Source organism: Streptomyces sp. NPDC086766 (genome assembly GCF_044746005.1).
GTDB lineage: Bacteria > Actinomycetota > Actinomycetes > Streptomycetales > Streptomycetaceae > Streptomyces.
This window is the reverse complement of the sequence record NZ_JBIVBI010000012.1, coordinates 1-111,455: the sequence shown is the minus strand read 5'-3', so window position 1 is coordinate 111,455 and position 111,455 is coordinate 1. Positions and strand designations below refer to the sequence as shown.

Genomic DNA, 111,455 nt, shown 5'->3' with positions numbered 1-111,455 from the left:
AGATCCTCGCCGATCTCGGTCCGGAGGCGGTGCGCGTGCAGGCCGTGGCGTTCGAGCGGCTGGTCACCGGGCAGATCCTGGAGACGGCGGGACCGCAGGACGGCCGCGACCCGGTCGACCACTACCTGGACGTGCTGAGCGGCAAGACCGGATCGCTGGTCGCGGTGTCCTGCCGGTTCGGGGCGATGATGTCCGGGGCCGACGAGAACGTCGTGGACGTGCTGACGCAGTACGGGGAGCGGCTCGGCGTCGCCTTCCAGCTGGCGGACGACGTGCTGGACATCGCCTCGGACTCGCACGAGTCGGGCAAGACGCCGGGGACGGACCTCCGGGAGGGGGTCGCGACGCTTCCGGTGCTGCGGTTGCGGGAGCGGGCGGCGCGGCTCGGTCTGGCGGAGGACGTCGCGCTGTGCGAGCTGCTGGACTCCGACCTGACCGACGACGACCGGCTCGCGGAGGCGCTGGCGGCCCTGCGCGCCCACCCGGCGCTGGAGCAGGCCCGCAAGGACACCGTGCGGTACGCGGAGGACGCGCGGGCCGCGCTGGCCCCGCTGCGGGAGTGTGACGCCAAGGCGGCGCTGATGGAGCTGTGCGACGCGGTGGTGCACCGGGCCGGCTAGCGTCGCTCCCCGCGCGCAGCGGACCCCGCGACCTCACGGTCCCGCGACCCCGTGCCCCCGCAGCCCTGCCGGGCTCTGCGACCTCGAGACTCTGCGACCCCGTGGGCCCCGCGGCCCCAGCAGGTCCCCGCGGTGCGGCGCCCCTCACGGTACTCACCCTGAGTGACGGGCGACAGCACGGTCGTGACGAGGCCTGGGAAGCCGGCGCGGGGATCGCCGGCACGGTCGGCGGTCCCCGCCGCCCCGGGGGCGCCTCGCTCCCACCCCGCCCTGCCGCTCCGTGCCACCCCCTACGGGGCGGCGGAGACGGAGCCCTCCGGCGTCATACCCCAGTCGTAGGCGGAGTTGAGTCCGCGGTCTGACGCATCCTCACGGCCGATTTGGTCAGATGGAACACACGGACAACACCACTCCTCACCGATTCGGGTGAGAATGGCGGCTCGGGGTGGTGGGCGCACCGCTCCGCTCGCGCGAAGCCGGGAGCACCGGGGAGAGTGCGGACGAACAGCCGCCGCCGACGACGGAGGTAAGGCACAGATGGCACCGTACGAATCCGACGACAGCACCGGCATCGAGGACGCCGACGAACTGCGCTCGGGACGGCGCAGGGCCGCGCGCTACGTCGTACCGGCCGCGGTGGTGGGGGTCGCGGCGGCGACCATCGGGCTGGTCCCGGCGCTCGCCGACTCGGGTGACCCCGACCTGCCGAAGATCACCGCGCAGCAACTCATCGAGAAAATCGCCAAGTCGGACGTCCAGCGGCTCTCCGGGACGGTGAAGGTCAGCACGGACCTCGGTCTGCCGGACCTGGGCGGCCTGGAGAGCGGCCTCGCCTCCCGCGCGGCCGGGGGCGGTGACGGGTCGTCGGCCGATCCGGCGTCCAGGCTGACCGAACTGGCCTCCGGCACGCACACCCTGCGTGTCGCGTCCGACGGCGAGGACCGGCAGAAGGTGTCGCTGATCGAGCGCGCCGCCGAGTACAGCCTCATCCACAACGGCAAGGACGTCTGGGGCTACGACAGCAAGTCGAACGAGGTCTACCACGGCACGGCCTCCCAGGACGGCGGCAAGCGGCACGACCAGGTCCCCGCCACGCCGAAGGACTTCGCCGACCAGGCCCTGAAGTCGGTCGACGACACCACGTCGGTGACGGTCGACGGCACCGCGCGGGTGGCCGGCCGGGACGCCTACAAGCTGGTCGTGAAGCCGAAGCAGTCCGGGACCACGGTCGGTGCGATCAGCATCGCGGTGGACGCGAAGACCGGGCTGCCGCTGAAGTTCACGCTGACGCCGGCGAGCGGCGGGGCCGCCGTCGTGGACGCGGGCTTCACCCAGGTGAGCTTCGCCAGGCCGGCCGCCTCGACCTTCGCCTTCACCCCGCCCAAGGGCGCGAAGGTCACCGACGAGAAGGACGCGCCGCACGACGGCGCCAAGGCGCCCGGGCACGGCCTCCTGCCCGGAATGCCCTCGCAGAAGGACCTCGCCAAGGGCGGCCGGGAGGACTTCGCCAAGGAGGGCCCGAAGGTGCTCGGCAAGGGCTGGAACTCCATCGCCACCTTCGACACCGGCGGCAAGGGCGGCAAGGGCGGTGCCCCCTCGGGCTCCGGCAGCGGAGACCTCGGCGGCATGCTCGGCTCGCTGGGCGACCAGGTGACCGGCAAGTTCGGCAAGGGCACGGTCTTCTCCACGCGCCTGATCAACGCGCTGATCACGGACGACGGCAAGGTCTACGTCGGTGCCGTCACCAAGGGCGCACTGGTGAAGGCGGCGAACGCCGGGTAGTGACCGTCCGGCACACGGGCACGACGAATCGAGGGAGCCGATGGACGAGGCGTCCGCCAAGCCGCTCGCCGGCCCGCCGACCGGCCCCTCGGCCCGTCCGCCCGTCCCGGGTCCGGACGCGGAGCCGGGGGCCGCGGGGCCGGAGGCGGAGGAGGGGGCCGCGGGGCCGAGCGTCATCCACACCCGCGGCCTCACCAAGCGCTACCGCGGTGGACAACTCGCCGTCGACGGTCTCGACCTGACCGTCCCGGCGGGCAGCGTCTTCGGCTTCCTCGGCCCGAACGGCTCGGGCAAGACCACCACCATCCGCATGCTGATGGGGCTGATCGAGCCCACCTCCGGCACGGCACGCGTCCTGGGCCGCCCGATGCCCCGGTCCACGCGGGCCGTGCTGCCGCACGTCGGAGCCCTGATCGAAGGGCCCGCGCTGTACGGCTTCCTCTCCGGCCGGGACAACCTGCTGCGCTACGACGCCGCCGACCCGTCCGCCGACCCGCGCACCCGGCCTGCGCGGGTCGCCGCCGCCCTGGACCGGGTGGGGCTGACGGCGGCGGCCGGCAGGAAGGCCAGGGCGTACTCCCTCGGCATGAAGCAGCGCCTCGGGCTGGCGGCCGCGCTGCTCCGGCCCCGGAAACTGCTCGTCCTGGACGAGCCGACCAACGGCCTGGACCCGCAGGGGATGCGCGAGATCCGCTCCCTGGTCCGGGAACTGGCCTGCGACGGCACGACCGTCTTCCTCTCCTCCCACCTGCTGGACGAGATCGAGCAGGTGTGCACCCATGCGGCCGTCATGGCCCGGGGCAGACTGGTGACGCAGGGCCGGGTGGCCGAGCTGGCCGCCGGGCTGCGGGGCCGGCTCGTGGTGACCACGCCCGACACCGGGGACGCGACCCGGGTGCTGAAGGAGCAGGGGGTCGGCGACGTGGTCGCCGACGGCGACCGGGTCACCGGTGAACCGCCGGACCGCGACCTCGCCGAGCTGAACGCGGCGCTGGTCGCGGCGGGCGTGCGCGTCCGCGGCTTCGGCCTCGAACGCGCCTCCCTGGAGGACGCGTTCGTGGCCCTCACGGGGGAGGGGTTCGATGTCGCGGGCTGACACACCGCCGGAGACGGCCGAAACACCCGGAGGACCTGCCGAGACCGCCGAAGGGCCTCCCGCGACACCGGGAGGACCGGTCGAGCGCCCCGGTGGCGCTGCCGGGACACCCGGAGGGCCGGCCGGGACAGAGGACCGCGCTCCGCACCCGCTGTGGACGCTCGGGCTGCTGCGCAGCGAGCTGGTCACCACCTTCCGGCGCTGGCGCACCCTCGCCCTGCTGGGCGTGCTCGCGGCCGTACCGGTCCTGGTCGGGATCGCCGTCCGGATCGAGACGAGGGACGGTGCCCCGGCCGGGCGCGGGGGCGGTCAGGGCCCGGCGTTCATCGCGCAGGTCACCAACAACGGCCTGTTCCTGGTCTTCACCGCGCTGGCGGCGACCCTGCCGTTCTTCCTGCCGATGGCCGTCGGCGTGGTCGCGGGCGACGCGATCGCCGGCGAGGCGAACGCGGGGACGCTGCGCTACCTCCTGGTCGCCCCGGCCGGCCGCACCCGCCTGCTGCTCACCAAGTACGCCACGACGATGGCCTTCTGCCTGGTCGCCACGCTCGTCGTCGCCGTCTCGGCGCTCACCGTCGGCGCGCTGCTCTTCCCGCTCGGCGAGCTCACCACCATCTCGGGCACCCAGATCGACTTCGCCGAGGGCCTGGGCCGGGCCCTGCTGATCGCCCTGGCCGTCGCGGCTTCCCTGACCGGTGTCGCGGCCCTCGGGCTGTTCGTCTCGTCCCTGACCGACAGCGGCATCGCGGCGATGGCGACGACCGTGGGGCTGCTGATCACCGTGCAGATCGTCGACCAGATCCCGCAGCTCCACGCGATCCAGCCGTACCTCTTCCCGCACTACTGGCTGTCCTTCGCCGACCTGATGCGCGATCCGGTCTACTGGGACGACCTGGTGAAGAACCTTCAGTTGCAGGCCGTGTACGCGGCCGTGTTCGGCTCGGCGGCCTGGGCGCGCTTCACGGCGAAGGACATCCCCGCGTAGGCGCCACCACGCCGGACGTCATCGCGGAGGGCGTCACCGCGTCACCGTTCCCGTGAGGCGGGTCAGCGCCTCCGTCTCGCGCGGCGGCTGCCCGCCGAGCTCGCCCACGCGCCAGGCCGGCACCCACGGGACGCGGTACACGTCGATGACGGCCTCGATCGGTTTCACGCGCTGCGCGAGCTGCCGCGGCAGCCGCCCCGGCGCGTCCGCGACCAGGACGACGGCGTCCAGATCCAGCCCGGCCGGTGCCTCGCCCCGGCGGAACACCTCCAGGGTCCGGATCACGGCGTCCAGCCCGGCCGCGTGCGTCCGGGCGACGAGCAGCACCGAGCGGGGGGCGTCGGGGCCGGGCCAGCCGCGCCCGCAGTCGTGACCGCCGTACACCGCCGCCAGCGTGGTCGTGCCCGCGCCGCCGTGGGTGGCCACCCACGAGAAGCGCCGGGGCGTGACCGGGCCGCCGGCAGGCCGTTCGGGCGCACCCTCCCGGGCGCCGGCTCCGGCCACCGGCCCGCGAATCCAGACCTCCGGTCCCTGCTGCACGCCTGTCCCCATGCCCGTTCCCCTCCTCCGTCATCCCGACGATCTTCACGCTCGGCGCGTTACCGACGACACGGCGGCGGAGTTCCTGGTGCGAGTCTGTGACGTCGTGGTGACGTGAGAACCGCAGGCGAGCGGAGAGACTCGACAGTACGCGTACGACCGGATCGCGCGCATCCGAGTGAGGGAGCCGATGTCTCGACTGAGCCGCGAGAAGAAGCGGGAACTGAAGCGTGCCGCCCGTGCGGCGGCACCCGCGGCCACGCCGATCTCCGTGCACGTGCCCGCGGACGGCGCGGGAGCCTCGGTCGGAGGCGTACCGGTCCGTCCCGCCGCCGGCGAGGAGGTCCAGCACGCCGTCCTGAACCACCTGCACCGCCTCGCCCTCGCCACCGGCCACCCCGTCCTCGCCACGGTCACCGACGAACGCATCGGCTACGTCGTCCCCCTGCGCGTCCAGAGCGACGGCTCCAGCGCCTTCACCGCCGAGCCCCTGCGCACCACCCCGCCCCAACCGCCGCGTCCCCCGAGGCCGGTCTCCCCTACGGCCGCCCCGGCGCCCGCCGCGCCATACGAGGGGACCGCGCCGCCCGTGCCGTCGTCCGGTTCTGCCACGCCCTCCGGCGCTCCCGGCCCCTCGCTCGAGGAGCCCGAGCCCGAGCCCGAGTCCGAGCCCGTCCCGGACGCGACGCGGTCGTCGACCGATCGGCGTACACACCTCTTGCGGAAGGTGCCGGAGCCGGTGCGGGAGTCCGCCCCCACGTTCCCGCTGCGGGCGGTGCCGGAGCCGCGGGGTGAGACGCCCCGTACCTTCCCGCTGCGGGCGGTGCCCGAGCCGCAGCCGTCCGCCGAACCCGCGCCGACCTTCCCGCTGCGGGCCATACCGGAGCCGACCGGCCGGCCGGACTCCGGCACGGGTGGCACGCCGACCGACCGGCCGGACTCCGGCACCGTGAGCGCCCCGACCGGGCAGTTCGGGCCGCCCCCGGTGATGGACGCGCGGCCCACCCCCACAACCGGCCCCGCGCCCGCACCGACGCCGCCCGCCAAGCCGTCCGCCCGGGAACCTGGCCCCATCCCCGCCGCTCAGCCCGAGCGCGTACCCGCACCCGCACCCGAACTCGGAGCCGTACCCGAAGCCGCCTCCAAGCCCGAGCCCGAAGCCGCTTCCGACCCCGACTTCGACCCCAAGCCCACCCCCGCCCGCGGTTTCGACGCCGTGGCCGAAGCGGTGCTCGGGGACGATCCCAGGACCGCGGCCGGGGAGGGCGGTACCGTCCTGCTCGCCGAGCCCATGGCGCAGATCAACGAGGCCGTGAAGTCGGGCCGGATCGAGGAAGCGGCGACGCTGGCCGAGCGCGCCGTCTCGGAGTCGTCGGCCACGCTCGGCCCGGAGCACGCCGAGGTGCTGCGCCTGCGCGAGCTCACCGCGTACATCGCCTATCTGGCGACCGACCCGGTCCGCTCGTTCGGCCTGTCCCTCGACCTGGCCCGCATCCGGCGCCGCGCCGGCGACGCGGAGGCCGCCTACGGCAACGTGCAGAGCGCGGCCGCCGCCTGGCGCGCGGTCCGTGACCCCGAGCAGGGCCTGCGGCTCGGCCGCGACCTGATCGGGCTGTGGACCGAACTCACCGTCGAGGACGGTCCGGCCGCCGACGACATCGAGCAACTGGAGTCGGCCCGCGCCCGCATGGGACGCCTCGCCGAACGGGCCCGCAGGGGGGCGTCCCCGGCGCCCTGACCCGGCCCCGCGCCCTCGGCGCGGAAGGATCTCGTCGGCTCGCGCGGAACCCGACGGCTCACACCGACCTCGTCAGCACACGCAGAACTCGTTGCCCTCCGGGTCCGCCATGACCACCCACTCCCCGGCGGGCTCCCGCACGTGCCGCAGCACGCTCGCCCCGAGCTTCTCCAGCCGCTCCACCTCCTCCGCGCGCCGGCCCTCGCCGGGGTGCAGGTCGAGGTGGAGCCGGTTCTTGCCGCTCTTGGGCTCCGGCACGCGCTGGAACAGCAGCCGCCGCCCCAGTCCGGTGCCCCGCTCCTGGTCGTAGGGGTCGTCGGGATGGCGTACACCGACCAGGTCCCGGAAGGCGGCGCGGCCGTGGAACTCCACGGTGGCCGCGCCCGGCAGCGCGCCGAGTTCCAGCAGCCGTTCGACGAGCGCGCTGTTGTCCTCGACCTCGTAGTGCAGCGCGCCGGCCCAGAAGTCGGCCTGCGCGTGCGGGTCGGCGGCGTCGATGACGGGTTTCCAGTGCAGCGGGGTCGCCGCGGGCGTCTGAGTCATGTCACCAGTCATATGGGTTGCGTGAGCCGCGGACCAGGGAAACGCCGGAATCCCACCCGCCCTGACACCGCACTCCTGCGAGGGCAGCCCTACCGGGCGGCCCGCCCCCGGGCAGACGCGGGCAGACGCTCTCTACGCTTCCGCCGGGTCGGCCCCCGACCCGGCGGCCACCGGCCCCGTACCCGGCTCACCGGCAACCGCCCCCGGGCCCGCCTGGGCGGGGACCGCCCCCAGGCCCGGCTCCGGGGCCACCGCTCCCGGGACCACCTGCGCGGCCACCACGGCGGATGCCGGCAGGGTGTCCGCCGCCCCGGAGGCCACCGGGGACCCCGCCACCGCGGACCCCGCCACCGTCCGCGGCGGGATGCCGAGCGTCGCCCGGAGCCGGGCCGCCCGGCGTGCGGCGCGCAGCCCGTCCCAGGTCAGCAGGGACAGCGCCAGCCACACCAGGGCGAACCCGGCCCAGCGCTCGACGGGCATGGACTCGTGGAAGTAGAGGATGCCCAGCAGGAACTGGAAGACCGGCGCGAGGTACTGGAGCAGACCCAGCGTCGACAGCGGCACGCGGATCGCGGCGGCGCCGAAGAGGACCAGGGGCAGCGCGGTGACGAAGCCGGTCGAGGCGAGCAGGGCGGCGTGCCCGGCGCCCTCGGCGGCGAAGGTCGAGCGGCCCTGGGCGCTCAGCCACAGCAGATAGCCGAGCGCGGGCAGGAACTGGATCGCGGTCTCGGCGGCCAGCGACTCGACGCCGCCGAGGTTGACCTTCTTCTTCACCAGGCCGTAGGTGGCGAAGGAGAAGGCGAGGCACAGGGAGATCCACGGCGGACGGCCGTACCCGACGGTGAGCGTGAGCACGGCCGCGAGGCCGACGCCGACCGCCGCCCACTGCACGGGCCGCAGCCGCTCCTTGAGGATCAGGACGCCCATGGCGATGGTGACCAGGGGGTTGATGAAGTAGCCGAGGGAGGCCTCGACGACATGGCCGCTGTTGACGGCCCAGATGTAGACGCCCCAGTTGACGGTGATCACCCCGGCCGCCAGGACGACGAGTGCCAGCCGGCGCGGCTGCCGCAGCAGCTCGCCGGCCCAGGCCCAGCGCCGTACGGCCAGCAGCGCGACGGCGACGAACGCGAGGGACCACACCATCCGGTGGGCGAGGATCTCCGCCGCCCCGGCCGGCTTCAGCAGGGGCCAGAACAGGGGGACGAGCCCCCACATCCCGTAGGCCGCGAAGCCGTTCAGCAGTCCTGTGCGCCGCTCCCCGCTCGACCTCTCGGACACGGGCCCCTCCTTCGTGCGTGACTGCGTCCCGTGCAGCAAGGACGAAGGTAACGCCGAACACCCCCGCCTGTCATGCCCGTATCGCCATACGGTCATGACAGGCAGGGGAAGGGAGGCCCGAGGGTGCCGCCGGGGGAGGTCAGCCCTTGAGCGCGGCGGTGATCGCCTCGGCGACCGGAGTGGCCGGCCGGCCGATCAGACGGGACAGGTCCCCGGAGCCGACGACCAGCTCGCCCTTCTCGATGTGGGCGTCCACGCCCGCCAGGATCGCGGCGAGCGGCGCGGGCAGCCCGGCGCCGGTCAGGACCGCCTCGTACTCCGCGACGGAGACCGGGGTGTACACGATCTCCCGGCCGGCCTGCCGGCTCAGCTCGGCGGCGAACTCGCCGAAGCTCCACGCCTCGTCCCCGCCCAGCTCGTACGTCGTGTTCTCGTGGCCCTCGCCGGTCAGCACCGCCACCGCGGCGGCCGCGTAGTCGGCGCGGGCGGCGGAGGAGACCCGGCCCTCTCCGGCGGCGTGCACGAGGGCGCCGTGCGCGAGCGCCGGGGCGAGCTGCTCGGTGTAGTTCTCGTGGTACCAGCCGTTGCGCAGCAGCGAGTACGGCAGGCCGGAGGCCTTCAGCGCCTGCTCGGTGCCGCGGTGGTCGTCGGCGAGGGCGGCCCGCAGGGTGCCGGGCGCGCTGGTGTACGCGAGCAGCGCTACGCCGGCCGCCTTGGCGGCGTCGATGACGACACGGTGCTGCCGGACCCGGTCCTCGGTGATCTCGTTGCCGGAGACGAGCAGGACCTTGTCGCCGGCCGCGAACAGGCCGTCGAAGGTCTCCGGCGCGTTGTAGTCGGCGACCGCGATCCGCACGCCCCGCTCCGCGAGGCCGGCGGCCTTCTCGGGGGAGCGGACGACCGCGGTGACGTGTCCGGCCGGGACCTTCTCCAGCAGCTGCTCGACGACGAGGCGGCCGAGGTGTCCGGTGGCTCCGGTGACGACGATGCTCATGACGGAAATCTCCTTGAAGGGGGTGTCTGACACTCACCCTAGGAGATGCGCTAACTCTGAGAAAGTACCCACTTTGAAGTAAGGTACTGGCATGACAGTAAGTACCCTGACAAGGGATGCGGGGCGCGACGGCGACGCGGCGATGTGCCCCCACCGCCTGGTCCTGGACCACGTCACCAGCCGCTGGGGCGTGCTCGTCCTGATCGAGCTGCTGGAGCGGCCCCGCCGCTTCGGTGAGCTGCGCCGGGCGGTCGGCCGGGGACGCGGGCGGACCGTCAGCGAGAAGATGCTGACCCAGACGCTCCAGACCCTGGAGCGCGACGGCCTGGTCCACCGGGACGCCAAGCCCGTCATCCCGCCGCGCGTCGACTACTCCCTCACCCGTCTCGGCCGCGAGGCGGCCGAGCACGTGCTGGCACTGGCGCGCTGGACCGAGGACCGTCTGACAGACGTGGAGCAGGCGCGCCGGGCATACGACGAGGCCCGGGCGGCTGGGGCCCGGGCCTCGTGACGAGGAGCCGACGCGCTCAGCCGACGACCGTCCAGGTGTCGCCGCCGGCCAGCAGCGCGGCCAGGTCGCCCTTGCCGCGCTGTTCGATCGCCGTGTCCAGCTGGTCGGCCATCGCCGTGTCGTAGACCGGGCGGTCGACGGACCGGAAGACGCCGATCGGGGTGTGGTGCAGCGTGTCCGGGTCGGCGAGCCGCGACAGCGCGAACGCCGTGGTCGGCGAGTCCGCGTGGGCGTCGTGGACCAGGACGTCGGCCTCGTTGTCCGCGGTGACGGTGACGACCCTGAGATCGCCGGTCTGCCGGTCCCGTACGACACCGCGCGCGCCGTCGGCGCCGAATCGGATCGGCTGCCCGTGCTCCAGCCGGATCAGGGCCTCCTCGGCCCGCTGCCGGTCCTTCAGGGCGTCGAAGGCGCCGTCGTTGAAGATGTTGCAGTTCTGGTAGATCTCGATCAGCGCGGTGCCCGGATGCGCGGCCGCGGCGCGCAGCACCTCCGTCAGGTGCTTGCGGTCGGAGTCGATGGTGCGGGCCACGAAGGACGCCTCCGCGCCGATCGCCAGCGAGACCGGGTTGAAGGGCGCGTCCAGCGAGCCCATCGGCGTCGACTTGGTGATCTTGCCGACCTCGGAGGTCGGGGAGTACTGGCCCTTGGTCAGGCCGTAGATCCGGTTGTTGAACAGCAGGATCTTCAGGTTGACGTTGCGGCGCAGGGCGTGGATGAGGTGGTTGCCGCCGATGGACAGCGCGTCGCCGTCACCGGTGACCACCCAGACGCTCAGGTCGCGCCGCGAGGTCGCGAGGCCCGTGGCGATGGCGGGCGCGCGGCCGTGGATGGAGTGCATCCCGTAGGTGTTCATGTAGTACGGGAACCGGGAGGAGCAGCCGATGCCGGAGACGAAGACGACGTTCTCCCTGGCCAGGCCCAGCTCCGGCATGAAGCCCTGGACCGCCGCCAGGATCGCGTAGTCGCCGCAGCCGGGGCACCAGCGCACTTCCTGGTCCGACTTGAAGTCCTTCATGGACTGCCTGGCCTCGGCCTTGGGCACCAGGGTGAGCGCCTCGACCGTGCCCGTGCCTTCCATGGACGTCTCAGCCATCGATGGCCTCCTTGAGAGCCTTGGCGAGCTGCTCCGCCTTGAACGGCATGCCGTTCACCTGGTTGTACGAGTGCGCGTCCACCAGGTACTTCGCCCGCACGAGTGTGGCGAGCTGCCCGAGGTTCATCTCGGGGATCACCACCTTGTCGTAGCGCCTCAGGACCGCGCCGAGGTTCTTCGGGAAGGGGTTGAGGTGGCGCAGGTGCGCCTGGGCGACGGACTCCCCGGCCGCCCGCAGCCGGCGCACTGCGGCCGTGATCGGGCCGTACGTCGAGCCCCAGCCGAGCACCAGGGTGCGCGCCTCGTGGGGGTCGTCGACCTCCACGTCGGGCACCTCGATGCCGTCGACCTTGGCCTGACGGGTGCGCACCATGAAGTCGTGGTTGGCCGGGTCGTAGGAGATGTTGCCCGTGCCGTCCTGCTTCTCGATGCCGCCGATGCGGTGCTCCAGGCCCGGGGTGCCCGGGATCGCCCACGGGCGGGCCAGCGTCCTGGCGTCCCGCTTGTACGGCCAGAACACCTCGGTGCCGTCGGCGAGGGTGTGGTTCGGGCCCTGCGCGAACTGCACCCGCAGGTCGGGCAGCTCGTCCAGCTCGGGGATGCGCCACGGCTCGGAGCCGTTGGCCAGGTAGCCGTCGGACAGCAGCATCACCGGGGTGCGGTAGGTCAGCGCGATCCGGGCCGCCTCCAGCGCCGCGTCGAAGCAGTCGGCCGGGGTGCGGGGGGCGACCACCGGGACCGGGGCCTCGCCGTTGCGGCCGTACATCGCCTGCAGCAGGTCCGCCTGCTCGGTCTTGGTGGGCAGGCCCGTCGACGGTCCGCCCCGCTGGATGTCGATCACCAGCAGCGGCAGCTCCAGCGACACCGCGAGGCCGATCGTCTCGCTCTTCAGCGCGACTCCCGGCCCGGACGTGGTCGTCACCGCGAGCGAACCGCCGAAGGCCGCGCCCAGCGCCGCGCCGATGCCGGCGATCTCGTCCTCGGCCTGGAAGGTCCGCACACCGAAGTTCTTGTGCTTGGACAGCTCGTGCAGGATGTCCGAGGCCGGGGTGATCGGGTACGAGCCCAGGAACAGCGGCAGGTCCGCCTGGCGGGAGGCGGCGACCAGACCGTAGGCCAGGGCCAGGTTGCCGGAGATGTTGCGGTAGGTGCCCACCGGGAAGGCCTGGGCGGCGGGGGCGACCTCGTAGGAGACCGCGAAGTCCTCCGTCGTCTCGCCGAAGTTCCAGCCCGCGCGGAAGGCGGCGATGTTGGCGGCCGCGATGTCCGGCTTCTTGGCGAACTTCGACTTCAGGAACTTCTCGGTGCCCTCGGTGGGCCGGTGGTACATCCAGCTCAGCAGGCCCAGCGCGAACATGTTCTTGCTGCGCTCGGCCTCCTTGCGGCTGAGCTCGAACTCCTTCAGCGCCTCGACCGTCAGCGTGGTCAGCGGCACCGGGTGGAGGTGGTAGCCGTCGAGCGAGCCGTCCTCCAGCGGGGAGGCGGCGTAGCCGACCTTCTGCATCGCGCGCTTGGTGAACTCGTCGGTGTTGACGATGATCTCCGCGCCGCGCGGCAGGTCCCCGATGTTGGCCTTCAGGGCGGCCGGGTTCATCGCGACCAGTACGTTCGGCGCGTCGCCCGGGGTGAGGATGTCGTGGTCGGCGAAGTGCAACTGGAAGGACGACACGCCCGGCAGGGTGCCGGCGGGCGCCCGGATCTCGGCCGGGAAGTTCGGCAGCGTCGACAGGTCGTTCCCGAAGGACGCGGTCTCGGAGGTGAAACGGTCACCCGTGAGCTGCATACCGTCACCCGAGTCGCCCGCGAACCGGATGATCACCCGGTCCAGACGCCGGACGTCCTTCGTCCCGGCCGCCCCGCGCTGCTCTCCCACGACGGCTCCGTCGGCCTGCTCCGCTGGACTGCTGACCTGGCTGGTCACTGAACTGGACCTCCTTCGAGGCGGCTGTGCGGGAGCGGCCTTCCCGAAGACCTTCCCAGGATCAACCCTACGACCGTGAGGGTCGCCTTCCTTGTGCCGTTCGCATCGTGGACGCGCTCATGAGACGCCCCGGTGCCCTGACATGTCCCTCTTCCGTGCCCTTCTTCGCACCGGGGGAGACGCCTCCCGCCGGCTGTACGGTTCTAGGCTCGTCCCTCCGCCTCTCGCCGCGTTCGTATCTCGCTCGATCCCGGTCCGACCAGTGTCGGCCCCTCACGAGTTCAGATAGGTGAGCACGGCCAGAACACGCCGGTGGTCCCCGTCGCTCGGAGACAGACCGAGCTTCATGAAGATGTTGCTGACGTGCTTCTCGACCGCGCCGTCGCTCACCACCAGCTGCCGGGCGATCGCCGAGTTCGTCCGCCCCTCGGCCATGAGCCCCAGCACCTCGCGCTCCCGCGGGGTCAGCCCCGCGAGCACGTCCTGCTTGCGGCTGCGCCCGAGCAGCTGCGCGACCACCTCGGGGTCCAGCGCCGTACCCCCCTGGGCCACCCGCACCACCGCGTCCACGAACTCCCGCACCTCGGCCACGCGGTCCTTGAGTAGATAGCCGACCCCGCGACTGGAACCGGCCAGCAGTTCGGTGGCGTACCGCTCCTCCACGTACTGCGACAGCACGAGCACGCCCAGATCCGGGTGCGTCCTCCGCAGCCGCACCGCGGCCCGCACCCCCTCGTCGGTGTGCGTCGGCGGCATCCGCACGTCCGCCACGACGACGTCCGGCAGCGCGCCCTCCTCGTGCAGCGCGGTGACGGTCTTGATCAGCCCGTCCGCGTCGCCGACACCGGCCACCACCTCGTGCCCGCGGTCGGTCAGCAACCGGGTCAGGCCCTCCCTGAGCAGCACCGAGTCCTCGGCGATGACCACTCGCACCCTGTTCTCCACCTTCGCCGGCCCCCCGCCCCGTGCCACGTCCGCCCCTGCGGCCGCGGCTTCGACTACGACATGGTCCAGCATTCCAGTACTCGGGCCTGGGCGCGCCCGAGCCAGGGGATCAGGGGGACGGTAGCGCGGATTCCTGCGGTTCGGTGGCCTGTTCCCGATGGGTGAGCTGATCTGGGGAGCGAGAGGCACGCAGGGAGGGCAAGGAGCAGGTGGGGCGGAGGGGAAGGTGGGAGGCGGGGCGGAGGGAAGTTGCCGTTCAGCCCCGCCAGGGCAGCTCCGCGGTCACCCGGGTGGGCCCGCCCACCGGGGAGTCGACGACCAGGATCCCGTCCACCGCGTCCAGCCGCTCCGTCAGCCCGGCCAGCCCCGAGCCCCCGGACGTGTCGGCGCCCCCGACCCCGTCGTCCGTCACCTGCAGCATCAGCCGGTCCTCCGCGCGCCACACGTCCACGGAGGCGGAGCGCGCCCCGCTGTGCTTGCTGATGTTCTGCAGCAGTTCGGAGACGGTGAAGTACGCGATCCCCTCGATCGCCGGGGCCGGCCGCTCGGCCAGGTCCACCTCCACCCGCACCGGAACCGTGCACCGGGAGGCGACCGAGGAGAGCGCGGCGTCCAGCCCGCGGTCCGTCAGCACCGCAGGATGGATCCCGCGCGCCAGGTCCCGCAGCTCCTGCAGTGCCGTCTTCACCTCGCCGTGCGCCGCGCCCACCATCCGCGCGGCCGCCCGCGGGTCCTCCGCAAGCTTCTCCTTCGCCAGCCCCAGATCCATCGCCAGCGCCACCAGCCGGGCCTGCGCCCCGTCGTGCAGGTCCCGCTCGATGCGCCGCAGGTCCGCGGCGGCCGTGTCGACGACGACCCCGCGGTCCGACTCCAGCTCCACCACCCGCGCCGACAGCCGCGACGGTCCGAGCAGCCCGAGCACCAGCAGCCGGTCCACCGTCGTCAGCGCCCGCACGATCCACGGCGCGGCCAGGGTGAACAGCACCCCGACGAGCGCGGTCACCGTGATCTCGAACGCGTTGTCGAGGAAGACGCGGTGGTGCTCGTCGCCGTAGAGCTGAAGGCCGCCCTGTCCGGCCCACATCGGGAACACCCAGAACCACAGCGGGTACGTCAGCAGCGACCAGCCCAGCGTCCAGACGGTCACCGCGACCGTGAAGGAGAGGACCGCCCAGGGGAAGTGCAGCACCGCGTACAGCATCGCCCGCCACGAGGTGCCGCTCTTCAGGACGGCCCCCATCCAGGCCGCCAAGCCCCGGTCCCGTGGACGCAGCGGCTGCGGCTCGCCCACGTCCAGGCCGAGCAGCCCGCGGGCCCGCGCCCGCTCCATCGCGCCGAAGCCGCGGCAGCCCATCAGACCCGCCGCCAGCACGGGTACGCCGAGGAAGGTGACCAACAGGCCGGCGCCCAGCGACACCATCGTGACGGTGTAGGTGAACAGCAGGATGCCGATGGGCAGGCTCAGCAGGACGTACCCGAACTCGCGCAGGCCGCGGCCCTCGAAGGGCGCCCGCAGGGCGGCGGGCAGGCGGTGCCGCCCGGGGCCGGCCCCCGTGCCGGTCCATGGGTCCGTGCGCGGGTCCGTCCCTGCGCTCGCACCCGTTCCCGCGGTCCGTCCGTACCCCTGTCCGTATCCGGTGGCCATCGGTCTCGTCCCCGTTCCCCTCGTCCGTCCTGAGGTCCGCGCCGGGCGGGCTGTGGTGTGCGCCGGGCGGTCCGTGGTGCGCGGTCCGCGCTGTCCGCCGTCTGCGTGCCGCGGTCCGCGCCGTCCGCCGTCTGCGTGCCGCGGTCCGCGGTGCGCGCCGGCGGTCTGTGGTGTGCGGTCTCCAGCGTGCTCGGGTCCGGGGCACGGGACCATGGAGCGCGTCGGCGTCCCGGCCGGGGGGTTTTCCCCACCTACCGCCCCGGGAGCTCGGTCCGGTCCCGCCAGGGCAGCTCGGCCGCCACGGTCGTGGGGCCGCCCGGCGGAGACTCGACGACGAACAGGCCGTCGACGGCGTCCAGCCGCTCCGCCAGCCCCCGCATCCCCGTGCCGCCGTCCAGGCGCGCCCCGCCCCGGCCGTCGTCCCGCACCTGGATGAGCAGCCGGTCCTCCGCGCGCCACACGTCGACGGAGGCGGAGCGCGCCCCGCTGTGCTTGCTGACGTTCTGCAGCAGCTCGGAGACGGTGAAGTAGGCGATGCCCTCGATGGCCGCGGCCGGACGTTCGTCCAGGTCGGCGGTGACCGTCACCGGAACCGTGCAGCGCGAGGCGACAAAGGAGAGGGCCGCGTCCAGGCCCCGGTCCGTCAGCACCGCGGGATGGATGCCGCGGGCCAGGTCGCGCAGCTCCTGCAGCGCGAGCTTCACCTCGCCGTGCGCCTCCTCGACCATCGCGGCGGCGGAGTCGGGGTCCTCCAGCAGCTTCTCCTTGGCCAGCCCCAGCCCCATGGCCAGATTGACCAGCCGGGCCTGTGCCCCGTCGTGCAGGTCCCGCTCGATGCGCCGCAGGTCGGCGGCCGCGGTGTCGACCACCACACCCCGGTCGGACACCAGTTCGGCGATCCGCCGTTCCAGTTCGTCCGACGGCGACAGCAGCGCGCGTGCCATGGCCCGGTCCGCGTTCGTCAGCGCCCGCGCGATGAACGGCAGCACCGGCCACAGCACGAACAGCGAGGTCAGGGTCACGACGAAGGTGAGGACGCCCCACGGCAGCCGTATGACCCCGTACAGGGCTGTGCGCCAGGCCACCGGGTCTCCCAGCGTCAACCACAGGCGGTCGAACCACCCCTTCGTCCGGTGCAGCGGCAGCGGACTCGGCTCGTCGATCCGCAGGGCGAGCAGGGACCGGAGCCGGGCGCGCTCCAGCCGGCCCAACTGCCGCGCCCCCATCAGCCCGGCCGCGAGCAGCGGCAGCCCGACGACGGTGAGCGTCAGCCCGGCGCCGGTGGTGAGCACGACCACGACGTAGACGAAGCCGAGCAGCGACACGGGCAGGTTCGCCAGGAGATGCGTGATCTCCTTCCAGGTGGGCAGGTCGTAGGCGAGACGGGCCGGTGGCGGGCGATCCTCGGCGCCGGGCGCCGCCGGACCGGCGGCGGGGATGCGTGTGGTCATGGGGGTCAGCGTGCCGTGCGGCGCGGCCCCGCGCCATGAGGTCGGCCGCCCCGGTCGACGGGGGAAAACCCCACCCCGCGTCCCAAGGCGTGTACGGGCTTCTTACCGCGCGTTTATCAGGGCCTAGACTCCCGTGCGTACAGATCGTCGAACACAGGGTTCACGACCGTACGCGGCGGTCACGAAGACCACGAAAGCCACGGACAGGACCACGAAGGCCACGGAGACCACGCGGGTCGCCCGGGTCTCGAGGACAGGGAGCGAGGGAACGGACGGTGCGGGAGACGTTGCGGGGGTCGACCGTCGTCATCGCGGCCGACTACTTCCAGTCCTACGCGGTCGTCGGACTGCTCGCCGTCGTCGGCGTGCTCTTCGTCGCGGTCGCCTTCGGCGCGGGCCGCCTGCTGCGCCCGGTCGTGCCCACCCCGGAGAAACTCCTGACGTACGAGTGCGGCGTCGACCCGGTCGGCGAGGGCTGGGCCCACACCCAGGTCCGCTACTACGTCTACGCGTTCCTGTACGTCGTCTTCGCCGTCGACTCGATCTTCCTGTTCCCCTGGGCGACGGTCTTCGCCGCCCCCGGCTACGGCGCGACGACGCTCGTGGAGATGTTCATCTTCCTCGGCTTCCTGGCCGTGGGCCTGCTGTACGCATACAAGAAGGGCGTCCTGGCATGGACGTGAACCCCTCGGCCGCCTCCGAGACCCCCTCGGCCTCCGAGTCCGTCCCTCCTTCCGCCTCCGAGGCCGCCGCTTCCGTGCTCCTTCCGGAGCCGAAGCGGCTGGGCGCCCTCGCGCGCCTCGCCCCCGAGCCGATGAAGGTCGTCCTCAACTGGGGCCGCCGCTACTCGCTCTGGGTCTTCAACTTCGGCCTCGCCTGCTGCGCGATCGAGTTCATCGCCGCGTCGATGGCCCGGCACGACTTCATCCGCCTCGGCGTGATCCCCTTCGCGCCGGGTCCGCGCCAGGCCGACCTGATGGTCGTCTCCGGCACGGTGACCGACAAGATGGCCCCGGCGGTCAAGCGCCTGTACGAGCAGATGCCCGAGCCGAAGTACGTCATCTCCTTCGGCGCCTGCTCCAACTGCGGTGGCCCGTACTGGGACTCCTACTCCGTCACCAAGGGCGTCGACCAGATCATCCCGGTGGACGTCTACGTCCCCGGCTGCCCGCCGCGTCCCGAGGCGCTGCTCCAGGGCATCCTCAAGCTCCAGGAGAAGATCGCGCGCGAGTCGCTGGGGGAGCGGTACGCGACCGGGACCGCGCGCCCCTCGACGGCCGCGCTGCAGAGCGGACTCGTGCGACCGCCGGCCCCCGCCGCCGAGGAGGGACGATGACCGCCGTGGGATGGCTCCCCGCCACCGCCGAGGAACTGTTCGGCCCGGACGCCACGGCCGAGGAGTCCTACGAGGTCCTCACCGTCGACGTACCGCCGGCTTCCTGGGTCTCCGCGCTGCGGACCGCCCGTGACGAACTGGGCTGCACCTACTTCGACTGGCTGAGCGCGGTCGACGAACCGGGCACCGGTTTCCGCGTCTCGGCCCACGTCGTCGCCCTCGCCCCGGTACGCCGGCTGCTCCTGCGCACCACGGTCCCCCACGAGGCGCCGGCCCTCGCCACGGCCGTCGACGTCTACGCGGGCGCGACCTGGCACGAGCGCGAGACGCACGAGATGTTCGGCGTCGTCTTCGAGGGCCACCCGGCCCTGGACCACCTCCTCCTCCCGGAGAGCTTCGAGGGCAACCCGCTCCGCAAGGACTTCGTCCTCGCGGCCCGCGTCGCCAAGGCGTGGCCCGGCGCGAAGGAGCCGGGGGAGTCGGACCACGGCGGCCCCAAGCGCCGCCAGATGCTGCCCCCGGGCGTGCCCGACCCCAACGAGTGGGGTCCCCAGAAGGGCCAGCTCCCGCCCGCCCCGGCCCGCCCGGCCCGCGGCGCCCGCGCGGCGGGGGAACGCCCGGCCCGCGCCGCGGGCGAACGTCCGGCCCGTGCGGCACGCGGGGCAGGGGAAGGCGGCGCGACCGCGGCGGGCGAGCGCCCCGTGCGCGCGGCCGGGGAGCGCCCGGCGCGGCGCATGCGCACGGCGGCGGGGGGCTCGGCCAGCCAGACCGCAGCGCAGCAGACGGCAGAGCAGCAGGCACCAGAGGGGCAGACGGCAGAACAGCAGGCCGGTGAGCAGGCGGCCGTTGAACAGCGGTCGGCTGGGCAGCGGTCGGCTGGGCGGTCGGCGGCCGAGGGCGCGCCGACGCGGGCCCCGGCCGCGGAGGGACCCGCCGTGGCGGAAGGCCCGGCGGCGGAGGACGCGACGGCCCGCGAGCCGGTCAGCCCGCCCGCGAGGACGACCGGCGACACCGGCACCGGCGCCGGTGCGGAGACCGGCAGAGGCGCCGGCGCCGGTGGGGAGGCCGGCAGAGGCACCGGCACCACCGCGCAGCCGTCTGCGTCCGCGGACGCGGCCTCTCCGTCCGAGGGGTCGGCCGCCGGTGCCCCGGCCGGCCCGCGCCGCGCCCGCGGCGCGTCCGAGGGCTCGGCCTCGCAACGCGCGGGCACCCCCGCCACCTCCGGACCCCGGCGCGCCCGCAGCGCGAGCGAGGGCTCGGCCTCCCAGCGGTCGCGGCCGGAGGCTCCCACCCCGCCCCGGGCCCCCGCGGCCCCCCGCAGCTCGGACGCCCCCTGGCACCACGCCCGTCCGGCGTTCGACGAGCCGGAGCCGGAGGCGGGCGCCGAGCAGCGGCCGGAGCCCGCCCCGGAACCGAAGCAGCAGGCCAAGGAGCCCGGCCGGCCGGCCGGTGACGAGCCCGAGCAGCCCCGGGGCGACCGGACGGAGGACCGGGTGGATGACCGGACCGGCGATCGAGCGAACGACCGGACCGGCGACCGGACCGACGACCGGCCGAACGACCCCACGGACCCCCCGACCCCCGACGCCCCCGAAGGAGGCCCGCAGTGAACGACGCGGTCGACGTCGCCCTGCGACTCCTGATCGTCTTCGTCGTCTTCCTCACCTTCCCGCTGATCGTCGGCCAGACCGAGCACAAGGTGATGGCGCACATGCAGGGCCGCCTCGGCCCGATGTACGCCGGCGGCTTCCACGGCTGGGCCCAGCTCGTCGCGGACGGCGTGAAGTTCGCGCAGAAGGAGGACGTGGTCCCGGCGGGCGCGGACCGCCGCATCTTCCAGCTCGCCCCCGCCGTCGCCCTGCTGCCGTACCTCCTGGTGCTGCTCGCCATCCCGATCGGCCCCGGCGAGGGCGCGGTCGGTCAGGTCCTGGACGCCGGTGTGTTCTTCGTGCTGGCCGTCATGGGCGTCGGCGTGCTCGGCTCCCTCATGGCCGGCTGGGCCTCCGCGAACAAGTTCTCCCTCCTCGGCGGCCTGCGCACCGCCGCCCAGCTCCTCGCCTACGAGCTCCCGATGCTGCTCACCGCCGCCTCCGTGGCGATGGCGGCGGGCACGGTGTCCCTCCCCGGCATCGTCCACGCCTTCCACTGGTGGTGGCTGCCCTGGCAGATCGTCGGCGCGATCGTGTTCTTCGTCGCCGGCCTCGCCGAACTGCAGCGCCCGCCGTTCGACATGCCCGTCGCCGACTCGGAGATCATCTTCGGCGCGTACACCGAGTACACCGGCCTGCGCTTCGCCCTGTTCCTCCTCGCCGAGTACGCCGGGATCGTCGTCCTGTGCGGCCTGACCACGGTCCTCTTCCTGGGCGGCTGGCACGGGCCGTGGGGCGCCGAGGGCCTCGGCTGGGTGTGGACCCTGCTGAAGACGGCCGTCCTCGCCTTCGTCGTCATCTGGCTCCGCGTGACCTACCCCCGTCTGCGCGAGGACCAGCTCCAGAAGCTCTCCTGGACCCTCCTGGTCCCCCTCTCCCTCGCCCAGATCGCCCTCACCGGCATCGTCAAGGTGGTGATCTCCTGATGTCGCCCTTCCCCGGCTCCGGACTCGCCAAGGGCCTGGCCGTCACCCTGCGCACGATGACGAAGAAGACCGTCACCGAGCAGTACCCGGACGTCCAGCCGGACCTCCCGCCCCGCACCCGCGGGGTGATCGGCCTGTTCGAGGAGAACTGCACGGTCTGCATGCTGTGCGCCCGCGAGTGCCCGGACTGGTGCATCTACATCGACTCGCACAAGGAGACCGTCCCGGCGGCGACCCCCGGCGGCCGCGAACGCAGCCGCAATGTCCTCGACCGCTTCGCCATCGACTTCTCCCTGTGCATGTACTGCGGCATCTGCATCGAGGTCTGTCCTTTCGACGCCCTGTTCTGGTCCCCGGAGTTCGAGTACGCCGAGACCGACATCCGCGACCTCACCCACGAGCGCGACAAGCTGCGCGAGTGGATGTGGACCGTCCCGGCCCCGCCCGCCCTGGACCCCGGCGCGGAGGAGCCCAAGGAGATCGCCGCCGCCCGCAAGACCGCCGAGAAGCTCGCCGCGGCACAGGCCGAGCCCCGGGAGGGAGACGCGTGATCCTCTCCGCAGCCGCCGCGACGGCGCAGGCCACGACGACCGCCGCCGCCCCGGGCCACGGCTTCCTCTCCCCGACCGGTGTCGAGATCGCCTTCCTCCTGGTCGGCCTGGTCACCTTCGGCGCCGCGCTCGTCACCGTCACCACCCGCCAGCTGGTGCACGCCGCCCTGTGGCTGGTGGTGACCCTCGGCGGGCTGGCCGTCGAGTACCTCCTGCTCAGCGCCGAGTTCATCGCCTGGGTGCAGGTCCTCATCTACGTCGGTTCCGTGGTCGTCCTCCTCCTGTTCGGCCTGATGCTCACCAGGGCCCCCATCGGCCGCTCCCCGGACGCCGACTCCGGCAACCGCTGGGTGGCCCTCGCCGTGGCCGTCGCCGCCGCGGCCGCCCTGGTCTGGGTCGTCGTCGACGCCTTCCGCACCACCTGGATCGACCTGGACGGCGCCCCCGCCGGATCGACCCGCGTCACCGGCGAGAGCCTCTTCCAGAACTGGGTCCTGCCCTTCGAGGCCCTCTCCGTCCTCCTCCTCGCGGCGCTGGTCGGCGCGATCGTCCTCTCCCGCAGGGCGAAGGCGGACGCCACGGCCCCGGAACCCTCGGACGCCTCGGCCCCCGGGCCCGTGGATGCCCCGGAGTCCCCGGGCGCCCCCGCTGACCGGGCCGCCCAGGAAGGTGTCCGCTGATGCACCTCGCCTATCCCGCCGTGCTCTCCGCCCTCCTCTTCTGCACGGGCCTGTACGGCGTCCTCGCCCGCCGCAACGCGATCCTGGTCCTGATGTCGGTCGAGCTGATGCTCAACGCCGTCAACCTCAACCTCGTCGCCTTCGACGTCTGGCTCAGCAGGACCGCCGCGGAGACCCTGCACTCCGGCCAGGCCCTGACCCTGTTCACCATCGCCATCGCCGCCGCCGAGATCGGCATCGGCCTGGCGATCGTCCTCGCCGTCTACCGCAACCGCGGCTCCTCGGACATCGACCGGCTCCGCGACGCCGCCGAAGGCCGCGACGACGGCCCCGACAGTGACGCCCCCGCGACCACCGCACGGGCCGCGAAGAAGGCTGAGGCCACCGCGTGACCACGACCACCCTCGCCGTCCTCGTCCCCCTCCTTCCGTTCCTGGGCGCCGTCGCCGGCCTGCTGCTCGGCCGTACCGCCCCCGGATTCGTCCGCCCACTGGCCGTCCTGCCGGCCCTCGCCTCCTTCGCGCTCGCCGTGCTGGTCGCCGCGCGGCAGGGCGGCGGCCCGGCCATCGACGCCGCCACCGAACTCACCCCCACCGGCTCGGTCCCGATCTACCTCGCCCTGCACATCGACGGCTTCGCCGCGCTCGTCGCCGTCCTGGTCGGCCTGGTCGCCGGCTGCGTGCAGATCTACTCGACGGGCTACCTGCGAGACGACCCGCGCTACTCCTCGTACGCCGCTCTCGTCTCCCTCTTCACCTCCGCGATGCTGCTCGTCGTCTACTCGGGCGACCTGATCGTGCTGCTGGTCGGCTGGGAAGTCATGGGTATCTGCTCCTACTTCCTCGTCGGCCACTACTGGGAGACCCCGGAGGCCCGCGCCGCCTCCCTCAAGGCCTTTCTGGTCACCAAGCTCGGCGACGTGCCCTTCCTGATCGGGCTGTTCGCGCTCGGCACCGACGCCGGCTCCTTCCGGATCACCCGGATCCTCGGCACCGTCGCCGGCGGCGGGCTGCACCACCCGACCCTCGTCGCCCTGCTGCTCCTCGCCGGCGTGGCGGGCAAGTCGGCCCAGTTCCCGCTGCACACCTGGCTCCCCGACGCCATGGCGGGCCCGACCCCCGTCTCCGCGCTGATCCACGCCGCGACGATGGTCGCCGCCGGTGTCTACTTCGTCGCACGTCTCCTCCCCGTCTTCCAGGCCTCCTCGGCCGCGATGGTCGTCCTCGCGGTCATGGCCGCCGTCACGATGGCCGGCTCCGCCGTCGCCGCGCTCGCCCAGGACGACATCAAGCGGGTCCTCGCCTACTCGACGATCGGCCAGCTCGGCTACATGACCGGCGCGCTCGCCGTCGGCGATCGCGGCGCCGCCGTCTTCCACCTCCTGTCCCACGGCGCCTTCAAGGCGCTGCTGTTCCTCGCCGCCGGCGTGATCATCCACGCCGCCGGCACCAACTCGCTGGCCGCCATGTCCCGCATGAGCCACCTGCGCGACCGCGTCCCGGACGCCTACTGGACGATGACCGTGGCGCTGCTCGCGCTCGCCGCGGTCCCGCCCTTCAGCGGCTTCTTCTCCAAGGAGTCCGTCCTCGGCGCCGCCGAACGGGCCGCCACCGGCCATTCCGGCCACGCCCCCGGCGCGGCGGGCTGGGTCGTCCTCGTCTCCGCGCTGCTCACGGCCCTGCTGACCGCCGCCTACGCGATGCGCCTGTGGCTGCTGGCCTTCCGCGGCCGGGGCGCCGAGGCCCCCGACCACGGCAGGCAGCCCCTGGTCATGAACGCCGTGCTGTGGGTACTCGCCGTGCCCTCCCTCGCCTTCGGCGGGCTCGCCTTCCGGCTGCTGCCCGACTGGTTCGGCGGCGGCGACCTCACCCCGACCCTCACCACCTCCGTGCTCGGCACCGGCCTGGCCCTGACCGGCGGGATCGTCACCTACGGCGCCTGGCGGCACACCACCGCCCGCGCCGCTCGCGCCCCCCTCGGTGCCGTCGCCGCCCACCCCGAGGCCGACGCCGGAGTCGTCGAGGCCGAGGCCATCGCCAGCCACGCGCCCGCCTACGGCGACATCGCCTACGCGCCCGACCCCGCCGACCCCGGACGGCTGCTGCTCGGCCCGCTGCACCGTCATGCCGCCGTCGGCTTCCACCTCGACGCCGTGTACTCGGCCCTCTTCGTCCGGCCGGTCCTGGCCGGAGCGAGTCTCGTCCGGTTCCTGGACCGCGAGGTCGTCGAGACCTACGTACGCGGTGCCGGGGCCCTACCCCGCCTGCTCGGGGCCGCCGTACGGCGCGCCCAGACCGGCAATGTGCAGACCTATGTGAGCGCGCTGCTCGCCGGCACCGTCGTCCTCGCGGTCGCCGCCGTCCTCGTCGCCACGGGAGCGTGAGCAGGCGTGATCGATATCAGCGAGTCCGTGATGCAGTTCCTCCTGGCATTCGTCGTCGTCGCCCCGCTCCTCGGCGCGCTCGCCGCTCTCCTTCCGGCCCCGCCCGGGCTGAAGGGGAAGTCGCCCGAGCAGGCCGTGCTGCGGCACGGCGTCACCGTGACCGGCGCGGTCCTTCTCGCCGCGATCGCCCTGGCGCTCGGCTTCGACCACGACCACCCGTCGAAGATGCAGGCCACGACCGACATCAGCTGGATCCCCGCACTCCACGTGCGCATCCACCTCGGCATCGACGGCATCTCCCTCCCCCTCGTCGTCCTGACCGCGCTGCTGACCTTCCTCTGCGCGCTGTACAGCTACTTCAAGCTGCCTTCGGGACCCACTCCGAAGGCCTTCGTCGCGCTGCTGCTCGTCCTCGAGTCGGGCACCCTCGCGACCTTCGCCGTTCTCGACCTGCTGTTGTTCTTCCTCGCGTTCGAGACGGTGCTCGTCCCGATGTACTTCCTCATCGCCCGCTGGGGCGGAGAGGCCCGGCAGGCCGCCGCCTGGCGGTTCATCCTCTACACCCTGCTCGGTTCGGTCGTCATGCTGCTCGGCCTGCTCCTGATCGGAATCAAGGCGGGCACGTTCGACATGGTGGCACTCGCCACTGACAACGGCCGGTCGCTGACCACATCCGTGCAGGTCATCGCCGTTCTGGCGATCGGGATCGGGCTCGCGGTCAAGACCCCGATGTGGCCCCTGCACAGCTGGCTGCCGGACGCCCACACCGCCGCTCCGACCGTCGGCTCGGTCCTGCTGGCCGGCGTACTGCTGAAAATGGGTACGTACGGGTTCGTCCGGATTCTGCTGCCGGTCGCGCCCGACGGCTTCCGCACCTTCGCGCCCTACCTTGCCGCCCTCGCCGTGGTCGGCATCATCTACGGATCCCTGGCCTGTCTCGCCCTGGCCAAACGGGGCGCCAAGGGCGATCTGAAGCGGCTCATCGCCTACTCCTCCGTCGGCCACATGGGCTTCGTGCTGCTCGGCATCGCCACCATGACCCCGACCGGCGTGAACGGCGCGCTGTTCGCCAACATCGCCCACGGCCTCATCACCGGCCTGCTCTTCTTCCTGGTCGGCGCGCTGAAGGACCGCACCGGCAGCACCGACCTCGACACCCTCGCCCTCCTGTCGCCCGGCCACCCCTCAACGAGCGGCTCCGCCGCGCCGAACGCCCTCCAGACCGGCGCCGCGCTGTACGGCAGGGCCCCGCGCCTCGGCGGTCTGCTCGCCTTCGGCGCCGTCGCGTCGCTCGGACTGCCGGGCCTGGCCGGCTTCTGGGGCGAGATGCTGGCCCTGTTCGGCGCGTTCGAGCCCGCCGCCGGTCTCAGCCGGCCCGCGTTCCTCACCTTCATGGCGATCGGCGCGTTCGGCACCCTGCTGACAGCCGCGTACATGCTGGTGGTGGTCCGCCGCGTCTGCATGGGCGCCGTACCCGAACAGGCACCGCGACTCGCCGACGTCCACACCTACGAGTTCGCGGCCTGGACCCCGCTCGTCGCCCTCACCGTCGTCGCCGGCCTCTGGCCGAAGGCCCTGCTCGGCCTGACCGACCCGGCCGTGCAGCAACTCCTCGCAGGAGGCACCCGATGAGCGCCCTGGCCCAGCCCCTGGCCGCATCGGCGGTCCAGTCCGTCGACTGGCTCGCCATCGCGCCACCCACCCTCGCCGCGGTGGCCGCCCTCGTCGTCCTCGTCGCCGACCTCTTCGTCCCCGACGCGCGCAAGCCGCTGCTCGGCTGGACCTCGGTCGCCGGCCTCGCCGCCTCCACGCTGCTCCTGCTGCCCCTCCTCGACGGCGACCGCACCACCTTCTGCCTGACCGGCCACGCCGACGTCTGCAGCTACAGCGCCGACCACTTCACCCTCGTCATCCAGTTCCTCGTCCTCGGCGGCGCCCTCCTCGTGGCCCTGCTGTCGGTCACCACCCTCAAGGACGCCCGCACGGAGCTTCCCGAAGGCGAGTACTGGTTCCTGCTGCTGTCCTCGGCCGCGGGCGCCGCGCTGCTGCCCGCGTCCCGCGACCTCGCCACCCTGATCGTCGCCCTGGAGGTGGCCTCCCTGCCGGCCTTCGCGCTCGTCGGCATCCGGCAGGGCGACCGCAGGTCCTCCGACGCGGCCCTGAAGTTCTTCCTGTCATCGGTCACCGCCACCGCCGTCAGCCTCATGGGCATCAGCTTCGTCTACGCCTCGACCGGCACCCTCTACCTCACACAGGTGGCCGACCGCATCCAGCACGTCGACGGGCAGCTCCACACCCTCGCCCAGACCGGCGTCGTCCTCACCCTCGTCGGCTTCGCCTTCAAGACGGCCGCCGTCCCCTTCCACTTCTGGGTCCCCGACACCTACGTCGGCGCGCCCCTGCCGATCGCCGCCTACCTGTCGGTCGTCGGCAAGGCGGTCGGCTTCACCGGCCTCATCCTCGTCACCGTCGTCGCCTTCCCGTCGTACGCGGATGTCTGGGGTCCGGCCCTCGCCGTCCTCGCCGCACTCACCATGACCGTCGGCAACGTCGGTGCCCTACGACAGCAGGCCACGCGCGCGTACAGCGCGGTACGGCTGCTCGCCTGGTCCTCCGTCGGCCAGGCCGGCTACCTCCTGGTGCCGATCGCCGCCGCCGGCTACGCGAAGGACCCGCAGAAGGCGATCGGCTCCACCGTCGCGTACGCCCTCATGTACGCCGCCGTGAACCTCGGCGCCTTCGCGGTCGCCGCGCTCGTCGGCCGCACCAGGACCCGCAACCGCCTCACCGACTACCGCGGCCTGTACGCCACCAACCCGCTGACCGCGCTCCTCCTGGCCTTCTTCCTGCTCTGCCTCGCCGGGCTCCCGCCGGGCGTCATCGGCCTCTTCGCCAAGGTCACGGTCTTCTCCGCGGCCGTCGACGCCGGGCTCGGCTGGCTCGCCGTCGTCATGGCCGTCAACGTCGTCGTCGCGCTGTTCTACTACCTCCAGTGGACGGCCCTGCTGTTCCGCGCCCCCGAGGGCGAGCCCGCAGCGCACCGTCTCCCGGCACCCCTCACGGCCGCGATCACCCTCACGGCCGTCCTCGGCGTCGCCCTCTCCGGCGCTCCCCAGCTCGTGCTCCGCTTCGCCGGTACGACCCTGTTCTGAGCGACCGGTCCGTGCCGGACCCCTCCCCTCCGGCACCGCGGGCCCGGAACCCCGCTCGACACCCGGGCGTCGGCACGCGCCCACGGGGCACTCGCCCTCCACGCGCGCGTGCCGACCGGTGTTCCGCTCACCCGGACGGCCCGCGCGCCGACACACGCACCAGGGAACCAGCGGCCGTCGCCTGGCGTTGACCAGTACGGAAGGGTCCACTGGACGTGACACCACGGCACCAGGGGCACCGCAGCACAGCAAGCGAAGGGTCTCCTGCCGCACCACTTGGAGGGCGTACCGTGCACCGCCGGCACAACGGGCTCAGGACCGCAGTACTCCTCGGGGGACTGTCCGCACTCATCATCGTCATCGGCAGCTTCTTCGGCCGTACGGGCCTGATCGTCGCGGTCCTCGTCGCCATCGGCACCAACGCGTACGCGTACTGGAACAGCGACAAGCTCGCACTCCGAGCCATGCGTGCCCGCCCGGTCAGCGAGTTCGAGGCCCCGGGCCTCTACCGGATGGTCCGCGAACTCTCCACCCAGGCCCGCCAGCCCATGCCCCGCCTGTACATCTCCCCGACGGAGGCGCCGAACGCCTTCGCCACCGGCCGCAACCCGCGCAACGCCGCGGTGTGCTGCACGGAGGGCATCCTGCGCCTGCTCGACGAGCGCGAACTGCGCGGGGTCATCGGCCACGAGCTCAGCCACGTCTACAACCGCGACATCCTGATCTCGTCCGTCGCGGGCGCCCTGGCCTCCGTGATCATGTTCCTGGTCAACTTCGCCTGGCTCATCCCCGTGGGCCGCTCGGACGACGACGAAGGCCCCGGCCTTCTCGGCATGCTGCTGATCATGATTCTCGGCCCCCTCGCGGCCTCGCTCATCCAACTGGCCATCAGCCGCTCCCGGGAGTACGAGGCGGACGCCTCCGGCGCCCGGATCACCGGCGACCCCCTCGCCCTCGCGGGCGCCCTGCGCAAGCTGGAGATCGGCACCCAGCAGCTCCCGCTGCCCCCGGAGCCGCGCATCGAGACCGCGAGCCACATGATGATCGCGAATCCGTTCCGCCCGGGGCAGGGGCTTTCCAGGATGTTCTCCACCCACCCGCCGATGGCGGAGCGCATCGCCCGACTCGAGCAGATGGCAGGTCGACAACAGTGAAGACACTCCTCAACGTCATCTGGCTGGTCCTCAGCGGTTTCTGGCTGTTCCTCGGCTACCTCCTGGCGGGCGTGCTGCTGTGCCTCACGATCATCGGCATCCCGTTCGGCGTCGCGGCCTTCCGGATCGGCGTCTACGCCCTCTGGCCCTTCGGGTACACCACGGTCGAACGCCGGGACGCGGGCGCGCCCTCGTGCGTCGGCAACGTCCTGTGGCTGGTCCTCGCGGGCTGGTGGCTGGCGCTCACGCACATCACCACGGGCATCGCCCTGTGTCTCACGATCATCGGCATCCCGTTCGGCATCGCCAACTTCAAGCTGATCCCGGTCTCCCTGTTTCCGCTGGGCCGCGAGATCGTCCGCACCGACGAGCCGTTCGCGACGCGCTGACGGACCGGCCCGCTGAGGACCGGCCCCCTGGCGGACCGGCCCGTCGACGGGCTGACCCGGTTGTCCACATCGCGCCGGTTGTCCACAGGCAGGCCCGACTGTCGGTGGCGGGCTGCATGATGAACCCATGACCGCGCACGAGCAGTTGCTGACACGGGTGGAGGCCAAGGCCCGCGACACCCGTCCGTACGGCTGGACTTCGCTTCCCGCCCCCGTGGACACCGCCACGCTGACCCGGGCCGAGGCCGCGCTGGGGTTCCGCCTGCCCCCGCTGCTCGCCCAGCTCTACCTACGCATAGGAGACGGCGGATTCGGCCCGGAGTACGGGCTGTTGCCCCTGCTCGACAGCCCGCCGGCCGGTGAACCCGCCGCCGTCCCGCACTACCTGTCCCAGCGTGAGAGCGGACGCAGGGACCCGGAGTGGCCCTGGCCCGAGGGCGTGCTGCCGATATCCCACTGGGGCTGCGCCATGTACGCGTGCGTGGACTGCCGAGCGCCGGAAGCCACCGTGCTGCTCTTCGAGCCGAACCCGGGCGACCCCGACCACGCCTGGTTCGTCGACGCCCCCAGCCTCGCCGACTGGCTGCACTCCTGGGTCGACGGCACGGGCTGGTACGAGGAGATGAACGAGGATCTGGAGATGGCCCCCTGGCCCGACTTCCGCATACGCACGGGGCCGGCCCAGACGTCCTGAGCACGTCCCGCAGGACGTCCTGAGCACACCCCGCAGAGCGCACGGCCACCGCACCGCACGCGAGCCACGGCGCGGCACCGACACCCGAGCGCACGGCCAGCGCGCCCGGACCGGCGCGCCAGGGCACGGGACCACCGCGCCAGGACTCGCGCGCCCGAGGTGGGGGTCACTGCACCCGCACCCGCACCCACCTCCGTCTACGGCGCCGCCGTCACCAACCGCCGTACGCCGTACGCGGCCACGCCCACCGCCAGCACCGCCGCGCCCACGACCACCGAGACCCACGGCAACGCGAACGCCAGCACCACGCACCCGGCCAGACCCAGCGTCGGCACGACCCGCCGGACCGGAGCGGCGTCCAGGGTCCAGGCGGAGGCGTTGGCCACCGCGTAGTAGGCCAGCACACCGAAGGAGGAGAAACCGATCGCGCCCCGGACGTCCACCGTGGCGGCCACGACCGCGACCACCGCACCCACCGCCAACTCCGCCCGGTGCGGCACCTGGAAACGCGGATGCACGCCGGCCAGGGGCCGGGGCAGGTGCCCGTCCCGGGCCATGGCCAGCGTGGTGCGCGAGACGCCCAGGATCAGCGCAAGCAGCGACCCCAGCGCCGCCACGGCGGCCCCCACCCGCACCACCGGGACCATCCCCAGCGCTCCGGCCGCGCGCACCGCGTCGGCCAGCGGCGCGCTCGCGCTCCCGAGCCCACCTGGCCCGAGCACGGAAAGGGTGGCGACCGCCACGCACGTGTACACGGCGAGCGCGACACCGAGAGCGAGCGGGATCGCGCGGGGGATGGTGCGCGCCGGATCCCGTACCTCTTCGCCGAGGGTCGCGATCCGGGCGTACCCGGCGAAGGCGAAGAACAGCAGCCCGGCTGCCTGCAGTACGCCGCCCGCGCCACCGGAGTCGCCGATGGCGAGCCGTTCGGCGTCGGCGGCGCCGGAGCCCAGACACACGACCACCACGGAAGCGAGGACCGCCAGGACCACCGCCACGATCGCCCGCGTCAGCCACGCGGACTTCTGGATGCCGCCGTAGTTCACCGCCGTGAGCGCGATCACCGCCGCGACCGCCACGGCGTGCGCCTGCTCCGGCCAGACGTACGCCCCCACGGTGAGCGCCATCGCCGCACAGGAGGCCGTCTTCCCCACCACGAACGCCCAGCCCGCGAGGTATCCCCAGAACACGCCGAGGCGTTCACGGCCGTACACATATGTGCCGCCCGACGCCGGGTACCGGGCGGCGAGCCGTGCCGACGACATGGCGTTGCAGTAGGCGACCACGGCGGCGACCCCGAGGCCGACCAGCAGACCGGATCCGGCCGCGCGCGCCGCCGGGCCCAGAGCGGCGAAGATCCCCGCCCCGATCATCGAGCCGAGGCCGATGACCACGGCGTCCTCGAGCCCCAGGGTGCGTCGCAGTCCGGTGGTGGAAGCGGGCGGTGTCATGGGCCGCACCTTACTGATCGACGCAACCGGAGAGTGTCGCCCTGACGTCCCCTCCATCAACGCGGCACGAACACACGTGTGGCCGACCGCGTGTGGCAGACGCCACGACCAGCACCGGTCGGGCACGACGAGGACGAGAACGACGCACGGCCCGTGGGCACAGTCCGTCCTAACCGATTCCACAACGCCGGGACGGTGCGGACACAGCGTGGAAGGGCAGGTTCAGGGCATGGGCATCATCAGTTGGATCATCCTCGGGCTGTTGGCCGGAGCCATCGCGAAGTTTCTGCTGCCGGGCCGCGACCCGGGCGGCTTCATCGGCACGACCCTCATCGGCATCGCGGGCGCGTTCATCGGCGGCTGGATCTCGGCCCGCTGGCTGGACCACCCCGTCAGCAAGCACTTCTACGACGGCGCCACCTGGGCCGCGGCCATCGGCGGCTCCCTCGTGCTGCTGATCGCCTACCGCATCCTTTTCGGCAACTCGCGCGACTGAGGCCGTACCCGAGACGCAGCGAAGACGGAAGGGTGGGCACCCTCGGGTGCCCACCCTTCCCGCACTACAGGGAACCGCCGGACCACCGTTTCGGACCGTCGACGGCTCGTGCCACCGGCTACCGGTAGTTCACGAACTGCAGCGCGAAGTCGAAGTCCTTGCCCTTCAGCAGGGCGATCACGGCCTGGAGGTCGTCACGGCTCTTGGAGCTGACGCGCAGCTCCTCGCCCTGGACCTGGGCCTTCACGCCCTTGGGGCCCTCGTCGCGGATGATCTTCGCCACCTTCTTGGCGTTGTCCTGGGAGATGCCTTCCTCGATCGACGCGAAGAGCTTGTACTCCTTGCCGGAGAGCTGGGGCTCACCGGCGTCCAGGGCCTTCAGCGAGATGCCGCGCTTGATCAGCTTGGACTGGAAGACGTCGAGGACAGCCTTCACCCGGTCCTCGGAGTTCGCCTCCATGAGGATCTTGTCACCGGACCACGAGATCGAGGCGCCCACACCCTTGAAGTCGTAGCGCTGCGAGATCTCCTTGGCGGTCTGGTTGAGGGCGTTGTCGACCTCCTGCCGCTCGACCTTCGAGACGATGTCGAAACTGGAGTCGGCCATGTCCTGTGGCTCCTTCTGGGGTGCGTGTCGGGTGCGTGCCGGCGGGCGTGGGGGTGGCCGCCGAGCCCGGCATGAGAGCCGGGCCGCATCCGGACAAGCCTAGTCACCCGCTGCCCCCGCGGCGCCGATCAATCGGGTGGCGGAGCACCCCTGCGTATCGGGTATTGTTTACGTCGTTGCCAGGGAGCACCGCCGAAAAGTGGTGCGAACGGCAGCAACCCCGGCGGTGTGCCCGAGCGGCCAAAGGGAGCAGACTGTAAATCTGCCGGCTCAGCCTTCCCAGGTTCGAATCCTGGCGCCGCCACGCTGAGAAAGACCCCCTCCGAACTGCGGAAACGCAGAGCGGAGGGGGTCTCTTCGTTTTCCGGCGTCGATGCTCGACAGGCTCTCGCTACGCAGCCTCGATCCGCTGGTTCGCGCGGCAGTGGGGGATGCGCCATCACTTGGCGTACCCGTGAAAGAGCACCGCGATGCTGCTGTGGCCGGCCCTCCGTGCGCACTCCAGCGGGTCCACTCCCGAGCTGAGCCCCAGGGACACTTCCCGTGGCGAAGATCATATGGGCGGTGGGACCTCATGGGACCCGCTGTCATCGGGTCAGCCGTTGCCGGCGCGTACGACTCCCTGGAGCGGCGTCAGCGCTCCGGGTCCTGCCCGAGATTCAGTGGTCGGCGGAGAAGATCTCCCGCACCTCACGGACGGCGTAGTAGACCAGGACGTAGCCTGCGGCGGGGTCCGCCCACCACCAGCCGAGGGTGGTGTTGAGGAGCAGCCCGAGCAGGACGGCGGTGGCCAGGAGGCCGTCGATGAGGGTGACGCGGCCCTCGGTCTTCAGAACAGGGTTGCCGAGGGCGGCTCCGGTGCGGGCCTTGCCTGCGGCGAGGGCGAACATGACGGCCGCGGTGAGTGCGGTCCAGCCGATGCCGAGCGGGGAGTGGTGCGGCTCGAAGCCGCCGGCGAGGGTCCAGGTCGACTGGACCAGAAGATACAGGGCGAGGGCGGCGAACCCGACGCCGATCAGCTTCAGGCCGCGGCGCCGGCGTTCCTCACCGGTGCCGGAGAGCTCCCAGATCACCACGGTCGAGGCGCCGATCTCGATCAGGGAGTCCAGGCCGAATCCGGCCAGGGCCACCGACCGGGCGGAGATCGCGGCGGTCGCCAGTACGACGATGCCGGCAACGTTCCATCCCAGGGTGGTGTACTCCAGGGCGAAGCCGCGGCGGATCAGAGTGGCGCGGCTGGTCTCCTCAAGAGTGTTGGTCACCGGGCCAGTCTCCTACGTCCACCCCGTACATGACGTCCGGGGCGTGACAGCGCGATCGGGGGGAGCCGCCGCGGCAGGTCTTGGGCATCTCGTTCCGTGCCGGGGGCACGGCGCACGGGGGCAGCGGGACATCGCGGCTCCGTGGGGTGCGGCGAAGGGACCGGGGAAACTCGCGGCTCGTGGGCAACCACAGCCCCGTCCCGGTGGTCTGGGATACGCCATCGCTGTTCCGGGTCGCGAGCGAGCACCGACGAGGAATCAGTAGACCTCGGGCGGGCGGGGACCGCGTGGCACTCCCAATGGCTCGGGGCGCCGTCCGGTGCCCCCGCATGCACTGGAGAACGCCCGCATGCACACACGTATACGTCTCGCCCTGGCGACGGCCGCGGCCGCGGCCCTCACCGGCAGCCTGCTGACGGCGGCCGCCGGCACCGCATCCGCGGCAGGCTCCGGCCTGCAGGGCGACTTCAACGGGGACGGCTACCGCGACGTCGCCGTGTCCGCCCCCTACGCCACCGTCAGCGGCAAGTCCAACGCGGGCCAGATCGCCGTGATGTACGGATCGGCGAGCGGCCTGAAGGCCACCAGCCGCACGCTCATCAGCCAGGACTCCACCGGCGTACCCGGTGCCGCGGAGACGAACGACTTCTTCGGCCGGGCCACCGCGGCAGGTGACTTCAACGGCGACGGCTACGCCGACCTCGCCGTGGGCACCCCCGGAGAGGACGTCGGAAGCGACACCGACGGCGGCACCGTCGCCATCGTCTGGGGCTCCGCGTCCGGCCTCTCCGGCGCCACCACGGTCACCGACCCGAACCCCACGGGCCAGGACAAGTTCGGGCAGTCCCTGGCGGCCGGTGACTTCGACCCCGACGGCAAGACGGACCTGGCGGCCGGCGGCACCTCCGCCAAGGTGTGGATCTTCAGGGGCGGCTTCACCAAGTCCGGCGGCACGGGCGGCAGCTACTACTACCCGTTCAACATCATCAGCGGAAGCGGCGCCGGAGCCCTGCACCTGGTCACCGCCGACTTCAACGGCGGCGGCGGGGACGACCTGATCGTCAACGGCTACGACTCCTCCACCCAGTACGACACCAACATCCTCATCTACGCCTCGCCCACCGGCACCAAGCTGGAGGGCGGCTCCGAGGAGAACCTGGCGCCCGGCTTCATCACCGCCACCGGGGACCTCAACGGCGACGGCAAGGACGACATCGTCATCGGCGAGACCTGGGACGACGGCATCTCCGGCGCCACCAAGGGCGGCAAGATCAACGTCATCTACGGCAACAACTACAGCGGCTACTCGACCGTCTCCATCAGCCAGGGCACCTCCGGCGTCCCCAGCGACCCGGAGACCGGCGACGCCTTCGGCTGGGAGGTCTCCACCGGCGACATCAACGGCGACGGCTACGACGACATCGCCGTCGGCGCGCCCGCCGAGAACATCACCACCGGCACCACCTCGGTGACCGACGCCGGCGCGGTCACCGTCCTCTACGGGTCCGCCTCCGGCGTCACCACCACCGGCAGCCAGTACTTCCACCAGAACACCACCGGCGTACCCGGCGGCAACGAGGCGTCCGACAACTTCGGCGGCGAGGTCTTCCTGTCCGACGTCAACGGCGACCACAAGGCCGACCTGACCGTGGGCGCCAACGGCGAGAACGACTGGAACGGCAGCGTCGTCGGCCTGCTCTCCGACGGCGGGAAGATCGGCACCGGCGGCGCGGTCTCCTTCGGCCCGTCCAACGTCGGCGTCTCCACCAGCGGCCGCCCCGAGTTCGGCAGCATCATGGCCGGCTGATCGGCTCCGCTCCGGCGCTGCTCCGTACCGGCGACCGTTCCGCCCCGGCGCTGCTCTGCACCGACTCCGCTCCGGCGACCGCTGCGTACCGACTCCGCCCCGGCGACCGCTCCGTACGGAATCGGCCCGTCCCGGTACGGCTTCGTCCCGGCGCCGCCTCGTCCCCGGTGGCGATGTCGGTGCCGGGCGGCACACTGGAGCCATGTCGCCCCGTCGCAGGTCCTGTCCCGAGTGCCGTCGTGAGATCGCCGTCGTCGCAGGACGGTTCGCGCGGCACGACCCGCCCGGGGCGCGGGGGAACGGGGAGCTGACGTCCTGCCCCGGGTCGCGCCGCACGGCGCAACCCGGGGCGGAGCAGCCTTCGTTGGACGGGTACGTCGTTCCCGACTTCCCCGGGCAGTTGCCGTTGTTCTAGCGAGCGCGCGAACGGGTGCCGGTGCGCGCGGGCGGGCGGCCCCGCCGTCCCGCGCCGTGCCCTCGCGCCCCCTCCGCCGCCGACCTCGGTCGACCGCCCCGGACTTCACCGACGGGCGCCCACGTCAGTCGCGCGCCACGCACTTCACCGACGCCGTCAACGTCAGTTGCCCGCCACGGACTTCACCGCCACCGACACCGGCGTCGACCCGCCGACCAGTTCCAGGGTCAGGCCGGTCGTCGCCGGGGTGTCCACCAGCTCGGCCAGCACGGCGGCCACGTCGTCGCGCGGGATCGGGCCGCGGCCGGTGTGGGCCTCCAGGCGCACGAGACCGGTGCCGGCGTCGTTCGTCAGCGCGCCGGGCCGCAGGATCGTCCAGTCCAGGTCCCGCAGGCCGCGGACGTGGTCGTCCGCCTCCCCCTTGGCACGCAGGTAGGCGTCGAAGACCTCGTCGCCCTGGTGCCCCGCGTCCGCGCCCATCGACGACACGACCACGTGCCGCCGTACGCCGGCCCGGACCGCCGCGTCCGCGAACAGGATGGCCGCGCCCTTGTCCACGGTGGCCTTGCGGTCCGCGCCGCTGCCCGGGCCCGCGCCCGCCGCGAACACCGCCGCGTCCGCGCCCCGCAGCCGCTCCGCGACCTCCTCGACCGACGCCGACTCCAGGTCGAGCACGATCGGTTCGGCACCGGCCGCCCGCAGGTCGTCGCCCTGCTCGGCACGGCGGATGATGCCCGCGGCCTCGTCCCCGCGCGCGGCGAGCAACCGCTCCAGCCGCAGCGCGATCTGTCCATGACCCCCAGCGATGACTATGCGCATGTTTCCGACCGTACGCCCGGACGGCCGCATTCGCCGCACGACTTCGGCCCCACCCCGGTACCGCCGTCGCACCCCACGGGCACCCGACGCCCCGCCGGGGACGCTCCCGGGACGCTCGCCACGACGCCGACCCCTCTACGACAACTCCCCCCGCCCCTGCCGCGGCAGCCCCAGCTCCACCGTCGTCGCCGAGTCGCAGAACTCGCGTACCGCGCTGGTCCGGGCCACCACGCGCCCCCGGTGCACCACGATGCGGCTGTACGCGAGGGAGAGCGCGCCCGCCAGCCGGTCGCCGCGCACCGCGAGCAGTTCGGCGGGGAAGCCGGCCTCCACCCGTACCTCGGGCAGGCCGAGCACCGCGCGGGCCGCCGCGCTCACCGTGTCGTAGGCGTCCTCGGGGCGCAGCCCGTAGCGGGAGGCCAGCAGGTAGGCCGCCTCCAGGGGGTCCCCGCGTCCCACCGGGTTGGCCACGTCCCGCAGGGCGCCGCTGCCGGCGGCCACCCGGACCCCGGCCGCCCGCAGCAGCCGTACCGGAGCCGTCCCGCGGCCCTCGGCGGCCCCGCAGCCGCCCTGCGGCAGGCACACCACCGACACGCCGGCCGCGGCGAGCTGGTCGGCGGTGCGCGAGGCCACCTCGGCGGGCAGGCGCGCGAGGCCGCCGCACGGACCGAGCGTCACCCCGGGGCGCAACCCGCCCGCCATCGCCGCGATGCGGGCCAGGCGGGCCGGGTCGGTGCCGTCGGTGTGCAGGTCCACGGGGCAGCCGTGCTCGGAGGCGACCTCGAGGACCGCCTCGACGTAGCCGGTGGGATCGGGGTCCACGTCGGGGCAGCCGCCGACCACGCACGCGCCCATCTTCAGCGCGTCCCGCAGCACCGCCAGCCCGTCCGCGCCGGCCGTCCCGGTCAGTACGCGGGGGACCGCCACCGTCGTCAGCTCGGTGAGCCCGCGCAGGGCCCGCCGCGCGCGCAGGACGGCGGTCAGGGCGCCCAGTCCCTGGACGTCGCCCACCCGCACGTGCGAGCGCAGCGCGGTCGCACCGTGGCCCAGTTGCAGCAGCGCCGCCTCGGTGGCGCGGCGCTGGACGTCCTCCGGGTCGTCCGAGACCGGGCCGCCGCTGTCGGCGGTCAGCGCCGTGTCGCCGTGCGCGTGGGGCTCGGCCGGGGCCGGCAGGAGCAGGTAGCCGTCGAGGTCCACACGGGGCACGCCGCCGCGCGCCGCGTCCGCGGCACGGCCGCCGCCCGTGCCGAGGCTGCCGGCCGTGCCGACCGCCTCGATGCGCCCGCCGGCCAGCCGTACGTCCACGGTCCGCCCGTCGGTCAGCCGCGCCCCGCACAGCAGCAGGCCGCCCGGGTCGGGCCGCCCGCAGGAACCGGACGAGGAGGACGAGTCGGGCGGCTGCGGCTCTCTGTCGGGCATCGCGCTCCAGGTACGAGGTGGCAGGTGAGGTGTCAGGTGTCGTGCGGCGGCTCTCCGGGTGGTCTGGTGCTCGGACGCGTGGCCGTGCCGGCGGACGCAAGATCACGCAGAGTGAGTCGAGCCTAGGGTGGCTCCCCTCCGGGAAGCGGGAGGAGCGCAATAGTCGTACCGGTGTGGCCCGGGGGTCGACGGAGCCCGGACGGCGGGCGGGAGGGGCGGGTGACGGCGTCGGACAGGTACCCCGAAACGGATTTGGGCGAACGGCCACCGACCGTGTAATGTCTTCCTCGCTCGCCCCAATAGCTCAGTCGGCAGAGCGTCTCCATGGTAAGGAGAAGGTCAACGGTTCGATTCCGTTTTGGGGCTCTGATGTGAGAGGTACCCGCCGCGAGGCGGGGCCCGATCGCATCGCAGCGGTGTAGCTCAGTCGGTAGAGCAAGCGGCTCATAATCGCTGTGTCACCGGTTCAAGTCCGGTCACCGCTACTGACAGTAGCCGATTGCGGGGTCGGTCCTTCGATCGGCTACTCTTTCTTGCGTTGAAATAATCCATCCGTTCGTCAAGGAGCACTCACGTGGCTGCCACCGACGTCCGCCCGAAGATCACGCTGGCCTGCGTGGAGTGCAAGGAGCGGAACTACATCACCAAGAAGAACCGGCGTAACAACCCGGACCGTCTTGAGATGAAGAAGCACTGCCCGCGTTGCAACGCGCACACCGCGCACCGCGAGACGCGATAAATCAGGCTCATCCATGAGGCCGCCCCCGCATGCGGGGGCGGCCTCATGGTGTTTTCTCATCCTGTTCCACTCTGATCCATCCCGATCCATCCCGTTCAACCGCACGTGACATCAGGAGGTGCCGAGCCCATGGCGCTCGACCAGTCCTTCGTGGGGCGGTCCTACCCGCCCACCGCCCCCTACGAGGTGGGCCGGGAGAAGATCCGGGAGTTCGCGGAGGCCGTGGGGGACGCCAACCCGGCCTACACGGACCCGCAGGCCGCCCGGGCGCTCGGCCACCCCGACGTGATCGCCCCGCCCACCTTCGTGTTCGCCATCACGTTCAAGGCCGCGGGACAGGTCGTCGAGGACCCGCAGCTCGGCCTCGACTACAGCCGCGTGGTGCACGGCGACCAGAAGTTCGCCTACACCCGCCCCGTGCGCGCCGGTGACCGCCTCGCGGTCACCTCCACCATCGAGGCGATCAAGTCGCTGGCCGGCAACGACATCCTGGACATCCGGGGCGAGGTGCACGACGAGGCGGGCGAGCACGTCGTGACCGCCTGGACCAAGCTCGTGGCCCGCGCGGCCGAGGAGGCGTGAGCAACCCATGACGGCGAAGATTTCGTACGCCGACGTCGAGGTCGGCACCGAGCTGCCGGCGCGGACCTTCCCCGTGACCCGCGCCACCCTCGTCCAGTACGCGGGCGCCTCCGGGGACTTCAACCCGATCCACTGGAACGAGCGGTTCGCCAAGGAGGTCGGGCTGCCGGACGTCATCGCGCACGGCATGTTCACCATGGCCGAGGCGATCCGCGTGGTCACCGACTGGACGGGCGACCCGGGCGCGGTCGTCGAGTACGGCGTCCGCTTCACCAAGCCCGTCGTCGTCCCGGACGACGACAAGGGCGCCACGATCGAGGTCAGCGGCAAGGTGGCGGCCAAGCTCGACGACAACACCGTGCGCGTGGACCTGACGGCCACCAGCGGCGGCCAGAAGGTGCTGGGCATGTCGCGGGCCGTGGTGCGGCTCGCCTGAGACGGTCGTACGGCTCGGGCCGTCGTACGGACTCGCCCGAGGCGGTCGTACGGCCGGCCCGGGGGCCGTACGGCTCGCCCGGGGCGGCAGGTCCCCCGGCGGGCGCCGGGGAGCGACGCCGTCGACGCCGTCTCGTAGTCTTGGGCGCGTGCAGGAACTCCACGACGCGCCCCTGGCCCCGCTGACCACCTTCCGGCTGGGCGGCCCCGCGACCCGGCTGATCACCGCGACGACCGACGCCGAGGTGATCGACGCCGTCCGCGAGGCCGACGCCGCCGGTGTCCCGCTGCTGGTCATCGGCGGCGGTTCCAACCTGGTCATCGGCGACAAGGGCTTCGACGGCACCGCCCTGCGCATCGCCACCACCGGCTTCAAGCTGACCGGCACGACGCTGGAGCTCGCCGCCGGCGAGGTGTGGGCCGACGCCGTCGCCCGCACCGTCGAGGCCGGACTCGCGGGCGTCGAGTGCCTGTCCGGCATCCCGGGCTCGGCCGGCGCGACCCCGATCCAGAACGTCGGGGCGTACGGCCAGGAGGTCTCCGCCACCATCACCGAGGTCGTCGCCTACGACCGCCGGGCCGGCGAGACGGTGACCCTCACCAACGAGGAGTGCGCGTTCTCCTACCGCCACAGCCGCTTCAAGGCCGACCCCGAGCGGTACGTGGTGCTGCGCGTCCGCTTCCTGCTGGAGGACGCGGACGGGCTGTCCGCGCCTCTCAGGTACGCCGAGACGGCCCGCGCGCTCGGCGTGGAGCCGGGCGACCGGGTGCCGCTCGCCACCGCGCGCGAGACCGTGCTGAAGCTGCGCGCCGGGAAGGGCATGGTGCTGGACCCCGAGGACCACGACACCTGGTCGGCCGGGTCCTTCTTCACCAACCCGATCCTCACGGACGCCGAGTTCGACGCCTTCCGCGCCCGTGTGGGGGAGCGGCTGGGCGACGGCGTCGAGCCGCCCGCGTACCCGGCGGGCCAGGGCCGCACCAAGACCTCGGCGGCCTGGCTGATCGACAAGGCGGGCTTCACCAAGGGGTACGGCGCCGGACCCGCCCGCATCTCCACCAAGCACACCCTCGCCCTCACCAACCGCGGCGCGGCCACCACCGAGGACCTCCTCGCGCTGGCCCGTGAGGTGGTCACCGGGGTCCGTGAGGCGTTCGGCATCACCCTGGTCAACGAGCCGGTGACGGTGGGCGTGAGCCTCTAGGACCCGCCTGCCGGCCCGCCCTCGGTCTGCCGGCCTCTGTGCGGCAGCCCCCGCCCGGGGCGGCCGCCCGAGCTCTCCGCCCGCCTCAGCCGGCCGCCTCAGCCGGCAGGTGTGCCGAGCCAGTCGTCGACGCCCGACAGCAGCTTGGCCCGGATGTCCTCCGGCGCCGCCGAGGCGCGGATCGACTGCCGGGCCAGCTCGGCCAGCTGCTCGTCCGTGAAGCCGTGGTGCCGGCGGGCGATGTCGTACTGGGCCGCCAGCCGGGAGCCGAAGAGCAGCGGGTCGTCCGCGCCCAGGGCCATCGGCACGCCCGCCTCGAACAGGGTGCGCAGCGGGACGTCCTCGGGCTTCTCGTAGACGCCGAGCGCCACGTTCGACGCGGGGCAGACCTCGCAGGTCACGCCCCGTTCGGCGAGGCGCCGCAGCAGCCGCGGGTCCTCGGCCGCGCGCACCCCATGGCCCACCCGGTGGGCGCTCAGGTCGTCCAGGCAGTCGCGGACCGAGGCCGGGCCGGTCAGCTCGCCGCCGTGCGGGGCCGACAGCAGCCCGCCGTCCCGGGCGATCGAGAAGGCGCGGTCGAAGTCCCGCGCCATGCCCCGCCGTTCGTCGTTGGAGAGGCCGAAGCCCACCACGCCCCGGTCCCGGTAGCGCACGGCGAGCCGGGCCAGCGTGCGGGCGTCCAGCGGGTGCTTCATGCGGTTGGCGGCCACCAGGACCCGCATGCCCAGGCCCGTGTCGCGCGACGCCGCCTCCACCGCGTCCAGGATGATCTCCAGCGCCGGGATCAGCCCGCCCAGGCGCGGCGCGTACGAGGTCGGGTCCACCTGGATCTCCAGCCACCCCGAGCCGTCGCTGAGGTCCTCCTCGGCCGCCTCCCGGACCAGCCGCCGGATGTCCTCCGGCTCCCGCAGGCACGAGCGCGCCGCGTCGTACAGCCGCTGGAAGCGGAACCAGCCCCGCTCGTCCGTCGCCCGCAGTCTCGGCGGCTCCCCGCTGAACAGCGCCTCGGTCAGCGCCTCGGGCAGCCGTACCCCGTACTTGTCGGCCAGTTCCAGCAGGGTGGTGGGCCGCATCGACCCGGTGAAGTGCAGGTGCAGATGGGCTTTCGGCAGCTGAGAGACATCACGTACACGCTCCATCCGAGGATCCTGCCGTACGTTCCCGGGCTCCCGGTAGCCGTTTCCCCGTTCGTGGTCTTGCTCGCACGCAGGAACGGCACGAACGAAGGGAGGGGCAGCGGGTGGATTCCCGCTGCCCCTCCCTTCCAGGAGACGGACGTCAGTCCCGCGCCTCCGCCAGCAGCTTCTGGAGCCGGCTCACGCCCTCCACCAGGTCCTCGTCACCGAGGGCGTACGACAGCCGGAGGTAGCCCGGCGTGCCGAAGGCCTCGCCCGGGACCACCGCGACCTCGGCCTCCTCCAGGATGAGCGCGGCGAGCTCGACCGAGTTCTGCGGGCGCTTGCCGCGGATCTCCTTGCCGATCAGGGCCTTCACCGACGGGTACGCGTAGAAGGCGCCCTCCGGCTCGGGGCAGACCACGCCGTCGATCTCGTTGAGCATCCGCACGATGGTCCTGCGGCGCCGGTCGAAGGCCTCGCGCATCTTCGCGACCGCTTCCAGGTCGCCGGAGACCGCGGCCAGGGCCGCCGCCTGGGCGACGTTCGACACGTTCGAGGTGGCGTGCGACTGGAGGTTCGTCGCGGCCTTCACGACGTCCTTCGGGCCGATGACCCAGCCGACGCGCCAGCCGGTCATCGCGTACGTCTTGGCGACGCCGTTGACCACGACGCACTTGTCGCGCAGCTCGGGCAGGATCGCCGGCAGGGACACGGAGACGGCGTCGCCGTAGACCAGGTGCTCGTAGATCTCGTCGGTGAGCACCCACAGGCCGTGCTCCAGGGCCCAGCGGCCCACGGCCTCCGTCTCGGCCTCGGAGTACACCGCGCCGGTCGGGTTGGACGGGGACACGAAGAGGACGACCTTGGTCTTCTCCGTGCGCGCGGCCTCCAGCTGCTCCACGCTGACGCGGTAGCCGGTGGTCTCGTCGGCGACGACCTCCACCGGGACGCCGCCGGCCAGGCGGATCGACTCCGGGTACGTCGTCCAGTACGGCGCCGGCACGATGACCTCGTCGCCCGGGTCGAGGATCGCGGCGAAGGCCTCGTAGATGGCCTGCTTGCCGCCGTTGGTCACCAGGATCTGGGAGACGTCGGGCTCCCAGCCGGAGTCGCGCAGCGTCTTCGCGGCGATCGCGGACTTCAGCTCGGGCAGACCGCCGGCCGGGGTGTACCGGTGGTACTTCGGGTTCTTGCAGGCCTCGATCGCGGCCTCGACGATGTAGTCGGGCGTCGGGAAGTCGGGCTCACCGGCGCCGAAGCCGATCACCGGACGCCCGGCGGCCTTCAGGGCCTTCGCCTTGGCGTCCACGGCGAGGGTGGCGGACTCGGAGATCGCGCCGACTCGGGCGGAGACCCGGCGCTCGGTGGGAGGGGTTGCAGCGCTCATGCCGTCCATGGTTTCAGACCCGAAACGCACCCGGCACGCGGGTTTCACAGACTGAACAGGACGGGTCGAACCCCAGAACAACCGTCCGGATCCGGGCACCGGACTGGGCGATCTTCCGCCGGGCGGCCCGCGACGGGCGCTTTCTGTTCGACGACCGGCCCCGAACCACGTACACTCTCACCTCGTTGGCCTTCAGCAGCCGCAACCGCACCCGGTGCACACCGAGCATCCGGTCGGATGCGGTACGTTGGGGGACACACAGAGGGTCGTAGCTCAATTGGTAGAGCACCGGTCTCCAAAACCGGCGGTTGGGGGTTCAAGTCCCTCCGGCCCTGCTACACACACCTTCGCCAGGGATGTGTGCGCATGTACGTACAGCAATGCACCGCCGTGCGGCTCCGACCGGGCGCGGCACGGCCACGACCCGGAATCAGGTGAGGACGTAATGACGGACGCCGTGGGCTCCATCGACACGCCTGATGCCCAGGACGAGCTGCAGGAGAAGAAGGCGCGCAAGGGCGGCAAGCGGGGCAAGAAGGGCCCGCTGAAGCGCCTCGGCCTCTTCTACCGCCAGATCATCGCGGAACTGCGCAAGGTCGTCTGGCCCACGCGTGGCCAGCTCACGTCGTACACGACCGTGGTGATCTTCTTCGTCGCCATCATGATCGCCCTGGTGACCGTGATTGACTATGGGCTCAACCACGCGGCCAAGTACGTTTTCGGCTGAGCCAAGAGCGAAGGGCGCCGTGGATCCCGGCGCCCGTTTTCGCATGTTCCACCCCTATGTATCCAGGAAGAAGCAGCCACCGTGTCTGACCCGAACCTGAACGACGCCACCGAGCCTCGCGGGGAAGCCGTCGAGCCTGTGGATGTCGAGTCCGTGGACGACGAGCTCGACATCATCGAGGGCGCGGACGAGGTCGACGAGGCCGAGGCTGCCGAGGCCGCTGCGGGCGAGCCCGCCGAGGAGGCCGCCGTCAACGTCGTGGACGAGGACGAGGCCGCCGAGGAGGCAGTCGCCGAGCAGGAGCCGGAGGAGGAGCTCGACCCGGTCGAGAAGCTCCGCCAGGAACTGCGCGTGCTGCCCGGCGAGTGGTACGTCATCCACACCTACGCCGGCTACGAGAAGCGCGTGAAGGCCAACCTGGAGCAGCGCGCCGTCTCGCTCAACGTCGAGGACTTCATCTACCAGGCCGAGGTGCCCGAGGAAGAGATCGTCCAGATCAAGAACGGCGAGCGCAAGACCGTCCGGCAGAACAAGCTGCCCGGTTACGTCCTCGTCCGCATGGACCTGACGAACGAGTCCTGGGGCGTCGTCCGCAACACCCCGGGCGTCACCGGCTTCGTCGGCAACGCCTACGACCCGTACCCGCTGTCCCTGGACGAGATCGTCAAGATGCTCGCCCCGGAGGCCGAGGAGAAGGCCGCCCGCGAGGCCGCCGAGGCCGAGGGCAAGCCGGCCCCGCAGCGCAAGGTCGAGGTCCAGGTGCTGGACTTCGAGGTCGGCGACTCGGTCACCGTCACCGACGGCCCGTTCGCCACGCTCCAGGCGACCATCAACGAGATCAACCCCGACTCGAAGAAGGTCAAGGGCCTGGTGGAGATCTTCGGCCGCGAGACGCCGGTCGAGCTCTCCTTCGACCAGATCCAGAAGAACTGAGGTTCTTCCGGACCGAGCACTTCCGACCAGGTCAGACGGGCTGCGAATGCCGGTCTGACCTGCTCGGTTTTTGGCCGCGCATCCATACCCGTTATCGTTGTGCGGTATGCCTCCATCCGGATGATCCGGGCGATCACGCCCTGATCATGTCCCGGACGGCGGCGGACCACTCTCACTAAGGACCCGGAGAGAGCTATGCCTCCCAAGAAGAAGAAGGTCACGGGGCTCATCAAGCTCCAGATCCAGGCCGGCGCGGCCAACCCGGCCCCGCCGGTCGGCCCGGCGCTGGGTCAGCACGGCGTCAACATCATGGAGTTCTGCAAGGCCTACAACGCCGCGACCGAGTCGCAGCGTGGCTGGGTCATCCCGGTGGAGATCACGGTCTACGAGGACCGTTCCTTCACCTTCGTGACCAAGACTCCGCCGGCCGCCAAGATGATCCTCAAGGCCGCGGGCATCGAGAAGGGCTCCGGCGAGCCGCACAAGACCAAGGTCGCCAAGATCACCGAGGCGCAGGTCCGCGAGATCGCCACGACGAAGATGCCCGACCTCAACGCCAACGACCTGGACGCCGCCGCGAAGATCATCGCCGGCACCGCCCGTTCCATGGGCGTCACGGTCGAGGGCTGAGCCCCACCTTCGCAGAACATCCGGCGGCAGCGACGCTGTCGCACGTGGAAGGGCCTGCTCGGCCCGTACCACGACTCCTTTCAGAACACACAGGAGCAGTAGTGAGCAAGCGCAGCAAGGCTCTCAAGGCTGCGGACAGCAAGATCGACCGGGAGAAGCTGTACGCCCCGCTCGAGGCTGTCCGTCTCGCCAAGGAGACCTCCACGACCAAGTTCGACGGCACCGTCGAGGTCGCCTTCCGTCTGGGTGTCGACCCGCGCAAGGCCGACCAGATGGTCCGTGGCACCGTGAACCTGCCGCACGGCACCGGCAAGACCGCCCGGGTCCTGGTCTTCGCGACCGGTGACCGTGCTGCGGCCGCGGAGGCCGCGGGCGCCGACATCGTCGGCTCCGACGAACTGATCGACGAGGTGGCGAAGGGCCGTCTGGACTTCGACGCCGTCGTCGCCACCCCGGACCTCATGGGCAAGGTCGGCCGCCTCGGCCGCGTGCTCGGTCCCCGTGGTCTCATGCCGAACCCCAAGACCGGCACCGTGACCCCGGACGTGGCCAAGGCCGTCACCGACATCAAGGGCGGCAAGATCGAGTTCCGCGTCGACAAGCACGCGAACCTCCACTTCATCATCGGCAAGACGTCGTTCGACGACAGCAAGCTGGTGGAGAACTACGGCGCCGCGCTGGAGGAGATCCTCCGTCTGAAGCCGTCCGCCGCCAAGGGTCGCTACATCAAGAAGGCCGCCATCAGCACCACGATGGGCCCCGGCATCCCGGTCGACTCGAACCGCACCCGCAACCTCCTCGTCGAGGAGGACCCGGCCGCGGTCTGAGCCTGAGGCTCGCCCAGTCGGACGACGGGCCCCGCACCTTCCGAGGTGCGGGGCCCGTCCCCTTTCTGTGCGATTTCCTGTGCGATTTCGCCTACGGGTGTCAGCGGCCTGCGCTAGCGTGCGGTGCACAGCAATCGCATAGGGGTGGGACGTATGACCAGCACGACCGCGCGCCGGGTGACGCTCTCGATCGCGGTGGTGACCGCGCTGACGGGCGTGGCCGCCTGCTCCTCGGGATCCTCCGGAGGCTCCGGCAGAGGCACGGCCGGTCAGAGCGTCACGCACGTCAGCCCCGTCGCCGCCCTGCGCTCCGCCGAGCGGTCGACCGACCGGGCCGACTCCGCCCGGGTCGAGATGACGACCAGCATCGGCAGCATGATGTCGATGAAGGCGCACGGCACCGTGGGCTGGGGCCAGGGCCTCACCGGCGACCTCACCATCGCGTACACCGGCGGCACCATGGCCGAGACCATGCGCCGCGTGGGCAGCACCTCGATGGAGGCCCGGTACCTGCCCGACGCCTTCTACGCGCGCATGGGCGAGCAGTTCGCCCGGCAGGCGGGCGGCAGGCACTGGCTCCGGTACGGGTACGCGGACCTGGCCGGGGTCCCCGGCGGCTCCGGGGCCTTCCTCAAGGACCAGATGCGCAACAACACCCCGAACCAGTCGGTGAAGTTGCTGCTGGCCTCCGGGGACGTCAAGAAGGCCGGCGAGGCCACCGTGCGCGGCCGGCACACCACGCACTACGCGGGCACGGTCGACGTCGCCGACCTCGTCGACAAGAGCTCCCACCTCCCCGCGGGCCAGCTCGCGGACCTGAAGAAGCAGCTCACCACGGCCGGGGTGAGCACGGAGCGCGTCGACATCTGGGTCGACGACCAGAACCTGCTCGTGAAGCAGTCCTGCAAGGCGCGGATGGCCATGGGGGAGATGTCCCAGACCGCCTACTACACCGACTACGGCGTGCCGGTCTCCGTCCAGCGGCCCCCGGCGGGCGACACCGAGGACTTCAAGGACCTGCTGAAGAAGCAGGGTTCCACGCTCGGCGGCACGGGGACCGGGAGCGGCACCGGCGCGTCCTCCTGAGCGCGGCGCCGGGCAGTGGCCCGGGCGCGTCCTCGTGAGGCACGTCCTCCGGGGCGGGGCGCCCGCGGCCGGGCCCCGTACGGGCCGATTTGCCTGACGGGGAGCCGTTCCCGTACTCTCCTACCGAAGCCAAAGACCGCTGGTCGTTGCCGCGCACTCGTTCGAGGGCGTGGTGGCCGAAGGATCCGCTGAAAATGCGGGCGACCCGCGCAGGTGACTGTGGAAGAACTCCCGGAGTGTGCGCGACCAACGCGCGTGTGTTCCGGTCGAGTCCGCCCCGTGCGCCTGCGCCCGGGGCGTTTCGTTTTCCCCAGTCCTCCTTCGGGTCCGCGCGGTCCGAATCACCCGGAAGGAGGCCGAGGCTCTATGGCGAGGCCCGACAAGGCTGCCGCGGTTGCCGAGCTGACGGACAAGTTCCGCAGCTCCAGCGCCGCTGTGCTGACCGAGTACCGCGGTCTCACCGTGGCGCAGCTCAAGACGCTGCGTCGTTCGCTCGGTGAGAACGCCCAGTACGCCGTGGTGAAGAACACGCTGACCAAGATTGCGGCCAACGAGGCCGGGATCACGCTGGACGACCAGCTCTTCGCTGGTCCGACGGCCGTCGCCTTCGTCACCGGTGACCCGGTGGAGTCGGCGAAGGGTCTCCGCGACTTCGCCAAGGACAACCCGAATCTCGTCATCAAGGGCGGTGTCCTTGACGGCAAGGCGCTCAGCGCCGACGAGATCAAGAAGCTTGCGGACCTCGAGTCCCGCGAGGTTCTGCTCTCCAAGCTGGCCGGTGCCTTCAAGGGGAAGCAGTCCCAGGCTGCCTCCGTCTTCCAGGCGCTGCCGTCGAAGCTCGTCCGCACCGTGGACGCGCTTCGTGCCAAGCAGGACGAGCAGGGCGGTGCCGAGTAATTCGGCTCGCTTTCCGATCCTCGCCGCGTGAGGTGAGGGTCGATGCGGGCCCGACGTACGCCCGCCTCACCCCGTACATCCGGCACCTGCCGATTTAGTGGAAGGACCGCCATCATGGCGAAGCTCACCCAGGACGAGCTGCTTGCCCAGTTCGAGGAGATGACCCTCATCGAGCTCTCCGAGTTCGTGAAGGCCTTCGAGGAGAAGTTCGACGTCACCGCCGCCGCGGCCGCCCCGGTCATGATGGCCGGCGGTGCCGCCGGTGGCGCTGCCGCCGAGGCCGAGGAGGAGAAGGACGAGTTCGACGTCATCCTCACCGGCGCCGGCGACAAGAAGATCCAGGTCATCAAGGTCGTGCGCGAGCTGACCTCCCTGGGTCTGAAGGAGGCCAAGGACCTCGTGGACGGCGCCCCGAAGCCCGTCCTCGAGAAGGTCGCCAAGGACGCCGCCGAGAAGGCCGCCGAGTCCCTCAAGGGCGCCGGCGCCTCCGTCGAGGTCAAGTAAGACCTCTCGGGTCCGCCGAGGACTCACGCGCGCTGAACGCGGCCCCCTGGGGCTGTAACGCGAACGCACCGAAGGGCGATCATCCATCCGGGTGGTCGCTCTTCGGCGTTTCCGAGGGTCGGCGGCGGCTGCCTTGCACGCGCCACCGTGACGGGTATGGTGATCATCGTTGTGCCTCAGCGCCCCTGGTGACAGGCTGCGAGTGACGAGGGCGGCACCCGGTTCGGGCAAGGGGGGCCTTGACGAACCGCACGCAGCGCGCAATTCTCAGGACGCGTCGTCACAAGGATCCAATCCGAGGCATGGATCGACGGCGAAGAGGGCAGTATCAACGTGCGTTGAGAGCAAGCATGCCGCAGGCGGTGACGAAAACGAGGGTCTCGCAAAACCCGCACTGGACATCAGTGTGCCAACTGGCTACACTGACCCTTTGCGCTGCCTGTTAGCTGTCCCCTGCCCGTCACCAGGGGCATGCCCTCGCCTGAGCATCGTCGATCGGATGAGCCCTGACCTGGCCTTTTAGCCAGATCTGGCCCAGCCTGCCGTCGGTCGTCGGCGGGGGACCGGCACGCGCGTAGTGAGTCCGAGCCCTCGGAAGGACCCCCTCTTGGCCGCCTCGCGCAACGCCTCGACCGCGAATACGAACAACGGCGCCAGCACCGCCCCGCTGCGCATCTCCTTTGCAAAGATCAAGGAGCCCCTCGAGGTTCCGAACCTTCTCGCGCTGCAAACCGAGAGCTTCGACTGGCTGCTCGGCAACGACGCGTGGAAGGCTCGCGTCGAGGCGGCTCTGGAGTCCGGTCAGGACGTCCCCACCAAGTCCGGCCTCGAGGAGATCTTCGAGGAGATCTCCCCGATCGAGGACTTCTCCGGGTCGATGTCGCTGACGTTCCGCGACCACCGCTTCGAACCGCCGAAGAACTCGATCGACGAGTGCAAGGAGCGCGACTTCACGTACGCCGCCCCGCTCTTCGTCACGGCGGAGTTCACCAACAACGAGACCGGCGAGATCAAGTCCCAGACCGTCTTCATGGGCGACTTCCCGCTCATGACGAACAAGGGCACCTTCGTCATCAACGGCACCGAGCGTGTCGTGGTGTCGCAGCTGGTCCGTTCTCCCGGTGTCTACTTCGACTCCAGCATCGACAAGACGTCCGACAAGGACATCTTCTCGGCCAAGATCATCCCGTCCCGGGGTGCCTGGCTGGAGATGGAGATCGACAAGCGCGACATGGTCGGTGTCCGCATCGACCGCAAGCGCAAGCAGTCCGTCACCGTCCTCCTGAAGGCGCTCGGCTGGACCAACGAGCAGATCCTCGAGGAGTTCGGCGAGTACGAGTCGATGCGCGCCACCCTGGAGAAGGACCACACCCAGGGCCAGGACGACGCGCTGCTCGACATCTACCGCAAGCTGCGTCCGGGCGAGCCCCCCACGCGTGAGGCCGCGCAGACGCTCCTGGAGAACCTCTACTTCAACCCCAAGCGCTACGACCTCGCCAAGGTCGGCCGCTACAAGGTCAACAAGAAGCTGGGTGCGGACGCTCCGCTCGACGCGGGCATCCTGACCGTCGAGGACGTCATCTCGACGATCAAGTACCTGGTGAAGCTGCACGCCGGCGAGGCCGAGACGACGGGCGACAGCGGCGAGACGATCGTCGTCGAGACCGACGACATCGACCACTTCGGCAACCGTCGTCTGCGCAGCGTCGGCGAGCTCATCCAGAACCAGGTCCGTACGGGTCTGGCGCGTATGGAGCGCGTGGTCCGCGAGCGCATGACGACTCAGGACGTCGAGGCGATCACGCCGCAGACCCTGATCAACATCCGGCCGGTCGTCGCCTCCATCAAGGAGTTCTTCGGCACCAGCCAGCTGTCCCAGTTCATGGACCAGAACAACCCGCTCTCCGGGCTGACGCACAAGCGTCGTCTGTCCGCGCTGGGCCCGGGTGGTCTCTCCCGTGAGCGGGCCGGCTTCGAGGTCCGTGACGTGCACCCCTCGCACTACGGCCGCATGTGCCCGATCGAGACGCCGGAAGGCCCGAACATCGGTCTGATCGGCTCGCTCGCCTCGTACGGCCGGGTCAACGCGTTCGGTTTCGTCGAGACCCCGTACCGCAAGGTCGTCAACGGCCAGGTCACCGACGAGGTGGACTACCTGACCGCCGACGAGGAGGACCGCTTCGTCATCGCGCAGGCCAACGCCACCCTGACGGACGACCTGCGCTTCGCCGAGAACCGCGTCCTCGTCCGCCGCCGCGGCGGCGAGGTCGACTACGTCGCCGGTGACGACGTGGACTACATGGACGTCTCGCCGCGCCAGATGGTGTCGGTCGCGACCGCCATGATCCCGTTCCTCGAGCACGACGACGCCAACCGTGCCCTCATGGGCGCGAACATGATGCGTCAGGCCGTGCCCCTGATCAAGTCCGAGGCGCCGCTCGTCGGCACCGGCATGGAGTACCGCTCCGCGGTCGACGCCGGCGACGTGGTCAAGGCCGAGAAGGACGGTGTGGTCCAGGAGGTCTCCGCGGACTACATCACCACCGCCAACGACGACGGCACGTACATCACGTACCGCCTGGCCAAGTTCTCCCGGTCCAACCAGGGCACCTCGGTCAACCAGAAGGTCATCGTCAACGAGGGCGACCGGATCATCGTGGGCCAGGTGCTCGCCGACGGTCCCGCCACCCAGAACGGCGAGATGGCGCTGGGCAAGAACCTGCTCGTGGCGTTCATGCCGTGGGAGGGTCACAACTACGAGGACGCGATCATCCTGTCGCAGCGCCTCGTGCAGGACGACGTCCTCTCCTCGATCCACATCGAGGAGCACGAGGTCGACGCCCGTGACACCAAGCTCGGCCCCGAGGAGATCACCCGGGACATCCCGAACGTCTCCGAGGAGGTCCTCGCCGACCTCGACGAGCGCGGCATCATCCGCATCGGCGCCGAGGTCATCGCCGGCGACATCCTCGTCGGCAAGGTGACCCCGAAGGGCGAGACCGAGCTGACCCCCGAGGAGCGCCTGCTGCGCGCGATCTTCGGTGAGAAGGCCCGTGAGGTCCGTGACACCTCGCTGAAGGTGCCGCACGGCGAGACCGGCAAGGTCATCGGCGTCCGCGTCTTCGACCGCGAGGAGGGCGACGAGCTTCCCCCCGGTGTGAACCAGCTGGTGCGCGTCTACGTCGCGCAGAAGCGCAAGATCACCGACGGTGACAAGCTCGCCGGCCGCCACGGCAACAAGGGTGTCATCTCCAAGATCCTGCCGATCGAGGACATGCCGTTCCTGGAGGACGGCACCCCGGTCGACATCATCCTGAACCCGCTGGGTGTGCCGTCCCGAATGAACCCGGGACAGGTCCTGGAGATCCACCTCGGCTGGCTCGCCAGCCGCGGCTGGGACGTCTCCGGCCTCGCGGACGAGTGGGCGCAGCGCCTCCAGGCGATCGGCGCCGACCAGGTCGACCCGGGCACCAACGTCGCGACCCCCGTCTTCGACGGTGCGCGCGAGGACGAGCTCGCGGGTCTGCTGCAGCACACCATCCCGAACCGCGACGGCGAGCGCATGGTGCTCCCGTCCGGCAAGGCGCGGCTGTTCGACGGCCGTAGCGGTGAGCCGTTCCCGGACCCGATCTCGGTCGGCTACATGTACATCCTGAAGCTGCACCACCTGGTCGACGACAAGCTGCACGCCCGCTCGACCGGTCCGTACTCGATGATCACCCAGCAGCCGCTGGGCGGTAAGGCGCAGTTCGGCGGCCAGCGCTTCGGCGAGATGGAGGTGTGGGCCCTCGAGGCCTACGGCGCCGCCTACGCCCTCCAGGAGCTGCTGACCATCAAGTCCGACGACGTCACCGGCCGCGTGAAGGTCTACGAGGCCATCGTCAAGGGCGAGAACATCCCGGAGCCCGGCATCCCCGAGTCCTTCAAGGTGCTCATCAAGGAGATGCAGTCGCTCTGCCTGAACGTGGAGGTGCTGTCCAGCGACGGTATGTCCATCGAGATGCGTGACACCGACGAGGATGTCTTCCGCGCTGCGGAGGAGCTCGGCATCGACCTGTCCCGGCGCGAGCCGAGCAGCGTCGAAGAGGTCTGACGGGAGTCCGGCGGGCCCTGTACCCACCAGGGCCCGCCGACCCCCAGGCCCCCGTTTCAGACCACAGACTTACAACCCTGAGAGGGATTGACGCATAGTGCTCGACGTCAACTTCTTCGACGAGCTCCGGATCGGCCTGGCCACCGCTGACGACATCCGTCAGTGGAGCCACGGCGAGGTCAAGAAGCCCGAGACCATCAACTACCGCACCCTCAAGCCGGAAAAGGACGGGCTCTTCTGCGAGAAGATCTTCGGCCCCACCCGGGACTGGGAGTGCTACTGCGGCAAGTACAAGCGCGTCCGCTTCAAGGGCATCATCTGCGAGCGCTGTGGCGTAGAGGTCACGCGCGCCAAGGTGCGCCGTGAGCGGATGGGCCACATCGAGCTGGCCGCCCCCGTCACCCACATCTGGTACTTCAAGGGCGTCCCGTCGCGTCTGGGCTACCTGCTCGACCTCGCCCCGAAGGACCTGGAGAAGGTCATCTACTTCGCGGCGTACATGATCACGTACGTCGACGAGGAGCGCCGTACGCGCGACCTGCCCTCGCTGGAGGCCCACGTCTCCGTCGAGCGCCAGCAGATCGAGCAGCGCCGTGACGCCGACCTGGAGGCCCGGGCCAAGAAGCTCGAGACCGACCTGGCCGAGCTGGAGGCCGAGGGCGCCAAGGCCGACGTGCGCCGCAAGGTGCGCGAGGGCGCCGAGCGTGAGATGAAGCAGCTGCGCGACCGCGCGCAGCGCGAGATCGACCGTCTCGACGAGGTGTGGACCCGGTTCAAGAACCTCAAGGTCCAGGACCTCGAGGGCGACGAGCTGCTCTACCGCGAGCTGCGCGACCGCTTCGGCACGTACTTCGACGGCTCGATGGGTGCCGCGGCGCTGCAGAAGCGCCTGGAGTCCTTCGACCTCGACGAGGAGGCCGAGCGCCTCCGCGAGATCATCCGCACCGGCAAGGGCCAGAAGAAGACCCGTGCGCTCAAGCGCCTGAAGGTCGTCTCCGCGTTCCTGCAGACGTCCAACAGCCCCAAGGGCATGGTGCTCGACTGCGTGCCGGTCATCCCGCCGGACCTGCGTCCGATGGTGCAGCTGGACGGTGGCCGCTTCGCGACCTCCGACCTGAACGACCTGTACCGCCGTGTGATCAACCGCAACAACCGTCTGAAGCGGCTCCTGGACCTCGGTGCCCCGGAGATCATCGTCAACAACGAGAAGCGCATGCTTCAGGAGGCTGTTGACGCCCTCTTCGACAACGGTCGTCGCGGCCGCCCGGTGACGGGTCCCGGCAACCGCCCGCTGAAGTCCCTCAGCGACATGCTGAAGGGCAAGCAGGGCCGCTTCCGTCAGAACCTGCTCGGTAAGCGTGTGGACTACTCCGCGCGTTCCGTGATCGTCGTCGGCCCGCAGCTGAAGCTGCACCAGTGCGGTCTGCCGAAGGCGATGGCGCTGGAGCTCTTCAAGCCGTTCGTGATGAAGCGCCTGGTCGACCTGAACCACGCGCAGAACATCAAGTCGGCCAAGCGCATGGTCGAGCGCGGTCGCACCGTGGTGTACGACGTCCTCGAAGAGGTCATCGCCGAGCACCCGGTGCTGCTGAACCGTGCGCCCACCCTGCACCGCCTCGGCATCCAGGCCTTCGAGCCGCAGCTGGTCGAGGGCAAGGCCATCCAGATCCACCCGCTCGTCTGCACCGCGTTCAACGCGGACTTCGACGGTGACCAGATGGCCGTGCACCTGCCGCTGTCCGCGGAGGCGCAGGCCGAGGCCCGCATCCTGATGCTGTCCTCGAACAACATCCTCAAGCCCGCCGACGGCCGTCCGGTGACGATGCCGACCCAGGACATGGTCCTCGGTCTGTTCTTCCTCACCACCGACGGCGAGCTGCGTGACACCAAGGGCGAGGGCCGTTCCTTCGGCTCCACGGCCGAGGCGATCATGGCGTTCGACGCCGGCGAGCTGGCGCTGCAGTCGGCCGTGGACATCCGCTTCCCGGTGGGCACCATCCCGCCGCGCGGCTGGACCCCGCCGGCGCAGGAGGAGGGCGAGCCGGAGTGGCAGCAGGGTGACTCGTTCCGTCTGCGGACGACCCTGGGCCGCGCGCTCTTCAACGAGCTGCTGCCCGAGGACTACCCGTTCGTCGACTACTCGGTGGGCAAGAAGCAGCTCTCCGAGATCGTCAACGACCTCGCCGAGCGCTACCCCAAGGTCATCGTGGCGGCGACGCTCGACAACCTGAAGGCGGCCGGCTTCTACTGGGCGACCCGTTCCGGTGTCACCGTCGCCATCTCCGACGTCGTCGTTCCCGAGGCGAAGAAGGAGATCGTCCGCGGCTACGAGGCGCAGGACGAGAAGGTCCAGAAGCAGTACGAGCGCGGTCTGATCACCAAGGAAGAGCGCACTCAGGAGCTCATCGCGATCTGGACCAAGGCGACCAACGAGGTCGCCGAGGCGATGAACGAGAACTTCCCCAAGACGAACCCCATCTTCATGATGGTTGACTCGGGTGCCCGAGGAAACATGATGCAGATGCGGCAGATCGCCGGTATGCGCGGTCTGGTGTCGAACGCGAAGAACGAGACCATCCCGCGTCCGATCAAGGCGTCCTTCCGTGAGGGCCTCTCCGTGCTGGAGTACTTCATCTCCACGCACGGTGCCCGTAAGGGTCTGGCGGACACCGCCCTGCGTACCGCCGACTCGGGTTACCTCACCCGTCGTCTGGTGGACGTCTCGCAGGACGTCATCATCCGCGAGGAGGACTGCGGCACCGAGCGCGGTCTGAAGCTGCGGATCGCCTCGCGCGACGCCGACGGCGTGCTGCGCAAGGCCGACGACGTCGAGACCAGCGTCTACGCCCGTATGCTCGCCGAGGACGTCGTCATCGACGGCAAGGTGATCGCGCCGGCCAACGTGGACCTGGGCGACGTGCTGATCGACCAGCTCGTGCACCACGGTGTCGAGGAGGTCAAGACCCGCTCGATCCTGACCTGCGAGTCCCACGTCGGCACCTGCGCCATGTGCTACGGCCGCTCGCTGGCCACCGGCAAGCTGGTCGACATCGGTGAGGCGGTCGGCATCATCGCCGCCCAGTCCATCGGTGAGCCCGGTACCCAGCTGACGATGCGTACCTTCCACACCGGTGGTGTGGCCGGTGACGACATCACCCAGGGTCTGCCGCGTGTCGTCGAGCTCTTCGAGGCCCGTACCCCGAAGGGTGTCGCCCCGATCTCCGAGGCCTCCGGCCGCGTGCGGATCGAGGAGACCGAGAAGACCAAGAAGCTCGTCGTCACCCCGGACGACGGCAGCGACGAGACGGCGTACCCGATCTCGAAGCGTGCCCGGCTCCTGGTCAGCGAGGGCGAGCACGTCGAGGTGGGCCAGAAGCTCACCGTGGGTGCCACCAACCCGCACGACGTGCTGCGCATCCTGGGTCAGCGTGCCGTCCAGGTCCACCTGGTCGGCGAGGTCCAGAAGGTCTACAACTCGCAGGGTGTGTCGATCCACGACAAGCACATCGAGATCATCATCCGGCAGATGCTCCGCCGCGTGACGATCATCGAGTCCGGCGACGCCGAGCTGCTGCCCGGCGAGCTGGTCGAGCGCTCGAAGTTCGAGACCGAGAACCGTCGTGTGGTCCAGGAGGGCGGTCACCCGGCCTCCGGCCGTCCGCAGCTCATGGGTATCACCAAGGCCTCGCTGGCGACGGAGTCCTGGCTGTCGGCCGCCTCCTTCCAGGAGACGACCCGAGTCCTGACGGACGCGGCGATCAACGCCAAGTCCGACTCGCTCATCGGCCTCAAGGAGAACGTCATCATCGGTAAGCTCATCCCGGCCGGTACGGGTCTGTCCCGCTACCGCAACATCCGGGTGGAGCCGACCGAGGAGGCCAAGGCCGCCATGTACTCGGCCGTCGGCTACGACGACATCGACTACTCGCCGTTCGGCACCGGCTCCGGCCAGGCCGTTCCGCTGGAGGACTACGACTACGGTCCGTACAACCAGTAAGCGAGCAGCATGACCGAAGGGCGGTCACCCCGCGAGGGGTGGCCGCCCTTCGGCGTGCGTACCGGACGGCTGGGGCGGGGCAGCCGGCCGCGCGCGGAGCGGTCTCACCAGGAGCCGCCGCCACCGCCCCCCGCGCCTCCGCCGACCCCGTCGGAGGTGGAGCCGCCTCCGCCGGAGCCGGAGCCGGAGCCGGAGCCGGAGCCGCCGGAGGACGGAGCCGTCGTGGACCGCTTGGCGGCCGAGACCAGGGCCAGGGCGACCAGGGGACCGTAGAGCGGAGCCCGGGTCCGGGACCGGCCGGCGCCGCGGGGAGGGGGCGCCGTAGCCGTCGTGTCGACGACCCGGGACCAGTGGTCCAGCTCCCCGAGGGCGACCGCCCACGCGGTGTACCGCTCCAGCTGCCGATGGTCGGCCGTCCCGGCGGGACCATCCGCACCCGGAGCGGCGAGGAAGCGCCGGAACGACTCCACCCGCATCCACAGGGCGGTGCCGCGGGCGGTGCGGATCCGCAGTTCCCAGCCGCGGACCACCATGGCCAGACCACAGCCCGCGACCACGGCGCCGGCGGTCAGTGTGTACCGCCATGCCGCACCGCCGTCGTCGCTCAGCACACCGCCGGTGACGGCCAGGGCCAGTCCCAGCAGCGCCACGACGGCTCCGGCCCGCCGTGCCACGTGGCAGCGGCGGTCGGCGGACGCGTCCCACAGGCCGCTGTCCTCCCGCCAGGCCAGCAGCCGTTCGTCCAGCCGCTGCCAGGCCCGCGCGAAGTGGGAGTTGTAGCCGCCCAGGGTGACCGGCCCGCCGCCGAACATCTGGTTCAGCACCCGCTTGTCGTCCTGGTCGAGCCGGGCGTCCGCGCTCCTGCGGCGGACCAGGAGCGGACGGCTCCCGCCGCCGATGGAGAGGTGACCGCCGGCGGCGAGGTCCATCAGCCACGCCACCTTGTGCTCGTTCCTGACCTGTTCGGTGAGCAGGATGCCGCCCTGCGCCGGGGTCAGGTCCTCCGGAGGGCTGGACGCCGGCGTCAGCGAGGACGCGAGCCTGCCGCTGTCGACGCGCCGTTCACCGCGGGCCTTGCCGTCTCCCTTGCCGCCGTCGGCCGGGGTGTCCGTCGCGAGCCGCTCGCGGCCCGCGAAGCGCAGCAGCAGCGCGGCGGCCGCCGCGGCGAGCGAGGTGATGGCCGCGGCCAGCAGGCCGGGCAGCCCGGGACCGGCGTCCTCGACGGCGGTCGCCGCGCCGGAGGGCGGTGCCGGGGCCGGCGCCTCGGCGGCGAGCGCCTTGCCGCTGCGGGACGCGTACAGCGTGGCGCCCCGGCCCGGTCCCAGGGTGTCGAGCCCGGCGACGAGGTGACCGGGCTCCGGTCGGCCGACCGCGCAGCTCTCCCGCGAACCCGCCGCGCCGCGCACGCAGCGCGTGCCGCCGAGGTCGTACGGGGCGACCACGTGGATCTCCACGTGGTGCAACTCCACCTTCCAGCCGGTGCCGACCGCGTTCCAGGCGAGCTTTCCGTGCCGGACCACCCGCGGCAGCGTGTACTGGATGCGGTACCGGTGCACGCCGGTGACCGTCCGGTGCGGGTCGCCGATCCGGATGCGGTGGGTGTCGTCGGCCCAGTCGTCGGTGATGGTCAGCTGGTTGGCCACCGGGGCCGAGTCCATGGTGGTGCGGACCCGCGCCTCCGACCGCAGGATCGACAGGCCCGGCACGTCCCGGTAGATGCCGTGCCGGGAGTCCATGCCGGTCCCGAAGTCGTAGTCGATCACTTCGGTGATCCGGGCGCTGCCGTCCTCGGCGATCTCGGCGCGGACCCACATCCGTGTGACCCGCTCGGTGTTCCCGCCGAGCGCGCCGAGACTGGTGGCACCGCCCACCAGCAGCGCGGCGAAGGCCAGCCACACCATCCCGACGAGTCTGCGCCGCCTGACCGAGAACCGGCCCCTTCTCCGCACGATGCCCCCCTGTGGCCGATGAAGATCGGCCAAGTATTGAGGCGCTCGCGCGGCCCGCACAAGCCGTCCGCCTCCGGTCAGCGGTGCAGACGCAGATACGGCTCCAGGGCGGTGAGGCGGGTCTCGTGGTCGGGGTGGCTGGACAGCAGGCGGGACAGGGTGCCGGGGTCCTGGAGTTTCTGCCCCTGGGCCTCGGCGGCCGCCTTCGCCGCTGCCTCCTCCGTCTGGAAGTGGTGCAGCACTTCGGCCAGGTGGCGGGCGAAGCCGAGTTCGGCGGCCTGCTGGTCGGCGCGGAGTTCGCCGCGGCGGCCCATGTGGGCGAGGAGGTAGGGGGCGGCGACCAGGGGGACGGTGACGTACCACATGGTGAGGAAGCCGGCGACGACCGTGATGCCGAGGAACAGGTAGAGGAAGCCGGTCGCGGCGAGGGAGAAGACGCGGGAGACGGCGAGCGCGATCCGGGCCATGCCCCGCATGAACGCCCAGGCGACGCGTCCGGGCAGCGAGTACCAGTGGCCGAGGAGGCCCGCCCAGGCGTGGCCGCCGGTGTGGTGGCCGAGTTCGTGGGCGAGTACGGCGGCGAGTTTGCTGCTGGGGATGCGGTTCAGGGAGTAGGTGGTGACGCCGACGACGTGTCCGGCGGCGGCCACGGCGTTCAGCTCGTCGCTGTTCTCCACCATGAGTTCGTAGGTGTGCGCCTCGACGCCGGCACGGGCGGTCACCTCGCGCCACACCGGTTCCAGGCGGGCGCGCTCGTCCGGGGTGGGCGGTCGGAGCTTGAGGACGTGCCGGGCGAAGGCGAGTTCGGTCGGGCGGTGGAAGACGAGGGCGCCGCTGGCGAGCCAGGCCAGCAGGACGACCGTCCCGGCGATGTCGCCGAACACCCCGAGCGCGATCGAACTGACCACGGCCAGGCTGACCAGGAACCCCGGCACCTGCACGGCCAGCCGCCCGATCGCGGTCGCGTCGGCGCCGCGCTGGTGCTCGGCGACGAGGACGCGTGAGCCGCGGTGCCGGTAGTCGAGATCGTCGGGTGCGACGGAGGGCTCCGGCACGGGCGGCGCCGCGGGGGCGGCCGTCGCGGCGTTCGTGGCGCCGAACGGTGCCTGGGACGGCATGCCCGGCGGCGGGGGAGTGGCGGCCTGGGGGTGAGCGGGGGCGGTTGTCGGGTACGCGGGGCCGCCTGCGGGACGTCCGGGTCCGGGTCCGGCACCGGGGTACGGCTGGGCGCCGCCCGGGTACGGCGGCGTGCCGCCAACGTGAGTGGGCGCGGTGCCGGGGTAAGTGGGCGGGCCGGCGGGGGCGTTGGGGTACGGCGGGGCTGTGGTGGCGGAAGCCTCGGGATACGGCGGCGGGGCCGTCGCGACCGAGGTCCCGGGGTACGGCGGGGCGGCGGAGGAGGCCGCCTGGTGGGCGGGGCCCGTGGAAGCGTCGGGGTACGGGGGTGCGCCTGCGGGGGCGCCGGGGTGCGGGGGCGCGCCCACGGAGTTGCCCGGGTAGGCGGGTGCGCCCGCGGACGGGGCGGAACCCGGGTACGGGGGTGCGCCTGCGGGGGCGCCGGGGTACGTGGGCGCCTCCAAGGAGTCGCCCGGGTACGCGGGTGCGCCCGTGGCGGCGCTGGGGTATGCGGGTCCGCCCATGGCGGCGTCCGGGTACGGCGGGGCCGTTGTGGCGGAGGTGTCCGGGTGGGGCGCGGCCCAGGTGAGGGCGTCGGGGTACGCGGGCGCCGTCGGGGGCGCGGCCGGGTAGGGGGGCTCCGGGACGGGTGCGGCCGGGTACTGGGGCGGGACGGTGCCCGGGTACGGGAGGACCGGGCCGGTGGTGTCGTACCGGGGTGGTTCGGCGACGGGGTGGGAGGGGCCGGGCGGCGGCACGGCCGGGTCCGGGGACTGGGACATGGAACGGGGCTCCTTCGGAGTGCGGTGGCGTCAGCCGATGAGTGGGGCGGCGGGCAGCAGGAGGGCGCCCGCGCAGAAGGCGAGCAGTCCGGTGCGGATCCACCGGTGCTTGCACGCGGCGATGCGGCTGGTCTCGGTGAGTGCCGCCAGCAGCCCGGCGGCGGGGTCGCGGTCGGTGTCGGCGAGCGCCTCGGCCAAGCGGCCCTGGCGGGCCGCCTGCTGGATGTCGCCGAAGTAGCAGAGCGGCCGGCCCGCCGCCCAGGTGCCCTGGTAGCGGGGGAGGACGGCGAGCAGCAGCGCGCCCAGGGACAACGCCAGCGAGCCGGTTCCGGCCCACCACACGGCGGCTCCGGGGGCGGACAGCTCACCCGGCGACCAGTTGTGCCCGGACAGCAGCCCGGTGAACACCCCGGCCGTCAGCCCCAGCGCCGCCACCAGTACGGAGGCCTTGGAGTCGGCCCGCGCGATCTCCCCGCGCAACTCGCCCAGCAACCGTTCGGCCGTACGCATCCCGGGCACGGCCCCGGCGTCCGGGGTGTGCGCGGGCGCGGCCGAGCCCGGGGAGCCCGGGGACGCCGCGGCCGGAGGGGCCGGGGCGTTCGTCGCCGTGGGCGCCGGGGCCCGGGACGGCGCGGGCGGGCCGGCCGTAGGCGTCGTGGGCGTGTTCCGGGGCGTCACGCGGAGTCCGTCTCGGGGGATTCCGCGGGGCTGTCCTGCGAGCCGGGCGGACGGCCGGGCGGTGCGGGTACGACGGGGACCGGGCCCGCGCTGACGGGCGGCGGGGGAGCGCCGAACGCGGCCCGGCCGTACGCTCCGGCGTCGCCGGCGTTCCCCCGTGCCGCCGGATCGTAGGGAGCGGGCGGGGCGCCTCCGGGCGCGTACCCTCCGGGCGGCGGACCGGGCTGCGAGCCGGGGGCCTGTGGCGGGTGCGGGGGCGCGTACGGCTGCTGCCGGGGCACACCGGCGTACGGCGGCGCGCCCGCTCCCGCGGGCGGCGACTGCGGTCCCGCCCCGGCATACGGCTGCCCGGCCCCGGGGCCCTGCTGCCCCGGCCCCGTGTAAGGCGGCTGGGCGCCCGCGTCCGGCCCGGGCGGGACCCCGTAGGGCGGTGCGGAGGTCCCGTAGGGCTGCGCCGGCGGGGGCGGGGAGCCCGGGGATGCCTGGCCGTCGTACGGCGGTACGGGGGGCGCTCCCGGCGGCAGCGCACCCACCGGCGGTGTGAGCGAGGACTGCTCCTGCTGCTGGATCAGGCTGTCGACGTCGCGCAGCACCGACCGCGCCGACTCGGCCTTCTGGAAGTCCTCCATCGTGTCGCCCGCGATCAGTTCCAACTGGCGCCGGATGGTGCCGAGCTGGTCCTTGTGCAGGGTGCCGATCACCATCTTCGTGTCGCCGGGATGCTGGGCGAGGTGCAGCGCCCAGGCGGAGACGCCCCCGTGCTGCAGGTGGTACTGGTAGAACGCGATCTTCTGGGCCACCAGTTGCTGCGCCTGCTGGTGCCGCAGCGCCTCCAGCTCGTACTCCTGCCGTGCCTGCTTGAGCCGGAACTCGTGCTCGGGGTCGAGCATTTCGGCCTCGTACCGCAGGCTGCGCTTGCGCCGCCGGTGCGCGATCGCCTCGTCGTCCAGCCGCAGCCGCACCACGCAGGTCACCGCGAGCCCGGTGCCCGCGGCGAAGCGGCTCTCGTCCATGACCGCCTCCAGCAGCGCCTCTTCGGCGTCGGGGCTGTCCTCGATCGAGAAGCGCCGGGTGATGGGCCGCGCCAGTTGCTGCAACTCCCGGTCGAGCCGCGTCGGCACGTCCCGCTCGCCGCTCGCCACGTAGGCGACCGGGTCCGCCACGCGCCAGGTCAGGTCGGCGACGGCACCGAAGGAGAACGCGTCGTCGTCGCTGGGCAGCCGCATCTTCAGCTGCACCGGATGACTGCCCATGTCCACCTCGTACACCGAGGTGTAGCGCCGGGTCGCCGCCTCGGCGCGGCTCGGCCGCTGCGGTGGCATGAAGACGTCGTAGGACCCGCCGGCGGTGACGAAGACCAGCGCGTGGTCGATCGCGCCGACCTGTCTGCGGGCGACGTAGTCGAACCGGGAGATCGGACGCACGGTCAGGACCGGGTCGATCAGGGTGCTGTGCCGGTCGGCGTCCTGCTGCCACTCCGGCGGTCGGCGGAAGTCCGCCATGGGTCAACTCCTCTGCGAGTTACGAGAACAGGGGTCCTTCATCGGGCGGAAGCCGGGTGCAGCACCGTGAGCAGCCGGTCGGCCACCGGTGGGCGCGCGCCGCCGTCCTCCGCGCGAAGGGTGCGCAGTGCGTGGTCGAGGCGCTTGCGGTCGTCCGCCGTGACGACCAGGGCGGGCAGCAGCAGCTCCAGCGCCTGGGCGGCGTCCGCGCGGCGCCCGGCGACGTGCACCCAGGTGTGCAGGGCGTCGAGGGCCGCACGGGTTTGGGCGCGGTCGTTGAGCGCGGTGCGCCACAGAGTGGCCAGGTCGCGGGCCGAGTCCGTCTCGTACATGCCGGTCTCGGCGTACCAGCCGATGAGCGCGCCGTCCTCGGCGTTGTCGCAGGCGCGGACGAACGCGGCGAGGGCGAGCTCGCGGACCGCCGGGGTGTCGAGATAGAGCAGCCGTACGAACTCGGACAGCACCTCGCCGCGTCGCCGGCCCTCGGAGAGCAGCAGGGCCGCTGACTCGGTGAGGTTGTCGCGCTCCGGCTTGTTGCTGGCGTCGGCGCGGGCCCGGGCGGCGAGCGCGCCGAGGGCGGCACCGGCCAGGTCGGGGCGGAGCGGGGCGAGCAGTCCGAAGGCGCGGATGGCGGTCCAGCGGCGGCCCCAGTGGGGGTCCGAGCACCACTGGGTGAGCAGCCGGAGCACCACGGGCGCCCCGAGGAGCTGTGCCAGGGTCAGGGTGTTGGCGGCGGTGACACGCGGGCCGAAGGTGCGGGCGGTGGCCCAGCCGTCGACGAGCAGCGCGATCGCGGAGGGCAGGTCGGCGGCGGCGAGCAGGGCGGTGGCCGCGGCCGCGCGGGTGCGGACCAACGGGCGTCCGTCACGTGCCAGTTGTCTGAGCCAGGCCACCAGCGCGGGCCGGGCGGAGGGGTGGTGGTTCCACACCTCGGTGAGCAGCACGCGCGGGGTGCGTTCCTCGCGGAAGGCGGCCGTGAACTGGGGCACCGGCCCCCACTCGGTCTCCTCGCCGCGCAGCTCCCCGTCGGCCCGCGCGAGGGCGAGCCGGTCCTCGGCCGTCGGCCCGAACACCGGGATCTCCGGTGGCTGTTCGGGATTCTGCAACCGCTGCAGGTGCACGAAGAGCTGGTCGGCGAGCTCGGCGGCCAGGACGTACGGGGCCTGGTCGAAGACGGCCAGCGAGATGAGGAAGGCCTTGTCGCGCAGGCCGGTGTCCGGGTCGGCGAGCCAGTCGCGGCACTGCTTCTCGACCGCGGCCTGCCCGAAGTCCGCGAGCCGGGCCAGCGCCCGCTCACTCCCGTCGTACCCGGCCAGCGCGTCGGCGAAGGCGGCGGCCTCGGCGGGACGGCGGTCGCCGGCGGCCAGGAACGCGGCCACCGGGTCGAGGGCGAGCAGGTGGTCGGCGTCCGGTCTGCGGGGTAAGAGGTGGGCCCGTACGACCTCCGCCGCGCTCGGCGGGACCCACGGGCAGGGCGTGACGCCCGGCAGGTGGGGGGAGTTCTCGACGGTGACGACGAGGTGGCCGTCCACCTTCTCCAGCTGGTCGCGGGCCGCGTACAGATGGGTGTCGCGCAGCGGGCGGTTGCGGCTGACCGGCAGGTCGCGCAGGACGTACCCGCCGGGCCGGGTGAGCTGGGTGCTGAGCGCCGCGGGGGTGGTCTCGGGGTGCACGGCGTGCACGGCGGGCTCGTTCAGGCGGTGCAGCAGCATCAGCGCGGCGGCGTAGCGGCCGGTGGCGTGCGCGCCGGTCAGGACCAGGACCCGTTCCTCGCGCAGCCGCCGCAGGGCGCCGGCGAAGGCGGGGCCGTCGGCGAAGACGGCGGCCAGGGCGTCCAGCCGGGCCCGCGGGATCTCTCCGGAGGCGTCCGGGGCCGTGGCGGCGGGGCCGTGGTGGTGGATCTCGGTCCGGCCGCCGAGGTAGACGTCTCCGTCGACCCGGCCGCCGGAGACGCCGTGCTGGGCGCCGCCGACCAGGCTGCCGCCGAAGGCCGCGGTCTCCCCGAGGATGAACCCCGGGGTGTGCGCGAACAGCTCGCGCTGCGCGGCCCGCGCCTCCTGCGTGCGCTCCTCGGGCTCCGCGCCCTCCTCGGCGGGCGGTCTCCCCGGCTCCGGCGGGACGTCGGAGCCCGGGGGGACGCCGTCGGACGGACGCGCCGCCTCGGACACGGTCACGGGCCCTCTCCCGTCGTGCCGCCGAGGTGCACGTCGCCGGTGACCTGGCCGCCGGACACCCCGTGCTGGTCCCCGCCGACGAGGCTGCCGCCGAAGCGGGGCGACCCACTCCCGAAGTTGAACACCACGCCACCGGAGACGGACTGAGCGGGAGCCGCTTCCGACGCGGCGGGCGCTGCGGTCCCGGCGGCCTCGGCGGCCCCGGCCTGTGCGGGTGCCGCGGACGACGCGGTCCCCGCCGCGCCCCCGCCTGCCGTGACCGCCCCGCCGCCACGGGGAGGCGCCTCGGCACCCGCGGCGCCCGCACCCCCGCCCGCGCCGACCGGACGGGCGGCATCGGCGCTCGCGCCGACCGTGCGGGCGCCGGCAGTGGCCGTACTCCCGTCGGCGCCCGCACCACCCCCGGCTCCGGCACCGCCCGCGCCGCCGCCTCCGCCCGCCGGGACCGCGCCTCCGCCCGCCGGGACCGCGCCCACGGTGCCGGTGCCGTCCTCCGGGCGAGGGGCCGCCGCGGCCGGCACCCCCCGCTGCCCCGGTGCCGGGCCGTCCCCCGAGGGACCCGGCACCGGGGCCTCCCCCGCCCCCGTCCCACCGTGGCCGTCGCCGTCGCGCGGTACCGGGCCGTGCAGCCAGGCACGCATCGGGCCGTTCTTGCCGGTCAGGGTCACCGGATGGAATGCGGCGGCCCGCACGCCGGCGTGGTCGTGGCGCACGATCCCCAGGTGCACGCCCTCCGACACGCACAGCGCGAAGCCGTCCGCCCGCTCCCGCAGCGCCGCCCGCAGCAACGGGGCGTCGAGCAGCCGGCAGGCGTGGTTCAGGTCGGAGCCGACCCAGCCGCCGTGCGCGTCGACGGCGACGTACCCGGTGGCCACCACGCCCCGCAGCCGGATCTGCGCCGTGCTCGACGCCAGCCGGTTGTACCCGTGGAGCTGGGCCGGCACCTCGGTGAGCAGGGCCCGCAGCAGCGCCGGGACCGAGGCGTTGGCGTCGATCAGCTCCATCACGGAGTCGCCCCGGTCGGCCCGCGACCGCAGGGTCTCGTCGATGCCCGCGTGTTCCAGGGCGCGGTCGGCGATGTCGTAGAGCACACGGCGCAGATACGCCTGTTCGACGTCGTCCCGGTCGCTGTACTTCTCGATGTCGAGCAGGAGGATGGTCCGGCTCACGGGGTCGGTCATGGTCGCCTTTCGGTGGCTCGTGTGCGTGGCGGCTCCCGCCGCGCGGTCAGAAGAGTGGCGTCCGGGGCGCGCGTGACGTGAGGGCGGATGACCCAGTCGGACTGTGACCGTGTGCACAGAAGGCAGCAAGCCCTCTGCTTCCGCGCACCCGCCCCGGTCGCCTCAGCGGCCCGGCTCCGCGCGGGCGATCCGGCGCAGCACGTCCGGCCGCACGATCACCAGCGCCCGGCGCCCGGTGGTCACCGCGCCGCGCTCCCGCAGCTCCTTCAGCAGCCGCTGCACCATCTCCCGGGAGGCCCCCACCGACCCGGCGAGCTCCTGCTTGCTGAGCGGTACGGAGAGTTCGACGCCCTCGGCGGTGCGCCGGCCGTGGGTGCGGGCCAGGTCCAGCAGCAGCGTCGCGAAACGCTCCCGGACGCTCATCGAGGCGAACTCCAGCCGGCGCCGGTCGGCGGCGCGGGTGCGGTCGGAGGCCAGGCCGAGCAGGGCGAAGGAGGCGGCGGGGGAGCGGGCGAGGAAATCGGTGAAGCGCTCGCGCGGGACGGCGACCGTCCGCACCTCCTCCAGCGCGGTCACGGTCGCCGAGCGGGTGCGCCCGGTCAGCGCGGCCGACTCGCCGACGACGTCGCCGGGTCCGCGCAGGGCGAGCAGCGCCTCGTACCCGTTGGCGGCCGACGCGGTCACCTTGGTCCAGCCGCGCACGAGGAACAGCACGTGCGAGGAGGGCTCGCTCTGGTGGATCAGCACCACCCGGGGCGCGAAGGACAGCTCGTGGCCGAGCCCGAGCAGCGCGGCCCGGTCCGCCTTCTCCAGCCGGGCCAGGAACGGCACCCGGTCGTCCAGTCCCTCGTCCCCCGGTATGCCCCCCGGCACGTCTCCCGGTGTGTCGGGTAAGCGACCAGCAGTCATCGAACCCTCGTCCCCCCATCGGCACAGCGACCGCTCAACGTACTGAAGCGAGAAGCCGGACGAGACGAGAACGAGTGGGATTCACGCGTACGCGGCACACTGAGCGGGAAAGAAGGCGGACAAGTCCGGCGTGTCGGGGTGGGCTCCATTTGTTTTGACCGAAGTCCGTGAGGTAGGTACGCTCAGACCTTGTGCCTGGGGTGTGCCCTGGCCCTCGTGCGTGCCTTCGACCGCACGGGGAGCCGCCATCGGCCACCGCAATCCGCGCCTCTTTCTGCCGTGCGGCGGGAGTTCGCGAGATTCGACACACCCGACCGCGTGGGTCGGTGACGTTCCAGGTTAGCTGTACCCATCGGCACACAGAAACCGGAGAAGTAGTGCCTACGATCCAGCAGCTGGTCCGCAAGGGCCGGCAGGACAAGGTCGAGAAGAACAAGACGCCCGCACTCGAGGGTTCCCCTCAGCGTCGTGGCGTCTGCACGCGTGTGTTCACGACCACCCCGAAGAAGCCGAACTCGGCCCTCCGCAAGGTCGCGCGTGTGCGTCTGACCAGCGGCATCGAGGTCACCGCTTACATTCCGGGTGAGGGACACAACCTGCAGGAGCACTCCATCGTGCTCGTGCGCGGCGGCCGTGTGAAGGACCTGCCGGGTGTTCGCTACAAGATCATCCGCGGCTCGCTCGACACCCAGGGTGTCAAGAACCGCAAGCAGGCTCGCAGCCGTTACGGCGCCAAGAAGGAGAAGTAAGAATGCCTCGTAAGGGCCCCGCCCCGAAGCGCCCGGTCATCATCGACCCGGTCTACGGTTCTCCTCTGGTGACCTCCCTGATCAACAAGGTGCTGCTGAACGGCAAGCGCTCCACCGCCGAGCGCATCGTCTACGGCGCCATGGAGGGCCTGCGCGAGAAGACCGGCAACGACCCGGTCATCACGCTGAAGCGCGCTCTCGAGAACATCAAGCCGACCCTCGAGGTCAAGTCCCGCCGTGTCGGTGGAGCCACCTACCAGGTCCCGGTCGAGGTCAAGCCCGGCCGTGCCAACACCCTGGCGCTGCGCTGGCTCGTGGGCTACTCCCGCGCCCGCCGCGAGAAGACCATGACCGAGCGTCTGCTCAACGAGCTCCTCGACGCGTCCAACGGCCTCGGCGCCGCTGTGAAGAAGCGCGAGGACACCCACAAGATGGCCGAGTCCAACAAGGCCTTCGCGCACTACCGCTGGTAGTCGCTACCCACATCGAGACCGAGAGAAGACTGAAGCCTTATGGCTACCACTTCACTTGACCTGGCCAGGGTCCGCAACATCGGGATCATGGCCCACATCGACGCGGGCAAGACGACCACCACCGAGCGGATCCTGTTCTACACCGGCGTTTCGTACAAGATCGGTGAGGTCCACGACGGCGCCGCCACCATGGACTGGATGGAGCAGGAGCAGGAGCGTGGCATCACGATCACCTCTGCTGCCACCACCTGCCACTGGCCGCTCGAGGACAACGACTACACGATCAACATCATCGACACGCCGGGTCACGTCGACTTCACCGTCGAGGTGGAGCGTTCCCTGCGCGTGCTCGACGGTGCCGTGACCGTGTTCGACGGTGTCGCCGGTGTCGAGCCCCAGTCCGAGACGGTGTGGCGTCAGGCCGACCGCTACGGCGTGCCGCGCATCTGCTTCGTCAACAAGCTGGACCGTACCGGCGCCGAGTTCCACCGCTGCGTGGACATGATCTCGGACCGTCTCGGTGCCCAGCCGCTCGTCATGCAGCTGCCGATCGGTGCCGAGGCCGACTTCAAGGGCGTTGTGGACCTGGTCCGCATGAAGGCGCTCGTGTGGTCCGCCGAGGCGGCGAAGGGCGAGATGTACGACGTCGTCGACATCCCGGCCACGCACACCGAGGCCGCCGAGGAGTGGCGCGGCAAGCTGGTCGAGGCCGTCGCGGAGAACGACGAGGAGATGATGGAGCTGTTCCTGGAGGGCCAGGAGCCCACCGAGGAGCAGCTGTACGCGGCGATCCGTCGCATCACCATCGCCTCCGGCAAGTCCAGCGACACCACGGTCACCCCGGTGTTCTGTGGCACCGCGTTCAAGAACAAGGGCGTTCAGCCCCTGCTCGACGCGGTCGTGCGCTACCTCCCGACCCCCCTCGACGTCGAGGCCATCGAGGGCCACGACGTGAAGGACCCGGAGGTCGTGGTCCGGCGCAAGCCGTCGGACGACGAGCCGCTGTCCGCCCTCGCGTTCAAGATCATGAGCGACCCGCACCTGGGCAAGCTCACCTTCGTCCGGGTCTACTCGGGCCGCCTGGAGTCCGGCACCGCGGTGCTGAACTCCGTCAAGGGCAAGAAGGAGCGCATCGGCAAGATCTACCGCATGCACGCCAACAAGCGTGAGGAGATCGAGTCGGTGGGCGCCGGCGACATCGTCGCCGTCATGGGCCTGAAGCAGACCACCACCGGTGAGACGCTCTCGGACGACAAGGCCCCGGTGATCCTGGAGTCCATGGACTTCCCGGCGCCGGTCATCCAGGTCGCCATCGAGCCCAAGTCCAAGGGTGACCAGGAGAAGCTGGGTGTCGCCATCCAGCGTCTCGCGGAGGAGGACCCCTCCTTCCAGGTCCACTCGGACGAGGAGACCGGCCAGACCATCATCGGTGGTATGGGCGAGCTGCACCTCGAGGTGCTGGTCGACCGTATGCGCCGTGAGTTCAAGGTCGAGGCCAACGTCGGCAAGCCGCAGGTCGCGTACCGCGAGACGATCCGCAAGGCCGTCGAGCGCGTGGACTACACCCACAAGAAGCAGACCGGTGGTACCGGTCAGTTCGCCAAGGTGCAGATCGCGATCGAGCCCATCGAGGGCGGCGACGCCTCGTACGAGTTCGTGAACAAGGTGACCGGTGGCCGCATCCCGAAGGAGTACATCCCTTCGGTCGACGCCGGTGCGCAGGAGGCCATGCAGTTCGGCATCCTCGCCGGCTACGAGATGACGGGCGTCCGCGTCACGCTCATCGACGGTGGCTACCACGAGGTCGACTCCTCCGAGCTCGCGTTCAAGATCGCCGGTTCGCAGGCCTTCAAGGAGGCCGCGCGCAAGGCCAGCCCCGTGCTGCTCGAGCCGATGATGGCCGTCGAGGTCACCACGCCCGAGGACTACATGGGTGAGGTCATCGGCGACATCAACTCCCGCCGTGGCCAGATCCAGGCCATGGAGGAGCGGGCGGGTGCCCGCGTCGTGAAGGGCCTCGTGCCCCTCTCGGAGATGTTCGGTTACGTCGGCGACCTGCGCAGCAAGACGTCCGGCCGTGCGAGCTACTCCATGCAGTTCGACTCCTACGCCGAGGTTCCGCGGAACGTCGCCGAGGAGATCATCGCGAAGGCCAAGGGCGAGTAACTCAACCGAGTTCCAGCCTTTAGGCTTGACTCCGGAGCCTCGCGGGGCATTCCACCCCTTCCGCGACGAAGCGGGTGGGATGCCCCGGAGATCCGGGCCATCCAGCAAAGATCACCTGGCGCCGATGAAGTAAGGCGTACAGAACCACTCCACAGGAGGACCCCAGTGGCGAAGGCGAAGTTCGAGCGGACTAAGCCGCACGTCAACATCGGCACCATCGGTCACATCGACCACGGTAAGACGACCCTCACGGCCGCCATTACCAAGGTGCTGCACGACGCGTACCCGGAGCTGAACGAGGCCACCCCGTTCGACAACATCGACAAGGCGCCCGAGGAGCGTCAGCGCGGTATCACCATCTCCATCGCGCACGTCGAGTACCAGACCGAGGCGCGTCACTACGCCCACGTCGACTGCCCGGGTCACGCGGACTACATCAAGAACATGATCACCGGTGCGGCGCAGATGGACGGCGCCATCCTGGTGGTCGCCGCCACCGACGGCCCGATGCCGCAGACCAAGGAGCACGTGCTCCTGGCCCGCCAGGTCGGCGTTCCGTACATCGTGGTCGCCCTGAACAAGGCCGACATGGTGGACGACGAGGAGATCCTGGAGCTCGTCGAGCTCGAGGTCCGTGAGCTCCTCTCCGAGTACGAGTTCCCGGGCGACGACGTTCCGGTCGTCAAGGTCTCCGCGCTGAAGGCGCTCGAGGGCGACCCGAAGTGGACCCAGTCGGTCCTGGACCTCATGAACGCCGTCGACACCGCGATCCCGGAGCCGGAGCGCGACGTCGACAAGCCGTTCCTGATGCCGATCGAGGACGTCTTCACCATCACCGGTCGCGGTACGGTCGTCACCGGCCGCATCGAGCGTGGTGTCCTCAAGGTCAACGAGACCGTCGACATCATCGGCATCAAGACCGAGAAGACCACCACCACGGTCACCGGCATCGAGATGTTCCGCAAGCTGCTCGACGAGGGTCAGGCCGGTGAGAACGTCGGTCTGCTGCTCCGCGGCATCAAGCGCGAGGACGTCGAGCGCGGCCAGGTCATCATCAAGCCGGGCTCGGTCACCCCGCACACCGAGTTCGAGGCGCAGGCCTACATCCTGTCCAAGGACGAGGGTGGCCGCCACACGCCGTTCTTCAACAACTACCGTCCGCAGTTCTACTTCCGTACCACGGACGTGACGGGCGTTGTGACCCTCCCCGAGGGCACCGAGATGGTGATGCCGGGTGACAACACCGAGATGAAGGTGGAGCTCATCCAGCCCATCGCCATGGAAGAGGGCCTGAAGTTCGCCATCCGCGAGGGTGGCCGCACGGTGGGCGCCGGCCAGGTCACCAAGATCACCAAGTGAGCCTCGCTCTCTTGACGGTCTGACCCTCCGGGGTCGCCTGACCTGAAGAGGCCCGTACGACTCCGGTCGTACGGGCCTCTTCGCGTTCCGCGCCATACGCGCTCGGGTGGTTGTACGGCGGGGCGTTGTGGACCCGCCCCGGTTCGATCACCGCCCCGCCCCCGAACAGCGCGACGAGGAGTCGGGCGACCAGACCTCAAGGGAGATCGCCGCATTCACCGTGCTGCACGTGAGCGACCTGCGGCAGGCACGGCCGGTCGACGGACGTGACCAGCCTTTCCGGCCACAGCACTAGCTCTCGCGCTTGTCCTCGTACCGTGGCAGGTTCTTCGTCGAGATCGTCCACTCCGCGATGGTGACGTCTTCTCCGTACACGAAGTCCTTACGGGTCGCGTACCGCAGTCCCTCCGGGGTCCGGTGGATCTCGGAGAGGACCGCCCCAGTCCCTGTGCGGGGGTCGAAGATCACGTAGGTGGGGATGCCGATCAGTGGGTAGTCGCGCATCTTGGTGACCCAGTCGTTGTCAGGATTGGACTTGGAGACCACTTCAATGGCAGCGACGAGGGCACGAGGGTCGATAGACCCCTCGACATCCAGGTCGGTCCACGCGATGACCATCACGTCAGGGTGGCGCATGATGCCCTCGGGCTCGTCTTCCACATCGGGTGTGCCGGTATGAGCCAGCAGCTCGTCCGGCATGACCCTCTCCAGACGGCGGCTGATGTGAGCGGCCGTGACCTCGTGGGGTCCTCCGGGCGACATCATGTCGTGAACGATCCCTTCCTTGGTGATCTCGAATTTGCCCGGGAGGGTGTCGTCCATCGACTGAACGAAGTCCCGCATGGTCCGGTACAGGTGGGAGGCGCTCCGTCGCGCGTTGTCCGAGGCGATGGTCATGGCGCTCGCTCCTCGTCGTCTGTGCCCAGGGGCAAGGATCGTTCACGTTCATGCTAGGCGGCTTCCGGGAGAGCGGATCGGCAGTCGCGGCAGCGTCCCGGTTCGGGGGCGCGGAAGCCGCGGTCGCAGTTGGCGCAGTTCTGCATGGGGTGCCGTACGGGTGGTGGGGCGGCCGGGGCGCGGAACGGGGGTGGGGGCGGCAGCTGGGCCGTGAGGCGGTGGGCCAGGAAGGCGGCCGGGCGGCGTACGCCCTCGGGTGGCAGGGCGTCGGCCAGGGCGCGGCGTACGACGGTCGCGGGCACCTCGCGTTGCAGCCAGGCGGCGACGCCCGGGGCCAGGTGGGCCGTGTCGCAGGCGCTGAGCAGGAGGCTCGGGTCTTCACGGTGCAGGGTGGCGAGGAGGTCCGTGGCCGTCTGGAGGACGGTGGGGGAGGGGTACGCCGGCTGCGGAACCGGGGGGAGGGGGTGCTTCTTACGGGGGTCGCGGGGCTTCCTGCTCCTGGGCGGGTGTTCCTCGTGCGCCCGGTCGCCCGTGTCGGCGGCGGGGGCGGGCTTGTGGTGGCGGGCGATCTCGCGGGTCTTCGGTTGGTTGCAGGAGATCGTGCGGGTGACGATCCTGCCGCCGGGGGTGTGTTCGCGGACGCGGCGCAGGTAGCCGTGGGCCTCCAGTTCGCGCAGTCCGGCGGCGATGCGGGTGCGGCCCTCCGGGAAGCGTTCGGCGAGGGTCTTGATGTCCACGGGAGCGTTCGTGGGCAGCGACTGGATGTGCACGGCCAGCGCGATGGCGACGAGTGACAGTTCGGGGTGCTGGGCGAGGTGGTTGCCGATCACCGTGAAGCGGGTGGTGTGGCGGGTGTTGTCGTGCGTGACGCCGTAGGCGCGGGGGCGGGGGCGAGTACGCGTGCGTGGATTCGCCCGGGAGGGGGGTTCGTCGGCGACAACGGCTGACTGGGCGTGCGGAGGCACGCTAGGGTCTTGGGTACCCATCGGGAAGACTCGACCTTCTCGGTGGCCAGGCCCTCGATCGGGATTGCGAGTCCCGGCCGGGGGCCGATGCATGTGTGCGGTTGTTTGCGCTGAGAGTAGGGCAGTTGGGGGCCCTGAAATCCAGCCGAGCCGGTCATGTTCACCCGCCCGAGTGAGCGCGCCTCACGGGCGGGAGGGGTGGGGCTTGGCGGGGTTCTTCCTCCCTCACGTTCCTTGGGAAAAGGAGTCGGCGGCGCCGGGGCCCGTGGGTGCGGGTTCCGGGGCTGAGCAGCGCACTTCTGCCCATACGGTCTTGCGCGGGAAGCGGTCCTCGCTCACGCCCCAGCGGTCCGCGAGCGCGTCCACGAGGAGCAGGCCGCGGCCCGACTCGGCGTCCCCTGCTGGGCGTTGAGGTGCGGGGCGGCGGTCACCCCGCGTGTCCGTGACCTCGATTCGGAGTGTGCCGCCGACCACGTAGAGCGTCAGCCGGAAGTCCCGCCCGGGGACGCGGCCGTGCGTGACGGCGTTGGCCGCCAGTTCGGCCACGAGGTGCTTCGCGGTCTCCGTGGGCAGCCCCCAGCGGCGCAGTTGTGTCTCCGCGAGCAGTCGGGCCAGGCGGGCTCCGCGCCTCGTGGACGACAGCAGCACGGTGAAGTTGGGGCAATGGGTGGCTGGTTGGGCCGAGGTCTCGGTTGCGGCGATTTCCTGGTTCACGTCACTCAGCGTGGCCGACGACGTCTGTCGTGAGGAGTGATCGAATGGTTGCGTACCGTGACTGTCGGCGGGTTGTCCGGTGCTGTCCGGGCTGTCGGCATCGTTGCCGCGGGTAGGGCGTCGCGGTACGGCGCGGGACTACGGAGGGGCGCGGTATGTCGGTGGACGGCGAGGCGGTAGGGCTCAGGGGCGAGGCGGACGAGCCGGGGTGGGAGGTGGACCCGGACGACGAGTGGGGCGTCGCCGTGATCACCACGGTGGGGCGGCAGTTGAAGCTGCGGAGGGAGGCAGCGGGGCTGCGGGCCGCCGAGTTCGGGGCTGCCGTGGGGTACGGCGAGGACCTGGTCTACAAGGTCGAGGGCGGGAAGCGGATTCCCCGCCAGGACTACTTGATTCGGGCCGACGAGGTGCTGAAGGCGGGTGGTCTCATCGCGGCGACGTGGGAGGACGTGAAGCGGGTCCGGTACCCGAAGAAGGTGCGGGAGCTGGGCAAGTTGGAGGCGCGGGCGGTCGAGATCGCCCTGTACGAGTGCCACATCATCCCTGGGCTGTTGCAGACGCCGGAGCACGCGCGGGCTGTGATCGGGGCAGCGCAGCCGCCGTACTCACCGGACGACGTGGAACGCATGGTGGCCGCTCGCCTGGCCCGGCAGACGGTCTTCGAGCGCGCGCCCGCTCCCGCCCTCAGCTTCGTCCTGGAAGAGGGGGTCCTGAGGCGTCCCGTCGGAGGCACAATGGCCGGGCGTCAGCAGCTCGAACGTCTGCTGGAGGTGGGCCGGTTGCACAACGTTGTGCTTCAGGTGATGCCGATGAACTCCGAAACCCACTCAGGCCTGGATGGCCGGATCGAACTGCTGAAGTTCCCGGACGGTACGGCGGTGGGCCGCTCCGAGGGCGCGTTCAACGGCCGGCCGACCTCCGAGCCCAAACACCTGCGCATCCTTGAGCTGCGTTATGGCACCATCCGGGCTCAGGCACTCTCGCCGGGGGAGTCGCTGGCCTTCATCGAGCAACTGCTGGGAGAGACATGATCCGCGAGATCAGTGCCGGGGACGCCTCCAAGTTGGCGTGGTTCAAGAGCAGCTACAGCGGAGGCAACGACGGCAACTCCTGCGTCGAGATCGCCACCAGCCCCGGCATGGTCCACGTCCGCGACTCCAAGCACACCGACGGCCCCCAGCTCACCTTCCCACCGACGACCTGGACCGCCTTCGTCCCGTACGCCTCCGCGGACTGAGGCCGGCCCCGCCATAGCGGCGTCGCCGAGGGATGCGGGGCTGTCCTCGCGGAGCGGGACACCTGGCTGGGCGTGCTGGCGAGCCCCGGCGATGGACAGAGCCTCACCCACTCCTCCAGTCGCCGCCGGGTGACGGGTGACGGACGGAGGGGAGACCGGTCATGGCGTCCGGGGTGGGACTGGGAGAGTGGCGAGGGTCTGCTGAGTCTCGATGATCCCGCGGAGTGGGATGCCGCGTTCGAGCGCGGCGAGCGGCGTCTCGGTACCGCGGTGATCGGGTTGGCGTTCCAGTGCCCGCTGGAGGAGGCGTCGCCGCGCATCGTCAGGGCGATGCGGTTGTCGGACCCTGCTCAGCGGGGGTTCGCGTTCACCGCGGCGGGCACCGCGGCGCGGCTCCGCGGTGAGCTGACGCCGGAGCTGTGCGCCGCCCTGCGCGCCGAGGGCCCCGGCGGCATCGCCGAGAACGCCATCAGGGACACCCTGACCTTCGTGCCGCTCCGGCGGCTGCCCTGGTGGTTCACGTGGCAGATGGTGCGGACAACCGTGCTGGACAAGTTGGATGCCTGGCGGCTGAGAGCCACGTTCGCGGCCGAGGACGCCTGGAAGGCCCTGCGCGGCCGTCGCGCCTGAGCGGCGTCGGGGCGGCGGCGATGGACTTCTCGTCTCCTCGTTGTCCGACCTGCCGTCTCTCGCGAAGAAAGTCCGTGCCACAGCTGCGTCGCGGAGGAGGGCGGCGTCCCCCGGGAAGTCCCACTTGTCCGGGCTCGGGGCCACCCGGGGGCGCGAAAACCGGGCTTGCGGTCGCCCCGGGTTTGACCCACGTCACCCTAGGGGTACTCTCTCCGCCCCGATTGGCCAGCCCCCCGCCCCATATGGCAGACTGTCCGAGTTGCTCGGTCGAGTGTTGATGCTGCGCGCCTCCCGCCGGGGGGACCGGAAGCGAGTCCCACAGTACTCGTCGCCCTAACTGCCTGATGGCAGCGCTGGGGCGGACGTACGGGAATCTTCCGGGAAGTGTCAGCGCGGCACCGGCCAGGCACCCGGTGGGCCTTCGCCCCCGGCTCGCGGTTCCGGCAGGGCCGTGTGCAATCCCGCAGGGATGTTCGGACAAGGGACATCCATGTCAGCGGGAGCGCGACACGCCCGACCGCGTGGGTCGGAGGAACGAAGACAGCAGCAAGGAAGCCACCGGGTTCCGGAGCGTAAGAGAGACAGGACTACTGAGTAGCCATGGCGGGACAGAAGATCCGCATCCGGCTCAAGGCCTACGACCACGAGGTCATCGACTCCTCGGCGAAGAAGATCGTCGAGACGGTGACCCGCACTGGTGCGTCGGTCGCGGGCCCGGTGCCGCTGCCCACTGAGAAGAACGTGTACTGCGTCATCAAGTCGCCGCACAAGTACAAGGACTCGCGCGAGCACTTCGAGATGCGCACGCACAAGCGCCTGATCGACATCCTCGACCCGACCCCCAAGACCGTTGACTCTCTGATGCGACTCGACCTCCCGGCCGGTGTCGACATCGAGATCAAGCTCTGAGGCCGGTGATCTGAGAGATGACCAAGCAGATCAAGGGCATCCTGGGCGAGAAGCTCGGCATGACGCAGGTGTGGGACGAGAACAACCGTGTTGTTCCGGTCACCGTCGTCAAGGCCGGCCCCAACGTCGTCACCCAGGTTCGTACGAACGACGTCGACGGCTACGAGTCGGTCCAGATCGCCTTCGGCGAGATCGACCCGCGCAAGGTGAACAAGCCCCTCAAGGGCCACTTCGCCAAGGCCGACGTCACCCCTCGCCGCCACCTCGTCGAGATCCGCACCGCGGACGCCTCCGAGTACACGCTGGGCCAGGAGATCTCCGCTGAGGTCTTCGAGGCCGGCGTGAAGGTCGACGTGACCGGCAAGAGCAAGGGCAAGGGCTTCGCCGGTGTCATGAAGCGTCACAACTTCAAGGGCCTCGGCGCCGGACACGGCACCCAGCGCAAGCACCGCTCGCCCGGTTCCATCGGTGGCTGCGCCACCCCGGGCCGCGTGTTCAAGGGCCTCCGCATGGCGGGTCGCATGGGCAACGAGCGGGTCACCACCCAGAACCTGACCGTCCACGCCGTTGACGCGGAGAAGGGTCTGCTGCTCATCAAGGGCGCGGTTCCCGGTCCGAACGGCGGCCTCGTCCTGGTCCGCACCGCGGCCAAGGGGGCCTGAGGTACCGATGAGCACTGTTGACATCCTTTCGCCTGCAGGCGAGAAGACCGGTAGCGTCGAGCTCCCCGCGGAGATCTTCGGCGTGGAGAAGATCAGCATCCCGCTGATCCACCAGGTCGTCGTCGCGCAGAACGCCGCTGCCCGCCAGGGCACGCACAAGACCAAGCGTCGCGGTGAAGTCCGTGGTGGCGGCAAGAAGCCGTACCGCCAGAAGGGCACCGGTCGCGCCCGTCAGGGTTCGACCCGCGCGCCGCAGTTCGCCGGCGGTGGCGTCGTCCACGGCCCGCAGCCGCGTGACTACTCGCAGCGGACCCCGAAGAAGATGAAGGCCGCGGCCCTGCGCCACGCCCTCACCGACCGGGCCCGCCACAACCGCATCCACGTCGTCTCCGGCGTGGTCGAGGGCGAGATCTCCACCAAGGCCGCCAAGACGCTGTTCGGCAAGATCAGCGAGCGCAAGAACCTGCTGCTCGTCGCCGACCGCTCCGACGAGGCCGCGTGGCTGTCCGCCCGCAACCTGCCCCAGGTCCACATCCTGGAGCCGGGCCAGCTGAACACGTACGACGTTCTCGTCTCGGACGACGTGGTCTTCACCAAGGCCGCTTTCGAGTCCTTCGTCGCCGGCCCGAACAAGGCCAACGACACCGAAGGGAGCGAGGCCTGATGGCTACGCGTCACCCCTCCATCGCCTCGAAGGCCGCCAAGGCCGCCAAGGCCGCGCGCGTCGCCAAGGCGCGCCGTCACGCCGCCGAGGGTAAGAACACCGTCGAGACCCCGCTGAGCAAGTCGTACACGGACCCCCGTGACGTCCTGCTGAAGCCGGTCGTCTCGGAGAAGAGCTACGCGCTCCTCGACGAGAACAAGTACACGTTCATCGTCGACCCGAACGCCAACAAGACCCAGATCAAGCAGGCCGTCCAGGCGGTCTTCGAGGTCAAGGTCACCGGGGTCAACACGATCAACCGCCAGGGCAAGCGCAAGCGCACCAAGACCGGCTTCGGTCAGCGTGCCGCCACCAAGCGCGCGATCGTGACCCTCGCCGAGGGCGACCGTATCGACATCTTCGGCGGTCCGACCGCCTGAGGGCGGTCCGGATCGTCCGATATCGGACGAGGACTGAGAAATGGGAATCCGCAAGTACAAGCCGACTACGCCGGGCCGTCGTGGTTCCAGCGTCGCCGACTTCGTCGAGGTCACGCGGTCCACGCCGGAGAAGTCGCTGGTCCGCCCGCTGCACAGCAAGGGCGGCCGTAACAACGCCGGTCGTGTGACCGTTCGCCACCAGGGTGGCGGACACAAGCGCGCCTACCGCGTGATCGACTTCCGTCGTCACGACAAGGACGGCGTGCCGGCGAAGGTCGCGCACATCGAGTACGACCCCAACCGCACCGCGCGCATCGCGCTGCTGCACTACGCCGACGGCGAGAAGCGCTACATCCTCGCCCCGCGCAACCTGCAGCAGGGCGACCGCGTGGAGAACGGTCCCGGGGCCGACATCAAGCCGGGCAACAACCTGGCCCTCCGCAACATCCCGGTCGGTACCACGATCCACGCGATCGAGCTCCGTCCCGGTGGCGGTGCCAAGTTCGCCCGCTCCGCCGGTGCCTCCGTGCAGCTGCTCGCGAAGGAGGGCTCGATGGCCCACCTCCGCATGCCTTCCGGTGAGATCCGCCTGGTCGACCAGCGCTGCCGCGCCACGGTCGGCGAGGTCGGCAACGCCGAGCAGAGCAACATCAACTGGGGCAAGGCCGGCCGCAAGCGCTGGCTGGGCGTCCGCCCGACCGTTCGCGGTGTGGCGATGAACCCGGTTGACCACCCGCACGGTGGTGGTGAGGGCAAGACCTCCGGTGGTCGCCACCCGGTCTCCCCGTGGGGTCAGAAGGAGGGTCGTACTCGTTCGCCGAAGAAGGCTTCGAACAAGTACATCGTCCGCCGCCGCAAGACGAACAAGAAGCGCTAGGAGCGGGTTTAGATGCCGCGTAGTCTCAAGAAGGGGCCCTTCGTCGACGACCACCTGATCAAGAAGGTGGACGCCCAGAACGAAGCCGGTTCCAAGAACGTCATCAAGACCTGGTCCCGTCGCTCGATGATCATCCCGGCCATGCTCGGCCACACGATCGCGGTGCACAACGGCAAGACCCACATCCCGGTGTTCGTCACCGAGTCGATGGTCGGCCACAAGCTCGGCGAGTTCTCGCCGACCCGCACCTTCCGGGGTCACGTCAAGGACGACCGGAAGTCGAAGCGCCGCTAGCAGCGGATCGCATTCAGACACGTAAGTAACTCTGAAGGGACAACCATGGAAGCCAGGGCCCAGGCGCGGTACATCCGCGTCACGCCCATGAAGGCCCGCCGTGTGGTGGACCTCATCCGTGGCATGGACGCCACGGAGGCCCAGGCTGTTCTGCGATTCGCTCCGCAGGCAGCCTCCGCGCCGGTCGGCAAGGTGCTCGACAGCGCCATCGCCAACGCCGCGCACAACTACGACCACACCGATGTCGACAGCCTCTTCATCTCCGAGGCGTTCGTCGACGAGGGCCCGACCCTGAAGCGGTTCCGTCCGCGTGCCCAGGGCCGTGCCTACCGGATCCGCAAGCGGACCAGCCACATCACCGTGGTCGTCAGCAGCAAGGAAGGAACCCGGTAATGGGCCAGAAGGTAAACCCGCACGGGTTCCGGCTCGGTGTCACCACCGACTTCAAGTCGCGTTGGTACGCCGACAAGCTGTACAAGGACTACGTCAAGGAAGACGTCGCCATCCGTCGGATGATGACGTCCGGCATGGAGCGCGCCGGCATCTCGAAGGTGGAGATCGAGCGCACCCGTGACCGCGTCCGCGTGGACATCCACACCGCGCGTCCGGGCATCGTCATCGGCCGCCGTGGCGCCGAGGCCGACCGCATCCGCGGCGACCTCGAGAAGCTCACGGGCAAGCAGGTCCAGCTGAACATCCTCGAGGTCAAGAGCCCCGAGACGGACGCTCAGCTGGTTGCTCAGGCCGTCGCCGAGCAGCTCTCCTCCCGCGTCTCCTTCCGTCGTGCCATGCGCAAGAGCATGCAGGGCACGATGAAGGCGGGCGCCAAGGGCATCAAGATCCAGTGCGGCGGCCGTCTCGGCGGCGCCGAGATGTCCCGCTCGGAGTTCTACCGCGAGGGCCGCGTGCCCCTGCACACGCTCCGCGCGAACGTGGACTACGGCTTCTTCGAGGCCAAGACGACCTTCGGCCGCATCGGTGTGAAGGTCTGGATCTACAAGGGCGACGTCAAGAACATCGCCGAGGTCCGCGCCGAGAACGCTGCGGCCCGTGCGGGTAACCGCCCGGCCCGCGGTGGCGCCGACCGCCCGGCCCGTGGTGGCCGCGGTGGCGAGCGTGGCGGTCGCGGTCGCAAGCCGCAGCAGGCTCCCGCTGCCGAGGCCCCCAAGGCCGAGGCTCCGGCTGCCGCTCCGGCTGAGAGCACCGGAACGGAGGCCTGACCGACATGCTGATCCCCCGTAGGGTCAAGCACCGCAAGCAGCACCACCCGAAGCGCCGTGGTCAGGCCAAGGGCGGTACGACGGTCGCGTTCGGCGAGTACGGCATTCAGGCCCTCACGCCGGCGTACGTGACCAACCGCCAGATCGAGGCGGCCCGTATCGCGATGACCCGCCACATCAAGCGTGGCGGCAAGGTCTGGATCAACATCTACCCGGACCGCCCGCTGACCAAGAAGCCCGCCGAGACCCGCATGGGTTCCGGTAAGGGTTCGCCGGAGTGGTGGATCGCGAACGTTCACCCGGGACGGGTGATGTTCGAGCTGTCCTACCCGAACGAGAAGATTGCGCGTGAAGCTCTGACTCGTGCGGCCCACAAGCTGCCGATGAAGTGCCGGATCGTCAAGCGCGAGGCAGGTGAAGCGTGATGTCGGTCGGTACCAAGGCGTCCGAGCTGCGCGAGCTGGGCAACGAGGAGCTTCTGGGCAAGCTCCGCGAGGCCAAGGAAGAGCTGTTCAACCTCCGCTTCCAGGCGGCGACCGGTCAGCTCGAGAACCACGGTCGGCTGAAGGCCGTCCGTAAGGACATCGCGCGGATCTACACCCTGATGCGTGAGCGCGAGCTGGGCATCGAGACGGTGGAGAGCGCCTGATGAGTGAGAGCAACGTGACTGAGCAGACTGCAGAGGCCCGCGGCTTCCGCAAGACCCGTGAGGGTCTCGTCGTCAGCGACAAGATGGACAAGACCGTCGTCGTCGCCGTCGAGGACCGCGTCAAGCACGCGCTGTACGGCAAGGTCATCCGCCGTACGAACAAGCTCAAGGCGCACGACGAGCAGAACGCCGCGGGTGTCGGCGACCGCGTCCTCCTGATGGAGACCCGGCCGCTGTCCGCCACGAAGCGGTGGCGCGTCGTCGAGATCCTCGAGAAGGCCAAGTAGGTAATTCCCGCAAGGGAATTCCAAAAGTACGTTCCTGCGGGGCATCCCTCGCAGGACAGTTCCGCCAGGCTCCGGGGGCCGCTCGCTGAGTGGCCCCCGGGGAACCGGCAGACAAACAGGAGATAGACGTGATCCAGCAGGAGTCGCGACTGCGTGTCGCCGACAACACTGGTGCGAAGGAGATCCTTTGCATCCGTGTGCTCGGCGGCTCCGGTCGCCGCTACGCGGGCATCGGTGACGTCATCGTCGCCACCGTCAAGGACGCGATCCCCGGTGGCAACGTGAAGAAGGGTGACGTCGTCAAGGCGGTCATCGTTCGCACCGTCAAGGAGCGCCGCCGTCCGGACGGCTCGTACATCCGCTTCGACGAGAACGCCGCCGTCATTCTGAAGAACGACGGCGACCCTCGCGGCACCCGTATCTTCGGCCCGGTGGGCCGTGAGCTGCGCGAGAAGAAGTTCATGAAGATCATCTCCCTCGCGCCGGAGGTGCTGTGAGCATGAAGATCAAGAAGGGTGACCTGGTCCAGGTCATCACCGGCAAGGACAAGGGCAAGCAGGGCAAGGTCATTGCCGCTTACCCGCGCGAGGAGCGTGTCCTGGTCGAGGGTGTCAACCGGGTCAAGAAGCACACCAAGGCCGGTCCGACCGCCAGCGGTTCCCAGGCCGGCGGCATCGTGACGACCGAAGCCCCCATCCACGTGAGCAACGTTCAGCTCGTCGTGGAGAAGGACGGCAACAAGGTCGTGACCCGCGTCGGTTACCGCTTCGACGACGAAGGCAACAAGATCCGCGTTGCCAAGCGGACGGGTGAGGACATCTGATGGCTACCACCACTTCCCCGCGTCTGAAGCAGAAGTACCGCGACGAGATCGCCCCGAAGCTGCGTGACGAGTTCAAGTACGAGAACGTCATGCAGATCCCGGGCCTCGTCAAGATCGTGGTCAACATGGGTGTGGGCGACGCCGCCCGCGACTCCAAGCTGATCGAGGGCGCCATCCGCGACCTCACCACGATCACCGGTCAGAAGCCGGCCGTCACCAAGGCCCGCAAGTCCATCGCGCAGTTCAAGCTGCGTGAGGGTCAGCCGATCGGTGCCCACGTCACGCTCCGTGGCGACCGCATGTGGGAGTTCCTGGACCGCACCCTGTCGCTCGCGCTGCCGCGCATCCGCGACTTCCGCGGCCTGTCCCCCAAGCAGTTCGACGGCCGTGGCAACTACACCTTCGGTCTCACGGAGCAGGTCATGTTCCACGAGATCGACCAGGACAAGATCGACCGCGTCCGGGGTATGGACATCACCGTGGTCACCACGGCGACCAACGACGCTGAGGGCCGCGCGCTCCTTCGTCACCTCGGCTTCCCGTTCAAGGAGGCGTGAGCGAGATGGCGAAGAAGGCTCTGATCGCTAAGGCTGCTCGCAAGCCCAAGTTCGGTGTGCGTGGCTACACCCGCTGCCAGCGCTGCGGCCGCCCGCACTCCGTGTACCGCAAGTTCGGCCTGTGCCGCGTGTGCCTTCGTGAGATGGCTCACCGTGGCGAGCTGCCGGGCGTGACCAAGAGCTCCTGGTAATTCCGGTAATTCGGGATTCCCAAGGCTCTCGGTAAGCATCTGGGTCGGCAGGAGCCCCATCCCCCATGCCTTAGGCTTGTGGGGTTGGGCGCCTGCCGCGCCCGTACGACTTACTACGCCGTAGGTCCACCGCGCCGCACCCGTCCCGTCTCGGATCGGGGAGAGGGATGGCGCACCAGGAAACCCCGGCGAGAGAGGCCGAAGGCCAATTCATGACCATGACTGATCCGATCGCAGACATGCTCACGCGTCTGCGGAACGCGAACTCGGCATACCACGACTCCGTGACGATGCCGGCATCGAAGATCAAGTCGCACATCGCGGAGATCCTCCAGCAGGAGGGCTTCATCACGGGCTGGAAGGTCGAGGACGCCCAGGTGGGCAAGAACCTCGTCCTGGAGCTGAAGTTCGGCCCCAACCGTGAGCGCTCCATCGCGGGCATCAAGCGGATCTCCAAGCCCGGTCTCCGGGTGTACGCGAAGTCCACCAACCTGCCGAAGGTGCTGGGCGGCCTCGGCGTGGCGATCATCTCCACGTCGCACGGGCTCCTCACCGACAAGCAGGCCGGCAAGAAGGGCGTGGGTGGGGAAGTCCTCGCCTACGTCTGGTAGCGGAAGGGAACGGAGGAAACAGCTATGTCGCGTATTGGCAAGCTCCCCATCACGGTTCCCGCCGGCGTGGACGTCACCATCGACGGCCGTACGGTCTCGGTCAAGGGCCCCAAGGGCGAACTGACCCACACCGTCGTGGCGCCGATCGAGATCGCCAAGGGCGAGGACGGCACCCTCTCGGTGACGCGCCCCAACGACGAGCGTCAGAGCAAGGCCCTGCACGGCCTGTCCCGCACGCTGGTGGCGAACATGATCACCGGCGTGACCCAGGGTTACGTGAAGAAGCTCGAGATCAGCGGTGTCGGTTACCGCGTCACGGCCAAGGGCGCGAACCTCGAGTTCGCGCTCGGCTACAGCCACCCGATCGTCGTCGAGGCGCCCGAGGGCATCACCTTCAAGGTGGAGGCCCCGACCCGCTTCCAGGTCGAGGGCATCGACAAGCAGAAGGTCGGCGAGGTTGCGGCCAACATCCGCAAGCTGCGCAAGCCCGACCCGTACAAGGCCAAGGGCGTCAAGTACGAGGGCGAAGTCATCCGCCGCAAGGTCGGAAAGGCGGGTAAGTAAGCCATGGCATACGGGCAGAAGATCCTCAAGGGCGACGCCTACAAGCGCGCCGCGATCAAGCGCCGTCACATCCGGATCCGCAAGCGGATCGCCGGTACGGCGGAGCGTCCCCGTCTGGTCGTGACCCGCTCCAACCGCCACATCGTGGCGCAGGTGATCGACGACCTGAAGGGCCACACCCTGGCGTCCGCGTCCACCCTGGACACGTCCGTCCGCGGTGGCGAGGGCGACAAGTCCGCGCAGGCCAAGCAGGTCGGCGCCCTGGTCGCCGAGCGTGCCAAGGCCGCCGGTGTCGAGGCCGTCGTGTTCGACCGTGGTGGCAACCAGTACGCCGGGCGCATCGCCGCCCTGGCGGACGCCGCCCGCGAGGCCGGACTCAAGTTCTGAGTCGGTTCCGTAGCTAGCGGAAACAGAGAGAGGTAATTCCAATGGCTGGACCCCAGCGCCGCGGTGGCGGTGCCGGTGGCGGCGAGCGGCGGGACCGGAAGGGCCGTGACGGCGGCGCAGCTGCCGCCGAGAAGACCGCGTACGTTGAGCGCGTCGTCGCGATCAACCGCGTCGCCAAGGTTGTGAAGGGTGGTCGTCGCTTCAGCTTCACCGCGCTGGTCGTGGTGGGCGACGGTGACGGCACCGTGGGTGTCGGATACGGCAAGGCCAAGGAGGTGCCGGCCGCCATCGCCAAGGGCGTTGAGGAGGCCAAGAAGCACTTCTTCAAGGTCCCCCGCATCCAGGGCACCATCCCGCACCCGATCCAGGGTGAGAAGGCTGCCGGCGTCGTGCTGCTCAAGCCCGCGTCGCCCGGTACCGGTGTTATCGCCGGTGGCCCGGTGCGTGCCGTGCTCGAGTGCGCCGGTATCCACGACATCCTGTCGAAGTCGCTCGGCTCCGACAACGCGATCAACATCGTGCACGCGACCGTGGAGGCCCTGAAGGGCCTGCAGCGTCCCGAGGAGGTCGCGGCCCGCCGTGGTCTGCCGCTCGAGGACGTCGCCCCCGCGGCCCTCCTTCGTGCGCGTGCCGGGGCGGGTGCGTAATCATGGCGCAGCTCAAGATCACGCAGACGAAGTCCTACATCGGCAGCAAGCAGAACCACCGCGACACCCTGCGTTCCCTGGGCCTCAAGCGCCTGGGTGACGTGGTCGTCAAGGAGGATCGTCCCGAGTTCCGCGGCATGGTGCACACCGTCCGCCACCTCGTGACGGTCGAGGAGGTCGACTGATCATGGCGGAGCAGAACCCGCTCAAGATCCACAACCTCCGTCCCGCCCCGGGCGCCAAGACCGCCAAGACCCGTGTCGGTCGTGGTGAGGCCTCGAAGGGTAAGACGGCCGGTCGTGGTACGAAGGGCACGAAGGCCCGCTACCAGGTTCCGGAGCGCTTCGAGGGTGGCCAGATGCCGCTCCACATGCGTCTCCCGAAGCTGAAGGGCTTCAAGAACCCGTTCAAGACCGAGTACCAGGTCGTGAACCTCGACAAGCTGGCCGCGCTCTACCCCGAGGGCGGCGAGGTCACGGTCGAGGGTCTGGTGGCCAAGGGTGCCGTTCGCAAGAACAGCCTCGTCAAGGTCCTCGGCCAGGGCGAGATCTCCGTGGCGCTGCAGGTGACGGTCGACGCCGTCTCCGGCTCCGCCAAGGAGAAGATCACCGCCGCCGGCGGTAGCGTCACCGAGCTCGTCTGACTCTTTCGGACGTCTCGATGACCTGAACGATCCCAACCGGGGATACCCACAAATGGGGTATCCCCGGTTGGTCGTTCCAAGGGGGGCAGTGTCGCCGGTAAGGTGGCCTGCACTGTCCACTTTCACCGGGCCGCCGCACCACGGGCACTCGGAGCGGCAGTCGTCCGTTGTTAAGTCGTTGTTCTCTGTTGGAACCTCAAGACCGTCACCCTTGACGCAGTTGCGCGGGGGTCGCAGGAGGCACCGTGCTCACCGCGTTCGCCCGGGCGTTCAAGACGCCCGACCTGCGCAAGAAGCTGCTCTTCACGCTGGGCATCATCGTGGTCTACCGGGTCGGTACCCACATCCCGATCCCCGGCGTCAACTACAAGGCCGTCCAGACGTGCGTGAAGGAGGCGTCTGGCAACCAGGGCCTCTTCGGTCTGGTCAACATGTTCAGCGGTGGCGCGCTGCTGCAGATCACCGTCTTCGCTCTGGGGATCATGCCGTACATCACGGCGAGCATCATCCTGCAGCTGCTGACCGTGGTGATCCCGCGTCTGGAGGCCCTCAAGAAGGAGGGCCAGTCCGGCACGGCCAAGATCACCCAGTACACCCGGTACCTCACCATCGCGCTGGCGATCCTGCAGGGCACCGGTCTCGTGGCCACCGCCCGCAGCGGCGCCCTGTTCGGAAGGTGCTCGGTTGCCGCGGACATCGTCCCCGACCGGGCGATCTTCAGCACGATCACGATGGTCATCTGCATGACCGCCGGCACCGCGGTCGTCATGTGGCTTGGTGAGCTCGTCACCGACCGCGGGATCGGCAACGGCATGTCGATCCTGATGTTCATCTCGATCGCCGCCACGTTCCCCTCCGCGCTGTGGGCGATCAAGAAGCAGGGCAAGCTCGCCGACGGCTGGATCGAGTTCGGCACCGTGATCCTGGTCGGTCTGGTCATGGTCGGCCTGGTGGTCTTCGTGGAGCAGGCTCAGCGCCGTGTCCCGGTGCAGTACGCCAAGCGCATGATCGGCCGCCGTTCCTACGGCGGTACCTCCACCTACATCCCGCTGAAGGTGAACCAGGCGGGTGTGATTCCGGTCATCTTCGCCTCGTCGCTGCTGTACATTCCGGCGCTGGTCGCCCAGTTCGCGGGAGGCAACTCCGCCTGGAAGACCTGGGTTCAGCAGAACCTGACCAAGGGTGACCACCCGATTTACATCACTACGTACTTCTTGCTCATCGTGTTCTTCGCGTTCTTCTACGTGGCGATCTCCTTCAACCCCGAAGAAGTCGCCGACAACATGAAGAAGTATGGTGGCTTCATCCCGGGCATCCGGGCTGGCCGACCGACCGCTGAGTACCTGAGCTACGTGCTCAACCGGATCACCTGGCCGGGTTCGCTGTATCTGGGCCTGATCGCTCTCGTACCGACAATGGCGTTGGTCGGCTTTGGGGCAAGCCAGAACTTCCCGTTCGGTGGCACCAGCATCCTGATCATCGTGGGTGTCGGTCTCGAGACGGTGAAGCAGATCGAGAGCCAGCTCCAGCAGCGCAATTACGAAGGGTTCCTCCGCTGATGCGAATCGTCCTCGTCGGGCCGCCGGGTGCAGGTAAGGGAACGCAGGCGACGCGCCTGGCCGAGAAGCTGCGCGTCCCGCACATCTCCACGGGCGACCTGTTCCGCGCCAACATCAGCCGGCAGACCGAGCTGGGCAAGCTCGCGAAGTCCTACATGGACGCCGGCAACCTGGTACCGGACGAGGTCACCATCGCGATGGCCAAGGACCGCATGGAGCAGCCCGACGCCGAGAACGGTTTCCTGCTCGACGGCTTCCCGCGCAACGTCAAGCAGGCGGAGGCGCTGGACGAGCTGCTGGAGTCCGAGAGCATCACGCTGGACGCGGTCCTGGACCTGGAGGTCCCCGAGGAGGAGGTCGTGAAGCGGATCGCCGGCCGGCGCATCTGCCGCAACGACTCCAGCCATGTCTTCCACGTGACGTACAGCCGGCCGAAGCAGGACGGCGTGTGCGACGTCTGCGGCGGCGAGCTGTACCAGCGCGACGACGACTCCGAGGAGACCGTCCGCAAGCGGCTGGAGGTCTACCACACGCAGACCGAGCCGATCATCGACTACTACAAGGCGCAGGGCCTGGTCGTGACGATCTCGTCGCTGGGCCCGGTGGACGAGATCACGCGCCGGGCGCTGGAAGCGCTGAAGCGCGAGGAAGCCACCCAGTAGTCCCACGCCGGTCGCAGCCGCGGTTCCCGTCAGGGGCCGCGGCTGCGCTGTGGGCCGGGGCGGGCGCCGGAGCCCCCCGTATCGTTGAAGGTGTTCGTACACTCCCCGGTCCGAGAAAGGCCGTAGCCCCCATGGTGCAGATCAAGACCCCCGAGCAGATCGCCACAATGCGTGCCGCGGGGCTGGTCGTCGCCGCGATCCACGCGGCCACCCGGGAGGCCGCCGTGCCCGGGGCGACCACGAGGGACCTCGACGAGGTGGCGCGGAAGGTGCTCGCCGAGCACAACGCCAAGCCGAACTTCCTCGGCTACGGCGGTTTCCCGGCCACCATCTGCACCTCCGTGAACGAGGTCGTGGTCCACGGCATCCCGTCCGACGAGGTCGTCCTCAAGGACGGCGACATCATCTCCATCGACTGCGGCGCGATCGTCGACGGCTGGCACGGCGACGCCGCCTACACGGCCTTCGTGGGCTCCGGTCACGCTCCGGAACTGGTCGAGCTCTCCCGGGTGACCGAGGAGTCGATGTGGGCCGGCATCGCGGCGATGAAGCAGGGCAACCGCCTGGTCGACATCTCCCGGGCCGTCGAGACCTACATCCGCCGCCAGCCCAAGCCGGGCGGCGGCAAGTACGGGATCATCGAGGACTACGGCGGCCACGGCATCGGCACCGAGATGCACATGGACCCGCACCTGCTGAACTACGTGGACCGCCGCCGGGGCAAGGGCCCGAAGCTCGTGCCCGGGTTCTGCCTGGCCATCGAGCCGATGGTGTCCCTGGGCACCCCGCGGACGCGGGTCCTCGAGGACGACTGGACCGTGATCACCACGGACGGCACCTGGTCCTCGCACTGGGAGCACTCCGTCGCCCTGACCGAGCAGGGCCCGCTGGTGCTGACCGCCCCCGACGGCGGCAAGGCCAAGCTCGCCGAGTACGGCATCACGGCCGCCCCGGACCCGCTCGCCTGACGGGGGCGCGTGCGCCCACCGTCCCGAGGCCCCGGCCCGCGGTGCCGCCGCCCACCCCGAAGGGCGGCTCCGCGGCCGCCCCGCGGCAGGCTCCCCGATTGCCCCGCATGATGATCTCCGGCGCGGGGCAGACTTCTCCGATTCGTCTTTCCGGGTGCGCTGACGTAGACTAACTCGTCGGCTCTCGTGCACCCGCATGTCCGCATGCGCTCGCGCGGAGTCGATCAAGGTAGTCGATTCGAAGGGCGAAGCGTGGCCAAGAAGCAAGGTGCCATCGAGATCGAGGGCACTGTCGTCGAGTCTCTGCCGAACGCCATGTTCAAGGTCGAGCTCCAGAACGGCCACCAGGTCCTGGCACATATCAGCGGCAAGATGCGTATGCACTACATCCGCATCCTCCCTGACGACCGGGTCGTGGTGGAGCTGTCTCCGTACGACCTGACGCGTGGCCGGATCGTCTACCGCTACAAGTAGATCTTGCCCGCACTCCGCGTTCGCGGGGTGCGCATCCCGTCGTAGGCGGGATGGTGGCACTGACCCGGAGAACCTCAATCCCATGAAGGTCAAGCCGAGCGTCAAGAAGATCTGCGACAAGTGCAGGGTGATCCGCCGTCACGGTCGGGTCATGGTCATCTGCGAGAACCCGCGCCACAAGCAGCGCCAGGGCTGACGCACGACCGCACCCTCTGCACTCCGCAGGGATTCGCGCGACGCAAGCTGAATATGTTCATACGCAGGGCCCAGGCCGACACGGCCTGACACCCCCGGTTCGGAGGCCGGGGACCCAGTTCGTACCTCGTACGGCGGCTGGGATCCGGCTCTGCGGAAGACCTCCGAGGATCAACTGGAGCCATTGAATGGCACGCGTTTCCGGTGTTGACATCCCGCGCGAAAAGCGCGTGGAGGTCGCCCTCACCTACGTGTTCGGCATCGGCCGGACCCTCTCGCAGCAGACGCTGGCCGAGACCGGCATCGACCCGAACACCCGCGTCCGCGACCTGAGCGAAGAGCAGCTCGTCGCGATCCGCGAGTACGTCGACAACAACATCAAGACCGAGGGTGACCTCCGTCGTGAGATCCAGGCCGACATCCGCCGCAAGGTGGAGATCGGCTGCTACCAGGGTCTGCGTCACCGCCGCGGTCTGCCCGTCCGCGGTCAGCGCACCAGCACCAACGCCCGCACCCGCAAGGGCCCGCGTCGCGCCATCGCCGGCAAGAAGAAGCCGGGCAAGAAGTAGTCCGCAGCGGACCTCTGTCCACGGTCTTCGCTGTAGGACCGACCACCTCCCGTAGGAGTTAAGAGATGCCCCCCAAGGGACGTCAGGGCGCTGCCAAGAAGGTGCGCCGCAAGGAAAAGAAGAACGTCGCTCACGGCCACGCGCACATCAAGAGCACGTTCAACAACACGATCGTCTCCATCACGGACCCGTCCGGCAACGTGATCTCCTGGGCCTCCGCCGGCCACGTCGGCTTCAAGGGCTCCCGGAAGTCCACGCCGTTCGCCGCGCAGATGGCCGCCGAGTCGGCTGCCCGCCGCGCCCAGGAGCACGGCATGCGCAAGGTCGACGTCTTCGTCAAGGGCCCGGGCTCCGGTCGTGAGACCGCGATCCGCTCCCTGCAGGCCACGGGCCTCGAGGTCGGCTCCATCCAGGACGTCACCCCGACCCCGCACAACGGCTGCCGTCCGCCGAAGCGCCGCCGCGTCTGACGCACGGGCCGCTTCACGGTCTTCACGGGGTGTGGGCGGTACGGCTCCTTCGGGCCGTGCCGCCCGTACCCTTGCAGTACCCGCACTTCTCACGGGTGCGGTTTCCGTCGGGCGTCAAATAGCGGGCGTCCACGAAAGAAGGATCTGATCCACACATGCTGATCGCTCAGCGTCCCTCGTTGACCGAAGAGGTCGTCGACGAGTTCCGCTCCCGGTTCGTGATCGAGCCGCTGGAGCCGGGCTTCGGCTACACCCTCGGCAACTCGCTCCGCCGCACCCTCCTGTCGTCGATCCCCGGTGCCGCTGTCACCAGCATCCGCATCGACGGCGTCCTGCACGAGTTCACCACCGTGCCGGGCGTCAAGGAGGACGTCACCGACCTGATCCTCAACATCAAGCAGCTGGTCGTCTCCTCGGAGCACGACGAGCCGGTCGTGATGTACCTGCGCAAGCAGGGCCCGGGTCTGGTCACGGCAGCCGACATCGCGCCCCCGGCCGGTGTCGAGGTGCACAACCCCGACCTCGTCCTCGCCACGCTCAACGGCAAGGGCAAGCTGGAGATGGAGCTGACGGTCGAGCGTGGCCGCGGTTACGTCTCCGCCGTGCAGAACAAGCAGGTGGGCCAGGAGATCGGCCGTATCCCGGTCGACTCGATCTACTCGCCGGTGCTCAAGGTCACGTACAAGGTCGAGGCCACGCGTGTCGAGCAGCGCACCGACTTCGACAAGCTGATCGTCGACGTCGAGACCAAGCAGGCGATGCGTCCGCGTGACGCCATGGCCTCCGCCGGCAAGACCCTGGTCGAGCTGTTCGGTCTCGCCCGCGAGCTGAACATCGACGCCGAGGGCATCGACATGGGCCCGTCCCCGACGGACGCCGCCCTGGCCGCCGACCTGGCGCTGCCGATCGAGGAGCTGGAGCTCACCGTCCGCTCCTACAACTGCCTCAAGCGCGAGGGCATCCACTCCGTGGGTGAGCTCGTCGCCCGCTCCGAGGCCGACCTGCTGGACATCCGCAACTTCGGTGCGAAGTCCATCGACGAGGTCAAGGCGAAGCTGGCCGGGATGGGTCTGGCCCTCAAGGACAGCCCGCCCGGATTCGACCCGACCGCCGCCGCCGACGCCTTCGGCGCCGACGACGACGCGGACGCGGGCTTCGTGGAGACCGAGCAGTACTGAGCGCTCCGCGAGGAGGCCGGTTCTGCGGCTGCGGGCCCGCTGTGGCTGGTCGCGCAGTTCCCCGCGCCCCTAGGGGCGCGGACCTCCGGGCGCCTGAAATGGCGCCCGGATCTCCGACAGGCGACCGCCTGCTCGGATACTGACCCCGGTACCTGATACGGCCGGGGCAGACACACAGGAGAAGAACCATGCCGAAGCCCACCAAGGGTGCCCGTCTGGGCGGCAGCGCCGCGCACGAGAAGCTGCTCCTCGCGAACCTCGCGAAGGCGCTGTTCGAGCACGGCCGTATCACCACCACCGAGGCGAAGGCCCGCCGCCTGCGCCCGTACGCCGAGCGTCTGGTCACCAAGGCGAAGAAGGGCGACCTTCACAACCGCCGTCAGGTGCTCCAGGTGATCACGGACAAGAGCATCGTCCACACGCTCTTCACCGAGATCGGCCCGCGTTACGAGAACCGTCCGGGTGGCTACACCCGCATCACCAAGATCGGTAACCGCCGTGGCGACAACGCGCCCATGGCCGTCATCGAGCTGGTCGAGGCGCTGACGGTGCAGCAGAAGGCCGTGGGCGAGGCCGAGGCCGCCACCAAGCGTGCGGTCAAGGAGACCGAGGAGACCAAGGCCGAGGAGACCAAGGCCGAGGCCACCGAGGCTCCGGCCGAGGAGTCCAAGGACGCCTGAGGCTCTGCCTGACGTCGAGAGCGGGTCCGTCCCTCGGGGCGGGCCCGCTTTCGCGTACCCGAGTACCTGAGAGGATTCCCGTGTGAGTGACGAAGTACAGCCCGGTCACGTCCGGATCCGTCTCGACCTCTCCTACGACGGCACCGACTTCCACGGCTGGGCCAAGCAGGCCGGCGGGAAGCGGACCGTGCAGGGCGAGATCGAGGACGCCCTCCGTACGGTGACGCGGTCGAAGGAGACGACCTACGAGCTGACCGTGGCCGGGCGGACCGACGCCGGGGTGCACGCGCGCGGGCAGGTGGCCCACGTCGACCTGCCGGTGGAGCTGTGGGCCGAGCACCGGGAGAAGCTGCTCAAGCGGCTCGCCGGGCGGCTGCCCAAGGACGTGCGCGTCTGGTCCCTCACCGAGGCCCCGGCCGGCTTCAACGCCCGTTTCTCCGCCGTCTGGCGCCGGTACGCCTACCGCGTCACCGACAACCCGGGCGGTGTCGACCCGCTGCTGCGGGGCCACGTGCTGTGGCACGACTGGCCGCTCGACGTGGACGCCATGAACGAGGCCGCCCGGCGGCTGCTGGGCGAGCACGACTTCGCCGCCTACTGCAAGCGCCGCGAGGGCGCGACCACCATCCGGACCCTGCAGGAGCTGAGCCTGGTGCGCGGGGCGGACGGGGTGGTCACCGCCACCGTCCGCGCCGACGCCTTCTGCCACAACATGGTGCGGTCGCTGATCGGGGCCCTGCTGTTCGTCGGGGACGGGCACCGTCCGCCGGACTGGCCGGGCAAGGTGCTGGCCGCGGGTGTGCGGGACTCCGCCGTGCACGTCGTACGGCCGCACGGGCTGACGCTGGAGGAGGTCGGCTACCCGGCGGACGAGCTGCTGGCCGCGCGGAACAGGGAGGCGCGCAACCGGCGGTCCCTGCCCACGGCGGGCTGCTGCTGAGAAGTGGGCCGCCCGCCGGGCGGTCCGGTTGCGGCGGGCGGGGTAGAACAGCGGCATGACGGACCACGAGGCGTACGACGGCATACCCGTCACAGTGGTGATGCCGACGTACAACGAGGCGGGAAACCTGCCGCGGATGGCCGAGGCGGTGCTGGGGCTGCCGCTGGACGGGCTGCATCTGAAGATCGTCGACGACTCCAGCCCGGACGGCACCGGGCGTATCGCCGAGGAGCTCGCCGAGAAGTACAACGCCGACCGGCCCGCCGGGCGGCCCCGGATGAGCGTGCTGCACCGCACCGCCAAGGACGGGCTCGGGCGGGCCTACGTCGCGGGCATGGGCGCCGCCCTGGCGGAGGGCGCCGCGTACGTGGTGCAGATGGACGCCGACGGAAGCCACCCGGTGGAGGCGGTGCCGCGGATGCTGCGGACCGCCGTCGACTCCGGCGCGGGCCTGGTCGTCGGCAGCCGGTACGTCGAGGGCGGCTCCCTGGACGAGGAGTGGGGCGTGCACCGGGTGCTGCTGTCACGCTTCGCCAACCACTACGTACGGACCGTGCTCGGCACCGAGATCAGGGACATCACGGCGGGCTTCAACCTCTGGTCGGCGCGGACCCTGCGCGACGTGGACCTCGCCACCGTGGACAGCGCCGGGTACGGCTTCCAGGTCGAGCTGAAGTACGAGGCCGTCCGGGCGGGGCACCGGGCCGTCGAGATCCCGATCCGCTTCGAGGAGCGGACCGAGGGGGTCTCGAAGATGTCGCTGCGCACCCAGCTGGAGTCTGCGGTGCTGCCGCTCCGGCTGCGTCTGAAGCACTGGTAGGGCGCCGGGCATCGGGTGCCGGACGGCGGACGCGCGGGGGGAGGGCGGGGGCTGACAGGCCGGACAGGGAGCCCGGCCGCCGCGGACGGACGGTGCCCCGGAGCCCGGTCCGGCGTCGCCTACCGGGCGGCCGCCGCAGACGCCTGTGCCTCACCGCGCCGGCGGATCTGCCGGAAGGCGAACTCGGCGAGGTCGTCGCCGGTGCGGAACACCTGGGTGTCCTTGGCCGTGACGTCCTTGCCGCTGGTGAAGCCGGTGAGGGTGAAGTAGGCGTAGCGGCCGTAGGAGTTGGTCGTGGAGCGGCAGACGGCGCCGGTGCAGAAGGCCTTGATCCCGCCGCCGGACAGCGGCTTCACGATGCTCTTCTTGTCGGCCTGGCCCTTGGCCTTGGTGGCCTGCGCCTCGGTGTCGAAGACGGCGACGCCGACGGTGACCGCGATGCCGTCCTTGACGTAGCTCACGCGCATCAGCCGGGTGCAGCCGTTCGCCGTCAGGACCTGCGGCAGCGTGCCCTGCGCCACCGCGCCGCAACTCTTCGTGTCCGCCGTGGGGCCCTTCTTGTACACGGTCTCGCCCATGGTGAGCTGCGTGCCCGGGAAGAGGCCGGCGGGGCTGAGCGGCGCCGTGTCCTTCCGGGCGCTGGATATGAAGTCCTTGGGGTCCAGCGGCGGCGGGGCGCTGGTGGGCGCGAAGGACGGCGCCGTGGCCGAGTCGCTCGGCAGGGCCGCGGTGGAGGGCAGGGAGCCGGGGCCCGACGCCTCGTCCTTGCCGTTCGCCGACACCACGGCCATGGCGACGGCCGCGCCGATCGCGACGGTCGCCAGCACGCCGCCGCCGATGAACAGCAGGCGGCGCCGCTTGTTCCGGGTCTCGGACGCCTCGGCGAGCGCGGCCCAGTCAGGCGTCTGGTCGCTCCCGCCGCTGCTCCACGGCTGCTGAGAATTCGGTTTCCAGGGATCCCACTGGGACTGCGAGCCCCCCTGCCCATAGCTCATGGGGCGCATCTTAGACGGGCGTTGGGGGGTGCCGGTGCGCCCGCGAAGGCGCTTCGGTGCAGGCCGGTACAAAGCGACCGGCGTCTTCCTCCTACACTGGTGGGGACAGGCGGGACCCGCAGCGGCGCCCCCGTTTTGACCGCGCTGTGGCGCCGCGGGTATCCTGCATCTTCGTTGTGTATTGGCTTGGCTCTTCTCACGGACCCGGCCCTTACACCGGTCCACCGGGCCGATGACCAGCGACCTGCACGCGGTTTGCGTCACCGCAGTGCGGTCAGGGCTGTCGTGATCGTCTTCGGTGACCTTGTCAGGACCATTCACTGAAGAAGCGAAGGCTACGAACCGTGCGTACGTACAGCCCCAAGCCCGGCGATGTGACGCGCCAGTGGCACGTCATCGACGCTCAGGACGTTGTCCTGGGCCGTCTCGCCACCACTGCCGCCACCCTTCTGCGGGGCAAGCACAAGCCGATCTACGCGCCGCACGTCGACGCTGGTGACTTCGTCATCATCATCAACGCCGACAAGGTGCACCTCTCCGGCAACAAGCGGACCCAGAAGATGGCGTACCGCCACTCCGGCTACCCGGGTGGTCTGCGCTCCGTCCGTTACGACGAGCTGCTCGCCAAGAACCCCGAGAAGGCCGTCGAGAAGGCCGTCAAGGGCATGCTCCCCAAGAACACCCTGGGCCGTCAGATGCTTTCGAAGCTGAAGGTCTACTCGGGCGACCAGCACCCGCACGCTGCCCAGCAGCCGGTGCCGTTCGAGATCACCCAGGTCGCGCAGTAAGTCCGGCCACCCCCTAAGACTGAAGAGAATCTGAGGAGCATCGTGGCCGAGACCACTGCCGAGCAGCCGCTCGAAGAGCTTGACATCGACAGCTACACCACCGAGTCCGAGGTCCCCGTCGAGGGCGAGTACACCTCGGAGTCCATGGCCTCCCGCTTCGGCGAGCCGCAGCCGGCCGCCGGCCTGGGCCGTCGCAAGAACGCCATCGCCCGCGTCCGGATCGTCCCGGGCACCGGCAAGTGGAAGATCAACGGTCGCACCCTCGAGGACTACTTCCCGAACAAGGTGCACCAGCAGGAAGTCAACGAGCCCTTCAAGGTGCTCGAGCTCGAGGGCCGTTACGACGTCGTCGCCCGCATCGCCGGTGGCGGTGTCTCCGGTCAGGCCGGTGCGCTCCGTCTCGGTGTCGCCCGCGCGCTGAACGAGGCCGACGTGGACAACAACCGCGGCCCGCTGAAGAAGGCCGGCTTCCTCAAGCGCGACGACCGTGCGGTCGAGCGCAAGAAGGCCGGTCTCAAGAAGGCCCGCAAGGCCCCGCAGTACAGCAAGCGCTAATCACAGCTGCCTGCTCGTACCTCGAACGCCCCGGCGGCACGCCTCTGTGCCGCCGGGGCGTTCGTTTATCACAGCCTCGGGCGTATAACGGCACAAGGCGCTCGAAGGCTAGTGTGATCGGATGTTCAGGCATCGGAATGCCCGCGATGCGGGAGCCGCAGACGCGTCGAGAACATCGGACCCGGTGAACACGCGCTGAACCCGTCGGCACGGCATTTCGAACGGACGCTTCCTCAGGAGGACAAGTGGGACGACTCTTCGGCACGGACGGCGTGCGCGGCGTCGCCAATGCGGACCTGACGGCCGAGATGGCGCTCGGCCTGTCCGTCGCGGCGGCGCACGTGCTGGCCGAGGCGGGCACCTTCGAGGGCCACAAGCCGAAGGCGGTGGTCGGTCGGGACCCGCGCGCGTCCGGGGAGTTCCTGGAGGCCGCCGTGGTCGCGGGCCTGGCCAGCGCGGGTGTGGACGTGCTGCGCGTCGGTGTGCTGCCGACGCCCGCGGTGGCGTTCCTCACCAGCGCGCTCGGCGCCGACCTCGGTGTGATGCTCTCGGCCAGCCACAACGCCATGCCCGACAACGGCATCAAGTTCTTCGCCCGCGGCGGCCACAAGCTCGCCGACGAGCTGGAGAACCGCATCGAGGGCGTCTACGAGGAGCACCGCACCGGCGCTCCCTGGGACCGTCCGACCGGTGCGGGCGTCGGCCGGGTGCGTGACTACGGCGAGGGCTTCGACCAGTACGTCGCCCACCTCCTCGGCGTGCTGCCGAACCGCCTGGATGGCCTGAAGATCGTTCTCGACGAGGCGCACGGCGCGGCCTCCCGGGTCTCGCCGGAGGCGTTCGCGCGTGCCGGCGCCGAGGTCGTCACCATCGGCGCCGAGCCGGACGGGCTCAACATCAACGACGGCTGCGGCTCCACCCACCTCGGCCAGATCAAGGCCGCCGTCATCGAGCACGGCGCCGACCTCGGTATCGCCCACGACGGCGACGCGGACCGCTGCCTGGCCGTGGACCACACCGGCGAGGAGGTCGACGGCGACCAGATCCTGGCGGTGCTCGCGCTGGCGATGCGGGAGCGTTCCGCGCTGCGCTCCGACACCGTCGTCGCGACCGTGATGTCGAACCTGGGCTTCAAGCTGGCCATGGAGCGCGAGGGCATCCACCTGGTGCAGACGGCGGTCGGCGACCGCTATGTGCTGGAGGAGATGAAGGAGAAGGACTTCGCCCTCGGCGGCGAGCAGTCCGGCCACGTCATCGTCCTCGACCACGCCACGACCGGCGACGGCACGCTGACCGGCCTGCTGCTGGCGGCCCGGGTCGCCGAGAGCGGCCGTACGCTGCGGGAGCTGGCGTCGGTGATGGAGCGGCTGCCGCAGGTGCTCATCAACGTGCCGGACGTGGACAAGTCGCGGGTGCAGACCTCCGCGGACCTCGCCGCCGCGGTCACCGAGGCGGAGCGGGAGCTGGGGGAGACCGGGCGGGTGCTGCTGCGGCCGTCCGGCACCGAGCCGCTGGTGCGGGTCATGGTGGAGGCGGCCGACATCGACCAGGCGCGGTCGGTGGCGGGGCGGCTGGCGGACGCGGTGAAGTCCGCGCTCGGCTGACCGAGTCTTTTCGCCGCCGGAGTTTTCGGGGGCTGCGGGTCGGCGGTGGCCGGCCGCGCAGTTCCCCGCGCCCCTGGGGGAGTTGCCCTACTCGGCGTGGAGGCGGGCGCGCTGTCTGGTCCAGAAGTACTTCTGTGCCAGCAGCGTGAGCGTGCCCGCCACCACGATGCCGAGCAGGTTCAGCAGAAGCTGCTGCGTCGAGCCCCAGGTCTGCACCGTGTCGCCGTAGCTCAGCGCGACGGCCGCGTTGGCGGCGGCCGGGACGGTGGTCACGGAGATGGCGACGCCGACCAGGGCGCCGGACTTGGCCGAGGTCAGGGAGAGCGTGCCGGCGGCTCCGGCGAGCACCGCCACGACGAAGGAGAAGGCGTCGGGTGCGTACACGAAGTTCGTGTTGGGCCGCGTGCCCTCCAGCTTCGCCTTGCTGAACAGCCCGACCGCGTCCATGACGAGGCTGAAGCCCACCGTCACCGCCATCGCCAGCGCGAAGCCCGCCAGCAGCGCGATCAGCGACCGCAGCGCCAGCCGCGGCGCCCGCTGCACCAGCGCGGTGCTGACACCGGCCAGGGGGCCGAACTCCGGGCCGACCGCCATCGCGCCCACGATCAGGATCGCGTTGTCGAGCAGCACACCGCAGGCGGCGATCATGGTGGCCAGGGTGATGAACGCGAGGTAGGTGACCGACAGCGTCGACTCCTCGTGCGTGGCGTCCGACAGGTGCTCCCACAGCACGGCGTCGGCCGCCTCGCCGGGCGCTTCCCGCTCGGCCCGCTCGGCCCGCTCGGACAGCGACAGGACGATGTCCTCGACGGCGATCGAGCCGGCCTTGTCCATCCCCAACTCCTGCAGCCGGTTGAGGAGTTCGTCGCCGGCCTCGCGTGCGACATCGCACAGCACCACGTCCCCGGCCGGGTTGCGGGCGGCTCCCGGCAGCACGACGAGGTGCGTGGTGCCGACGGTCGTCTCGATCAGACGCACCACGTCGTCGGTCCGCTCGGACGGGGTGATCAGGCGCAGATGCAGCATGACGCCTTTCTAACAGGCCGCCGGGTTCCTCCTGCAGTCTCCGCAGGCTCGGCTGCTGCACCTTCGGGTCTACAGTCGCCGGTCCCCTTGCCAGGTGACGGACGTCAGTGCAGCCGGACCTCCATTGGCCAGGCCCTTGTAGGTCACCGTCCGGGATGGACCCGACTCGTGCGCGACCCGTCGCGCCAGTTCCATGCCCTCGAGGAACAGCCGGTGCCACTCGGCGTCGTACGTGCCGTCCTCCCGGTCCCGAATCTCCAGGTTCAGTGTCGTGTCGATGCTGCCCGCCCACGTGTACAGGTCGGCGACGAGGCCGTCGGACAGGGCCAGAGCGGCGGCCGGATCGTCGGGGAAGAAGTCCCCGAACCCTTCGGAGCGCAGCGGCCCGTCATACGGGGTCGGCTCCGGCGGAGGTCAAAGTTTGCGCAGGCTGAGACGCTGCACCTTGTGGTCCGGGCCCTTGCGCAGCACGAGGGTGGCCCGGCCGCGGGTGGGGGCGATGTTCTCCACCAGGTTCGGCTTGTTGATCGTGCGCCACATGGTGCGGGCGTAGTCGAGGGCGTCCTCCTCGGACACCTGGGTGTACTTGCGGAAGTACGAGGAGGGGTCCTGGAAGGCGGTCCCGCGCAGCTTGCGGAACCGGTTGAGGTACCACCGCTCGATGTCCTCAATACGCGCGTCGACGTAGACGCTGAAGTCGAAGTAGTCGGCGAGGCCGACCCGGGTGCGGCCGTCCTTGCCGGGCAGTGCGGGCTGGAGGACGTTCAGGCCCTCGACGATGAGGATGTCCGGACGGCGCACGACGAGCCGCTCCCCGGGCACGATGTCGTAGATCAGGTGCGAGTAGACGGGGGCGGTGACCTCCCCCTTGCCCGCCTTGATGTCGGCGACGAACCGGGTCAGCGCTCGGCGGTCGTAGGACTCCGGGAAGCCCTTGCGCGACATCAGGCCCCGGCGCTCCAGCTCCTGCGTGGGCAGCAGGAAGCCGTCGGTCGTGACCAGCTCGACGCGCGGGTGCTCGGGCCAGCGGGACAGCAGTGCCTGGAGCAGGCGGGCCACGGTGGACTTGCCGACGGCGACCGACCCGGCGACCCCTATGACGAAGGGGGTGCCGGACTGGGAGCCCTGCTCGCCGAGGAAGGTGTTCAGCGCGCTGCGCAGGCCGTCCGTGGCCCCGACGTAGAGATTGAGCAGCCGGGACAGCGGGAGGTAGATGTCCCGCACCTCGTCGAGGTCGATGACGTCGCCGAGGCCGCGCAGCCGCTCCACCTCCTCGGCGGACAGCGGCAGCGGCGTCTTGTCGCGCAGCGCGCTCCACTCGGCACGAGTGAGGTCGACGTAGGGAGTCGCCTCCGGCCGCTGCCGGTGGGCGCTCCGGGGCATCGAGGGGACCGGAGAGATCACAGTCCATTGTTAACGGAGTTTGAAGGGGGGTGCGGGTGGGGTGCGTCACGCCGCCCCGTCGGCCACGCCACCCACACGCAGGGTGTCCACGCCAAGGGGTCAGCCTCAGGTGCCGGCTGGCCCGGTCGGTGAGGCCTTGTCCACCGGTGCGGGCCGCGACAGTTCGTGCTGGGCCTCGGTCACTGATGACCAGGGTGGCCCCTGTTCCGGACCCCTGACGTGTGTCTAAGGTGTCCCGCGCTCGACAGGATCCTGACCAGTCCGTCGTCGACGCACATCGACCAGCGACCGGGGGAACACCGTCGCGCACGGGGAGAAGTGGCTTCGTCATGCCGTCAACCGAACTGGGACGCGCTGAATGGATGAGGTGACGCCGGAGTTCCCCGGTTCCGAGGTGTTCCGATCGGACAGATATTTCAAGGTCTGGCAGTACACCGTCGGTCATCGGAGGCTGCTCCTCCGCAGTAGCCGGGACAGGCCGCCGGACACCCGGATCGAGATCTACTTCGCCAACGTCGACCTCATGCTTCTCCGTCCCGGCTACGACGGCTTGGTCATCCGCCGGGCCGACGCCGAGGAATGCGCGGAGGTCGGCCTCGACTACGGAGCGGAAGTCAAACCCGGGAATCTGTTCGTGCTGGGTGGTGGCCTGAGGAGCTTCGTCGTCTCGGCGCCTCCACAGTGGCATGAAGACGAAGGCGCGATGGACGATCCCTCATGGTTCGGCCCCCTGCCGGGAACACGCTGAGAGCCGGTCGGGAGGCCCCTTCGTGCAGGGGCCTCCCGATGCTGTCCGGCCGCTCCCGGTATCCGACGGGCCGGCTCCCGCATGCCGCGCCGTGGGACGGCGAGAAAGCGACTACCGAGATGGTGTCGCAAGGAAATGGCCGATCATCACCCACTGGTGAAGATCACGCCGGTGTCACGGTCGGGTACCGGGTGATCGTTTGATGATCAACTGTGCGACCGCTGTGGTTAAAGTGCGGGCAAAGCAATGGGAAAGCGCGGCTTTCGGGGTCGCGTCGACACGAAGAGAAAGAGCTGCTCCTTGAGATCCACCGCCGTTCGCCGCACCGCCCTCGCCGCCTCCGCCGCCGCCCTCGCCCTGTTCGCCACCGCCTGCGGCGGGTCCTCCGAGGGCGGGGAGGAGAAGGGCGGCGACTCCACGGCGCGGGCCGAGCGGACCGCCGCCGCGGCGAAGCCGCTGACCGCCGCCGAACTGGAGAAGGCCGCCCTCACCCAGGCCGACGTCAAGAGCGGCAAGGTCACCACCAAGGTGCCGGCGCGGGACGACATCGCGCGGGACAAGGTGAAGACGGGCGACGCGGACTGCGCGCCCCTCGCGTACCTCCAGGTCGGCTCCTACGTCGGCACGCCCGCGGCCACGGTGAAGCGCTCCTGGACGGGCGACGCGAAGAAGCCCGCGGCGGGCGCGAGCGCCGAGGACACGATGATGGCCGCGCTCGACCGCGCCAAGGTGGTGGACACCCTCGCCTCCTACGCGGACGGCGGCGCCGAGCAGGCCATGAAGGACCTGAAGGCGGCCGCCCGCAAGTGCGCCGGCGGCTTCACGTACACCGTCGGCGGCGCGACGAACAAGATCGTCGACGTCACCCCGACCCAGGCGCCCGGCGGCGCGGACGAGGCGTTCGCCGTGACGATGACCATCGCCGCCGAGGAGGGCGTGAAGGCGCCGGTCAAGGCCGTCGTCGTCCGCAAGGGCGCCACCCTCGCCCACCTCCCGGCCGTCAACCTCGCCTCCGCCGCCACGGGCAAGGACTTCGACTTCCCGGCCGAGCTCGTCCAGGCGCAGCTGGCCAAGCTGGGCTGACCTCACATTCCCGCCGGGGTGGTCGTGCCCCGGCGGGAATTTCCGATTTCGGGCACCGAGTGCGGTGATCGGAAGCGGCCTGGCCCGTAGGCTGCGGCCCATGTGCGGAATCGTGGGATACGTGGGGTCGCAGTCGGCGCTCGAGGTCGTGATGGCCGGGCTGAAGCGATTGGAGTACCGGGGCTATGACTCGGCGGGTGTCGCCGTGCTCGCGGACGGCGGGCTGGCGGCGGCCAAGAAGGCCGGGAAACTGGTCAACCTCGAGAAGGAACTCGTCGACCGGCCACTGCCGAGCGGGACGACGGGCATCGGGCACACCCGGTGGGCCACGCACGGCGGCCCCACGGACGCCAACGCGCATCCGCACCTGGACAACGCCGGGCGGGTCGCCGTCGTCCACAACGGCATCATCGAGAACTTCGCCGCGCTGCGCGCCGAGTTGGCGGAGCGCGGCCACGAACTGACCTCCGAGACGGACACGGAGGTCGTCGCGCACCTGCTCGCCGAGGAGTTCTCCTCCTGCGCGGACCTCGCGGAGTCGATGCGGCTGGTGTGCCGCCGCCTGGAGGGCGCGTTCACGCTCGTCGCCGTGCACGCGGACGAGCCGGACGTGGTCGTCGGCGCCCGCCGCAACTCGCCGCTGGTGGTGGGGGTCGGCGAGGGCGAGTCCTTCCTCGCCTCCGACGTCGCCGCGTTCATCGCCCACACCCGCTCGGCGATCGAGCTGGGGCAGGACCAGGTGGTCGAGCTGCGCCGCGACGGCGTGACGGTCACCGGTTTCGACGGCAGCCCCGCCGAGGTGCGCTCCTACAACGTCGACTGGGACGCGGCCGCCGCTGAGAAGGGCGGCTACGACTACTTCATGCTCAAGGAGATCGCCGAGCAGCCCAAGGCGGTCGCCGACACCCTGCTGGGCCGTATCGACGCCTCCGGCAGCCTGACGCTCGACGAGGTCCGCATCTCCGCCTCCGAACTGCGCGAGATGGACAAGGTCGTCATCATCGCCTGCGGTACGGCCTTCCACGCCGGGATGATCGCCAAGTACGCCATCGAGCACTGGACCCGCATCCCCTGCGAGGTCGAGCTGGCCAGCGAGTTCCGCTACCGGGACCCGATCCTCGACCAGCAGACCCTGGTCATCGCCATCTCCCAGTCCGGCGAGACCATGGACACCCTGATGGCGCTGCGGCACGCCCGCGAGCAGGGCGCCAAGGTGCTGGCCATCTGCAACACCAACGGCTCCACCATCCCGCGCGAGTCGGACGCGGTGCTCTACACCCACGCCGGGCCCGAGGTCGCGGTCGCTTCCACCAAGGCGTTCCTGACCCAGCTCGTGGCCTGCTACCTGGTCGCCCTGTACCTCGGCCAGGTCCGCGGCACCAAGTGGGGCGACGAGATCCAGGACGTGGTCCGGGACCTCGCCCAGATCTCCGGCGAGGTCGAGCAGGTCCTCGAGACCATGGAGCCGGTACGGGCCCTGGCCCGCTCCCTCGCCGACAAGAACACGGTGCTGTTCCTCGGCCGGCACGTGGGCTACCCGGTCGCCCTCGAAGGCGCGCTGAAGCTCAAGGAGTTGGCGTACATGCACGCCGAGGGCTTCGCCGCGGGCGAGCTGAAGCACGGGCCGATCGCCCTGATCGAGCAGGACCTCCCGGTCGTCGTGGTCGTCCCGTCCCCGCGCGGCCGCTCCCTGCTGCACGACAAGATCGTCTCCAACATCCAGGAGATCCGGGCGCGGGGTGCCCGCACCATCGTGATCGCGGAGGAGGGGGACGAGGCGGTCGTGCCGTACGCCGACCACCTCATCCGCATCCCGGTCACCCCGACCCTGCTCCAGCCCCTGGTCGCCACTGTGCCGCTCCAGGTCTTCGCCTGCGAACTGGCCACGGCCCGCGGCAACGAGGTGGACCAGCCGCGCAACCTGGCGAAGTCGGTGACGGTGGAGTAGGTCCCATCTCGTACGTCCGGTGCGCCGCCGGGAGTCCGTCCGTTTCGCTGACGGGACGTCCGAGGAGAAGCTCCCGGCGGCGGCCGGAGTCGGGGTCAGGGACAGGCCGGTCGGCTCACACCGTAGAGGAACCGGTTGTGGGTGCCCCGGTGCTCGGTGAGGGTCCACAACTGGTCGGCCGAGCGCAGCCAGTAGAGGTCCTGCAGACCTCGACCCCCGAGCTGTGACCTCGGCGTCCTGTTGCCCGTCGTGTTGGCCCACACGAGGTCGCGGTTGCCGCCCCCGCCGCCCGTGTTGAAGTAGTAGCAGCCGCGGGAGAAGGCGCCCTGGACGTAGCGGACGGGCTGGTGCCACGCGATGTACGGGTGGATGGTGCCACTGAAGCGCGTCATGTCGGTGTCCCTCCAGCGGGCCACCCGGCCGACGCTGTCGCGCCGGAACTCGCTGGTCAGGAAGGCCACGCTCCCGGAGGGGGCGCGCTCCAGCGACATGGAGTCGTAGCGGGTGCCGGCTGCCGCGTTGCTCCAGCGCCCGATCTCGGGCAGCAGGTAGTGGTATCCGCGCCCGCAGTACCTGCCGTTCTGAAGCCCGGTCGGGCAGCCGGGGCTGGTGTTCCCCTTCGGGTTGTCCACGAGCTGCAGCAGGTTGTTGGTGTCGAAGACACGCACCCCGCCCTCGTTGGCGGCGACGAAGAGGTAGTGCTGGTACCAGACGATGCCGCCCGCGTGGACGGTCACGTCGCTGTAGTCGGTCCCCGCACTGTTCGGCTCCACGAGCAGCACATGGATGTACCGGTTGCTGGTGCGGTCCAGGAAGCTCAGCCGGGTGCCCGTATCCGTGGGAGCCGGCCTCTCACCGCCCGCGTGCCAGGAGAAGACGATGGCCCTGTGCCCGTCCACCGTGCCGGCTCCCGGCTGGGCGTCCTCGGTGCCGCTGACGCCCTGTGGGGTCCATTGGGTGCTGTTGGCGTCGTCGCTCCGCAGACAGTAGTAGGCGACCGCGTGCGCTCCGTTCAGCGCGCTGTCCCTCGCACGGGCCTGAGCCCGGCAGCCCGAGTTGTTCTGCGTGTGCGCCTGGCGGTTGGCCGCGTCCAGCATCGACCCCACCGTGACCCGGTCGCCGTTGGGGTTCACCGCCGTCCTCAGCCGGAGAGCCTGGGTGATCCGGTCGTGGTCCCACCGGAGGGCGAAGGCGTTCGGGTCGGCGGCGGTCATCGGTACGGGGGGCGGGTTGGGTACGGCGGCCGGGGCCGCGGGTGTGGGTGCGGCCGCGGCGAGCAGGCCGAGCACAGCGAGGAAGAGCGCTGCGCCGGGCAGACGCCGACGCCTGGGAATTCTCATGACCTCTCCGAGGGCAGGGGGTGGGGAAGCACCAAGGCGTCCGCCGCCCATGACCGACGGCGGCGCAACGGCAGGAACGTGATTCCACCCCGCTGCGGGAGAGGTGCGTGGATGATCGGGAAATCACCCCGACTGCCCGGCGGCCGGCGCAATCGAGTGGCCTCGGAGTGCTGCGGCACCGCCCTTTCGGCATCCCGCGCCTGGTCCTGACGAGCTCATTCGGCCGCAGGCCCGGCGCGTCCGCTCGCGGCCGTCGAACCCTGTGGCTTTAGTGATCTCGTCGTTCCATCTTTCTGATCACTTCCGTGATTGTCGGGCATTTCGACCCGAACAAACGTTCAAGTGGGAGGTTCGTTGAGATCGTCAACTAGGTGTGCCGGCTTCGCGGCTGCGGTCGGCCTGGCCGGTTCTCTGGTCATGGGCGCGTCCGTCTCTTCGGCGGCGCCCGCGTCCGAGGACCTCAGTCGGACCGGGCCCCTCGGCCAGGTCCGCTCGGAGACGTCGACGCCGCGGGCGGGAGCAGCGTTCGGACTGCCGGGGAACGGGCATGGTGACCACGACAGTCCGCGTGTGTGCAGGGGCCTGGTCCCCTACCCCATTCTTCCGGCCTACCGCGAGTTCTACTTCTGCGGTGACTGGAGGCTCGGCCCCAGGCGGTTGCCGACCCGCGGCCTGCTGGGAGAGATCCTCGAGGGATACGACCGGCTCGGGGGCCTCACCGCCGTGCAGTTCCTGAACACCTGGTGGGACCCCACCAGGGACGCGGGTCAGGGCGATTGGAAATATCCGGAACCCGACGGCTTCGCGCTCGACGACCAGCAGCAGCCGATTGCCACGGAGCTGGAGCTCCACCAGGGGCAGCTGATCGACAGGTTCGGCGCGGAGACCGGCAAGTTCCTCTCTCCCGCGGGCGCGAAGTACGGGACGCGGGCGATCCCGCCCTCCAACCTCAACACCCACGATCCGCGGTACCCCCACGACTACCACCTGTACAGGGTCGCGAAGGACTTCAAGGTGTGCGCGGGTCCGGCGGCTCCGGCGTTCGAGCAGCCGGGTGGGGGCATCCAGTACGTCACGTCGAGCAGCGTCTGCCCGAACCTCCCCTTCGCCAACGTGGGGACACTCGTGAGCAGCGGCACTCTCGTGCGGGTTCAGGTCCCGTTCCCCGACGGCGAGTACCCGGACGCCAAGGTGATGAAGCAGAAGTCACCGGCCGGGGTGAAGGCCGCGGCCCGGTGACGGTGGGGGGCCGGGCCCGGCGTCGGGCGCGGCCCCGTTTCCGCTGAAAGACTGGCTTCATGGACCGCTTCCAGCTCTACCAGGTCCTCCGGGCGGCCGGGGTCCCGGAGGCGTACTACGAGATCCCCGACTGCACACCCGGCCCGCGCCCCGTCGCAGATCGCTACTTCCTCGAAGAGCGCGGCGGTGTGTGGGTCGTGGGCATCCACGAACGCGGCAGCCGCGAGGTGCTGGAGCGGTTCCCGGACGAGGACGGGGCGTGCCGGTGGCTCCGCGACCGCCTGACCGACGAGGGACCGCCGCCCGTCCCGGCCACGCCCGAGGAGATCGACGCGCTGCTGCACGACAGCGACGGCATCCAGCGGCGCGCCCGCGAGGCGTTCGAGCGTGCCCTCGCCGAGTCCCGCCGCCGCACTCACGAGGGGCCTGCCGCCGACGAGGGTCGTACGGAGCCGCCGCCGGGGACGTGAGCCCTCGTACGGGCGTGCGCCGATCTGTGGGGCCGGGGCAGCCGCCGGCCAGGGAGGGCGACCGGGCAGGATCGTGTGGTGCGAACTCGCGGCCGCTTGGCGGACGCGCGAGATCGAGGTCCGCCCTCGGGGCAAAACAAATGTGAGCACCCCTCAATTCGCCAGGGGGTGCCCACATCTGTCATTCGCCCGAGCGCGTCAGGCTTTCGATCTGCTCAGTGCCGGAAGGCGTCCTTCGTCTTCTCCTTGGCCTCGCGGGCGTCGCCGCGTGACTGCTCCATCCGGCCCTCGGCCTCCATGCGCTCGTTGCCGATCGTGCGGCCGACCGTCTCCTTGGTCTTGCCCTTGGCCTGCTCGGTCTTGGCCTGTGCCTTCTGGTTCTCAGCCACGGGTTTCACATCCCAACGTCGTCATAGCCTTTGGTGATCCTCGGATAGCCGCCGCGGTCGCCTATAAACCTCGACGCAATTCGCGGCCTTACGACTCCGCGGTCCCGGGCGAACCCCGCCGTATTCCCCCGGACTTCAGGAAAAAACAGCGACTTGGGGAGGCGTGCCGGCCTGGCCGGGGGGAACACGGTCGATCGGAGGTTGATAGACATGGTTCCCTTGCTTCTCGTTCTTCTGCTGGCTCTGATCCTCTTCGGTGCGGGCTTCGCACTGAAGGCACTGTGGTGGATCGCCGTGATCGTGCTCATCGTCTGGCTGCTGGGCTTCGTGGTGCGCCCGGCGGGCAGCGGTGGCCGGCGCGGCCGCTGGTATCGCTGGTAACGCGATTCACGCCGAGAGGGGCCCCGACCGTGGTCGGGGCCCCTTTTCGTGTGTCCTCTGCTCGGGGTGCCCCATGCCTCTCGTGGGGCACTCCCGCGCACTGCGCGCAGAAAGTGTGAAAACGGGCGTAACTCTCAGGTCGTGGGGCACGCGTAGCCCGTCGGGCGCCGGTGCGCCAAGGGAACCCGCGCCTCCATTCCGGCGCCCGGCGTCCAACCGGCCGCCGGGCGGTTCGCCCCCGGCCGGGACGGGCCCTAGATGTGCTGTTCGGACAGGTTGGTGACGCGGCTGGCTGGTGGTTGGCCGTCGATGCCGGTGTGGGGTCGGTGGTAGTTGTACCAGTCCAGCCAGTCGGGAAACGCTGTCTGGCGTTCGCGGTCTGAGGTGTAGGGCCGGTGGTAGGCCCGCTCGTCGAGCATGGTGCGGTGGAAGCGTTCGACCTTGCCGTTGGTCTGGGGCCGCCAGGGCCTTGTCCAGCGGGGGCTGATGCCCAGGTCGCGCCAGGTGTTCTTGGTGTAGGCCCAGGCGTTGTCGGTCAGGACCCGTTCAACGGCGACGCCCTGCTGGGCGAACCAGGCCGTTGCCCGTCGCAGGAAGGTTGCGCAGGTCGCGGCCTTCTCGTCGGGCAGGTCCTCGGTGTAGGCCAGGCGGGAGTGGTCGTCCAGGGCGGTGTGCAGGTAGGCGTATCCGGTGCCGTTGCGGCGGTCCTGGTTGGCCCGGCCGGCTGCGCGGCCGAGGATTTTGTGGCCGCCGCCGTCGGGGATGCGGCCGAGCTTCTTGACGTCGATGTGGACCAGTTCGCCGGGCCGGGAGCGTTCGTAGCGGCGCACGGGCTCGCCGGTGGCCCGGTCGCAGGCGGCCAGAGGGGGCAGGCTGTGCCGGGTGAGGATGCGGTGGGCGGTGGAAGCGGCGATGTCGCATCGGGCGGCCAGCCGCACCGGTCCGATCCGGTGCTCGCGCCGCAGCCGCAGGACCTGCTGTTCGACGGTGGCAGGTGTCTGGCGCGGGCTGGAGTGAGGGCGGCTGGAGCGATCGTGCATCCCGGCTGTGCCCAGCTGTCGGTAGCGGCTCGCCCACCGGGCGGAGGTGGTGTGGCTGACCTGGAAGCGTTCCGCGGCCCGCCGCAGCGGCCAGCCGTCGTCGACGACACACCGGGCCAGACGCAGCCTGCCGGTCGGGGTCAGCGGGGCATTACGGTGGGACACGCGGGCCTCCTGGGCGTCGGTGCAGACTTCGCAATCCACACCGAACCCAGAAGGCCCTCACCTGTTCAAGCACCCAGTCCGCGTGTCACCAACGTCCCGGGACAGCACACCTAGAAGGCTCATGAAGATCTTGGGGTTCTGGCCCCGCCGCGTGAGCGGCGGGGCCAGACTCGTTTCGTGGTGATGGGGGAATGGGCCGGACCGACGGTCGGGCCGGATGTGTGGGAGACCTGCCAGAAGTTGATCCCGGCCGGGAGCGTGTTCGCGTTCCTGGCCGAGCACCGTGATGCGCTGTTCCCGGCGGAGATGTTCGCGGACATGTACCCGTCGGCGAACGGACGACCGAGCATGCCGCCGCAGATCCTGGCCGCAGCGGTCACGC

Annotated in this window: 115 protein-coding genes, 4 tRNA genes and 1 pseudogene (1 of these 120 running past the window's edge); 88 read left to right on the top strand and 32 right to left on the bottom strand. The window is 70.7% G+C overall.

What is annotated here, in order from left to right:
- From ACIPM1_RS22410 to ACIPM1_RS22395, 4 genes are all read left to right on the top strand, one after another.
- On the top strand, window positions 1–620 hold the 3' portion of the coding sequence (locus ACIPM1_RS22410; protein WP_402437283.1) for a polyprenyl synthetase family protein. Its footprint begins 391 nt before the window's first position; the window shows 620 of its 1,011 coding nt (coding positions 392–1,011); its start codon lies off the left edge, out of view; its stop codon occupies window positions 618–620.
- A 537-nt stretch (window positions 621–1,157) separates the two neighbouring features.
- The gene (locus ACIPM1_RS22405) at window positions 1,158–2,402 is read left to right on the top strand and encodes an outer membrane lipoprotein carrier protein LolA (protein ID WP_402437281.1); all 1,245 of its coding nucleotides are present in this window, start codon (window positions 1,158–1,160) and stop codon (window positions 2,400–2,402) included.
- A 40-nt stretch (window positions 2,403–2,442) separates the two neighbouring features.
- Window positions 2,443–3,498 carry an ABC transporter ATP-binding protein gene (locus ACIPM1_RS22400; RefSeq protein WP_402437279.1) on the top strand — a complete coding sequence of 352 codons (1,056 nt, stop codon included), beginning with the start codon at window positions 2,443–2,445 and terminating at the stop codon, window positions 3,496–3,498.
- Window positions 3,485–4,483: an ABC transporter permease gene (locus ACIPM1_RS22395; protein WP_402437277.1), complete on the top strand. Its 999-nt coding sequence runs from the start codon at window positions 3,485–3,487 to the stop codon at window positions 4,481–4,483. The genes ACIPM1_RS22400 and ACIPM1_RS22395 overlap by 14 nt, the downstream gene beginning before the upstream one ends.
- 33 nt (window positions 4,484–4,516) lie before the next feature.
- Here ACIPM1_RS22395 and ACIPM1_RS22390 read toward each other — a convergent pair whose 3' ends face one another.
- A complete protein-coding gene (locus tag ACIPM1_RS22390; protein WP_402437275.1) occupies window positions 4,517–5,035 on the bottom strand; it encodes a DUF6668 family protein in 519 nt (172 codons plus the stop codon).
- 178 nt (window positions 5,036–5,213) lie between these two features.
- On the opposite strand from ACIPM1_RS22390, the gene ACIPM1_RS22385 reads away from it, so the two are divergent.
- Window positions 5,214–6,761: a tetratricopeptide repeat protein gene (locus ACIPM1_RS22385; RefSeq protein WP_402437273.1), complete on the top strand. Its 1,548-nt coding sequence runs from the start codon at window positions 5,214–5,216 to the stop codon at window positions 6,759–6,761.
- Window positions 6,762–6,833: 72 nt separating this feature from the next.
- Here ACIPM1_RS22385 and ACIPM1_RS22380 read toward each other — a convergent pair whose 3' ends face one another.
- The 3 genes from ACIPM1_RS22380 to ACIPM1_RS22370 form a co-directional block, all read right to left on the bottom strand.
- The gene (locus ACIPM1_RS22380; protein WP_402437271.1) at window positions 6,834–7,304 is read right to left on the bottom strand and encodes a VOC family protein; all 471 of its coding nucleotides are present in this window, start codon (window positions 7,302–7,304) and stop codon (window positions 6,834–6,836) included.
- A gap of 132 nt (window positions 7,305–7,436) precedes the next feature.
- Window positions 7,437–8,585, bottom strand: coding sequence for an EamA family transporter RarD (rarD, locus tag ACIPM1_RS22375; protein WP_402437269.1), 1,149 nt, complete (start codon window positions 8,583–8,585; stop codon window positions 7,437–7,439).
- A 139-nt stretch (window positions 8,586–8,724) separates the two neighbouring features.
- Window positions 8,725–9,579, bottom strand: a complete 855-nt coding sequence (locus ACIPM1_RS22370) for an SDR family oxidoreductase (protein WP_402437267.1) — start codon at window positions 9,577–9,579, stop codon at window positions 8,725–8,727.
- A gap of 91 nt (window positions 9,580–9,670) precedes the next feature.
- Between ACIPM1_RS22370 and ACIPM1_RS22365 the strand changes: the two genes are divergently transcribed.
- The gene (locus ACIPM1_RS22365) at window positions 9,671–10,090 is read left to right on the top strand and encodes a winged helix-turn-helix transcriptional regulator (protein ID WP_402437265.1); all 420 of its coding nucleotides are present in this window, start codon (window positions 9,671–9,673) and stop codon (window positions 10,088–10,090) included.
- Window positions 10,091–10,106: 16 nt separating this feature from the next.
- Here ACIPM1_RS22365 and ACIPM1_RS22360 read toward each other — a convergent pair whose 3' ends face one another.
- The 5 genes from ACIPM1_RS22360 to ACIPM1_RS22340 all read right to left on the bottom strand — a co-directional run bounded on the left by ACIPM1_RS22360 (window position 10,107) and on the right by ACIPM1_RS22340 (window position 17,148).
- Window positions 10,107–11,186, bottom strand: coding sequence for a 2-oxoacid:ferredoxin oxidoreductase subunit beta (locus ACIPM1_RS22360; RefSeq protein WP_402437263.1), 1,080 nt, complete (start codon window positions 11,184–11,186; stop codon window positions 10,107–10,109).
- The gene (locus ACIPM1_RS22355; protein ID WP_402437261.1) at window positions 11,179–13,107 is read right to left on the bottom strand and encodes a 2-oxoacid:acceptor oxidoreductase subunit alpha; all 1,929 of its coding nucleotides are present in this window, start codon (window positions 13,105–13,107) and stop codon (window positions 11,179–11,181) included. Before ACIPM1_RS22355 ends, ACIPM1_RS22360 begins: the two co-directional genes overlap by 8 nt.
- 273 nt (window positions 13,108–13,380) lie before the next feature.
- A complete protein-coding gene (locus ACIPM1_RS22350) occupies window positions 13,381–14,040 on the bottom strand; it encodes a LuxR C-terminal-related transcriptional regulator (protein WP_402437259.1) in 660 nt (219 codons plus the stop codon).
- 268 nt (window positions 14,041–14,308) lie between these two features.
- A complete protein-coding gene (locus ACIPM1_RS22345; RefSeq protein WP_402437257.1) occupies window positions 14,309–15,697 on the bottom strand; it encodes a sensor histidine kinase in 1,389 nt (462 codons plus the stop codon).
- Between the two features lie 251 nt (window positions 15,698–15,948).
- Window positions 15,949–17,148, bottom strand: coding sequence for a sensor histidine kinase (locus ACIPM1_RS22340; protein WP_402437255.1), 1,200 nt, complete (start codon window positions 17,146–17,148; stop codon window positions 15,949–15,951).
- A gap of 275 nt (window positions 17,149–17,423) precedes the next feature.
- Here ACIPM1_RS22340 and ACIPM1_RS22335 point away from each other — a divergent pair, with 275 nt between their 5' ends.
- The 13 genes from ACIPM1_RS22335 (at window position 17,424) to ACIPM1_RS22275 (ending at window position 30,062) form a co-directional block, all read left to right on the top strand.
- Entirely contained in the window at window positions 17,424–17,831 is a 408-nt protein-coding gene (locus ACIPM1_RS22335; RefSeq protein WP_356194748.1) for an NADH-quinone oxidoreductase subunit A, read from the top strand.
- Entirely contained in the window at window positions 17,822–18,484 is a 663-nt protein-coding gene (locus ACIPM1_RS22330; protein ID WP_402437253.1) for an NADH-quinone oxidoreductase subunit B, read from the top strand. The genes ACIPM1_RS22335 and ACIPM1_RS22330 overlap by 10 nt, the downstream gene beginning before the upstream one ends.
- On the top strand, window positions 18,481–20,094 hold the full coding sequence (locus ACIPM1_RS22325; RefSeq protein WP_402437251.1) for an NADH-quinone oxidoreductase subunit C: 1,614 nt from the start codon (window positions 18,481–18,483) through the stop codon (window positions 20,092–20,094). Before ACIPM1_RS22330 ends, ACIPM1_RS22325 begins: the two co-directional genes overlap by 4 nt.
- Window positions 20,091–21,059: a complex I subunit 1 family protein gene (locus tag ACIPM1_RS22320; protein ID WP_356189411.1), complete on the top strand. Its 969-nt coding sequence runs from the start codon at window positions 20,091–20,093 to the stop codon at window positions 21,057–21,059. The genes ACIPM1_RS22325 and ACIPM1_RS22320 overlap by 4 nt, the downstream gene beginning before the upstream one ends.
- A complete protein-coding gene (locus ACIPM1_RS22315) occupies window positions 21,059–21,610 on the top strand; it encodes a NuoI/complex I 23 kDa subunit family protein (RefSeq protein WP_402437248.1) in 552 nt (183 codons plus the stop codon). Before ACIPM1_RS22320 ends, ACIPM1_RS22315 begins: the two co-directional genes overlap by 1 nt.
- A complete protein-coding gene (locus ACIPM1_RS22310; RefSeq protein ID WP_402437246.1) occupies window positions 21,607–22,290 on the top strand; it encodes an NADH-quinone oxidoreductase subunit J in 684 nt (227 codons plus the stop codon). Before ACIPM1_RS22315 ends, ACIPM1_RS22310 begins: the two co-directional genes overlap by 4 nt.
- Entirely contained in the window at window positions 22,290–22,682 is a 393-nt protein-coding gene (nuoK, locus tag ACIPM1_RS22305; RefSeq protein ID WP_356189405.1) for an NADH-quinone oxidoreductase subunit NuoK, read from the top strand. Before ACIPM1_RS22310 ends, nuoK begins: the two co-directional genes overlap by 1 nt.
- On the top strand, window positions 22,679–24,673 hold the full coding sequence (locus ACIPM1_RS22300; RefSeq protein WP_402437244.1) for an NADH-quinone oxidoreductase subunit L: 1,995 nt from the start codon (window positions 22,679–22,681) through the stop codon (window positions 24,671–24,673). Before nuoK ends, ACIPM1_RS22300 begins: the two co-directional genes overlap by 4 nt.
- Before the next feature lie 6 nt (window positions 24,674–24,679).
- A complete protein-coding gene (locus tag ACIPM1_RS22295) occupies window positions 24,680–26,305 on the top strand; it encodes a NuoM family protein (RefSeq protein WP_402437242.1) in 1,626 nt (541 codons plus the stop codon).
- Window positions 26,302–27,825, top strand: coding sequence for an NADH-quinone oxidoreductase subunit N (locus ACIPM1_RS22290; protein WP_402437240.1), 1,524 nt, complete (start codon window positions 26,302–26,304; stop codon window positions 27,823–27,825). Before ACIPM1_RS22295 ends, ACIPM1_RS22290 begins: the two co-directional genes overlap by 4 nt.
- Window positions 27,826–28,115: 290 nt before the next feature.
- Window positions 28,116–28,979, top strand: coding sequence for a zinc metalloprotease HtpX (htpX, locus tag ACIPM1_RS22285; protein ID WP_402437238.1), 864 nt, complete (start codon window positions 28,116–28,118; stop codon window positions 28,977–28,979).
- Window positions 28,976–29,368 (top strand): YccF domain-containing protein, encoded by a 393-nt coding sequence (locus ACIPM1_RS22280; protein WP_402437236.1) that lies wholly within the window; start codon window positions 28,976–28,978, stop codon window positions 29,366–29,368. Before htpX ends, ACIPM1_RS22280 begins: the two co-directional genes overlap by 4 nt.
- 127 nt (window positions 29,369–29,495) lie before the next feature.
- Window positions 29,496–30,062, top strand: coding sequence for an SMI1/KNR4 family protein (locus ACIPM1_RS22275; protein ID WP_402437234.1), 567 nt, complete (start codon window positions 29,496–29,498; stop codon window positions 30,060–30,062).
- A gap of 197 nt (window positions 30,063–30,259) precedes the next feature.
- Here the strand turns inward: ACIPM1_RS22275 and ACIPM1_RS22270 are convergent, their stop codons facing one another.
- On the bottom strand, window positions 30,260–31,513 hold the full coding sequence (locus tag ACIPM1_RS22270; protein ID WP_402437232.1) for an APC family permease: 1,254 nt from the start codon (window positions 31,511–31,513) through the stop codon (window positions 30,260–30,262).
- A 229-nt stretch (window positions 31,514–31,742) separates the two neighbouring features.
- Here ACIPM1_RS22270 and ACIPM1_RS22265 point away from each other — a divergent pair, with 229 nt between their 5' ends.
- The gene (locus ACIPM1_RS22265; RefSeq protein ID WP_356189389.1) at window positions 31,743–32,009 is read left to right on the top strand and encodes a GlsB/YeaQ/YmgE family stress response membrane protein; all 267 of its coding nucleotides are present in this window, start codon (window positions 31,743–31,745) and stop codon (window positions 32,007–32,009) included.
- Between the two features lie 118 nt (window positions 32,010–32,127).
- Here the strand turns inward: ACIPM1_RS22265 and ACIPM1_RS22260 are convergent, their stop codons facing one another.
- On the bottom strand, window positions 32,128–32,616 hold the full coding sequence (locus ACIPM1_RS22260) for a YajQ family cyclic di-GMP-binding protein (protein WP_356189387.1): 489 nt from the start codon (window positions 32,614–32,616) through the stop codon (window positions 32,128–32,130).
- A 222-nt stretch (window positions 32,617–32,838) separates the two neighbouring features.
- On the opposite strand from ACIPM1_RS22260, the gene ACIPM1_RS22255 reads away from it, so the two are divergent.
- A tRNA-Tyr gene (locus ACIPM1_RS22255) sits at window positions 32,839–32,920 on the top strand.
- A gap of 355 nt (window positions 32,921–33,275) precedes the next feature.
- On the opposite strand, the gene ACIPM1_RS22250 is transcribed toward ACIPM1_RS22255, so the two are convergent.
- Window positions 33,276–33,878, bottom strand: coding sequence for a cation transporter (locus ACIPM1_RS22250; protein WP_402437229.1), 603 nt, complete (start codon window positions 33,876–33,878; stop codon window positions 33,276–33,278).
- Window positions 33,879–34,227: 349 nt separating this feature from the next.
- Here ACIPM1_RS22250 and ACIPM1_RS22245 point away from each other — a divergent pair, with 349 nt between their 5' ends.
- Window positions 34,228–35,685: an FG-GAP-like repeat-containing protein gene (locus tag ACIPM1_RS22245; protein WP_402437227.1), complete on the top strand. Its 1,458-nt coding sequence runs from the start codon at window positions 34,228–34,230 to the stop codon at window positions 35,683–35,685.
- 202 nt (window positions 35,686–35,887) lie between these two features.
- Window positions 35,888–36,100, top strand: a complete 213-nt coding sequence (locus ACIPM1_RS22240) for a hypothetical protein (protein WP_402437225.1) — start codon at window positions 35,888–35,890, stop codon at window positions 36,098–36,100.
- Window positions 36,101–36,262: 162 nt separating this feature from the next.
- Here ACIPM1_RS22240 and ACIPM1_RS22235 read toward each other — a convergent pair whose 3' ends face one another.
- The gene (locus tag ACIPM1_RS22235; protein WP_402437223.1) at window positions 36,263–36,919 is read right to left on the bottom strand and encodes an SDR family oxidoreductase; all 657 of its coding nucleotides are present in this window, start codon (window positions 36,917–36,919) and stop codon (window positions 36,263–36,265) included.
- A 135-nt stretch (window positions 36,920–37,054) separates the two neighbouring features.
- Window positions 37,055–38,338, bottom strand: a complete 1,284-nt coding sequence (locus ACIPM1_RS22230) for an amidohydrolase family protein (protein WP_402437221.1) — start codon at window positions 38,336–38,338, stop codon at window positions 37,055–37,057.
- Between the two features lie 293 nt (window positions 38,339–38,631).
- On the opposite strand from ACIPM1_RS22230, the gene ACIPM1_RS22225 reads away from it, so the two are divergent.
- From ACIPM1_RS22225 to ACIPM1_RS22200, 6 genes are all read left to right on the top strand, one after another.
- A tRNA-Thr gene (locus ACIPM1_RS22225) sits at window positions 38,632–38,704 on the top strand.
- 46 nt (window positions 38,705–38,750) lie between these two features.
- Window positions 38,751–38,823 (top strand) — tRNA-Met (locus ACIPM1_RS22220).
- Window positions 38,824–38,912: 89 nt separating this feature from the next.
- On the top strand, window positions 38,913–39,077 hold the full coding sequence (rpmG, locus tag ACIPM1_RS22215; protein WP_003948671.1) for a 50S ribosomal protein L33: 165 nt from the start codon (window positions 38,913–38,915) through the stop codon (window positions 39,075–39,077).
- A gap of 129 nt (window positions 39,078–39,206) precedes the next feature.
- A complete protein-coding gene (locus ACIPM1_RS22210) occupies window positions 39,207–39,659 on the top strand; it encodes a MaoC family dehydratase N-terminal domain-containing protein (RefSeq protein WP_402437219.1) in 453 nt (150 codons plus the stop codon).
- A 7-nt stretch (window positions 39,660–39,666) separates the two neighbouring features.
- Entirely contained in the window at window positions 39,667–40,095 is a 429-nt protein-coding gene (locus ACIPM1_RS22205; protein ID WP_402437217.1) for a MaoC family dehydratase, read from the top strand.
- 148 nt (window positions 40,096–40,243) lie between these two features.
- Window positions 40,244–41,299, top strand: a complete 1,056-nt coding sequence (locus ACIPM1_RS22200; protein WP_402437215.1) for a UDP-N-acetylmuramate dehydrogenase — start codon at window positions 40,244–40,246, stop codon at window positions 41,297–41,299.
- A 98-nt stretch (window positions 41,300–41,397) separates the two neighbouring features.
- Here ACIPM1_RS22200 and ACIPM1_RS22195 read toward each other — a convergent pair whose 3' ends face one another.
- Together ACIPM1_RS22195 and ACIPM1_RS22190 are read right to left on the bottom strand one after the other, a co-directional pair.
- Window positions 41,398–42,438, bottom strand: coding sequence for an adenosine deaminase (locus ACIPM1_RS22195; RefSeq protein ID WP_356189363.1), 1,041 nt, complete (start codon window positions 42,436–42,438; stop codon window positions 41,398–41,400).
- 139 nt (window positions 42,439–42,577) lie between these two features.
- Window positions 42,578–43,804, bottom strand: coding sequence for a pyridoxal phosphate-dependent aminotransferase (locus ACIPM1_RS22190; protein ID WP_402437213.1), 1,227 nt, complete (start codon window positions 43,802–43,804; stop codon window positions 42,578–42,580).
- 262 nt (window positions 43,805–44,066) lie between these two features.
- Here ACIPM1_RS22190 and ACIPM1_RS22185 point away from each other — a divergent pair.
- The 10 genes from ACIPM1_RS22185 (at window position 44,067) to ACIPM1_RS22140 (ending at window position 57,498) form a co-directional block, all read left to right on the top strand.
- A tRNA-Trp gene (locus tag ACIPM1_RS22185) sits at window positions 44,067–44,139 on the top strand.
- A gap of 110 nt (window positions 44,140–44,249) precedes the next feature.
- Window positions 44,250–44,531 carry a preprotein translocase subunit SecE gene (secE, locus tag ACIPM1_RS22180; protein WP_356189359.1) on the top strand — a complete coding sequence of 94 codons (282 nt, stop codon included), beginning with the start codon at window positions 44,250–44,252 and terminating at the stop codon, window positions 44,529–44,531.
- Window positions 44,532–44,612: 81 nt separating this feature from the next.
- Window positions 44,613–45,464, top strand: coding sequence for a transcription termination/antitermination protein NusG (nusG, locus tag ACIPM1_RS22175; protein WP_356189357.1), 852 nt, complete (start codon window positions 44,613–44,615; stop codon window positions 45,462–45,464).
- 195 nt (window positions 45,465–45,659) lie between these two features.
- The gene (gene rplK, locus ACIPM1_RS22170) at window positions 45,660–46,094 is read left to right on the top strand and encodes a 50S ribosomal protein L11 (protein ID WP_033528316.1); all 435 of its coding nucleotides are present in this window, start codon (window positions 45,660–45,662) and stop codon (window positions 46,092–46,094) included.
- Window positions 46,095–46,195: 101 nt separating this feature from the next.
- Complete coding sequence (gene rplA / locus ACIPM1_RS22165) at window positions 46,196–46,921, top strand: 50S ribosomal protein L1 (RefSeq protein WP_356189354.1); 726 nt, start codon at window positions 46,196–46,198, stop codon at window positions 46,919–46,921.
- Window positions 46,922–47,074: 153 nt separating this feature from the next.
- Window positions 47,075–48,007: a hypothetical protein gene (locus ACIPM1_RS22160; RefSeq protein ID WP_402437210.1), complete on the top strand. Its 933-nt coding sequence runs from the start codon at window positions 47,075–47,077 to the stop codon at window positions 48,005–48,007.
- A gap of 366 nt (window positions 48,008–48,373) precedes the next feature.
- Window positions 48,374–48,904 (top strand): 50S ribosomal protein L10, encoded by a 531-nt coding sequence (gene rplJ / locus ACIPM1_RS22155; protein ID WP_356189350.1) that lies wholly within the window; start codon window positions 48,374–48,376, stop codon window positions 48,902–48,904.
- A gap of 114 nt (window positions 48,905–49,018) precedes the next feature.
- Window positions 49,019–49,408: a 50S ribosomal protein L7/L12 gene (gene rplL, locus ACIPM1_RS22150; protein WP_402437208.1), complete on the top strand. Its 390-nt coding sequence runs from the start codon at window positions 49,019–49,021 to the stop codon at window positions 49,406–49,408.
- 607 nt (window positions 49,409–50,015) lie between these two features.
- Window positions 50,016–53,501, top strand: coding sequence for a DNA-directed RNA polymerase subunit beta (gene rpoB / locus ACIPM1_RS22145; protein WP_402437206.1), 3,486 nt, complete (start codon window positions 50,016–50,018; stop codon window positions 53,499–53,501).
- Between the two features lie 97 nt (window positions 53,502–53,598).
- On the top strand, window positions 53,599–57,498 hold the full coding sequence (locus ACIPM1_RS22140) for a DNA-directed RNA polymerase subunit beta' (RefSeq protein ID WP_402437204.1): 3,900 nt from the start codon (window positions 53,599–53,601) through the stop codon (window positions 57,496–57,498).
- A 104-nt stretch (window positions 57,499–57,602) separates the two neighbouring features.
- On the opposite strand, the gene ACIPM1_RS22135 is transcribed toward ACIPM1_RS22140, so the two are convergent.
- The 7 genes from ACIPM1_RS22135 to ACIPM1_RS22105 all read right to left on the bottom strand — a co-directional run bounded on the left by ACIPM1_RS22135 (window position 57,603) and on the right by ACIPM1_RS22105 (window position 67,753).
- The gene (locus ACIPM1_RS22135) at window positions 57,603–59,399 is read right to left on the bottom strand and encodes a DUF2207 domain-containing protein (RefSeq protein WP_402437202.1); all 1,797 of its coding nucleotides are present in this window, start codon (window positions 59,397–59,399) and stop codon (window positions 57,603–57,605) included.
- Window positions 59,400–59,524: 125 nt separating this feature from the next.
- Complete coding sequence (locus ACIPM1_RS22130) at window positions 59,525–61,345, bottom strand: M48 family metalloprotease (protein WP_402437200.1); 1,821 nt, start codon at window positions 61,343–61,345, stop codon at window positions 59,525–59,527.
- 30 nt (window positions 61,346–61,375) lie between these two features.
- A complete protein-coding gene (locus ACIPM1_RS22125; RefSeq protein WP_356189338.1) occupies window positions 61,376–61,855 on the bottom strand; it encodes a Pycsar system effector family protein in 480 nt (159 codons plus the stop codon).
- 164 nt (window positions 61,856–62,019) lie between these two features.
- Window positions 62,020–63,525 (bottom strand): hypothetical protein, encoded by a 1,506-nt coding sequence (locus ACIPM1_RS22120; protein ID WP_402437198.1) that lies wholly within the window; start codon window positions 63,523–63,525, stop codon window positions 62,020–62,022.
- Between the two features lie 38 nt (window positions 63,526–63,563).
- The gene (locus ACIPM1_RS22115; protein WP_402437196.1) at window positions 63,564–65,699 is read right to left on the bottom strand and encodes a hypothetical protein; all 2,136 of its coding nucleotides are present in this window, start codon (window positions 65,697–65,699) and stop codon (window positions 63,564–63,566) included.
- Window positions 65,696–66,880: a hypothetical protein gene (locus ACIPM1_RS22110; protein ID WP_402437194.1), complete on the bottom strand. Its 1,185-nt coding sequence runs from the start codon at window positions 66,878–66,880 to the stop codon at window positions 65,696–65,698. Before ACIPM1_RS22110 ends, ACIPM1_RS22115 begins: the two co-directional genes overlap by 4 nt.
- Window positions 66,881–67,042: 162 nt before the next feature.
- Window positions 67,043–67,753 (bottom strand): Crp/Fnr family transcriptional regulator, encoded by a 711-nt coding sequence (locus tag ACIPM1_RS22105; RefSeq protein WP_402437193.1) that lies wholly within the window; start codon window positions 67,751–67,753, stop codon window positions 67,043–67,045.
- Between the two features lie 413 nt (window positions 67,754–68,166).
- Here ACIPM1_RS22105 and rpsL point away from each other — a divergent pair, with 413 nt between their 5' ends.
- The 4 genes from rpsL to tuf all read left to right on the top strand — a co-directional run bounded on the left by rpsL (window position 68,167) and on the right by tuf (window position 72,536).
- On the top strand, window positions 68,167–68,538 hold the full coding sequence (gene rpsL, locus ACIPM1_RS22100; protein WP_003948652.1) for a 30S ribosomal protein S12: 372 nt from the start codon (window positions 68,167–68,169) through the stop codon (window positions 68,536–68,538).
- A 2-nt stretch (window positions 68,539–68,540) separates the two neighbouring features.
- Window positions 68,541–69,011 (top strand): 30S ribosomal protein S7, encoded by a 471-nt coding sequence (gene rpsG / locus ACIPM1_RS22095; RefSeq protein WP_003998848.1) that lies wholly within the window; start codon window positions 68,541–68,543, stop codon window positions 69,009–69,011.
- Between the two features lie 39 nt (window positions 69,012–69,050).
- Entirely contained in the window at window positions 69,051–71,177 is a 2,127-nt protein-coding gene (fusA, locus tag ACIPM1_RS22090; RefSeq protein WP_402437191.1) for an elongation factor G, read from the top strand.
- Between the two features lie 165 nt (window positions 71,178–71,342).
- On the top strand, window positions 71,343–72,536 hold the full coding sequence (tuf, locus tag ACIPM1_RS22085) for an elongation factor Tu (protein WP_356189326.1): 1,194 nt from the start codon (window positions 71,343–71,345) through the stop codon (window positions 72,534–72,536).
- Between the two features lie 291 nt (window positions 72,537–72,827).
- Here the strand turns inward: tuf and ACIPM1_RS22080 are convergent, their stop codons facing one another.
- The 3 genes from ACIPM1_RS22080 to ACIPM1_RS22070 form a co-directional block, all read right to left on the bottom strand.
- On the bottom strand, window positions 72,828–73,433 hold the full coding sequence (locus tag ACIPM1_RS22080; protein ID WP_402437189.1) for a Uma2 family endonuclease: 606 nt from the start codon (window positions 73,431–73,433) through the stop codon (window positions 72,828–72,830).
- Between the two features lie 53 nt (window positions 73,434–73,486).
- Entirely contained in the window at window positions 73,487–74,419 is a 933-nt protein-coding gene (locus tag ACIPM1_RS22075; RefSeq protein ID WP_402437187.1) for a helix-turn-helix domain-containing protein, read from the bottom strand.
- Window positions 74,420–74,623: 204 nt separating this feature from the next.
- Window positions 74,624–75,112 carry an ATP-binding protein gene (locus tag ACIPM1_RS22070; protein WP_402437185.1) on the bottom strand — a complete coding sequence of 163 codons (489 nt, stop codon included), beginning with the start codon at window positions 75,110–75,112 and terminating at the stop codon, window positions 74,624–74,626.
- Between the two features lie 155 nt (window positions 75,113–75,267).
- Between ACIPM1_RS22070 and ACIPM1_RS22065 the strand changes: the two genes are divergently transcribed.
- The 35 genes from ACIPM1_RS22065 (at window position 75,268) to ACIPM1_RS21895 (ending at window position 95,898) form a co-directional block, all read left to right on the top strand.
- Window positions 75,268–76,143 (top strand): helix-turn-helix domain-containing protein, encoded by an 876-nt coding sequence (locus ACIPM1_RS22065; protein ID WP_402437183.1) that lies wholly within the window; start codon window positions 75,268–75,270, stop codon window positions 76,141–76,143.
- Entirely contained in the window at window positions 76,140–76,349 is a 210-nt protein-coding gene (locus ACIPM1_RS22060; RefSeq protein WP_402437181.1) for a DUF397 domain-containing protein, read from the top strand. The genes ACIPM1_RS22065 and ACIPM1_RS22060 overlap by 4 nt, the downstream gene beginning before the upstream one ends.
- Before the next feature lie 270 nt (window positions 76,350–76,619).
- A complete protein-coding gene (locus ACIPM1_RS22055; protein WP_402437179.1) occupies window positions 76,620–76,979 on the top strand; it encodes a hypothetical protein in 360 nt (119 codons plus the stop codon).
- Window positions 76,980–77,579: 600 nt separating this feature from the next.
- The gene (rpsJ, locus tag ACIPM1_RS22050) at window positions 77,580–77,888 is read left to right on the top strand and encodes a 30S ribosomal protein S10 (protein WP_003948644.1); all 309 of its coding nucleotides are present in this window, start codon (window positions 77,580–77,582) and stop codon (window positions 77,886–77,888) included.
- Window positions 77,889–77,905: 17 nt separating this feature from the next.
- Window positions 77,906–78,550 carry a 50S ribosomal protein L3 gene (gene rplC / locus ACIPM1_RS22045; RefSeq protein ID WP_402437177.1) on the top strand — a complete coding sequence of 215 codons (645 nt, stop codon included), beginning with the start codon at window positions 77,906–77,908 and terminating at the stop codon, window positions 78,548–78,550.
- Window positions 78,551–78,557: 7 nt separating this feature from the next.
- Window positions 78,558–79,214, top strand: coding sequence for a 50S ribosomal protein L4 (gene rplD, locus ACIPM1_RS22040; RefSeq protein ID WP_402437175.1), 657 nt, complete (start codon window positions 78,558–78,560; stop codon window positions 79,212–79,214).
- Window positions 79,214–79,633 (top strand): 50S ribosomal protein L23, encoded by a 420-nt coding sequence (rplW, locus tag ACIPM1_RS22035; RefSeq protein ID WP_356189308.1) that lies wholly within the window; start codon window positions 79,214–79,216, stop codon window positions 79,631–79,633. Before rplD ends, rplW begins: the two co-directional genes overlap by 1 nt.
- Before the next feature lie 40 nt (window positions 79,634–79,673).
- On the top strand, window positions 79,674–80,510 hold the full coding sequence (gene rplB, locus ACIPM1_RS22030; RefSeq protein WP_007494772.1) for a 50S ribosomal protein L2: 837 nt from the start codon (window positions 79,674–79,676) through the stop codon (window positions 80,508–80,510).
- A 12-nt stretch (window positions 80,511–80,522) separates the two neighbouring features.
- Window positions 80,523–80,804 (top strand): 30S ribosomal protein S19, encoded by a 282-nt coding sequence (gene rpsS, locus ACIPM1_RS22025; protein WP_010986346.1) that lies wholly within the window; start codon window positions 80,523–80,525, stop codon window positions 80,802–80,804.
- Between the two features lie 45 nt (window positions 80,805–80,849).
- On the top strand, window positions 80,850–81,197 hold the full coding sequence (rplV, locus tag ACIPM1_RS22020; RefSeq protein WP_402437172.1) for a 50S ribosomal protein L22: 348 nt from the start codon (window positions 80,850–80,852) through the stop codon (window positions 81,195–81,197).
- Window positions 81,197–82,024 (top strand): 30S ribosomal protein S3, encoded by an 828-nt coding sequence (rpsC, locus tag ACIPM1_RS22015; protein WP_037929573.1) that lies wholly within the window; start codon window positions 81,197–81,199, stop codon window positions 82,022–82,024. Before rplV ends, rpsC begins: the two co-directional genes overlap by 1 nt.
- Window positions 82,025–82,029: 5 nt before the next feature.
- Window positions 82,030–82,449, top strand: coding sequence for a 50S ribosomal protein L16 (gene rplP, locus ACIPM1_RS22010; protein ID WP_004927269.1), 420 nt, complete (start codon window positions 82,030–82,032; stop codon window positions 82,447–82,449).
- Window positions 82,449–82,673, top strand: coding sequence for a 50S ribosomal protein L29 (rpmC, locus tag ACIPM1_RS22005; protein ID WP_389012224.1), 225 nt, complete (start codon window positions 82,449–82,451; stop codon window positions 82,671–82,673). Before rplP ends, rpmC begins: the two co-directional genes overlap by 1 nt.
- Window positions 82,673–82,960: a 30S ribosomal protein S17 gene (gene rpsQ / locus ACIPM1_RS22000; protein WP_003992363.1), complete on the top strand. Its 288-nt coding sequence runs from the start codon at window positions 82,673–82,675 to the stop codon at window positions 82,958–82,960. The genes rpmC and rpsQ overlap by 1 nt, the downstream gene beginning before the upstream one ends.
- Window positions 82,961–83,088: 128 nt before the next feature.
- Window positions 83,089–83,457: a 50S ribosomal protein L14 gene (gene rplN / locus ACIPM1_RS21995; RefSeq protein ID WP_003998823.1), complete on the top strand. Its 369-nt coding sequence runs from the start codon at window positions 83,089–83,091 to the stop codon at window positions 83,455–83,457.
- Between the two features lie 2 nt (window positions 83,458–83,459).
- Window positions 83,460–83,783: a 50S ribosomal protein L24 gene (gene rplX / locus ACIPM1_RS21990; RefSeq protein WP_030930498.1), complete on the top strand. Its 324-nt coding sequence runs from the start codon at window positions 83,460–83,462 to the stop codon at window positions 83,781–83,783.
- On the top strand, window positions 83,783–84,340 hold the full coding sequence (gene rplE / locus ACIPM1_RS21985) for a 50S ribosomal protein L5 (RefSeq protein WP_190181495.1): 558 nt from the start codon (window positions 83,783–83,785) through the stop codon (window positions 84,338–84,340). The genes rplX and rplE overlap by 1 nt, the downstream gene beginning before the upstream one ends.
- Window positions 84,341–84,345: 5 nt before the next feature.
- Complete coding sequence (locus tag ACIPM1_RS21980; RefSeq protein ID WP_003948630.1) at window positions 84,346–84,531, top strand: type Z 30S ribosomal protein S14; 186 nt, start codon at window positions 84,346–84,348, stop codon at window positions 84,529–84,531.
- Between the two features lie 212 nt (window positions 84,532–84,743).
- Window positions 84,744–85,142, top strand: coding sequence for a 30S ribosomal protein S8 (gene rpsH, locus ACIPM1_RS21975; protein WP_356189299.1), 399 nt, complete (start codon window positions 84,744–84,746; stop codon window positions 85,140–85,142).
- A gap of 24 nt (window positions 85,143–85,166) precedes the next feature.
- Window positions 85,167–85,706 (top strand): 50S ribosomal protein L6, encoded by a 540-nt coding sequence (gene rplF / locus ACIPM1_RS21970; RefSeq protein WP_402437168.1) that lies wholly within the window; start codon window positions 85,167–85,169, stop codon window positions 85,704–85,706.
- Window positions 85,707–85,709: 3 nt separating this feature from the next.
- Window positions 85,710–86,093, top strand: a complete 384-nt coding sequence (gene rplR / locus ACIPM1_RS21965; RefSeq protein ID WP_356189295.1) for a 50S ribosomal protein L18 — start codon at window positions 85,710–85,712, stop codon at window positions 86,091–86,093.
- A gap of 41 nt (window positions 86,094–86,134) precedes the next feature.
- On the top strand, window positions 86,135–86,740 hold the full coding sequence (gene rpsE, locus ACIPM1_RS21960) for a 30S ribosomal protein S5 (protein WP_015658456.1): 606 nt from the start codon (window positions 86,135–86,137) through the stop codon (window positions 86,738–86,740).
- Window positions 86,741–86,742: 2 nt separating this feature from the next.
- Window positions 86,743–86,925 (top strand): 50S ribosomal protein L30, encoded by a 183-nt coding sequence (rpmD, locus tag ACIPM1_RS21955; protein ID WP_009190145.1) that lies wholly within the window; start codon window positions 86,743–86,745, stop codon window positions 86,923–86,925.
- A gap of 2 nt (window positions 86,926–86,927) precedes the next feature.
- Window positions 86,928–87,383, top strand: a complete 456-nt coding sequence (gene rplO, locus ACIPM1_RS21950; RefSeq protein ID WP_019753100.1) for a 50S ribosomal protein L15 — start codon at window positions 86,928–86,930, stop codon at window positions 87,381–87,383.
- Window positions 87,384–87,628: 245 nt separating this feature from the next.
- Window positions 87,629–88,942, top strand: a complete 1,314-nt coding sequence (gene secY, locus ACIPM1_RS21945; RefSeq protein WP_402437165.1) for a preprotein translocase subunit SecY — start codon at window positions 87,629–87,631, stop codon at window positions 88,940–88,942.
- A complete protein-coding gene (locus ACIPM1_RS21940) occupies window positions 88,942–89,604 on the top strand; it encodes an adenylate kinase (protein ID WP_356189290.1) in 663 nt (220 codons plus the stop codon). The genes secY and ACIPM1_RS21940 overlap by 1 nt, the downstream gene beginning before the upstream one ends.
- A 131-nt stretch (window positions 89,605–89,735) precedes the next feature.
- Window positions 89,736–90,572 carry a type I methionyl aminopeptidase gene (gene map, locus ACIPM1_RS21935; RefSeq protein WP_402437163.1) on the top strand — a complete coding sequence of 279 codons (837 nt, stop codon included), beginning with the start codon at window positions 89,736–89,738 and terminating at the stop codon, window positions 90,570–90,572.
- Between the two features lie 252 nt (window positions 90,573–90,824).
- Window positions 90,825–91,046, top strand: coding sequence for a translation initiation factor IF-1 (infA, locus tag ACIPM1_RS21930; RefSeq protein ID WP_003948620.1), 222 nt, complete (start codon window positions 90,825–90,827; stop codon window positions 91,044–91,046).
- Between the two features lie 82 nt (window positions 91,047–91,128).
- Window positions 91,129–91,242 (top strand): 50S ribosomal protein L36, encoded by a 114-nt coding sequence (rpmJ, locus tag ACIPM1_RS21925; protein WP_003998809.1) that lies wholly within the window; start codon window positions 91,129–91,131, stop codon window positions 91,240–91,242.
- Between the two features lie 187 nt (window positions 91,243–91,429).
- On the top strand, window positions 91,430–91,810 hold the full coding sequence (gene rpsM / locus ACIPM1_RS21920; protein WP_020135802.1) for a 30S ribosomal protein S13: 381 nt from the start codon (window positions 91,430–91,432) through the stop codon (window positions 91,808–91,810).
- A gap of 65 nt (window positions 91,811–91,875) precedes the next feature.
- A complete protein-coding gene (gene rpsK / locus ACIPM1_RS21915; RefSeq protein ID WP_003956432.1) occupies window positions 91,876–92,280 on the top strand; it encodes a 30S ribosomal protein S11 in 405 nt (134 codons plus the stop codon).
- Between the two features lie 155 nt (window positions 92,281–92,435).
- Window positions 92,436–93,458: a DNA-directed RNA polymerase subunit alpha gene (locus ACIPM1_RS21910; RefSeq protein ID WP_003966937.1), complete on the top strand. Its 1,023-nt coding sequence runs from the start codon at window positions 92,436–92,438 to the stop codon at window positions 93,456–93,458.
- 188 nt (window positions 93,459–93,646) lie between these two features.
- The gene (rplQ, locus tag ACIPM1_RS21905; protein WP_356189284.1) at window positions 93,647–94,138 is read left to right on the top strand and encodes a 50S ribosomal protein L17; all 492 of its coding nucleotides are present in this window, start codon (window positions 93,647–93,649) and stop codon (window positions 94,136–94,138) included.
- Between the two features lie 82 nt (window positions 94,139–94,220).
- Window positions 94,221–95,078, top strand: a complete 858-nt coding sequence (gene truA / locus ACIPM1_RS21900; protein WP_402437160.1) for a tRNA pseudouridine(38-40) synthase TruA — start codon at window positions 94,221–94,223, stop codon at window positions 95,076–95,078.
- Window positions 95,079–95,133: 55 nt separating this feature from the next.
- Window positions 95,134–95,898 carry a polyprenol monophosphomannose synthase gene (locus ACIPM1_RS21895; protein WP_402437158.1) on the top strand — a complete coding sequence of 255 codons (765 nt, stop codon included), beginning with the start codon at window positions 95,134–95,136 and terminating at the stop codon, window positions 95,896–95,898.
- A 119-nt stretch (window positions 95,899–96,017) separates the two neighbouring features.
- On the opposite strand, the gene ACIPM1_RS21890 is transcribed toward ACIPM1_RS21895, so the two are convergent.
- Window positions 96,018–96,893 (bottom strand): hypothetical protein, encoded by an 876-nt coding sequence (locus ACIPM1_RS21890; RefSeq protein WP_356189278.1) that lies wholly within the window; start codon window positions 96,891–96,893, stop codon window positions 96,018–96,020.
- A 344-nt stretch (window positions 96,894–97,237) separates the two neighbouring features.
- Between ACIPM1_RS21890 and rplM the strand changes: the two genes are divergently transcribed.
- From rplM to glmM, 3 genes are all read left to right on the top strand, one after another.
- The gene (rplM, locus tag ACIPM1_RS21885) at window positions 97,238–97,681 is read left to right on the top strand and encodes a 50S ribosomal protein L13 (RefSeq protein WP_276110719.1); all 444 of its coding nucleotides are present in this window, start codon (window positions 97,238–97,240) and stop codon (window positions 97,679–97,681) included.
- 42 nt (window positions 97,682–97,723) lie between these two features.
- Window positions 97,724–98,236, top strand: coding sequence for a 30S ribosomal protein S9 (gene rpsI, locus ACIPM1_RS21880; RefSeq protein WP_020276276.1), 513 nt, complete (start codon window positions 97,724–97,726; stop codon window positions 98,234–98,236).
- 245 nt (window positions 98,237–98,481) lie between these two features.
- Window positions 98,482–99,840 (top strand): phosphoglucosamine mutase, encoded by a 1,359-nt coding sequence (glmM, locus tag ACIPM1_RS21875; protein WP_402437155.1) that lies wholly within the window; start codon window positions 98,482–98,484, stop codon window positions 99,838–99,840.
- An 87-nt stretch (window positions 99,841–99,927) separates the two neighbouring features.
- Here glmM and ACIPM1_RS21870 read toward each other — a convergent pair whose 3' ends face one another.
- The gene (locus ACIPM1_RS21870) at window positions 99,928–100,866 is read right to left on the bottom strand and encodes a DUF389 domain-containing protein (RefSeq protein WP_402437153.1); all 939 of its coding nucleotides are present in this window, start codon (window positions 100,864–100,866) and stop codon (window positions 99,928–99,930) included.
- A gap of 414 nt (window positions 100,867–101,280) precedes the next feature.
- On the bottom strand, window positions 101,281–102,249 hold the full coding sequence (coaA, locus tag ACIPM1_RS21865) for a type I pantothenate kinase (RefSeq protein WP_402437503.1): 969 nt from the start codon (window positions 102,247–102,249) through the stop codon (window positions 101,281–101,283).
- A 379-nt stretch (window positions 102,250–102,628) separates the two neighbouring features.
- On the opposite strand from coaA, the gene ACIPM1_RS21860 reads away from it, so the two are divergent.
- The 3 genes from ACIPM1_RS21860 to glmS all read left to right on the top strand — a co-directional run bounded on the left by ACIPM1_RS21860 (window position 102,629) and on the right by glmS (window position 106,049).
- A complete protein-coding gene (locus tag ACIPM1_RS21860) occupies window positions 102,629–103,018 on the top strand; it encodes a hypothetical protein (RefSeq protein WP_402437151.1) in 390 nt (129 codons plus the stop codon).
- Window positions 103,019–103,318: 300 nt separating this feature from the next.
- Complete coding sequence (locus ACIPM1_RS21855; RefSeq protein ID WP_402437149.1) at window positions 103,319–104,101, top strand: hypothetical protein; 783 nt, start codon at window positions 103,319–103,321, stop codon at window positions 104,099–104,101.
- Window positions 104,102–104,201: 100 nt separating this feature from the next.
- A complete protein-coding gene (glmS, locus tag ACIPM1_RS21850) occupies window positions 104,202–106,049 on the top strand; it encodes a glutamine--fructose-6-phosphate transaminase (isomerizing) (protein WP_402437147.1) in 1,848 nt (615 codons plus the stop codon).
- Between the two features lie 95 nt (window positions 106,050–106,144).
- Here glmS and ACIPM1_RS21845 read toward each other — a convergent pair whose 3' ends face one another.
- Complete coding sequence (locus tag ACIPM1_RS21845) at window positions 106,145–107,389, bottom strand: hypothetical protein (protein WP_402437145.1); 1,245 nt, start codon at window positions 107,387–107,389, stop codon at window positions 106,145–106,147.
- A gap of 570 nt (window positions 107,390–107,959) precedes the next feature.
- On the opposite strand from ACIPM1_RS21845, the gene ACIPM1_RS21840 reads away from it, so the two are divergent.
- Entirely contained in the window at window positions 107,960–108,628 is a 669-nt protein-coding gene (locus tag ACIPM1_RS21840; protein WP_402437143.1) for a TNT domain-containing protein, read from the top strand.
- Window positions 108,629–108,687: 59 nt separating this feature from the next.
- The gene (locus ACIPM1_RS21835; protein ID WP_402437141.1) at window positions 108,688–109,098 is read left to right on the top strand and encodes a hypothetical protein; all 411 of its coding nucleotides are present in this window, start codon (window positions 108,688–108,690) and stop codon (window positions 109,096–109,098) included.
- 215 nt (window positions 109,099–109,313) lie between these two features.
- Here ACIPM1_RS21835 and ACIPM1_RS21830 read toward each other — a convergent pair whose 3' ends face one another.
- Window positions 109,314–109,487 (bottom strand): CsbD family protein, encoded by a 174-nt coding sequence (locus ACIPM1_RS21830; protein WP_402437139.1) that lies wholly within the window; start codon window positions 109,485–109,487, stop codon window positions 109,314–109,316.
- Between the two features lie 210 nt (window positions 109,488–109,697).
- Between ACIPM1_RS21830 and ACIPM1_RS21825 the strand changes: the two genes are divergently transcribed.
- A complete protein-coding gene (locus tag ACIPM1_RS21825) occupies window positions 109,698–109,868 on the top strand; it encodes a hydrophobic protein (RefSeq protein WP_402437137.1) in 171 nt (56 codons plus the stop codon).
- A gap of 254 nt (window positions 109,869–110,122) precedes the next feature.
- Here ACIPM1_RS21825 and ACIPM1_RS21820 read toward each other — a convergent pair whose 3' ends face one another.
- Window positions 110,123–111,073 carry an IS481 family transposase gene (locus ACIPM1_RS21820; RefSeq protein ID WP_402437135.1) on the bottom strand — a complete coding sequence of 317 codons (951 nt, stop codon included), beginning with the start codon at window positions 111,071–111,073 and terminating at the stop codon, window positions 110,123–110,125.
- A 183-nt stretch (window positions 111,074–111,256) separates the two neighbouring features.
- Between ACIPM1_RS21820 and ACIPM1_RS21815 the strand changes: the two are divergent.
- Window positions 111,257–111,455, top strand: a pseudogene (locus ACIPM1_RS21815) (IS5/IS1182 family transposase); the annotation flags it as partial.

Coding starts and splice junctions, on each gene's coding strand:
- ACIPM1_RS21845 (WP_402437145.1), bottom strand. CDS start 107,389: ATGAGAATTCCCAGGCGTCGGCGTCTGCCCGGCGCAGCGCTCTTCCTC.
- rpsJ (WP_003948644.1), top strand. CDS start 77,580: ATGGCGGGACAGAAGATCCGCATCCGGCTCAAGGCCTACGACCACGAG.
- rplE (WP_190181495.1), top strand. CDS start 83,783: ATGGCTACCACCACTTCCCCGCGTCTGAAGCAGAAGTACCGCGACGAG.
- ACIPM1_RS22075 (WP_402437187.1), bottom strand. CDS start 74,419: ATGGGTACCCAAGACCCTAGCGTGCCTCCGCACGCCCAGTCAGCCGTT.
- rplB (WP_007494772.1), top strand. CDS start 79,674: ATGGGAATCCGCAAGTACAAGCCGACTACGCCGGGCCGTCGTGGTTCC.
- rpmC (WP_389012224.1), top strand. CDS start 82,449: ATGTCGGTCGGTACCAAGGCGTCCGAGCTGCGCGAGCTGGGCAACGAG.
- ACIPM1_RS22210 (WP_402437219.1), top strand. CDS start 39,207: ATGGCGCTCGACCAGTCCTTCGTGGGGCGGTCCTACCCGCCCACCGCC.
- ACIPM1_RS22290 (WP_402437240.1), top strand. CDS start 26,302: ATGAGCGCCCTGGCCCAGCCCCTGGCCGCATCGGCGGTCCAGTCCGTC.
- glmS (WP_402437147.1), top strand. CDS start 104,202: ATGTGCGGAATCGTGGGATACGTGGGGTCGCAGTCGGCGCTCGAGGTC.
- ACIPM1_RS21890 (WP_356189278.1), bottom strand. CDS start 96,893: ATGAGCTATGGGCAGGGGGGCTCGCAGTCCCAGTGGGATCCCTGGAAA.
- ACIPM1_RS22385 (WP_402437273.1), top strand. CDS start 5,214: ATGTCTCGACTGAGCCGCGAGAAGAAGCGGGAACTGAAGCGTGCCGCC.
- ACIPM1_RS21825 (WP_402437137.1), top strand. CDS start 109,698: ATGGTTCCCTTGCTTCTCGTTCTTCTGCTGGCTCTGATCCTCTTCGGT.
- rplL (WP_402437208.1), top strand. CDS start 49,019: ATGGCGAAGCTCACCCAGGACGAGCTGCTTGCCCAGTTCGAGGAGATG.
- rpsS (WP_010986346.1), top strand. CDS start 80,523: ATGCCGCGTAGTCTCAAGAAGGGGCCCTTCGTCGACGACCACCTGATC.
- ACIPM1_RS22340 (WP_402437255.1), bottom strand. CDS start 17,148: ATGACCACACGCATCCCCGCCGCCGGTCCGGCGGCGCCCGGCGCCGAG.
- ACIPM1_RS22315 (WP_402437248.1), top strand. CDS start 21,059: ATGTCGCCCTTCCCCGGCTCCGGACTCGCCAAGGGCCTGGCCGTCACC.
- ACIPM1_RS22160 (WP_402437210.1), top strand. CDS start 47,075: ATGACCAGCACGACCGCGCGCCGGGTGACGCTCTCGATCGCGGTGGTG.
- ACIPM1_RS22190 (WP_402437213.1), bottom strand. CDS start 43,804: ATGAGCGCTGCAACCCCTCCCACCGAGCGCCGGGTCTCCGCCCGAGTC.
- ACIPM1_RS22405 (WP_402437281.1), top strand. CDS start 1,158: ATGGCACCGTACGAATCCGACGACAGCACCGGCATCGAGGACGCCGAC.
- rplW (WP_356189308.1), top strand. CDS start 79,214: ATGGCTACGCGTCACCCCTCCATCGCCTCGAAGGCCGCCAAGGCCGCC.
- ACIPM1_RS22275 (WP_402437234.1), top strand. CDS start 29,496: ATGACCGCGCACGAGCAGTTGCTGACACGGGTGGAGGCCAAGGCCCGC.
- ACIPM1_RS21835 (WP_402437141.1), top strand. CDS start 108,688: ATGGACCGCTTCCAGCTCTACCAGGTCCTCCGGGCGGCCGGGGTCCCG.
- ACIPM1_RS22395 (WP_402437277.1), top strand. CDS start 3,485: ATGTCGCGGGCTGACACACCGCCGGAGACGGCCGAAACACCCGGAGGA.
- coaA (WP_402437503.1), bottom strand. CDS start 102,249: ATGCCCCGGAGCGCCCACCGGCAGCGGCCGGAGGCGACTCCCTACGTC.
- rpmD (WP_009190145.1), top strand. CDS start 86,743: ATGGCGCAGCTCAAGATCACGCAGACGAAGTCCTACATCGGCAGCAAG.
- ACIPM1_RS22345 (WP_402437257.1), bottom strand. CDS start 15,697: ATGGCCACCGGATACGGACAGGGGTACGGACGGACCGCGGGAACGGGT.
- ACIPM1_RS22060 (WP_402437181.1), top strand. CDS start 76,140: ATGATCCGCGAGATCAGTGCCGGGGACGCCTCCAAGTTGGCGTGGTTC.
- rplO (WP_019753100.1), top strand. CDS start 86,928: ATGGCGGAGCAGAACCCGCTCAAGATCCACAACCTCCGTCCCGCCCCG.
- rplQ (WP_356189284.1), top strand. CDS start 93,647: ATGCCGAAGCCCACCAAGGGTGCCCGTCTGGGCGGCAGCGCCGCGCAC.
- ACIPM1_RS21980 (WP_003948630.1), top strand. CDS start 84,346: ATGGCGAAGAAGGCTCTGATCGCTAAGGCTGCTCGCAAGCCCAAGTTC.
- ACIPM1_RS22365 (WP_402437265.1), top strand. CDS start 9,671: ATGACAGTAAGTACCCTGACAAGGGATGCGGGGCGCGACGGCGACGCG.
- ACIPM1_RS22065 (WP_402437183.1), top strand. CDS start 75,268: ATGTCGGTGGACGGCGAGGCGGTAGGGCTCAGGGGCGAGGCGGACGAG.
- ACIPM1_RS22195 (WP_356189363.1), bottom strand. CDS start 42,438: ATGGAGCGTGTACGTGATGTCTCTCAGCTGCCGAAAGCCCATCTGCAC.
- ACIPM1_RS22135 (WP_402437202.1), bottom strand. CDS start 59,399: ATGGTGTGGCTGGCCTTCGCCGCGCTGCTGGTGGGCGGTGCCACCAGT.
- ACIPM1_RS22235 (WP_402437223.1), bottom strand. CDS start 36,919: ATGCGCATAGTCATCGCTGGGGGTCATGGACAGATCGCGCTGCGGCTG.
- ACIPM1_RS22130 (WP_402437200.1), bottom strand. CDS start 61,345: ATGTCCCAGTCCCCGGACCCGGCCGTGCCGCCGCCCGGCCCCTCCCAC.
- ACIPM1_RS22400 (WP_402437279.1), top strand. CDS start 2,443: ATGGACGAGGCGTCCGCCAAGCCGCTCGCCGGCCCGCCGACCGGCCCC.
- nuoK (WP_356189405.1), top strand. CDS start 22,290: ATGCACCTCGCCTATCCCGCCGTGCTCTCCGCCCTCCTCTTCTGCACG.
- ACIPM1_RS21895 (WP_402437158.1), top strand. CDS start 95,134: ATGACGGACCACGAGGCGTACGACGGCATACCCGTCACAGTGGTGATG.
- fusA (WP_402437191.1), top strand. CDS start 69,051: ATGGCTACCACTTCACTTGACCTGGCCAGGGTCCGCAACATCGGGATC.
- ACIPM1_RS21870 (WP_402437153.1), bottom strand. CDS start 100,866: ATGCTGCATCTGCGCCTGATCACCCCGTCCGAGCGGACCGACGACGTG.
- rplJ (WP_356189350.1), top strand. CDS start 48,374: ATGGCGAGGCCCGACAAGGCTGCCGCGGTTGCCGAGCTGACGGACAAG.
- ACIPM1_RS22120 (WP_402437198.1), bottom strand. CDS start 63,525: ATGGCGGACTTCCGCCGACCGCCGGAGTGGCAGCAGGACGCCGACCGG.
- ACIPM1_RS22330 (WP_402437253.1), top strand. CDS start 17,822: ATGGACGTGAACCCCTCGGCCGCCTCCGAGACCCCCTCGGCCTCCGAG.
- ACIPM1_RS22260 (WP_356189387.1), bottom strand. CDS start 32,616: ATGGCCGACTCCAGTTTCGACATCGTCTCGAAGGTCGAGCGGCAGGAG.
- rpsE (WP_015658456.1), top strand. CDS start 86,135: ATGGCTGGACCCCAGCGCCGCGGTGGCGGTGCCGGTGGCGGCGAGCGG.
- ACIPM1_RS22360 (WP_402437263.1), bottom strand. CDS start 11,186: ATGGCTGAGACGTCCATGGAAGGCACGGGCACGGTCGAGGCGCTCACC.
- rpsQ (WP_003992363.1), top strand. CDS start 82,673: ATGAGTGAGAGCAACGTGACTGAGCAGACTGCAGAGGCCCGCGGCTTC.
- rplK (WP_033528316.1), top strand. CDS start 45,660: ATGCCTCCCAAGAAGAAGAAGGTCACGGGGCTCATCAAGCTCCAGATC.
- ACIPM1_RS22270 (WP_402437232.1), bottom strand. CDS start 31,513: ATGACACCGCCCGCTTCCACCACCGGACTGCGACGCACCCTGGGGCTC.
- ACIPM1_RS21910 (WP_003966937.1), top strand. CDS start 92,436: ATGCTGATCGCTCAGCGTCCCTCGTTGACCGAAGAGGTCGTCGACGAG.
- ACIPM1_RS22380 (WP_402437271.1), bottom strand. CDS start 7,304: ATGACTCAGACGCCCGCGGCGACCCCGCTGCACTGGAAACCCGTCATC.
- rplR (WP_356189295.1), top strand. CDS start 85,710: ATGGCATACGGGCAGAAGATCCTCAAGGGCGACGCCTACAAGCGCGCC.
- ACIPM1_RS22230 (WP_402437221.1), bottom strand. CDS start 38,338: ATGCCCGACAGAGAGCCGCAGCCGCCCGACTCGTCCTCCTCGTCCGGT.
- ACIPM1_RS22080 (WP_402437189.1), bottom strand. CDS start 73,433: ATGACCATCGCCTCGGACAACGCGCGACGGAGCGCCTCCCACCTGTAC.
- rpsH (WP_356189299.1), top strand. CDS start 84,744: ATGACCATGACTGATCCGATCGCAGACATGCTCACGCGTCTGCGGAAC.
- ACIPM1_RS22125 (WP_356189338.1), bottom strand. CDS start 61,855: ATGCGTACGGCCGAACGGTTGCTGGGCGAGTTGCGCGGGGAGATCGCG.
- ACIPM1_RS21860 (WP_402437151.1), top strand. CDS start 102,629: ATGGATGAGGTGACGCCGGAGTTCCCCGGTTCCGAGGTGTTCCGATCG.
- secE (WP_356189359.1), top strand. CDS start 44,250: ATGACGGACGCCGTGGGCTCCATCGACACGCCTGATGCCCAGGACGAG.
- rplC (WP_402437177.1), top strand. CDS start 77,906: ATGACCAAGCAGATCAAGGGCATCCTGGGCGAGAAGCTCGGCATGACG.
- rpmJ (WP_003998809.1), top strand. CDS start 91,129: ATGAAGGTCAAGCCGAGCGTCAAGAAGATCTGCGACAAGTGCAGGGTG.
- ACIPM1_RS22110 (WP_402437194.1), bottom strand. CDS start 66,880: ATGACCGACCCCGTGAGCCGGACCATCCTCCTGCTCGACATCGAGAAG.
- rpsC (WP_037929573.1), top strand. CDS start 81,197: ATGGGCCAGAAGGTAAACCCGCACGGGTTCCGGCTCGGTGTCACCACC.
- ACIPM1_RS22325 (WP_402437251.1), top strand. CDS start 18,481: ATGACCGCCGTGGGATGGCTCCCCGCCACCGCCGAGGAACTGTTCGGC.
- rplX (WP_030930498.1), top strand. CDS start 83,460: ATGAAGATCAAGAAGGGTGACCTGGTCCAGGTCATCACCGGCAAGGAC.
- ACIPM1_RS22240 (WP_402437225.1), top strand. CDS start 35,888: ATGTCGCCCCGTCGCAGGTCCTGTCCCGAGTGCCGTCGTGAGATCGCC.
- rplD (WP_402437175.1), top strand. CDS start 78,558: ATGAGCACTGTTGACATCCTTTCGCCTGCAGGCGAGAAGACCGGTAGC.
- ACIPM1_RS21940 (WP_356189290.1), top strand. CDS start 88,942: ATGCGAATCGTCCTCGTCGGGCCGCCGGGTGCAGGTAAGGGAACGCAG.
- ACIPM1_RS22205 (WP_402437217.1), top strand. CDS start 39,667: ATGACGGCGAAGATTTCGTACGCCGACGTCGAGGTCGGCACCGAGCTG.
- ACIPM1_RS22390 (WP_402437275.1), bottom strand. CDS start 5,035: ATGGGGACAGGCGTGCAGCAGGGACCGGAGGTCTGGATTCGCGGGCCG.
- rplP (WP_004927269.1), top strand. CDS start 82,030: ATGCTGATCCCCCGTAGGGTCAAGCACCGCAAGCAGCACCACCCGAAG.
- ACIPM1_RS22265 (WP_356189389.1), top strand. CDS start 31,743: ATGGGCATCATCAGTTGGATCATCCTCGGGCTGTTGGCCGGAGCCATC.
- rpsM (WP_020135802.1), top strand. CDS start 91,430: ATGGCACGCGTTTCCGGTGTTGACATCCCGCGCGAAAAGCGCGTGGAG.
- rpsK (WP_003956432.1), top strand. CDS start 91,876: ATGCCCCCCAAGGGACGTCAGGGCGCTGCCAAGAAGGTGCGCCGCAAG.
- rplV (WP_402437172.1), top strand. CDS start 80,850: ATGGAAGCCAGGGCCCAGGCGCGGTACATCCGCGTCACGCCCATGAAG.
- ACIPM1_RS22245 (WP_402437227.1), top strand. CDS start 34,228: ATGCACACACGTATACGTCTCGCCCTGGCGACGGCCGCGGCCGCGGCC.
- ACIPM1_RS22370 (WP_402437267.1), bottom strand. CDS start 9,579: ATGAGCATCGTCGTCACCGGAGCCACCGGACACCTCGGCCGCCTCGTC.
- rpsG (WP_003998848.1), top strand. CDS start 68,541: ATGCCTCGTAAGGGCCCCGCCCCGAAGCGCCCGGTCATCATCGACCCG.
- map (WP_402437163.1), top strand. CDS start 89,736: ATGGTGCAGATCAAGACCCCCGAGCAGATCGCCACAATGCGTGCCGCG.
- rplF (WP_402437168.1), top strand. CDS start 85,167: ATGTCGCGTATTGGCAAGCTCCCCATCACGGTTCCCGCCGGCGTGGAC.